Here is a 113,303-nt window from a genome sequence, read left to right as displayed (position 1 = left end):
CCTTCGTTAACTGTTTCAGAGAGACCCTGATGGCGCAAAATGAGTGGATATTGGACGTATTGTCGGACCTCAATGTTTTCGCCGTTGCGAACGGGTTGAGCGCGCTCGCAGAACAGCTTGATGACACAAGACTGATCGCTGCGGCCGAGATTGCGTCCTTGAAGAACGAGGCACGGGCGCCCGCGGATGGCAACGAAGGTCGATTTGGGTCAAATCCTGCAGGATTTGGAAAACACCAACACGCTTGAAGAACTCAGTATCGTTGCAGAGCGTTTGCGGTACATTCTGAAGGTCGAGCACCTGACATATCATTGGGTGGACGGTGCCGGAGACCAATACGGTTACACCACCTACTCCGACGCCTGGGATGAGCGTTACAGGGAAAAAAACTATCACCGCATCGACCCCGTCATTCTGGGGTGTTTCCAGCGATTTCACCCTGTTGACTGGAAGTCGCTGGATTGGTCCGGAAAGGTGGCCAAAGCCTTCCTTATAGATGCGCAAAGCCACGGTGTTGGCAATCAGGGGTATTCAATCCCAATCCGTGGTCCGAACGGTCAATTCGCCCTGTTTACGGTCAATCATAATTGTGACGATCAAACCTGGTATGGCTTCATCTCGACCTATGGGCGAGATTTGATTCTCGTTGCGCACTACATCAACCGTAAAGCTCTGGAATTTGAAAAAGACAGGCAACCGGACTCCACGCGCAGCCTGTCACCAAGGGAAATAGACGCGATCACTCTATTGGCATTGGGTTACAATCGTGCCCAAGTGGCGCATTCTCTGTCGATTTCCGAGCATACGTTGCGCGTGTACATAGAAAGCGCCCGATCTAAACTGGGTGCCCATAACACGACCCACGCAATCGCAACGGCGCTAAGCCGGGGATTAATAGTCGTTTAAGGGCCGAGTGGCCTCCACACGTAATATTAACCACGACTCTGTACCCCCTTCGTTCCTGCACAGGACGACAAGGGGAACAAGTCATGTTGCGTTATTTATATGCCGATGAGTTACACAGATTTCCGGCTCTGGCAGAAGGGATGTTCAAAGATCGCGCGGATCAGTTCAAAACCCGATTGGGGTGGGATGTCCACGTCGATGATAAGGGGGAAGAGCGGGACGAATACGATAATCTCAACCCACTCTATGTCATCTGGGAAGAGCCGGACGGAAGTCATGGCGGGTCGATGCGGGTTCTTCCCACAACGGGCCGCGTGATGATCAATGAGGTGTTCGGGCACCTTAATGGCGGCAAGTCGATTTGCAGCCCGTTGATCTGGGAGGTGACCCGGTTCTGCCTGTCTCGTACTGCCAGCCCGCACACGGCCGGTGCCATCATGCTGAGCGGCGGTGAAATGATGGAAGGTTTTGGTCTGACCCATATCGCTGGCGTGTTCGATGCGCGCATGATCAGGATTTACCGCCTGATCGGATCATCGCCTGAGGTTCTGGGCACTCAGGGCAGTGGGCGTGATCAGATCTCGGTTGGGTTGTGGCCCTATTCCGCGGACGATTGCAACCGTGTGGCGGACAGAGCCGGCATCCCGCGAGAGCTGTCACGGATGTGGTTCAAAACCGCGTTCGGGCCCAAGACGCAGCACCGCTTCGCCCGGTCTGCCTAAGTGTCGGAAAACACAATTCCACATCTGGTGATGGTTGGCGCGGCCCTGTAGGGTCGCGCCATGTCTTTGCCAAATGTGACCTTCTCAGACGATCAGGCCGCCGCGTATGACAACATCGCCGAGATGCTGCGGTCGGCAGGTGTTGATCTGGAAGATGATGCCCTTCTGAAGCTGCCGGGGGCAGGGAAATCCGGTGTAATGGCCGTGATCGGCAAAGCCGGTTCGGGCAAAACCCTACTGTTGGCCGAGCTATACAAGGCTCTGGCTGAGACGGGTGTTCAGATCGTGTCCGGCGATTACGAAAGCCGCAAATCGAAAGACAAGCGCAGCCTGGCTATTCTGGCCCCCACGAACAAGGCCGCAAGCGTACTGCGCTTGCGCGGAGTGCCCGCAACCACAATACACCGTATCCTGTACACGCCAGTCTATGACCCGGAATACGAACGTATCGCCGAATGGCTGGCCGGCAACGACGAACGCCCCGAAATCGAAGGCTTGACGGACGAAGCGCTGGACCGCGCCGCTGCATTTTACCAAAACAACAAATCGATCCCCGGGGCGTTGGCGGCCGCTGGCCTACGCGGATCAGACTTCATCACAGGGTGGAAGCGTCGTGACGAACCTTTGGATATCGGGTTCGTCGATGAAGCCTCCATGCTGGATGATCGCCAGTTCGAAGACCTTAAAGAAATTTTCCCGACCCTTCTGCTTTTTGGTGATCCGGCGCAGTTGGCGCCGGTGAATCAATCCGGCAGCATGGTTTTCGAAACCCTGCCCGAGCCGCGCAAACTTACGTTGCAGCGGGTGCACCGGCAGGATGCAGACAACCCAATCCTCGATCTGGCTCACGCCCTAGCTGATCCGACGATGGGTTTCGAGGATTTCGAACGGTTGGTCGAAGATACTGCCCGCCGGGATGACCGCGTCGTCTGGGGCCAGCGCGTTGAAGTTGATCTGATGGCACGCAGCCCGGTTCTGGTATGGCGCAACGCCACACGTATCCGCCTGATTCAGGCCTTCCGCCAAGTCCACGGCGCGCCGGATACGGAGTTGCTGGAAGGAGAGCCGCTGATCTGCGACGGGATCGAATTGCCCCTCAAACATCGCAAGAAACGTCTGGACCTAGAGGCGCGTGGGCTGATCAAAGGGGCTCAGGTTGTTTATCTGGGGCCGGGACGGAAGCCGGGATTCTCGCGCTTGCATGTGATGGGGGCCGAAGACCCGCAGGTCAGTGCTGCCTCGATTGTTCAGATCGAAAAACCGGATGAGGAAGAGCCGTTCATTCCATATGCCGCCCGCATGGGGGCGACTTTCCTGCACGGGGCGGCCGTAACGATCCACAAAGCGCAAGGATCACAATGGGACACGGTGCAGGTGTTCGCTCCTGACATTTACGCCGCTGCTCGTATGGGGCGGACTGAGGCCGGACAACCATTGTGGAAACGATTGGCATATGTGGCGATCACGCGCGCGCAAGAGCGGTTGATCTGGGTGGTACGTAACCGCCTGTCGAAACCCACTCACCCCTTGCGTGTGGACGATTTGCGGGCAGTGCCGGCGGCCTCGCTGACATTGGAGGCGGAAGAGACATGAAATCCATCATCGTAACAGGTGCCAGTTCAGGTATTGGTCGGGCAACAGCCCAGCTGTTCTTGTCCGAAGGGTGGACGGTTGGACTTTTGGCGCGGAGCGAAGACAAGCTGGAAGCTCTTGCAAAAGAGCATCAGACGGCCATTGTGCTGCCTGCGGATGTGACCGAGCCGGACGCCGTTGAACGGGCGTTCCGGTCCTTCACAGACCGAACAGGGCAGCTGGATGTGTTGTTCAATAACGCTGGTGTCTTTGCGCCCGGCGGCACGATTGACGAGATCGCTTTGGACGACTGGTACCACAGCGTCAACGTAAACCTGAACGGCATGTTCCTGTGCGCTCGCGAAGCCTTCAGGATCATGCGCCACCAAAACCCGCAAGGCGGACGAATCATAAATAACGGCTCTATCGCCGCGCACGTTCCGCGCCCGAATTCGGTGCACTACTCGGCGACAAAGCACGCCATTACGGGGCTGACGCGTAGCCTTTCGCTGGATGGGCGATCTTTTGGAATTGCATGCGGGCAGATCGATATCGGAAATGCGCGCACGCAGATGGTTCAGGGCCTTGTGGATGCGGCGCAAGAAGCTGGCGAGGCGCCTGATCCGACCATGGCCGTCGAAGACGCCGCGCGTTCGGTCCTACATATGGCAAGCCTGCCGCCTGAAGCGAACGTGCAGTTCATGACTGTCATGGCCACGACCATGCCCTATATCGGCAGGGGTTGATCGTTATTTTTCCCGCAACAATCGGAATGCCGTCGAGGCTCCCCAGCCCGCCGCAATCGCAATGACCAGCGACATCAGGCCGTACCAGACGGGCTGTTGGCGGGACATATTGTACAGAATGCGCTCCAGCCCGACCTTTCGGACATCAATGATCGTTTCATATTGTGAGACGACCTCTCCACCGCGGGTCAGAAAAATCCGGGCGGTATAATCGCCTTCCGTCAGGTCTGCAGGCATATCGATTGAAGTACGGAACAGGGTCTGTTCGTCCACAGCCACGGTGTTTTCACGGATGGAATACAGGTGTTCAGCTTCACGGATGCGTATCACAGCATCCGCAAAATCCTGCGCGCCCCGGATGTGCATTGCGGCACCGACCGAGCGGATCGCACGCTCAACCGAAATACGGTAACGCAGGTCCTCGGTGTCGGACAGGATTTCGGTCAAAGGTCCGCTGGTGGCGACGGCGTAAAAACTGGGTGCGAGGTCGACCAGAACGCTGTCTGTGTTCACCCAAATCCCCAGTTTGCGTTCCTTGCGTCGGACGGTGACGGGTTCGGACGGACCGGCAACCGCGACAATGACTTCAACTGGCGGGCCCGATGGAATTGGAGTCTCCCGTTTGATTGCTCCAAAAATAAGGAGCTCGGACCCGTCAAATGTGGCGGTGATAGCAACCCGGTCCTGGCTTAGGCCAAGAACAACCTGCTCTTCGGCCGCCACTGCGGGCAGGCAGAACAAGCATAGTGCGGCGATGAGCGAACGCAGCATTCTTAGTGCCCTCCGCCACTGCCAAGCGAATATAGCTCGGCAGGTTCAAGAAGCAGGTCAAGTGCCAGCTTGCCACATACGGCCAGAACCAAAGCGGCCAGCAACACGCGTAGTTGCTCAGCGGGCATCCGCGCCCCAATCACGGTTCCGATCTGGGCGCCAATGACGCCGCCCACCAGCAACAAAACAGCCAGAACAACATCAACCGTATAGTTGGTGGTGGCGTGTAGCATCGTGGTAAACGCTGTCACAAAGATGATCTGAAACAGCGACGTGCCAACAACAACCTTTGTCGGCATGCCCAGCAGATAGATCATAGCCGGGACCATGATGAAGCCGCCGCCAACGCCCATGATGGCCGACAAAACCCCGACGCACAGTCCGACCAAAGCCGGTGGAATGACCGAGATATAAAGGCCCGAAGTGCGGAAACGCATCTTGAACGGCATGGCATGAACCCAGCCACGCTGGCGGCGCTTGGCAGGGGCGGCCCCACCTTTCTTGGCCTTGCGCAATGCCCTGAGGCTTTCGACAAACATAAGGCTGCCGATGATGCCAAGGAAGACCACGTAACAAAGCGTCACCAGAAGATCGACCTGACCCAGACTTTTGAGGTAGTTGAAGACCACCACGCCCAACGCGGCCCCGATCAAACCACCTATCAGCAGCACGGTTCCCATTTTAAGGTCTACGGTCTTTCGTCGGAAATGCGCCAGAACACCGGAAAAGGACGATGCGACAATCTGATTGGCTTCGGTCGCAACAGCCACTGCCGGTGGAATGCCGATGAAGAACAATAGCGGCGTCATCAGAAAGCCACCACCGACACCGAACATTCCGGACAGGATGCCGACCATGCCGCCCAACCCCAACAAGAGGAAGGCATTTACTGAGACTTCGGCGATGGGAAGGTATATCTGCATGGGCTCTTCTAGTCGCACTGAGTTGAGAGGCACAACGCCGTAGCGCCGCATTCGCCTAAATATTTCAAAAACAGAATGTGACTAATCGGCACATACACCCTGACCTGCCTGAGCGCATTGATCGGGTCCGCGGGCGTCTGCCAGTTTGCAGGAAGGTACACACTCATACCCTCTTAGAGCCGTTGCGGCATGCAAAATCAACTCTGCATGCCGCCCCGCAGCGAACAGGACTGAAACTCAGTTCGTAACTGGCCCTATCAGCGCTCTTTAACGTAGGGTTCACCGCCCGCCCGAGGTGGAATGGCTTTGCCGACAAACCCGGCCAGAATCACCACCGTCAAGATGTAGGGCAGGGCGTCCATCACCTGCACCGGAATCACAACGCCACCCAGATCGATATTCTGGAACCGCAGTGCGACAGCCTGCAGCAAACCAAACAGTAAGCAGGCCCACATGGCATGCCACGGGCGCCACTTGGCAAAAATCAGTGCAGCCAGTGCGATAAAGCCACGACCGGCAGTCATTTCTTTGACAAACCCCGCCTGCAAGGCTGTGGCCAAATAAGCGCCTGCAATACCGCACAGCACGCCACAGATGGCAACAGCCGCGAAGCGAAGACCGACCACCGACACACCTGCCGTGTCCACTGCCGCGGGATTCTCACCCACGGCTCGCAAGCGCAGACCAAACCGGGTGCGATACAGAATCCACCAGGTCGCCGGAACCATCAGAAACGCGATATACACCAGGATTGAATGACCCGAGAGTAGCTCGGAATAGATGGGACCAATAATCGGCACGCCGTTCACGGACTCGGAAAACGGGAAGTTGATGGGTTCGAAACGTCCTCCGCCGAAAAGCGACGGTGTTCGCCCACCTTGCTGAAACCAGCTTTGGGCGACCAGAACAGTCAGACCCGAAGCAAGAAAGTTAATGGCCACGCCTGAGATCAACTGGTTGCCCCGGAACGTTATAGACGCGAGCCCATGCAGACCCGACAGCAATAGTGAAGACGCGATACCGGCCAGCAGACCCAGCCAAACAGACCCCGTGACCGCCGCGATGGCAGCGGAAAAGAATGCCGCCATCAGCATCTTGCCTTCAAGGCCAATGTCGAAGATGCCGGCGCGTTCCGAAAAAAGTCCGGCCAGACAGGCAAGAAGCAGCGGTGTAGACAGGCGGATGGTCGAATCCAGAACCTGAATGAGGGTAACGAAGAATTCCATCACTCAGCCCTCTTCCGCATACCAAGGAACAGTTTTTCTAGTGGCATTCGCACCATGTTATCCAACGCACCGGTGAACAGGATGACCAGCGCCTGAATGACCACAATCAGCTCTCGCGGGATCGAAGCCCACAACGCCAGCTCGGCGCCACCCTGGTACAGGAACCCGAACAAAAGCGCGGCCAGCAATACACCGAACGGATGTGACCGCCCCATCAGGGCCACGGCGATCCCAATGAAACCCGCGCCCTCGGTCGAGTTCAGAACCAGTCGCTCAGCTTCACCCATGACGTTGTTGATGGCCATCAGACCCGCCAGCCCGCCCGAGATCAGCATCGCAATAATGGTGATACGCACTGGCGAAATACCGGCATAAACGGCGCCGGTCTCGGAATGGCCGTAGGCACGGATCTCATAACCCAGGCGCGTGCGCCAGATCAGCGCCCAGACAACGACACAGGCCAGCAGCGCGATGAAGAAGGTGATATTTGCCGGGGCGCCTCGGAATACCACGTTCTCTGCGGTCGAGAACATCTCCTGGAACGAGGGCAGATGCACGCTTTCAGAGAACCGCGCTGTGGCCGGGTCTTGCGAGCCCTGAGGGCGCATGACGTTGACCAGCATGTAGTTCAGGAAAGCAGCGGCGATGAAGTTGAACATGATCGTGGTGATCACGATGTGGCTGCCGCGCTTTGCCTGCAGATAGGCCGGAATGGCAGCCCAAAGCGCACCGAACAGCATCGACGCTGCACAGGCTGCAAGCAAAGCAATGCTCCAATGCGGCCAGTCGACATACAGGCAGACCATGGCCACGCCAAGCCCGCCCAGCATCGCCTGACCTTCGCCCCCGATGTTGAACATACGGGCGTGGAAGGCAACGGCTACCGCAAGACCTGTGAACATGAAGTTCGTTGCATAGTAGAGCGTATAGCCCCAGCCATAAGTCGATCCCAACGCACCGGTGACCATCAGTTGGACGGCCTCGACCGGGTTCTCGCCGATGGCGAGGATAACCAGCGCCGAAAGGATTGCGGCCAGTATCAAACTGATCAGCGGGATCAGAATGACATCGGCCCATTTAGGCATTTTTTCCATGTTACGCGGCCTCTCCCGCAACACCGGCCATAAGCAGGCCCAGTTCTTTTTCGTCTGTTTCATGGGGCAGGCGTTCCCCCATGATATGTCCGTCAAACATCACCGCGATCCGGTCCGAGAGCGAGAAGATTTCTTCCAGTTCGACAGACACCAGCAGGATTGCTTTGCCCTGATCGCGCAGTGCAACGATCTGTTTGTGAATGAATTCGATTGCGCCAATGTCCACACCCCGCGTGGGTTGCCCGACCAGCAGCAGGTCGGGGTTGCGTTCGATTTCACGTGCAACAACGATTTTCTGCTGGTTGCCACCGGAGAAGCTTTTGGCTGCCAGCCAGGGATTGGGTGGGCGGACGTCGAATTTCTCGATCTTGGCTTCGGTATCGGCACGCAACGCTGCGTTGTCCATAAAGATACCGCGTTTATAGGCCGGGTCGCGGTGATACCCGAAGGCTACATTCTCCCAAGCGTGGAAATCCATGATCAGACCTTCACGCTGCCGGTCTTCGGGCACATGGGCGATGTGCTGCGCGCGGCGGGCCTGACCATCTGATCCTACGCCACTCAGTGCCAGTGGTTCACCGTTTAGTTTGATCATCCCCTGACCCGGACGCATTCCGCCAAGAACTTCCAGCAATTCGGATTGCCCATTACCAGCCACGCCAGCAATGCCGACGATCTCACCCGCGCGTACGGTCAGGTCGATGCCTTTGACCCGTTCAACGCCAGCGGAATCAAAAACACTCAGCTTTTCGATCTCGAGGATGGGTTTGCCGGGTTTCGCAGGTACCTTGTCGACCTGCAGCAGAACCTTGCGGCCGACCATCAGTTCGGCAAGTTCCTCCGGACTGGTCTCAGAAGTCTTGACAGTCGCCGTCATTTGCCCGCGCCGCATGACCGAGACAGTGTCGGTGTTTTCCATGATCTCGCGCAGCTTGTGTGTGATCACGATGATCGTTTTCCCCTCGGCCCTCAGACGGTCGAGAATGCGGAACAGCTGATCGGCCTCAGCCGGGGTCAGAACGCCGGTTGGTTCGTCCAGAATCAGAATCTCGGCCTTGCGGTACAGCGCCTTCAGGATCTCGACCCGCTGTTGCACTCCCACGCCGATCTCGTCGATGCGCTTGTCGGGATCGACGAACAGCTCGTATTCTTCCTCAAGCTCTTTCAGTTCTTTGCGGGCTTTGGCCAGAGACGGGGCCAGCAGCCCGCCATCCTCGGCGCCCAGAACGATGTTTTCCAGAACGGTGAAGTTTTCCACCAGTTTGAAATGCTGGAATACCATCCCGATGCCCGAGGCTATGGCCGCCTGGCTGTCGGGGATGTCGGTCTTGGTGCCGTTGATCCAAATCTCACCTTTGTCGGCTTTGTAGAAGCCGAAGAGGATGCTCATCAGAGTGGATTTGCCCGCACCGTTTTCACCGATGATCCCATGGATCGTACCGGGGGCCACGCTGATAGAGATGTCTTTGTTGGCCTGAACCGGCCCAAAGGCTTTGGAAATCCCTTTGAGCTCAATGGCTGGGACGGTCATGTCTTGCCCTCAACTGCCGAAAAAACCCATCCGGCTGATGGCTCGGATGGCAAATTGGGTGGCGAGGCGAAAGGATTCCTCCCGCCCCGCGCATTATCAGAACTGCAGTGCCGGGCAGCTGTCGTTCTCGTAGTAGCTTACAACATTGATGTCGCCGTTGATGATACCCTTGCGGGCTTCGTCCACAGCGTCGCTCATGCGAACCGAAACAAGTTCTTTGTTGTTTTCATCCATGGCAACGCCGACACCATCTTCGGCCAGACCCATGGTGAACACGCCGGTTTCTACACCGTCGCCTGCTTTCATCGCTTCATAAACGGCAACGTCCACACGTTTCAGCATCGAAGTCAGCACTTTGCCTGGATGCAGGTGATTCTGGTTGCTGTCCACGCCGATCGACAGGATGCCTTCGTCAGCTGCAGTCTGCAGAACGCCAACGCCGGTTCCGCCGGCCGCGGCATAAATCACGTCAGCACCCTGGCTGATCTGTGCTTTCGTAAGCTCCGAACCCTTTACGGGATCGTTCCAGGCAGCAGGAGTTGTGCCAGTCATGTTTGCAACAACGTTAATGTCCGGATTCACAGCCTTCGCGCCTTGGGCATAGCCGCAGCCAAAATGGCGAATCAAAGGAATGTCCATGCCTCCGATAAAGCCAACGGTGCCAGACTCTGACGCCATGGCGGCCATCATGCCGACTAGGTAAGACCCTTCATGCTCGGCGAAGCCAATCTGGCGGATGTTTGGAGCGTCCAGCCAAGTCACGTCAACAGCGACGAATTTGGTGTCCGGGTAATCACTGGCGACAGCGGTCAAAGCGTCAGCGATACCGAACCCCATGGTGATGATCGGGTTTGCACCGGATTCCGCAAAACGGCGCAGAGCCTGTTCGCGCTGCGGTTCTGCCTGAATTTCGATTTCCAGATACTTGCCACCGGTTTCATTCGCCCAACGCTGTGCGCCGTTATAGGCAGCCTCGTTGAATGACTTGTCGAACTTGCCGCCCAGGTCAAAGATCACCGCCGGATCGGCCAAAGCCGCTCCAGCTGACAATGCGACCGCGGCGGCAGCACCCATCAAGGATTTCATCAGGGTCATTTCAGTCTCCCAATTTATTTTGTTGGCACAGGGTCAGATTAGCCCCGTTTACCCACTTTTAGCGAGCATAACTGTTGTGATGGCGGGTATTAAGGGGGTTTGCAACCATCATGGTCAACTGATTTCTGACCAAATGGTCTAAAAAATGCTGGATTGCCGTTAGGGCAGGCAACATTCCATTGCCAGTGCGTCAACTTTTAAGCCCGTTTCGCGCGAATAATAGCCTTTGCGCAGGCCGCACTGCCGATAGCCGCATCGACTGTACAAAGCGATGGCTGCGGTGTTATCGGCCGCAACGTCCAGAAAGGCACGCGTTGCCTGCAAAACGATCGCCTGATCATGCCATTTATGCATGAGTCGAAGCGCAAACCCCCGTCGTTGAACCGACGGGTGAGTCGCAATTGTCAACAGCTCAGCTTCACCTGCAATCACCTGAAACAGCGCAAAGCACTGGATATTTCCGACGGCATGAGTGAATCGGTTTTCCAGAAGAGCGGCAAATTCATCTGCTGTCCATGGGCGCGACTGCGAAAACGCAGCGGCATGGGTAGATGCCATCTCGTGCGGTGTCATTCGTCCAACAATACCGGGGGTTGATCGCGGGACGGGGCCGCGTCTGCGGGCCTGACATACAAAGGTGCCGGAGGCGCGCTGACAGTGCGCCAGTGCCGCGCGGCCAGCCGGGCAATGGCTTGTGTTTGCAAGGCAGGGTCAGAGCAGAAAAACAACGGCTCGCCGAGTTCGGCTTCAGCCTTAGGCATTAGACAAGGATCATTTCCCGACATTTGTATGTATACCTGATCACGCGGGGCAGGGATGGCCGGTACCTGACCGTCTTCCGCCAGTTCACTCAAGGTATCAAACCCTGAGACCCCAACCGCAGGGACATCAAGACCCAATGCTAATCCCCGCGCTGCAGAGACTGAAATGCGTATGCCGGTAAAATTGCCTGGACCGATTCCAACGCCGATTGCGTCCAGATCAGCCCAAACACATCCAGCTTCAGCCAGCACTTCTTCCAGCAGCGGCATCAAGCGTTCAGCCTGACCGCGAGACATGGCTTCGGCGCGGGAAGTCACAATCTTGTCGTCACGCAACAAAGCGGCCGCGCAATGCGCGGCCGATGTATCAAATGCCAGAATCGTCGGGTCAGACGGCAACAGGGCGAACCTCGGTCACTTCCGGAATATAGTGGCGCAGAAGGTTCTCGATACCCATCTTCAGGGTCAACGTCGAAGACGGGCAACCTGCGCAGGCACCCTGCATGTGCAGATAGACCACGCCGCGATCAAATCCGTGGAATGTGATGTCGCCACCATCCTGCGCGACAGCAGGACGCACGCGGCTGTCCAGTAAATCTTTGATCTGGTTGACGATTTCCGCGTCCTCACCAGAGTGCTCGGCATGGCCCGAGGCTGCAACAGCATCTGCGCCCATGACCGGCTGGCCGGATTGATAGTGCTCCATCACCGCGCCCAGAATGGCCGGTTTGATGTGGTCCCACTGGACGTCATCCGATTTGGTTACGGTGACAAAATCATTGCCAAAGAACACACCAGTCACACCGTTAACAGCAAAGATTCGTTTGGCCAGAGGGGATTTTTCACCCGCACCCGCGGTGGGGAAATCCGCTGTTCCAGCCTCAAGCACCGTCTGGCCGGGCAGGAATTTCAACGTGGCCGGGTTAGGGGTGGATTCGGTCTGGATGAACATAAGGGCGCTCCGTCTGATATGCGTCTGATATGCGCGCAGGCGCACGGGAAGTCAAGATTTGGAACGATTCTAAATTGTCAAGGCGTAGTCTATTGCGTCGTCCAGACGGTCGTCGCCCCAGAAAAGCTCCTCCCCGGCCAGAAAACTCGGTGCGCCAAACAGATCGAGTGACTTGGCGTGGGCTGTTTGTTCGAACAAGGCCTCTTTGATATCCGTGTCCCGTGCGCGCTTCATCACACTGGTTGGTAATCCTGCCGTCTCGAGACATGCGATTAGAACGCTATCGTCAGAGATATCTTGCCCGGCGCCGAATTCAGCGCAATACACGGCTCGAACAAACGCCGCACGATCCTTGTTGTTGTCAAGGGCTAAGGCCAGACGCGCGGCTTTGAGCGAGTTTTGAGGGAACGGATCAGGCCGTACAAATGGCAGCCCGCGCGCTTGACACAGGCGTTCCATGTCGCGCCACATGTACCGCCCCTTGGCTGGATAGATGTTGAACGGTGAGTTGTGCCACCCCTGATCCGCGAAAATCGGCCCCAGCAGAAAAGGTTGCCATTCGACGGAAACACCCTTTTCCCGCGCGGCTGCGTCGATCCGCATTGCACTGAGGTAGGAATAGGTCGAGGCGAATTCGAACCAGAACTGAATCGTTTTCGCCATCGGCAATCCTCAGGTAATCTCTTCCAGCTTTTCCTTGCTCAGATCACCTGGAACGATCGTGATCGGGATTGGCAGGCTGCCTGAGTTCTTTGTCAGCTGTGTTACCAACGGGCCGGGACCTTTCTTGTCGGTGCCCGCGCCTAGGACAAGAACGCCGATTTCGGGATCGGACTGGACATGTTCGATGATCTGCGGCACCGGATCACCTTCGCGAATGGCCAGTTCGGGTTCCACGTTTTGTTTGTCGCGCATCCATTTGGCAAACACTTCGAAATGCGCGTGAATGCGCTCGCGGGCTTCTTCACGCATGGTTTCGGCCACACCGATCCAGTGGTTGAATTCGTCAGGCGGAATGACAGAAAGGACAGTCACGCCACCACCGGTATGAGCAGCCCGCATCGCGGCAAACCGCATTGCGTTCAGGCATTCGCGGCTGTCATCCAGAACAACTAGGAACTTACGCATGGGTATCCTCTTCAATTTTAAGGGATCATGCCCGAGCGATCGCGTGCTGGCAACTCGGACACGTCATAAGCGCTGTGCTAGCGTTCGCTTGCAGCCCAATCCCAATAAAGCTCACGGGCTCGGCGGGCAATAGGGCCAACCTGAAATTGCGTGTCCTCCAAGGCAGTTACCGGTGTCACCTTGCTCATGTTGCCTGACATAAATACCTCATCGGCCTGGTGAAAATCGTCAAAACTCAACACCGTTTCGTGGATCGTGACACCGTCTTCTCGCAGGTTTTTTATATGTCGGGCCCGTGTGATGCCGGCCAAAAACGTGCCGTTAGGGATTGGGGTAAAAACCTCGCCATCCTTGACCATGAAAATATTGGCCGTCGCCGTTTCGGCCACGTGGCCCATCGCGTCGGCGACCAAAGCGTTAGCAAAACCCTTGGATCGCGCTTCTTGCAGCATGCGGGCGTTGTTAGGGTAAAGACACCCGGCCTTGGCGTTTACCACGGCGCTTTCCAGAACAGGACGGCGGAAGCGCGTGGTTGAAAGCGTTACCGAGGCCGTTTCGGGAGCCATCGGGATTTCTTCCAGACAGATTGCAAAACCCGTGCTGTTTTCCTGCGGGACAATTGCCGTGCTGTCACCATCGATCCCCCAGTACATCGGGCGGATGTAAACGGCTGTGTCAGGGCTGTAGGCCTGCAACCCTTCGTGCACCAGTTCAACCATCTGTTCGGTTCCCATGGTCGGCGTCAGCATCAACGCCTCGGCCGACCGGTTCACCCGTGCGCAGTGCGCGTGCAAATCAGGGGCTACCCCGTCGAAATACCGCGCGCCATCAAAGACCGAAGACCCCAGCCAGGCACCGTGATCTGCCGCACGCATGATGGGCGCGTCCCCCTCATGCCACTGGTCTTGAAAATAGGTCCGGATGTTCTTGCCGGTTGCCATGACGCCCTCCTCTAATTCAGGCAAACCCTAGGAGGGCGTCAGGCGAAGGTCCAGTGCAATCAGCGTGATGCTGATCCAACCATGCCCACGATTTCGTAGGTCTTTTGCAGGATCGGAGCTGCGATCTCGCGAGCGCGTTCGGCCCCACGGGCCAGAATACGATCAATCTCGGCCTGATCAGACATCAGACGTGACATCTCGGACGAGATCGGGGCCAGTTTCGCCACCGCCAGATCTGCCAGCAGCGGTTTGAAGTCACCGAACTGCTTGCCGCCGACTTCTGCCAATACCTGTTCGACACTTTGATCATTCAAGGCCGCATAGATATTGACGAGGTTGCGCGCCTCGGGGCGATCCTCCAGACCGTCAACATCCGACGGCAGCGCATCAGGGTCAGTCTTAGCCTTGCGGATTTTCTTGGCAATCGCGTCAGCATCGTCGGTCAGGTTGATCCGGCTCATATCCGAAGGATCTGATTTCGACATCTTCTTGGATCCGTCCCGCAGGCTCATGACGCGGGTGGCCGCACCTTCGATCACCGGCTCGGTAACGGGAAAGAAATCGACACCAAAATCGTTGTTGAACTTGATGGCGATATCGCGGGTCAGCTCCAGATGCTGTTTCTGGTCTTCACCGACCGGTACATGGGTTGCGTGATAGATCAGAATATCAGCTGCCATCAGGGCTGGATAGGCAAAGAGGCCCAGCGATGCGTTTTGCTGGTTCTTTCCTGCCTTGTCTTTCCACTGAGTCATCCGCTGCATCCAGCCCATCCGCGCGACGCAGTTAAAAATCCAGGCCAATTGCGCGTGTTCCGGCACCTGACTTTGATTGATCAAGATCGACTGTTCAGGATCGATGCCTGCCGCGATGAAGCCAGCGCATAGCTCACGGGTGTTGTGTGTCAGTGCAGCGGGGTCTTGCCAGACAGTGATCGCGTGCAGATCGACCATGCAATAGATGGTTTCGAACTCTGCACCCTGCATATCCACAAAGCGCTTCATCGCGCCCAGATAATTGCCCAGGGTCAGCCCGCCCGAAGGCTGGATGCCGGAAAACACGCGCGGCGTGAACTGGGTCTCGGTCATCAAAGGGAACTCCCGTCTGGAAAAATCAGCCCCCGTCGCTTACCCATGAGGCAAAGGGACGTCAACAGCCGCGAAAGGCCAGCCCAATGAGCAGTGAGCATTACACACCCGCCGTGAACCCTTTGCCACCCGTTGTTGTGGCGCTGGTTCTGTTCATCATTGGTATTGAACTGGCCTTCACGCTGGGGTTGCGCGGCCTGATCGGAGGGCCTGAAGCGGTCGGCTGGCGTCTGGATGCGATACAAAACTATGCCTTCTCTGCGGATATTTTCGACTGGATGGTGCTGAACGGGCGTTGGCCGTTCGAGCATGTGATCCGGTTCGTCACCTATCCGTTTGTCTCGGCCAATTTCACGCAGGCGATATTTGTCTGTGTTTTCGTTCTGGCCATGGGCAAGATGGTCGGTGAAGTGTTTGGCGGCTTTCCCATGCTGCTGATCTTCGTCGTCTCGGGGATCGGGGGCGCATTGGCCTATGCCGTTTTGCTGGACCCTCGCTATCCCCTTATCGGTGGGTTTCCACCTGTCTATGGGCTGATCGGCGCTTTTACGTGGTTACTGTGGCGCAAACTGTCGTTGGTTGGTGCAAATCAAGCGCGGGCGTTTCAACTGATCGCTGTGCTGATGGGTATTCAGTTCCTGTTTGGCCTGATCTTCGGCGGCAACTGGGAATGGGTAGCAGATTTGGGTGGGTTTACCACTGGCTTTGGCGTGTCCTTTCTGGTGGCACCGGGAGCCTGGGCCCGGATCGTCGGGCGTATACGTCGCGATTGATCAGGAACGACGCAACGCGCGTTTGAACTCTGACAGTTTGAATGCGCCCAAGACATGACCCAGACAGAAATAGGAGGCGGCGGCGACCATGATGAGGATCAAAAGCGCCAGATAGCGCCAACCTGGAATCTGCAGTGTCCAACCGAAGAAGTGGATCACTGCAAACAGCACCACCCCCATCCCGACCGAAGCAAGCACGATCCGGCCTGCGCGTGTCCTGAAACGGTCATCGAACCGCGCTTCTTCCCCCATGTTGCGCGCGCCAAGAGCCAGCAGAGCGACCATCGCCCAGCCCGCCGTTGACGCAGCAATGGCTGGAGCAATCCAACCGACCAGCGGGAAAAGGCCAAACGCCAAAACCGCGTTCACGACCATTGCCACAACGGCATAGTGGAACGGAGAACGTGTATTCTCACGGGCGAAATACAGCGGTTGCAGTAGCTTTTGCAGCATGAAAGCAGGCAAGCCGATGCCATAGATCGCGACCGCCAGCGCCGTGGCGGCGGTATCCTCGGCGCTGAACTGACCACGCTCGAACAGGACTGAGACCAGCGGGTTCGGGATGATCAGGAACGCCACGGTCGACGGCAGTGTCAGCAGCAACATGAATTCCCCGGCGCGGGAAAAGGCGTTACGAGCCCCTTCTTTGTCGTCCGCGCGCAGGCGGCGCGACAGGTCGGGCAGCAGAACAATGCCTATGGCGATTCCGACCACGCCCAGCGGAAGTTGGTACAGGCGATCTGCAGCAAACAACCAACTCACGGCTTTTTCCGTTTTTGAGGCCACCAATTGGCCAACCACCAGATTGACCTGTGTAACCCCCATAGCCAAAGCGGCCGGGACCGCGATGCGGACCATCCGGCGCATCTCGGGCGACAGGCGTGGCAGGCTGGGGCGGATGCGGATGCCAGCACGCTCCGTCGCCGCCCAAACCAAGGCCAATTGTGCGACACCGGCAGCCGGAATGACCGAGATCAGCCATCGTATCACTTCACCGCCGGACATGGCCCCGGCGATCAGCGCGGTGCAGGCAAAGATGTTCAGCAGAACTGGTGCTGCCGCCGCTGCCGCGAACCGGCCGGTCGCGTTCAGGACACCGGAAAACAGCGCTGCCAGAGACATGAACAGGATATATGGGAACACGACATACCCATAATCCACGGCCAGATCGAACCGCTCATCGCCATAGAACCCTTCGGCCGTCAGCCACACAAGGCCGGGCATGAACACCATGGCCAGCCCGACGAGCGCCAGAACCGCCACTGCCAGCAGGCTGAACGCGTCCTGCGCGAACCCCTGCGGGTTCTCGTCCGCTTCCAGCCGTTTTGAGAACATCGGCACAAAGGCCGCGTTAAAAGCGCCTTCCGCGAAGAAGCGGCGGAACATGTTCGGCAGGCGAAAGGCCGCAACAAAGGCGTCCATCACCGGCCCGGGACCGACGAAGGCGGTCAACAGAATTTCCCGTAGGAACCCCAGAATTCGACTGGCGAGCGTCCAGAAGCCGACCGTGAACAGGCCCGAAAACAACCGGATTTGCTTCATGAGGCCGCACGCTCGGCGCCTTCGGTGATCGCTTTGCGCAGTTTCGCCTCAAGCCCGCGCTGTTTGCTTTCCGAATGGTACTTCAGGCCGAACATGTCCTTGACATAAAACGTATCGACCACCTGTTCGCCATAGGTCGCGATCACGGCATTGGCGATGTAAACATTCGCTGCGGCAAGGGTCCGGGTCAAATCGAACAGCAGACCGGGACGGTCACGGGTGTCCACTTCGATGATCGTGTAGATCTCAGAGCCTTCGTTGTCGAAAGTGATATGCGTCGGCACGTTGAAGGCACGTTCACGTTTCTTGATTTTGTCGCGTGACTTCAGCGCTTCTTTGGCTACCACTTCTCCGCGCAGCGTCTTGTGGATCATCTGCGTCAGACGTGGCAGGCGCGAGGCTTCAAAAGGGTGCCCTTCGGCGTCCTGAATCCAGAACGCATCGGTCACGTAACCGTCTTTTGTAGTATAGCTGCGAGCGTCCACCACATTTGCGCCAACCAAGGCCAGCGCGCCGGCAATACGGGCAAAAATACCGGGATGATCGCCCATAGCAAAACAGGCTCGCGTTGCGTCACGATCCTCATCCGGTTCAAGGCGAATCTCCATCGCGCCGGGGTCGCCGCTTTGTTCCAGCGCACGCAACATGTCCGCAAACTCGACATGTGTTGCCAGATTCAGACCCTGCCAATACGGGTCATAGTGGCGCCCCGTCTCGGATTTGAGGTCGGCCTTGGACCAGGCCGCCAATTCGGCGCGCAGGGCCTTCTTTGCCTCGGCCCCGCGATTGGCGCGGTTGAGGTCCTCCATCCCGGTTTCCAGCGCGCGCTTGGTTTCCGCGTGAAGAGCGCGCAACAGCGTGGCTTTCCAGTTGTTCCAGGTGTTCGGCCCCACGCCGCGAATGTCGCAGACGGTCAGAACGGTCAATAAATCCAGCCGTTTGACGGTTTGAACCGCTTTGGCAAAATCGCGCACTGTACGGGGATCTGAAATGTCCCGCTTTTGTGCCATATCGGACATGAGCAGGTGGTAGCGCACCAGCCATTCGACTGTTTCTGAATCCGCTTTGTTCAGGCCCAATCGTGGCGCCACTTTACGCGCGATCTGTGCCCCAAGGATCGAGTGATCTTCGGGTCGCCCTTTCGCGATATCATGCAGCAGCAGGGCGACATACAGAACTTTGCGATTTACCCCGCCGTCCAGAATTGAAGAGGCGAGAGGCAAGGATTCAATCAACTCTCCGCGTTCGATCTGGGCCAGATTTACGATGCACTGGATGGTATGTTCGTCCACCGTATAGCTGTGGTACATATTGAACTGCATCATCGCTACGATGTGCTCGAACTCGGGCAGGAACGCGGACAGTACCCCCAGTTCGTTCATCCGCCGCAATGCCCGCTCCGGATTGCCATGTTTCAGCATTAAATCCAGAAAGATACGCCGCGCCTCTTTGTCATTACGCATTTCATCGTCGATCAAATGCAGATTTGCGGTCACCAGACGCATGGCATCCGGATGGATCAACATTCCGGTACGCAAACCTTCCTCGAACAGGCGCAGAAGGTTCACTTTGTCAGACAGGAATTTGTCCGGGTCTCCAACGTCAAGACGACCGTGAACCACTTTGTAACCTGCTTTCACCCGTCGGCGCCTGCGGAAAATGCGCTCCAGCAATGGCGCGCCCTTCATGTGCAGCGCCTCAAGCTTTGTCAGAAATATCCGCGTCAGTTCGCCCACGCGTGTGGCTTCGCGGAAATAGCGTTGCATGAACACCTCGACCGCGCGGCGACCAGCGCGATCCTCATAGCCCATGCGCGCCGCAACCTCGACCTGCATGTCAAAAGTCAGCTGTTCGGTGGCGCGGCCTGTCACCAGATGCAGATGCGAACGAACAGCCCAGAGGAACTCTTCGGCCTGAACGAATGTTTTGAACTCATCAGGTGTAAACAGGCCCAAAGGCACAAGCTCGGCGACATCCTGAACACCGTAGACGTATTTTGCGATCCAATAGAGCGATTGGAGGTCGCGAAGACCGCCCTTGCCCTCTTTGACGTTGGGTTCAACCTTATAGCGTTCACCTTGTTTCAGGTGCCGCTCGTCACGTTCGTTCAATTTGGCTTCGATGAACTCGCGCTCGGTTCCTTTGAACAGGTCCGTTTTCAACCGTTGCTCAAGTTCGCCGGCCAGCGCCTTGTCGCCCGCAAGATAGCGCTGCTCCAGCATTGCCGTGCGAATTGTGAAATCCTCGGCACCCAGCCGCAGGCAGTCTTTGATCGTGCGTGATGCATGCCCGACCTTCAACCGCAGATCCCACAGGATATAGAGCATCGATTCGATGACGCTCTCGGCCCAGGCAGTAATTTTGTACGGGGTGAGAAACAGCAGATCGACGTCAGAAGACGGTGCCATTTCTCCGCGCCCGTACCCGCCAACGGCCAAAACAGCGATCTTTTCACCCTGTGTTGGCGTTGCAAGCGGATGCAGGCGCGAGCTGGAGACCAGCATTGCAGTCCCGACCAGTTGATCCGTCAGGTAGGTATAAGAACGAGTCAGCGCGCGCGCATCGAAGGGACGCTCGCTGAAGGCATCGGCAATGGCTTTACGGCCGGTTTTTTGAGCGTCGCGTAGAATGCGCACCGTTTCAGAGCGCATTTTACCATTGTCAGAGCACGTCTCGAAGGCCTCAGCCAGCGCATCATTGACGCTGACGCTGTCAAAGATGCTTTCGGCAGGGCAAATCAGAGCGCCTTCAGGCGCCATAGGCATGCCCGATCGCTCAGAAACCGGCACCAGAGAAGCTTTGTGGGGCAGGGTCAATCACAACCACCTGTTTATTCTGAATCGTCGCTACGGCCAGGCCGCGTTCGTTGGTGCCGTCCGGACGCAGGCGGAAGATGCCTCCAACGCCCTGGAAACCGGCACTCTGAGTCAGGGCAGCACCTGTCAGGGCATCAGACTTGCCTTGACTGACCAAAGCGCCGATAGCCGCTATGCCGTCATAGGCCAGACCACTGATCGGGTGAGGCGCTTCACCATAAGTCGCGTTATACCGTTGACGATAGGCTTGTGCCTTGGACGGGTCGGGTAGGGCGAACCATCCCCCCTGCACACCCGGCAATTCCAGCGTTTGCGGTGGGATATCCCAACGCGTCAGACCTATGAACTGTGTCGTCGTCGGAGAAACGCCAGCTTCAGGCAGCAATTGCGAGAACAGCGGCAAAGCACCCGCCGTTGTTGCCGTCATGAAAATTGAATCCGCCCCGGTCGAATCAACGGTGGCTTTGATGGTAGGAACCGAGTTTATGACACCCTGTTGCGACCGCTCGTATCCAACCGTTCCCGCATTGTTGACTCGGCTGTTTGCCAGCGCATTGGCGATGGCAGATTGACCCAGTTGCCCCGCAGAGTCATTGCTGTGCACGATAACTGTGTTTGTCTTGCCTTGCCGGCCCGCATAATTGACCAGCCGGTTGGCTGTGTTGTCAAAGGTCGGTCCCAGCACAAAGACGTTGCCGCCCGCAATGCTGGTGTTGTTCGAGAAAGAAAGAACATTGACGTTCTTGTTCAGTACCGCCAACCCAGCAGCATTTGCCGCCTGCGCGTATACGGGGCCGACAATGATTTTAGCCCCTTCCGCGACAGCCTGCTGTGCTACGGCTGTTGCCGTGCTCGGATTCCCCGCCGTATCGTACACACGCAGGTCGATTTTAACGTTGGGCAGGTCGGACATCGCCAGACGGGCTGCATTCTCAAGGCTCTGCGCCAGCGCGGCGTCGCCCGAGCGAGGAACCAGCAATGCGACTGGGACAGGATTCGACGTGTCGATCGAGGGTCCGCCCCCAAGGCCACCCGGCTCACAGGCGGCCAGAAACGCCGCGGTTGTCAGGGCAGCGGCGGCTTTCGCCAGCTTGCTTACGGGCTTGCAAACGGTAAACATCTAAATGAAAACTCCCTGGTCCGGCGGCTGTGAATGCTTCTGTTCTGTCGAGCCGCGATAATAAACGTCACGCTGTGAGGGTCCAGCTTTGAATTTCCAAAAGATCAGATTGGCTGCGGGCCTGTATTTTGTTGCCACTCCGATCGGAACCGCGCGCGATATTACGCTCAGGGCGCTGGATGTTCTGGCCTCGGCAGATGTGATTGCGGCCGAAGATACCCGTAGCCTGCGCCGGTTGATGGAGATTCATGGCATCCCGCTGGAGGGCCGCCGGATCCAAGCTTACCATGACCACAGTGGAGCGGGTGCACGCGGCAAGCTTATGGATGCGCTGGCGCAGGGGCAATCTGTTGCCTACGCGTCGGAGGCCGGTATGCCGCTAATTGCCGATCCGGGCTATGATCTGGGAAAGCAGGCGGCTGAGGCCGGGCATACGGTTACCTGCGCCCCCGGCGCATCCGCCGCCATAACGGCGCTGACCTTGGCGGGCCTGCCAACAGATTCATTCTTTTTCGCAGGTTTCTTGCCCAATGCATCAGGCGCACGCCGGACCCGGATTGAGGCGTTGAAAAACATACCAGGCACCTTGGTGTTCTATGAATCCCCGAAACGCGTGTCGGCCAGCCTTGCAGATCTTGCCGAATGCCTGGGGGCAGATCGTCAGGCGGCTTTGTGTCGTGAACTGACGAAAAAGTTCGAAGAAATTCGTCGTGGAAGCCTGGCCGATCTGGCGGCAGAAATTCAGGAAAACCCGGTGAAGGGCGAAGTGGTTCTGCTGGTGGACCGCAGTCATTCGCAAAGCGTTAACGAATCCGACGTAGAAGAGGCTTTGAAGCGAGCTTTGGAAACCCACTCGGTCAGGGATGCAGCGGATCTTGTGTCAGAAATGTATGATCTGCCGCGGCGTCCGATTTACCAGAAAGCTCTGAAACTGGGAAAGGGATGACATGGGTCGTCGGGCTACTCAGGGAACGGTCTCATATCACGCAGGGCAAGCGGCTGAGATTCGGGTTGCAACAGATTACGAACGGCGGGGTTATTCCATCGCGCATAGGCGCTGGCGTGGCGCGGCCGGGGAAATCGATCTGATCGCGCGAAGCGACAGTGGGCTTGTGTTCATCGAAGTCAAGAAAAGCGCCAGTTTCGAAAGCGCCGCTGCCCGGATCAGCCAAAGACAAATTGACCGAATCTATGCCTCAGCCGCGCAATTCCTGGAAAACGAACCAAACGGACAACTGACCAATGTCCGCTTTGACGCGGCGCTTGTGGATGGTTCTGGCGCGGTGCAAATCATCGAAAACGCCTTCGGTCACGCCTAAGCCCCATTGAACCCTCAGGCCTGCTGGGCCATGTATCTGGCGTGAAACTGAGGGACACGCCATGAAAATCGCCTTTCAAATGGACCCAATCGGGGCCGTGGACATCAACGCCGACAGCTCATTCCGTCTGGCGGAAGAGGCGCAGGTACGCGGGCATTCGCTGTTTTTCTACGGGCCGGATCAACTGGCCTATCAGGAGGGCCGCATCACCGCACGTGGCCATGACATGACCGTCCAGCGGGTTGCAGGCGATCCGGCCGTTTTGGGCCCGGAGCGCGAAGTTGATCTGGCTGATTTCGATGTGGTCTGGTTGCGGCAGGACCCTCCGTTCGACATGCACTACATCACGTCGACGCACTTGTTGGATCGTCTCAAGGGGCAGGCGCTGGTGATCAACGACCCGTTCTGGGTGCGCAACTATCCGGAAAAACTGTTGGTGCTGGACTTCCCCGACCTGACCCCGCCGACGACGATTGCCCGAGATCTGCAGACAATCAAATCGTTCAAGGAAAAACACGGCGATATCATCCTAAAGCCACTTTATGGCAATGGCGGCGCAGGCGTGTTCCGGCTGGATGCCAGTGACCGCAACCTGACCTCTCTGCATGAGTTGTTCACAGGGTTCTCGCGTGAGCCGCTGATCGTGCAGAAATTCCTGCCGGATGTCAGCAATGGCGACAAACGGGTGATTCTGGTGAATGGTGACCCGGTTGGCGCAATCAACCGGATTCCGGCCGCAGGTGAAACGAGGTCGAATATGCATGTGGGTGGACGTCCGGAAAAGACAGGGTTATCTGACCGTGATCTTGAGATCTGTGCTGCTATAGGCCCTCTGCTGAAAGAAAAAGGTCAGATTTTTGTCGGGATCGACGTTATTGGCAATTACCTGACCGAGATCAACGTAACCTCGCCCACCGGCATTCAGGAGCTTGAACGGTTCGACGGTGTCAACATTGCCGAGAAAATTTGGCAGGCGATTGAAGCCAAAGTTTAAGCCATGACCCGGGCGCTGATGCGAAAGCTCAGCGCCTCGGCAACATGTGGCCTGCGAATGTCGGCTGCGCCATCCAGATCGGCGATGGTGCGCGCCACCCTCAGAATACGGTGAAAAGCGCGGGCCGACAGGCCGAACCGATCTGCCGCTTTCAGCAGTACCTCTTTCCCCTCGGCGTCGGGTGAGGCGATCTCTTCCAGAACCTTGCCTTCTGCATCTGCATTTTGACGCAGGTGCGGGGTGTCTCGAAACCGGTTCGCTTGAACGGTGCGGGCGTTTTCTACGCGTGCGGCAACTGTTGCCGAACAGTCGCCGGATGGGGGGAGATCAAGGTCAGTGAACCCCACGGGTGGCACTTCGATCCGCAGGTCGAATCTGTCCATTAAAGGGCCTGAGATGCGGTTCAGGTAATCCTCGCCACAGCCGGGTGCGCGCGAGCAGGCGCGGGACGGATCGGTCAGGTAGCCGCACTTACAGGGGTTTGCAGCAGCCACCAGCATAAAGCGGCAGGGATATTTTACATGAGCGTTGGCGCGCGCCACCATGACTTCTCCGGTTTCAATTGGTTGGCGCAAGGTTTCCAAAACGGTACGCGGAAACTCAGGAAACTCATCCATGAACAGCACACCGTTATGGGCCAATGAGATTTCACCCGGTTTAGCTCCTTTGCCGCCACCGACGATAGCTGCCATAGAGGCCGTGTGGTGCGGTTCACGAAAAGGCCGGGTGCGGTTGATACCCCCTTCGTCCAGCAACCCGCACAAAGACTGGATCATCGAAGTTTCCAAAGCTTCGACTGCCGTCAGCGGGGGCAAGATGCCCGGAAGTCGCGCCGCCAACATGGATTTGCCCGAACCCGGTGTGCCGATCATGATCAGATGGTGACGCCCGGCTGCAGCGATTTCCAAAGCGCGTTTGGCGCGTTCCTGCCCTTTTACATCGCGCAGATCCCGCGTGCTGGGCGTCAGGTTTACCTCTCCGGGTTGTGCTGCCGGTAAAGGTGACTGGCCTGAAAAATGGCGGACGACATCGCCCAGAGAACCCGCGCCGATCACTTGCGTGGCATCGACCCACGCCGCTTCGGCGCTCGAGGCTTTGGGGCAAAGCAACATGCGATCGTCAGATGCAGCCGTCATGGCGGCGGGCAGGGCGCCGACAACGGGCACCAGAGAGCCATCGAGCGATAACTCTCCCAGTGCAACTGTTCCTTCGGCGGCGTCGGCTGGGATGATTTCAAGCGCGGATAACAGTGCGACCGCGATGGGCAGGTCGAAATGGCTGCCCTCCTTGGGCAAGTCGGCGGGGGACAGGTTGATGGTAATTCGTTTCGAAGGTAGCGCGATAGCCATGGCGCTCAACGCGCTTCGGATACGGTCCCGCGCTTCGGATACGGCTTTGTCAGGCAGGCCCACGATTGAAAACGCCGGAAGGCCGGGAGAGACAGCACATTGCACTTCGACCGGGCGGGCATCGACCCCTTGAAAGGCAACAGTGTGGGCGCGGGCGACCATGGCAGTCCTGTTCTTGGTTAACAGGACGTTGCTGACATGGTTGTGGTTTAAGAGTCGTTAACGGCCGCGCGCAATACAGCGAATTTGGGCCATGCGTCGGGGTCGGCGACGGTTTTGTCGCGGCAGAACGGGTTGCAGAACCCCCAGCATTTGCCGTCCAGTTCCAGAAAATCCGCAACTGGTTTGCCGGAATAAGGACATGCGTTGTTGATTGATGGGCCGGGCACCGGTTTGGCGCTGGACACCCCTCCGATCGGCCATGGCTCGGACGGCAAGTCTTGGGAATAGGGGAAGGGGTCGTATTGAACGGTCAGGCCCATTGCGCGCCATTGTCTTACGGTGGGATCTGACAGCAAGTTCAGACAATAGGCCCGGCTCGCCCCTGACACTGGCAGCCCATACCCGATGATCCGTGCCGCCACAGGTGTGTAGAAAACGTCCGCCAGTGAGTAAGCGCCAAACAATGGGCCTTGTTCTGCACCTGATATTTCGCGCGCGTGGGCCCAGAGCGTTTCGATCCGAGCGAGATCTGCCAAAGTTTCATCTGACGGTGTGAAATCCCGCCACATGTGCAGCAATTGCATTGGGCATTCACCTCGCAAGGCACTAAACCCGGCCACCATCTCGGCGCAGAGCCAGCGGGCGGTCGCCCGGGCTGCGGGATCTGACGGCCACATCCCAGCATCTGGGTGGCGCTCGGCCAGTGTTTCGGCCATGGCCAGACTTTCACCGACGACCGTCCCTTCCGGCAGGCGCAGGGCGGGAACCAGGCGGGCTGGGGCCAGGGACTCCATGTCCTGTCTCATAGTGCCCGAATACAGGCCGATCATGTGGCTGCGGTAGGGCAGGTTGAATTTCTCAAGCATCAACCAGCCGCGCATAGACCAACTGGAGAAGAGGCGGTCGCCGATATACAAATCATAAGTCATACGCAGACGATGCCTCAGGTTCGCAACCCGGTAAAACAGTGATTTGTGCAAGACCTGTTCACGGAAGGTGATTGATCGAGCCGACCGACCAGGCGTCTGCGCCGACCGTGACATCTGTCACCGACAGGTTGTCGATCTGATGCGAAAAAGTCTGTTGCCCATCCAGATCAAGTGCGCGTTGCACCTGAGTGAGGATTACACCGAAATGTGCAACGATCACCAAATCGCGGTCAGTATGCGTGGCGACAAGAGCGTCAATAACGGAATCGACCCTATTGCGGACGTCGTTCCAGCTTTCACCCTGCGGCGGGCGGACATCGCCGGGGTTGTCCCAATACGCAAAAGCCAGATCCGGGTCTTCGGCTTCGATTTCGGCAAAACCGCGCAGCTCCCACCGGCCAAAGTGGATTTCCCGAAGGTCCGGGTGATGAGGCAAGCGTTGGCGTTGGCCTTGTATGGCGGTGGCAGTATCAATTGCGCGCGACAGGTCGGACGAGATCACAATCGCATCAGGCGGTAAATGGTCGTTCAGGCGTTTCAGGGCCGCTGTATCGCTCAGGTCGGCGGGCAGATCGGACCAGCCGACCATGGTTTTTGCATGTGTCGGCCCGTGTCGTACAAGGTGCAGTCGCGTCACGGTAATTGCCCTTTCAGAACCAGAGGCAACCCTGCGGTGACCTGCACTACCAAATTTGCCTGTGCCGCAAGGGCAATGTTCAACCGACCCTGCGCCTCGCGAAACCGGCGGGCCAGGGCGTTGTCCGGGACAATACCGTGACCAACCTCGTTCGAGACCATCACGATCCGGGCCGGGCATGTGCGCAGTGCTTCAAGCAGGGCAGTTTGTGCCGACCCCATATCGGTATCAGTCAGCAGGTGGTTGCTCAGCCACATGGTGGCGCAGTCAATCAGACAAACCTGATCGGGCGTTAACTTGGCCAGAACCGGCCCCAAGTCAAAGGGTTCTTCGACCGTGTGCCAACCGTCGCCACGTTGCTTGAGATGTCGGTCAATTTTCTGACGCATCTCGTCATCAAACACTTGTGATGTCGCAAGGTAAACTCGGCTTTTCCCCGCAGAAACAACCAGTTCTTCGGCGAATGCCGACTTGCCTGACGCGGCCCCACCCAGAACCAAGGTTAAATCCGGCGACACAATTCTTACCTATAGTTGATCCGATTGGTGCTGTTTTGCGTAAAGGTCATAGGTCGGCAAAGCAAGTCCGACCAGCGCCTGCAATCAGGGGAGAGGTTTATGGCACTGGACAATGCGACGGACTTTTCGATGTCCCGGCAAGCAATGAAGGCCGAGCTGCTGGATGCGGAAACCGAACTGAAACTGGCGTATGCCTGGCGCGATGAGCGTGATGAAAAAGCGTTACACCGTCTGATCACCGCTTATATGCGGCTGGCGATTTCGATGGCGGCCAAGTTCAAACGCTATGGCGCGCCGATGAACGATCTTATTCAGGAGGCCGGCTTGGGCCTTATGAAAGCCGCAGACAAATTTGACCCGGATCGCGGCGTGCGCTTTTCGACCTATGCCGTTTGGTGGATCAAGGCGAGCATTCAGGACTACGTGATGCGGAACTGGTCGATGGTTCGGACAGGGTCCACTTCGGCTCAGAAGTCCCTGTTCTTCAACATGCGGCGTGTTCAGGCCCGGCTGGAACGTGAAGCCGCCACCGAAGGTCAGGATCTGGACCGCCATCAGCTGCATCAAATGATCGCTACGGAAATTGGGGTTCCCCTGCGCGACGTTGAGATGATGGAAGGGCGCCTGTCCGGCTCTGATTTTTCCCTGAATGCCGTTCAATCAACCGATGAAGAAGGGCGAGAGTGGATCGACGCTTTGGAAGACGATCGTGAACAGGCCGCTGAAGCAGTTGAACACCGCCACGATACAGAGCAATTGCGCGAGTGGCTGTTGACCGCGATGAATGCGCTGAATGAACGCGAACGTTTCATTGTGCGCGAACGCAAGCTGAGAGAGCCCGCGCGCACACTGGAAAGCCTTGGTATGGAGCTGGGTTTGTCCAAAGAACGCGTGCGCCAGCTAGAGGCCGCGGCCTTCGCGAAGATGCGCAAGAACCTTGAAGCCCAGTCGCGTGAGGTGCAACACTTCATCGCATGAAACAACTTGCGATTCTTGTGTGTGTTCTTGGTCTTGCGGTTGCGCTGGTGCGGCCCGGGCTGGCTGATGAACTTATTCCCGATGATGCTGTGTCCAAGATGCGGGACGCCGATGTTGTGATCCTGGGTGAGGTCCACGACAACCCCAGACACCATCTTGTTCAGGCCAAAGCGCTTGAGGTTATCTCGCCTTCGGCTGTCGTTTGGGAAATGGTTACCGAAGAGGGCGCGCAGCGGCTTGCGCAAAAAGCCGTTGCAGACCCTGAGCAGTTGAACCGTATTCTGGATTGGGCGGAAAGCGGTTGGCCTCCTCTCAGCATGTACTATCCGGTGTTTGCGGCCTCAAGCGCGCCGGTCTACGGGGCGATGGTTCCGCGTGCCGCCGCCCGTAACGCTATGGAACGTGGTGCCGCCACGGCACTGGGTGCAGACGCGGCGCGTTATGGTCTGAATATACCGCTGAAGTCCAAAGAGCAGGCAGCGCGCGAGGCTGACCAGTTGGCGGCGCATTGCGATGCTCTTCCGGCTGAGATGTTGCCCCAGATGGTTGCGATCCAGCGCCTGCGCGATGCTGTACTGGCCCGCACGGTGGTACGTGCGATGGAAGAAACCGGGGGGCCGGTTGCCGTGATCACTGGAAACGGTCATGCGCGAAAGGACCGGGGTATACCGACCTTTCTCTCGAGCCTTCAGCCTGGATGGAAAGTGTTAGCCATCGGGCAATCCGAGGATGGAGCGATCGACGGTGATTTCGATATCGTAATCGACAGCCCCATGGTCGAGCGTGAAGACCCCTGTGCGGCGTTTCAGGTTCAGAATTAATCGCTGGAACTACCTGCAGGCCTTGCCTAATGTCGGGCCGACCGGGACAGGAAGGGCTGAACATGCTGTCATCCAAACGCATTCTGCTGATCATCGGTGGCGGGATCGCGGCCTATAAGTCGTTGGACCTGATCCGCAGGCTACGTGAACGTGGCGCTGACGTGACCCCAGTTTTGACGCGCGCGGCGGAAGAGTTTGTGACGCCACTGTCTGTGTCTGCACTGGCGGGTGAAAAGGTCTATCGCGATCTGTTCGACCTTACCGATGAGGCCGAGATGGGGCATATCCAGCTGTCACGCTCCGCGGATCTGATCGTCGTGGCCCCTGCAACGGCGGACCTGATGGGCAAGATGGCCGGTGGGCTGGCCAACGATCTGGCATCGACTCTTCTGATGGCCACGGACACGCCTGTATTGTGTGCGCCCGCGATGAATGTGCGGATGTGGGATCACCCGGCAACGCAACGAAACCTGAAGCAGCTTCAGGCAGACGGTGTGCGATTTGTCGGCCCGAACGAAGGCGACATGGCTTGCGGCGAATACGGTCCTGGGCGCATGTCCGAACCGCTGGAGATTGTCGCAGCAGTTGAGGCTCAATTGTCTACAGGCCCTTTGGCGGGCAAGCGCGTGCTGGTGACGTCTGGCCCGACGCACGAACCGATTGATCCGGTGCGGTATATCGCGAACCGGTCGTCCGGGGCACAGGGCTCTGCCTTGGCGCGGGCGCTGGCGGATTTGGGGGCCGAGGTGATTTTTGTGACTGGTCCCGCCGAAGTGCCGCCCCCCGCAGGTGTACAAACCGTGCCCGTCGAAACAGCACAACAGATGTCTGACGCGGTTGATGCCGCTCTGCCAGTTGATGCGGGCGTGTTTGCGGCGGCTGTCGCGGATTGGCGCGTTGCCAGCGCGTCAGATAAGAAGCTGAAGAAGAGTCGTGACGGCCTGCCTGTACTGGAATTCGCCGAAAACCCGGACATTTTGAAACGTGTATCCCGGATGGAAGCAAATCGCCCGTCGTTGGTTGTTGGCTTCGCGGCTGAGACAGACAATGTGATTGAACACGCAACCGCCAAGCGCCTTCGCAAAGGCTGCGACTGGATCGTCGCCAATGATGTCAGTCCGACGACCGGTATCATGGGCGGATCCGAGAATGCGGTCATCCTGATCTCGGACAACGGAGCCGAGGAATGGCCCCGGCTGGGCAAGGATGAGGTGGCGCGACGGTTGGCTGCAAAGATCGCAGACACGTTGGCGGACTGAAGGAAAGGCAAGGGCATGGTTGCAATTCGAGTGATCCGCGAAGACGGAGCAGACCCCGCCGTAGCGCTTCCATCTTATGAAACGTCCGGGGCGGCTGGGGCGGACGTGCGCGCCAACCTGCCCGACGGCGTGTCGATATCTCTGGAGCCTGGTCAACGCGCACTCGTGCCGACAGGTCTGCGTATCGAAATCCCGCAAGGGTATGAGGTTCAGGTCCGTCCGCGCTCGGGCCTCGCGTTGAAACACGGGATCACGTTGCCCAATACGCCGGGTACCATCGACAGCGATTATCGCGGACCCATAGGCGTCATCGTCATGAATGCAGGTCAGGACCGGTTCGAGATTGCGCATGGCGACCGTATCGCGCAGCTGGTGGTCGCGCCGGTCGTGCAGGCCACGTTTGAACTGACCCAGGCATTGGGCAATACGGGTCGCGGGACTGGTGGTTTCGGCTCGACCGGGCGCGGCTGATGCTGTTGGTTTTCATTCTGGCCGCTGGACTGTGGGGTGTCGGTTATATCGCAGGCACGTCAAAAACAGCACGCGTGGTTTCGGTTAGCATGCTGCTGGCGGGGGTCATTCTGTCTCATCTGATCTTGCCGGATGGGCACCCGCTTCGAGAGGCAACCGGTGGGTCTGCGGCGCTGTGGCTGATCCTTGTGGGTTTCGCCGTCGCAGTTTTGTTGTATGGCAGAGGGTTGAAAGCCCTGCGCAACCGCGCAGCATCAGCTTCAGACCAGGAGCCTGCCATGCCCTCTGACCGATTTACCGAGACCGAGCTGGACCGCTATGCCCGCCATATCGTTTTGCGTGAACTGGGTGGACCTGGTCAGAAAAAGCTGAAGAAGGCCCGCGTTCTGGTGATTGGCGCAGGTGGACTGGGCGCGCCGGCGTTGCAATATCTGGCAGCCGCGGGCGTTGGCACAATCGGTATCATCGATGATGACGTCGTCGAGAATGCCAACCTGCAGCGACAGGTCATTCATCGTGATGCGGATATCGAGATGCCCAAGGTCTTCTCGGCCCAGCGGGCGATGGAGGCGCAAAACCCGAACGTGGTGGTTCTGCCCTATCATCGCCGGTTGAGCGATGAAATTGCGACCGATCTGTTTGCCGATTTCGATCTGATCCTTGACGGAACCGACAATTTTGAGACCCGTTACCTTGCCAACCGAACGGCTGTCGCGCTGGGCAAGCCGCTGATCTCGGGGGCGTTATCGCAGTGGGAAGGGCAGCTGAGTGTGTTTGACCCGGCCAATGGCAGCCCCTGCTATCAGTGCATTTTCCCCGAGGCTCCGGCCCCCGGTCTGGCCCCGTCCTGTTCCGAGGCCGGAGTGATCGGCCCGCTGCCGGGGGTTGTCGGATCAATGATGGCTGTTGAGGCGATCAAGGTGATCACAGGTGCTGGCATGGCGTTGCGTGGCGAGATGCTGATCTATGACGCGCTGTATGGGGAAAGCCGCAAGATCACTCTGACCCGCCGCGTTGATTGCCCCGTCTGCGGTGCCGCAGAGGATTAACCTTTCTTTACGTGGGTTGGGGGTTCTGGAACATCCGGCCATGGCGGCTTAGCTATAGGGTCAAAGGAGATCTGCATGACCAACCCGATCCTGTCCAACTGGACCACCCCTTTTCAAATTGCCCCTTTCGCCGATATTTCCGATGACGATTTCTCACCCGCCTTGGATAGGGCGATGAAGGCTCATAACGCCCAGATCGACGCGATTGCGGAGAACGCAGAGGCGCCGACTTTTGCCAATACTATTGAGGCTTTGGAGGCTGCGGGCGAGCAGCTGGACAAGGTTCTGTCGGTCTTCTTCACCGTTGCAGGCGCAGACAGCAATCCCAAACGCGAAGAGCTACAGCGCGAATTTTCCCCCAAGCTATCGGCGCATTTTTCGGGTATTTCGTCTAACAAAGTGCTGTTCAAACGCGTTGCCGACCTTTGGGCGCGTCGCGATGATCTGAACCTGACCGAAGAACAGGCCCGTGTGCTGATGTTGACCCATCGGGGCTTTGTGCGTGCCGGTGCGGCGTTGGAAGGGGACGAAGACGCCCGCATGCAAGAGATCAAATCGCGCCTCGCCTCATTGGGCACGTCCTTTACCCAAAATCTGCTGGCGGATGAGCGGGATTGGTTCATGGACCTGACCGAAGAGGATTTGCAGGGCCTGCCGGATTTCGTCGTGGACGCAACCCGCGCTGCGGGGCAAGAGAAGGAAGCCGAAGGGCCAGTGGTTACCTTGTCACGGTCACTGATTGTGCCATTCCTGCAGTTTTCGCCCCGTCGGGACATGCGTGAAAAAGCCTATCGCGCCTGGGTTGCGCGTGGCGCCAATGGTGGAGAATCCGATAACCGCGACATCGCGGCCGAGATTTTGGCGCTGCGCGAGGAACGCGCCAATCTGCTGGGCTATGACAATTTCGCAAACTATAAGCTGGAAACCGAAATGGCCCGCACGCCGGATCGCGTGCGTGAGCTGTTGATGCAGGTGTGGGAACCGGCTAAATCCCGTGCCGATACTGATGCGGATGTCCTGACGCAAATGATGCAGGACGACGGCATCAACGGACCGCTGGAAGCCTGGGATTGGCGTTACTACGCTGAAAGGCGGCGCAAGGTTGAACACGATCTGGATGAGGCGGCGTTGAAACCCTACCTACAGCTGGATCGTATGATCGAGGCTTCATTTGCTTGTGCCAACCGGCTGTTCGGGTTGGAGTTCAAACCGTTGGACGTGCCGCTTTATCACCAAGACTGCCGAGCCTGGGAAGTCACACGCGACGGACAGCACATTGCTGTATTCATCGGCGACTACTTTGCACGGGGATCCAAGCGATCTGGCGCGTGGTGCAGCGCGATGCGGGCCCAAGCGAAGTTCCCGCAGGAACAGGCGCCGGTTGTCATCAATGTCTGTAACTTTGCCAAGGGTGATCCCGCGCTGCTGTCTTATGATGATGCGCGAACCTTGTTCCATGAGTTCGGCCACGCCCTGCACCAGATGCTGTCCAACGTGACCTATGAAAGCATCTCGGGCACTTCGGTGGCGCGCGATTTCGTCGAACTGCCCAGCCAGCTTTATGAACATTGGCTGGAAGTGCCCGAGGTTTTGGCCGAGTTTGCGACTCATGCCGAAACGGGCGAACCGATGCCGCAGGAGATGCTGGAGAAGGTGTTGAAAGCGGCAAATTTCGATCAGGGGTTCCAAACGGTGGAATATGTCGCCTCGGCCCTTGTTGATCTGGCCTTCCATGATGGCGAAGCCCCAGCAGATCCAATGGCAAAACAGTCAGAGGTTCTGGCCAATTTGGGGATGCCAAATGCCATTGGAATGCGCCATGCCACGCCTCACTTTGCCCATGTCTTTGCAGGTGATGGCTATAGCTCGGGCTACTACAGCTATATGTGGTCCGAGGTGATGGATGCCGACGCTTTTGCCGCCTTTGAAGAGGCGGGCGGTGCCTTTGATCCCGAACGCGCCAAAGCGTTGGAAGACAACATCCTGTCCACTGGGGGTTCACGCGAGGCGGAGGACTTGTATCTGGCGTTTCGGGGACGATTGCCTGGTGTTGAGGCCTTGCTGAAAGGCCGTGGCCTGATCGCCGCCTGAATTCAGTAGCCCAAAGTGCGATCTACGAGGTGCACAAAGGGCTCACCGGCCTCACCCCGCCGGATGTTTTCGCAAATGACCTGCGCGGCGGTTACCGGGCGGGTCTCTGAAGCGATATGAGGCGTCACAGTGACACTCGGATGTGCCCAATAGGGGTGATCGGTGGGCAAGGGCTCGATACGGAACACATCCAGTGTTGCGTGATCGATCTGGCCCGAGTTCAGGGCATCCAACAGCGCATCGTCATCGATCAGCGGGCCGCGACCCGGGTTGATGATACGAGCCCCCTTGGGCAGCAAGGCCAGCGTTTCGGCATTCAGGGCGTTTTCAGTCGCAGGGGTGTCGGGCAGCAACAGAACCAGAATTTCAGCCTGAGAAAGCGCTTCTCGCAACCCCTCGGGACCATGTAAGCAGGTCACGCCAGGGATTTCTTTGGCGGTGCGGCTCCAGCCTGTGACCTGAAAATTCAGCGTAGCTAGGGCGCGGGCCGCAGCCTCACCCAATGCGCCAAGGCCCAGAATGCAGACGTTGCGCTCTTGCGCCAGTGGCGGCGCGTCCGGGGCCCACGTGCTGTCCTGCACGGTGATGTGCCGGTCCATCCCCAGATGGTAGCGCAGAACGTGGCCCACCACCCATTCAGTCATGCCTTGTGTCAGCCCATGATCCACCATCCGTGCCAATGGGGCGGTTAGGGTATCATTATCCGCTATTTTTTCGACCCCGGCCCAGAGGCTCAGTACCGCTTTCAGACGCGTGAAAGGCGAGAAATCGTTCACTCCGCCGTTCGGGGCGTAGACGACGTAGTCGACCTGATCCGGTTCAAACTCGGTTCCAATCTGGACGTCCACGCCAGCCTCATCAAGATATTGCGTGAGCAACGGTTGATACACGGGCCAAAGGGCAGGGCGCGCGGAAAACAGGACGTTTACGGGCATCGAAGGCCTTTCCTATTAACGGGGACGGTGGATATGGGCACTTTGGACGATGCCAAAGGCCGCCATCAGAACCAACATGGCCGAACCGCCATAGCTGACCATTGGCAATGGCACGCCCACGACTGGCGCCATGCCCATCACCATCGACATGTTGACGGCAAAAAACAGGAAGAAGTTCAGAGCGATGCCCAGAGTGACCAGCGACGAGAACCGGTCCTTGGTGGCCAGCGCAGTCACCATGCAAAACACAAGGATCAGAGCGTAGAGAACCAGGAGCGTGATACCGCCGACAAACCCGAATTCTTCCGCGAGAGTCGTGAAGATGAAATCGGTGTGTTTCTCGGGTAAAAAGTTCAGTCGGGATTGCGTGCCCTGCATGAACCCACGCCCGTTCCATCCTCCGGATCCCAACGCAATTTTGGACTGGGTGATGTGATACCCGGCGCCCAGAGGATCGGTAGAGGGATCCAGAAACGTGTCGATCCGGCGGAACTGATAATCCTTGAGCAATTGCCACTCAGTCCCGCGACTGTTGAACACGGCCGCGATCAGGCCCACGACCGCGGCAATGACGGCGGCAAAATAGGCCCAGTGGACACCCGCGAGAAACATCAACCCGCCACCGGCAGCCAACAGCAGGATCGACGTGCCAAGATCCGGTTGCTTTAGAACCAGAAGCGTGGGCAGGATAATCAGGATCACCGGGATAAAGACCCAAAGCGGGCGGGAAGTCTTGTGTGATGGAAGCCAGTCGTAATAGGCCGCCAGAACCATGACCAGTGCAACCTTCATCACCTCTGAGGGTTGCAGACGCATGAAACCTAGGTCGATCCAGCGCTGTGCACCCATGCCGATAGTGCCGAACAATTCCACAAACACCAGCAAAGCCACAGAACCAAGATAGGCCAGCACGGACATGTTGCGCCAGAACCAGATTGGAACCAGTGCAATGATGAACATCGCTGTCAGACCAAGCCCAAAACGTTCCATCTGCGGCTCTGCCCAGGGCGTCCACGACCCGCCCGCGACAGAATACAGCATCAGGAAGCCTGCGCTGGCTGTGCTGATCAGCAGCAGTGTCAATGGCCAGTTCATGAACAGAAATTTGCGAAATCCTGACGGTGTGGATTTAACCGCGTATTCAAGATAGCTCATGCGCGGTCCTTTTCGTCCGGACGCGCTTTGGGGCGTCGATCGCCCTCGAGCCGTTTTTGTTGTTCCTTGATACGTTCGCGGTCGGCAACGGGGTACGCCTCGAGTGGAGGGGTGCCGTTGTAGAGCGCCTGAAGCATGATATCGCGAGCCACCGGTGCCGCTGCTTTGGATCCACCGCCGCCATGTTCAACAACGACCGCAATCGCGTATTTGGGTTTGTCGTATGGGGCAAAGCTGACAAACAGCGCGTGGTCGCGGCGTTCCCATGGCAAGTCTTCGTTCCGTATTACCCCTGCTGCCCTTTCCGCCTTGGTGATATTGCGAACCTGACTGGTGCCGGTTTTGCCTGCCATGCGGAACTCATCAGCGATGATACGGCTGCGATAGGCCGTACCGCGTCGATCGTTTGATACCGACCACATCGCCTCTCGGATGTGTTTGAGACTGTTGGGGTTAATTTCGAGTGGTTCACCCGCGCCGCTGGGCTGTTCAATCCCGTTGACAGTTCTCACCAAACGAGGCGAGACAGCACGTCCAGTAGCGATCCGCGCGGTCATCACGGCCAATTGCATGGGCGAGGCCAACATGAAGCCCTGCCCGATGGATGCATTGGCTGTATCGCCAATAAGCCATTCTTGGCCGTGCACCCGTTGCTTCCATTCCTGGTTTGGTGCCAACCCGGCGCGCACAGCTGACATGGGTATGTCGTGCTTGATACCCAATCCAAGGGCGCGGGCCATTTCCGAGATTCTATCGATCCCGACCTTCAGTGCCACATCATAGTAGTAAACATCGCAGCTGCGCTTCAGCGATGTGTTGAGGTCCACCATGCCGTGACCTCCGCGTTTCCAGCAATGGAAGCGGCGGCTGCCAACTTTCAAATGGCCGGGGCAATAGACGGTGTTGCCGGGACCTATGACACCAGCTTCAAGCGCGGCCAATGCAGTAACCATCTTGAACGTTGAACCCGGCGGGTAGGTGCCCTGCACCGTTTTATTGGCCAGCGGGCGATATTTGTCCTGCGTCAGGAATTGGTAATCCGCGACCGAGATTCCGCGAACAAACAGATTGGGGTCGAAACTGGGGGCCGAGGCCATCGCGCGCAGATCACCGGTTTCGCAATCGATGACAACGGCGGCAGCGCTTTCTCCGGCGAGACGGGCCTGCGCGTATTGTTGCAGGTCCGCATCGACGGACAATTGCAGGTCGGCTCCGGGCTGACCTTCTTGCCTGTCCAACTCGCGCATGACACGACCGGTTGCGTTAACTTCGACACGCTTGGCACCGGCCTTGCCGCGTAGTGAGATTTCCTGTTTCGCCTCAAGGCCGACCTTGCCGATCTGAAACCGGGGGATTCGCAGAACGGGCTCTGGATCTTCGATCTGGCTGAGATCATAGTCGCTGACCGGACCGACATAGCCGACGATATGGGCAAAATCCTCATAGCGTGGGTATTGCCGCGTCAGGCCCACCTCGGGCGTTACACCCGGCAGGGCCGGGGCATTGACGGCGACTTTCGATATGTCTTCCCAGGTGACCTGATCCGCCAGAGTCACTGGCAGGAACGGGGCCGAGCGGCGCATTTCGGTCTGGGCGCGCTCAATTTCATCATCGTTAAGCGGGATTAATTCCGACAACTTGGCGATCACTTTGTCTACATCACCTGCGTCTTCACGCACGATGACGATGCGGTATGACGGCGAGTTCTGACCGATGATCTGACCGTTGCGGTCATAGATACGCCCGCGGGTTGGTGGGATCAGACGAATGTTGATGCGGTTTTCTTCAGCCAACAGGCGGTATTCATCGGCCTGGTCCACCTGCATAAAGCGCATCCGCGCGGCCAGCCCGCCGATAAAAGCCGCCTGTAAACCGCCCAATACCAGCGCTCTGCGTGGCAGACGTTTATAGGCAAGGCCCTGAGATTTGGGTTTGCGTTGCTTCATGCCCGGCTCCCCACGGATCCGGCATCTGCGGCAGACATGCGGCGGACACCAAAAACGCTTTGGCTCAGCAGCACGATGACCGGGTAGAAGGCGATTGTCAGTACAAGTTGAATCACAACTGGCCACAAAGCGGCCTGCTGCACCGACAAGATCGACAGAACAACTCTGTTCATTAAAAAGACCGTAGAAATCACCACGCTGACGGACATCCATTCCCCGGCAAATCCGCCGTCCTTCATACTTGGGGCGGCCGAGCGCAGATAGGCCGTGCCAAATACCACAATGGCGGCCAGAAGACCGGGCGGGCGTTGCAGAAGAAGGTCCGCCATCAACATGACAAACGCAACCAGCAGTGTTGGAACATAATCGGGGCGCCGTATTACCCAGGCAAAGGTCAGCGCAATCAGCACATCAGGAAAGGGCCAGCGATCTGGTTGAGCGTCGAGCGGCAGCAAATGAAGGAACAGCACGACGCAGGCCAGCGATGCATAGAGGCCGCGCATAGCCCAATTTTGAGAGGCCGGCTTATCCATCGCTTACCTCATCCGGGGCAAGCGCTGCCTCGGGCCGCGTTGGTCCGACGATCCCGCCCGGGTCCTGAATGGGGGGGGCCGAATGGAAGCGCAAAACCCGAAGAAACTCGAGCCGTTCGAAATCCGCCGACAAGCGCACGCGCAGGCGACCGCCCGGATCCGCAGCAATCTGGCCGATCAGCAGGCCGGCCGGAAACACACCACCGTCGCCGGACGTGATAACGCGATCACCGGGGCGGACCAGTTCCCGGTTCTCAAGAAACTCGACCACCGGGGCCGGATGGTTATCTCCTTTAATCAGTGCGGTCTGACCAGAAGGTTGAATGGTCGCGGGAATGGCGCTGGTGGCATCCGTCACCAGGATTACCCTGGCCGTATCCGGACCGACGCCGGAAATCCGGCCAACCAGCCCGATACCATCCATCGTGGCCCAGCCATCGACGATCCCGTCGCGCTCACCTACATTCAACAAAACGGACTGGCGAAAGGGTGATCCGCTGTCAGCCATCACAACACCTGTGATGTATGTCAGGCGCGGGTCGAGGCGTACATTGTTCAGGTCCAACAGCCGAGCGTTTTCCTGTTCCAACTGTAGCGCGGCCTCCTTCCAGGCGCGCATCAGGCGCAATTCGCTGCGCAGTTCGCGATTTTGCTCACTCAGGCGCTGATAGCTTTGGAAATCGCGGACAAGATTCACGGTGGCGGTCACAGGCACCATGGCCCAATCCATCGAGGGCACAACCGCGTCCACCACCTGCGCGCGGAATCGTTCCACGCGTGGACTGTCGATCCGCCAAACCAGAAAGATGCCGAGCAGGCACAAAATGACAATCCCCAGCAGCAGACGCCGTAGGGGGGTCGTGTAGTCATCGCGCTGTGATCGGTCTTTTGCCACAGGTTACCTTCCCGTGCTGCTCGTGCCGAATTAAGCCTGCCCCTAAAGGGTGCGCGCCTTAGCTTTCGTAGTCAATCGCGTGGCGCAGCTGTTTTTCGTATTCTAGCGCTTTGCCGGTGCCCAAAGCCACACAATTCAGGCTTTCGTCCGCGATGGACACGGCCAGACCGGTCTGTTCGCGCAGGGCAAGATCCAGATCGCCCAACAGCGCGCCACCACCGGTCAGCATGACGCCACGGTCGACAATGTCCGCTGCCAGATCGGGCGGCGTCGTCTCAAGCGCGGTCATTACCGCTTCGCAAATCTGCTGCACGGGTTCGGACAGGGCTTCGGCGACCTGGGCCTGGCTGATCTCGATTTCCTTGGGCACGCCATTCAACAGGTCGCGGCCCCGGATGTGCATCGACTGGCCGCGGCCGTCATCGGGCATACGGGCAGTACCAATGGTGGTCTTGATACGCTCGGCGGTGGATTCACCGACCAGCAGGTTCTGCTGACGACGCAGGTACGAGATGATGGCTTCGTCCATTCGGTCGCCACCAACTCGAACAGAGCGGGCGTAAACGATGTCGCCGAGCGACAGAACGGCCACTTCGGTTGTGCCGCCACCGATATCGACGACCATGTTGCCGGTTGGGTCGGTGATGGGCATGCCGGCACCAATCGCGGCTGCAATCGGTTCAGCAATCAGGCCCGCGCGACGTGCGCCCGCAGACAGTACCGACTGGCGGATTGCGCGTTTCTCAACCGGGGTCGCGCCATGGGGAACGCAAACGATGATCTTGGGTTTCGAGAATGTCGAGCGCTTGTGAACCTTGCGGATAAAGTGCTTGATCATTTCTTCGGCGGTATCGAAGTCGGCAATTACGCCTTCGCGCATGGGGCGGATGGCTTCGATCGAACCGGGCGTCCGGCCCAGCATCAGCTTGGCATCTTCGCCAACGGCCAGAACTTTCTTCACACCGTCTTTTACGTGGTAGGCAACCACGGAAGGCTCAGACAGGATGACACCGCGCCCCTTGACGTAAACCAGCGTGTTCGCCGTTCCAAGGTCGATGGCCATGTCCGCTGTGAACAGGCCGCCCAGATTGCCAAAGATCCCCATGTTTCCCCTGATCCTGTATGTCGGTTTTTCTACTGCCCGCGACTCGACGGTTCCGGGACGGATGACTTATAGGGTGCCATCACGCCCGGTAAAAGGGCTGATTCCGCGACAATCAGCACCTTTCCGCCTTATTGAATGGGACTTTAGAAGGCAAAATGCTCTCTTATCAACACATTTACCACGCCGGGAATCTGGCTGATGTCCAAAAGCACGCTTTACTGGCGTGGGTGCTGAATTATCTGACGCGCAAGGACAAGCCGCTCAGCTATATCGAAACGCATTCCGGGCGGGGATTGTACAAGTTGGACGCAAACGAATCCGTTCGAACAGGTGAGGCTGCGGCGGGGATCGAGCGCGCAAAACGAGAAAAGTGGTTCGGACCCGAACATCCGATGGCGCGGGTTCTGGAAAGCGTGCAGGCCCGGCAAGGTGCCGCGGCCTATCCGGGCTCGCCGATGATTGCGGCCAGTTTGTTGCGGGAACAGGACAGTCTGCATTTTTCGGAACTCCATCCTCAGGAATACGCGGCCCTGTCTTTGGCAATGTCACCCTTTGGGGCCAAGGTATACCAACAGGACGGGTTTGAACTGGCACAGTCCCTGCTGCCTCCGACGCCACGCCGGGGAATGTTGCTGATTGACCCAAGCTATGAAATGAAGACCGATTACGACCGCCTGCCTGGTGTGATTGCCAAGCTGCACCGCAAATGGAATGTCGGTGTGATTGCGCTGTGGTACCCGGTGCTGACGGACAAACGTCACGCCCGGATGATCGCGGCGCTCAAGTCGCAAAACTTCCCCAAGGCCATTTGTCATGAGGTGACGTTTCCGCCTGCGCGCGAGGGGCATCGAATGGTGGGATCAGGGATGTTTGTGCTGAATGCGCCGTTTGGTATCGAGGACGAAACGAGACGACTGTCGCAGCTATTCTCAGGCCTTTGACGTTAATCGGCAGAATTCAACAGATGCTCAAGCCATGTTTGCCTGCATCAGAGATGCCGCTAAACACGTTGGCCCGGCAGCGCGCCGAAAGCGCTACCGGGCCCAAAGCTGCAAGGGAGTTCGGCGCAACCGGGCAACCGCTGGCGCCAGAGTCCTTCACTGCGCCTTTTTTCGATCAGGTCAGATCTTTGTAGCTGATTTCGCGGGCATCCGCCCCCGGGCCGGTCTTTTCCCGGCGCACAATCAGGCGGTTCAGCGCGTGGATATAGGCTTTGGCCGAGGCCACGACAGTATCCGTGTTCGCCGATTGACCAGTTGCGATCATGCCATCTTCTTCCAGTCTGACCGAGACTGTGGCTTGCGCATCGGTGCCTTCTGTCACTGCATGTACCTGATACAGCTGCAAACGAGCTGTATTGGGATAAATCGCACGGATCGCCTTGAAGGTCGCGTCTACCGGCCCGTCACCATGTTCAGTGGCGATGACGTCCTTGCTGTCAACTTCCAACTCGACCGTCGATTCAGCCTGGCCGCCGGTGCCGCAGGTGACTTTCATCGATACCAATTGCAGATAGTCGTCGGCCTCATCCAGCATCATCAGCGCAATGAGATCGTCGTCGAATACTTCCTTCTTGCGATCCGCAAGATCCTTGAACCGCACGAAGATATCCTTGAGTTGATTGTCACCAACTTCAAAGCCCAGCGTTTCCAGCTTATCGCGCAGAGCCGCGCGCCCCGAGTGTTTGCCCAGAGGCAGGGATGTGCCCGACAGGCCGATATCCTCGGGGCGCATAATCTCGAAATTGTCGCGGTTCTTCAGCATGCCGTCCTGGTGGATGCCGCTTTCGTGTGCAAACGCGTTTTTGCCGACGATGGCCTTGTTGAACTGAACGTTGAAGCCCGACACAGTGGCGACCCGGCGCGAGATATGCATGATCTTGGTCGTGTCGATCCCGGTGTGGTAGGGCATGATGTCATTGCGTGTGCGCATTGCCATCACGACTTCTTCCAACGCAGTGTTGCCGGCACGCTCGCCCAGACCATTGATGGTGCATTCGATCTGGCGTGCGCCACCGATCACGGCCGCCAGCGAGTTCGCTGTCGCCATACCAAGATCGTTGTGGCAGTGGGTGGCAAAGATCACCTCATCTGCGCCCGGAACCGTCTCGATCAGGCGTTTGATCAGGTCAGCGGATTCCAACGGCGCGGTATACCCCACTGTGTCGGGGATGTTGATCGTGGTCGCACCAGCCTTGATTGCGATTTCGATCACGCGGCACAGGTAATCCCATTCGGTCCGTGTTGCATCCATTGGCGACCACTGCACGTTTTCGCACAGATTGCGGGCATGGCTGACCGTTTCGTGGATTTTATCTGCCATTTCGTCCTGGGTCAGGTTCGGAATGGCTCGGTGCAGCGGAGAGGTGCCGATGAAGGTGTGAATGCGGTTCTGTTCCGCGTGTTTGACCGCCTCCCAGCAGCGGTCGATATCGGCAAAATTGGCGCGGGCCAGACCGCAGATACGGCTGTTTTTCGAGCGTTGGGCGATCTCGGATACGGCCTTGAAATCACCTTCCGAGGCGATCGGAAAACCGGCTTCGATGATGTCGACGCCCATCTCGTCCAGCAGCTCGGCAATCTCAAGCTTTTCGTCATGGGTCATGGTTGCGCCGGGACTCTGTTCGCCGTCGCGCAAAGTGGTATCGAAGATCAAGACGCGGTCTTGGTCGGTCACGTTGGTCATGGGAATCTCTTTCTTGTCTGTCCTAAAGCCTATGGCGCGCTGGCGTCCTCCTCTGAGCGGGCGCGCCGGATGGCACGCTCAGAGGCGGATTAGGATCAGTAGGCCACGCAGAGACGCACCGCGAAGGGCGGTGTCGGCAAATGGGATATCTGCGCGGTTGATCATGTGGTTGAGGTTATACAGACGACGGCAGGAATGAAAAGAACCAATTTTCGACATGTTGAGGTGCACGGGGTACCTTATACCATTTCCCTTGATTGATCCGCTCATGCCGCTAGCTGATCGCAGATGGATACAGCGTTGATTATTGGTGCTTCCGGCGGAATTGGCGCGGCGATGTGCGAGCAATTGGAGGCGCAGGCCGTTTCGGTGAAACGCCTCTCCCGCTCGATTGATGGGTTTAATCTGATGGAATCCGATACAGCTATCAGGATGCTTGATAGCCTTACTGGCCCGTTCGACCTGGTTCTCGTCGCGTCGGGGGCATTGGAAATTGATGGCGCATCGCCGGAAAAGACCGTTCGATCTGTTTCGGCAAAGGCGATGATGGATCAGTTTGCGTTGAATGCAGTTGGTCCGGCACTGGTATTGAGCCGGGCACATCATCTGTTACCACGAAAGAGGCGTTCAGTCTTCGCGGTTTTGTCGGCGCGGGTGGGATCCATCGGTGACAACAGGATGGGGGGCTGGATCAGTTACCGCGCGGCCAAGGCGGCGGTTAATCAGATTGTTCATACCTCGGCAATTGAATTGTCTCGGACGCACAAACGGGCGACTTGTGTCGCGCTGCATCCCGGTACGGTGAAGACTGAGTTCACTCAAAAGTACCTGAACCGGCATCCCGCCGTTGAACCAGAGGAAGCTTCCAGCAACTTGTTGTCTGTGATCCGTGGGTTGACCCCAGCGGATACCGGCGGGTTTTATGACTGGGCCGGAAAACCTGTTCCCTGGTGAGTGATCAATTGTCAGAAGCTTCACGTTCTATGGTCTCTGCTCCCGCATCGGTCTGCTGTGCCGGAGTGTCTGGGGTGCTCTGCTGGTCCGGGGTTTGATTTGGCAAAACTCCGTTTTCCCAGATGCCGGTTTCCTCTTGCCCGTTGGCATAGCGCATGGTTCCGCTGCCTTGCCTCTTGTTGTCGACAAAGTTGCCCTCATAGACGTCGCCATTCGAATAGGTCGCGATACCTTCGCCATTGATTTTTCCATCGGACCAGTCACCGTCAAACTTGAATCCGGCAGGGGTCACGATTTGCCCTTTACCGTGCCGTTTTCCGTTCAGGAAATCCCCGGTGTATACCGTGCCGTCAGAGTAGGTTGCCTTGCCTTTGCCCTGACGGACCCCATCGATCCAGTCACCGTCATAGACCGAACCGTCTGCGCGGGTCACCACACCCTTGCCATGGCTTTGCGCGTTTTTGAACTGGCCTTTGTAAATCATCCCAGTTGTATAGGTTGCTGTGCCCTGACCCTCGATAACACCTGCGATCCATTCACCCTCGTAAGTTGAACCGTCGGGATAGGTGATGCGGCCATTTCCTTCTGCCAGATCGGCCACGAAATCGCCGACATAAACTGAGCCGTCGGGATAGGTGAGCTCACCCAGCCCTTCTATCTGACCCTGATTCCAGTCGCCAGTGTACACAAAACCATCTGTTCCAGTGAACGTGCCCTTACCATGGCGGCGATCATCTACGAAATCGCCCTCATACACGTCCCCTGCTGCGTGTGTTACTTTGCCCTTTCCCGAACGGCGGCCTTCGACCAGTTCGCCTTCGTAGACGTCGCCATTGGCATAGGTCAGGCGGCCTGTCCCGGTGATCTGGTCTTGCGCCCATTCGCCCTCATATACCAATCCATCCGGCATCTTCTGGGTGCCTGTACCATCGCGCAAGCCAGCGTTAACGTCGCCTTCGTAAACGCCGCCATCGGCATAGGTGATCTTGGCTTTGCCTTGCCGTTGACCGTTCACCCAGTCACCGTCGTAGACGTACCCGTCGGAAAAGGTCAATTTGCCTTTGCCGTGCCGTTGTGCATCTTTGAACTCACCCTCATAGCGCGAGCCATTGGCAAATTCAGCAACGCCAGCGCCGTTGATGGATCCGCCGGACCATTCGCCGTCATAGCTGCTGCCATTGGCATAAACGATCTTGCCGCGCCCTTCAGGCTGACCTTTAGCAAACGAACCCTCGTAAACCGATCCATCGGGGTATTTGGTGATGCCCCGGCCCTGAATTTCGCCTTCCACCCACTGGCCGGTGTATTCGAATCCGTTCGGCAGCCGATACGTTCCCGTCCCGTGTCGCAGGCCGTTTTCATAGGTGCCCTCATAGACGCCACCCACTTCGTCATCCTTGACGATAATCGTGCCGTCCTGCGCCAAAGCGGTCGCGGCTGCCAGGCTCATCACCACAGCCCCAATTGAGTTTCGGATCACGTTCATTATTGGTCCTGCCTGCCCGGTCATCTTTGGTTGCATCCCTTTGCGCAAAACTAAGGTACCGTCGAGGGCAGAGCAACGGGTTTTGCCGCATTGGCCTTTTACTCGCGCGGTGATCTGCTAAATGGCAATAGGACTGACGAGGCAAGAGGGCAGCATGGCCGACCGTTTCCGCATTACTCTGGCGCAACAGAACCCGACCGTGGGGGATATCGAAGGCAACGTCGCCAAGGTCGTTGCCGCGTGGGAACAGGGTAGGGTGGAGGGTGCCGATCTGGTGGCTTTCCCTGAGATGTTCATCACCGGCTACAACACGCAGGATCTGGTTCTGAAGCCGGTGTTCCATCGCGCGGCCATGGAGGCGGTCGAGTCTCTGGCCGAGAATTGCGCCGAAGGGCCCGCGATTGCCATAGGTGGTCCTTGGGTCGAGGACAGAAAGCTGTACAACGCTTACCTGATCCTGAAGGGGGGACGGATAACCAGCAAGGTTCTGAAGCACCACCTGCCGAATGAGACAGTGTTTGACGAAGTACGCCTATATGATGCGGGTCCTCTTGGTGGGCCGTATTCGGTCGGCAATTTCCGGATTGGCAGCCCGATCTGCGAGGATAGCTGGCACCCGGATGTGGCCGAAACGCTGGAGGAAACCGGTGCCGAATTTCTGCTGATCCCCAATGGATCACCCTATTTCCGAAACAAATACGATGTGCGTCTGAACCATATGGTCGCGCGTGTGGTTGAGACTGGCCTGCCGCTGATCTACCTGAACATGGTTGGCGGGCAGGACGATCAGGTCTTTGACGGTGCCAGCTTTGGCCTCAACCCGGGCGGAGAGCTGGCCTTCCGGATGGCTGTGTTCGACGAAGCGGTTACTCAGGTGGATCTTGAGCGAGGTGATGATGGCTGGCGCATTGTGCCTGCGGAGATCGTGCCTCAGCCGGATGTGTGGGAGCAGGACTATCGCGCGATGGTACAATCCCTGCGCGATTACATGGGCAAGACCGGCTTCAAAAAGGCATTGCTGGGATTGTCCGGCGGCGTCGATTCCGCATTGGTGGCAACCATCGCGGTAGACGCTATTGGCGCTGACAATGTTCGCTGCGTGATGCTGCCATCGGAATATACCAGCCAGGAATCACTGGACGATGCCGAGGCCGTCGCCAAGGCGCTTGGCGTGCACTATGACTATGTGCCGATTGCTGAAAGCCGGGCAGCTGTCACAAACACCTTGGCCCCATTATTTGCAGGGTTGGACGAGGGGCTGACCGAGGAGAATATTCAGTCTCGCCTGCGCGGTCTTTTGCTGATGGCGATCTCGAACAAGTTCGGCGAGATGCTGTTGACCACCGGCAACAAATCCGAGGTCGCGGTTGGCTATGCCACGATCTATGGCGACATGAATGGTGGCTATAATCCGATCAAGGATCTGTACAAAACCCGCGTGTTCGAAACATGCCGCTGGCGCAACGCCAATCATCGCGACTGGATGATGGGGCCTGAGGGCGAGGTGATCCGCCCTTCGGTCATCGACAAACCCCCAAGCGCCGAACTGCGCGAGGATCAGAAGGACAGTGACAGCTTGCCCGACTACCCGGTGCTGGATGGGATACTGGACATTCTGGTCGATCAGGATGGGTCGATCGCAGATTGTGTCGCCGCCGGGTTTGACGAGGTCGATGCGCGACGGGTCGAACATCTGGTCTATATCAGCGAGTATAAACGGTTCCAGTCCGCTCCGGGCACGCGCTTGAGCAAGCGGGCATTCTGGCTGGATCGGCGGTACCCGATTGTGAATCGCTGGCGCGACCGTCACTGAAAATTTAAGTTTCACCTAGATTATTGGAAACAGTGAAGTTTCCCTGGCGTGTATTGTTCCCCTTCGGAGGGGTTTTGCGTGTGAAATGGGGCAAAAAAGACCGCCCCAGACTTGTTCGGGTGACATTTTTCTGCCACATTTTTGCTTGGAAGTTGCCCAATGTGGGGCGGATGAGACGCATTGTTTGTCGAAGGCGCAAAGCTAATTTTGGTGAACGCGGCGCATCCGGGGTTGGATGTCTGAGTGAATGGTTTGGTGTTGTTATGTACGAGGAATATGGAAGACCGTTTCATGCACTTTTGAAATGGCGGACAATGGAGTCTCCGCCGCAAGAGTTGGATGAAGAGAAGCTGGATGCTGCGATTGCCGATCTGTTGAATGAGCAGCGGCAGTCAGAAGATCGGGCTGTGGCCACGTTGCGGCCCGAGTTTCCGAAATTGATTCCGCAGGAAGACGTGACTGCGCAAGCGGCACTGAAGGACACACGGTTGTCCGTAATCTTGCGCCAGAAATGGGCGGAACTGTCCGGCGCGGCGTAGCCTTCGAGCCGCAATCACAATCTCTGGCGTCTGGGTCACAGATGCCACAATTCCTCTGGTCAAGGTGGCAATTTTCGTTGCCTATGCTTTGTCTCTTGGTCTCCATAACGGTCCAAGCGACAGAGTAAGGCCTATTGATGACCGCTCCTAAACCGACACCCATAGAATCTGATCTTGCCCTTCCCAAATCCGTCGATGTTGTGGTCATTGGCGGAGGCATCATCGGTGTTTCAATCGCGCTGGAACTGGCAGAGCGGGGCGCTTCGGTTCTTCTGTGTGAAAAGGGGCAGATCGCTGCTGAACAAAGCTCGCGCAATTGGGGGTGGGTGCGTCTGGGTATGCGCGACCCAAGGGAAATTCCCTTGATGCAAGAATCTTCCCGCATCTGGCAAACGCTTGACGACCGGCTGGAGCGCAAGACCGGTTATACCCGGTCCGGTATCCTTTTCGGCGCGTCAGGTAAGCGGGATGCGGGTAACATGGAGCGTTGGTTGCACCATGTGGAAGGTTTGCAAACCGGTGCGCGGATGGTTTCGGGGCGAGAATTGGCAGACCTATTGCCGGGGAACCAAACGGATTTTGAAACCGCGTTGTATATGCCGCAAGACGGACGTGCCGAACCGCAATGGGCCGCCCCAGCCATCGCCGAAGCTGCGCGAGGCCAGGGTGCCGTGATCATGACAAATTGCGCCGTGCGCAGTTTGGACGTTCAGGCTGGCTGTATTGCAGGTGTTTTCACGGAGCGCGGGAAAGTTGCCAGCGGGTGTGTCGTTCTGGCCGGGGGCGCGTGGTCGCGCCTGTTCGCGGGCAATGCGGGAATTGAACTGCCGCAGCTCAAAGTTCTGAATACGGTCCTTCGCACTTCTCCGGTCGCGGACGGGCCGGAGACATCGTTGTGGTCGGACGGCTTTGCGATCCGAAAACGGGCCGATGGCGGTTTTACAATTGCGTCCGGTCACGAGAATACAGTGGACATTGTGCCGGATAGTTTTCGATTGGCGATGCAGTTCATGCCAGCTTTTGCACAGGAATGGAAATCTCTGCGCTTTCGCCTGTCCAAACGCTGGACGATCGAAGCACAACAGGATCGGAGGTGGCTGCCAACCGATGTAACACCATTTGAACATTGCCGGATCTTGGATCCTGAACCGTCTCAAAAGGCGTTGCGACGGGCCTGGGCCAGCGCCCGCAAGGGATTTCCCGCTGTGCAAAAGGGCGAGATCGTTCAAAGTTGGGCGGGTATGATCGATGTGACCCCGGATGCCATTCCTGTCATCTCGGGCGTGGACGATTTGCCGGGAATGTACATTGCCACGGGATTTTCCGGCCACGGTTTTGGGATCGGACCCGGCGCAGGGCGATTGATGGCTGATCTGGTTTCCGAAACAACGCCTTGTGTGGACCCGGCTGCTTTTCGCCTGTCGCGGTTCAGCGACGGTTCAAAAGTGCGACCGGATCCGGGGTACTGACAATTTAACCCATCATCTGATAGCTGACCGGGACAAAGCGGAAGCCTTCTCCACGGGTCTCAACATAACCAGCGCCGGGGAACGGCATGTGATAGCCGACCATCGGTACCTTGTCGGCGGCCAACATGCCTAGAACATTGCGTCGCGCGGCTGTTGCTGCGGCCTTGTCCATATCGAATCGGACTTCCCATTCCGGATGAGCGAAAGACCAGACATAGTGGTTGGCCAGATCCGCTGTCAGCACCAGACGCTGTCCGTTGCTTTCCAGATGGTAAACAGTGTGACCCGGCGTGTGGCCGAATGCGGCAACTGCGGTGATGCCCGATGCGACCTCGCCCCCATCTTCGACAAAGGTCATTTTTTCGGCCAGCGGCGTGACTTTTTCAGCGACCAGATCACCGACACGATTGCCTGCGTCCTGAGCTGCCCAGAAATCATATTCCGGGGCGGCCGTCACATAGCGTGCATTGGTGAAAGTGGGCGCGCCATCGGTCGTCATGCCACCGATATGGTCGGGGTGCATATGTGTGATCACGACAACATCAACCTGATCCGGGGTCACACCCGCATCAGCCAGCGCGGTCTGAATGCCACCTTGCCCCAGGCCGGTGTCAAACAGAACCAGCTCCGAGCCCGTGTTGACCAGCGAGGGGGTAAAGAAAAATTGTGCGGCATCCGCCGAAATGAAGTTTTCCGCCGAAACCTTGGCGAATTCTTCGTCCGTCGCTCCGCCACCGAAAATCTCTTTGGCTCCGTCGCGGGGAAAGCTGCCATCCAGCAGGGTCGTGACTGTGAAGTCGCCAACCTGAAATGACCTGGCGATGGCCGAACTTGCTTTGGCTTCTGGGCTTGCGGCCAGAACCGGCGCGGCTGCAGTTGCAAACGGCAAGGCAGCGGCAGTTCCCAAGGCGGCGCGGCGTGTGAGTTTAATCGTCATCATTGTTCTCCCTGTCAGGACATCATTGGTTCAGTTAGGGCGTCGTGAGTCTCTTGCCAGCTTATACGCCATCCAGATGGGGTGCGTGGATGAACATTACGTGTTAATTTTTGTTCATGGCGCGATCAGAAAACAAGACTGTTCCAACGGATCAAAGCGTTGAGGAGTTCCTGTCGGAGGTCGAACCGGCGCGGCGGGCCGAAGATGCACATGTGTTGGACAATCTGTTTCGCGCGACTACCGGATATGAGCCGGTCATGTGGGGTCCATCGATCATCGGCTATGGCCGCTACCACTATCGCTACAAATCGGGTCGCGAGGGGGACTTCCTGGCAACCGGTTTTTCCCCGCGCAAGTCAGCGTTGGTGATCTACATCATGCCGGGCTACGCGGATTTCGGGAACATCCTGGCCAGATTGGGCAAGCACAAGCTGGGTAAATCCTGTCTTTACGTGAACAAGCTGGCGGATATCGAAACGAGTGTTTTGTCTGAGTTAATCCTCGCCGGGTTGGACGATTTGAACAGATTGTGGCCAGTGGAGCCTTCTTGAATAACCTGATGGACTAAGCGGCGACTGGACAAAAACGCCCCTATGTGACAAGAGCCGCGCCAACAGGAGACACCCATGACAACCACCCGTTTTGCCCCGTCGCCCACCGGTTACATCCATGTGGGCAACCTGCGTACCGCCCTGATGAACTATCTGATCGCCCGAAAAGCTGGCGGTACATTCATTCTACGCATCGATGATACCGACCCTGAGCGGTCTAAAGAAGAATACGTCGATGCCATCAAGCAGGATCTGGAGTGGCTGGGGCTGCATTGGGACAAGGTTGAGCGTCAGTCGGAGCGTTTGGATCGTTACGCCGAGGCAGCCGATAAGTTGCGCGAGATGGGCCGGTTCTATGAAGCGTTCGAAACGCCAACCGAACTGGATCTGAAACGCAAGAAACAGCTGAACATGGGCAAACCGCCGGTCTATGACCGCGCCGCGCTGAACCTGTCGGATGCCGAGAAAGAGGCGCTGCGTGCCGAGCGTGGCAATGGCGTCTGGCGTTTCAAACTGGACCACGAGCGTATCGAATGGAATGATGGTATTCTGGGCGACATCTCGATTGATGCAGCGTCGGTTTCTGACCCGGTTCTGATCCGTGGCGATGGTCAGGTCCTCTATACAATTGCGTCGGTTGTAGACGATACCGAGATGGGCGTGACCGATGTTGTGCGCGGCTCGGACCACGTGACCAATACGGCAACCCAGATTCAGATCATCGAAGCGCTGGGCGGTCAGTGCCCGCGTTTCGCGCACCATTCGCTGCTGACCGGTCCACAAGGCGAAGCTCTGTCTAAGCGTCTGGGCACGTTGGCCCTGCGCGATCTGCGTGAACAGGGCGTGCAACCAATGGCACTGCTGAGCCTGATGGCGCGTTTGGGGTCGTCTGATCCGGTCGAGTTGCGCTCGGACATGGCTGAGTTGATCGACGGGTTTGACGTGAACCGGTTTGGCGCGGCGCCGACCAAGTTCGACGTGCAGGACCTGTTCCCGCTGACCGCCAAGCATTTGCAATCCCTGCCGCTGGCCGATGTGGCCGATGCAGTCGCGGATGCTGGTGTTCCTGCCGAGCTGGCCGAGCCTTTCTGGGCTATGGCGCGCGAGAACATTACCACTTTGGCCGATCTCAAGGGCTGGTGGGAGCTGTGCCGCGACGGGGCCGAGCCTTTGATCGCCGATGAGGATCAGGAGTTCATCACTGAGGCTATGACTCTTCTGCCGGAAGGCCCGTTCGATGACGAGACGTGGGGAACCTGGACCAAAGCTGTGAAAGAGGCGACAGGCCGCAAAGGAAAAGGCCTGTTCATGCCGCTACGCAAGGCGCTGACCGGTATGGAGCGTGGGCCGGAAATGGCTGCTCTGCTGCCGCTGCTTCAGGTGATCCGCGCGCACGGCTAACATGGTTGAAAATTACAGATAGGGGCTGTGCCAAGTGCGCGGCCCCTTTTCGTTAAGCCGGTTGCTGGATCTGAACCGACAATCTGGTCAGGCGGTCGTCGACAAAATCACGCTCAGTAGGTTTCAACTGCTGGTGGCGCGGATAACGCGGTTCGGCGCGATCATTCAGGATCGGGGCGCCCCAGCCTGTGGTGGTGGCAAAGAAGCGATCCGCGCCGTCTTCGCCAAATGCCCTCAGGTAGCCCTGAACGACTACGTCGATGTAACTGAGGAGTAACGGGTGAAGATTGCTGGGCTCGTTATGCCGATCTTGTGGGACGGCGTAGACAGCGATTTCGACGTCGTGAGTCAGTGGGTGTGAAATCGAATGCGTCGCCGGAACCCGATCATACGCCCATTCCCTTTCATCCAGTGCAGCCCAGTCATTTTTTGGCACATGTGCAATCATGCCATCAATCTCTGACTCTGGGTCAGGCACGGCGGTTAGAAACGCCACAGGTCGCAGATCGGTGTGGCGCCAGGCCCGTCGCCAGCCCCTCAGTCGCGCAGGGCGGGGATCGGGAAAGTCATGCGTCGCGAGATTCACAAGGCTGCCATAGCCAAAGAAATAGGGGTCAGCCATGCGGGAGGCGTCCTTTTGATCGATTGATGTATGTCAAACCGCTTTTTTCCCGGACATGCAATAAGGTTGCATCTTGAATCCAGGGAGGCCCTTATGCGGATTACCAAACGGACGAATATCGCTGTGCGCCTGTTGATGTATTGCGCAGCTCACCCAGACAGGTTGGTCACGAAATCCGAAATCGCCGAGGTATGCAATATTTCGGAAAACCATCTGGCGCAGGTTATCAATCAGCTCAGCCAGCTGAACTACCTGAGCACGCAGCGCGGCCGAAACGGCGGTATGTCACTGGCGCGTCCGGCGGACCAGATACGTATAGGCGCGGTGTTTCGGCATGTTGAAGGCGCTTTGCCTATTGCCGAGTGCTTTGCCGACGCTGATAACACTTGCCCGCTGACGGATGCATGTCGGTTGCGGTTGGCGTTACAAGACGCGGCCGAGGTGTTCTATGCATCCCTTGACGACGTTTCTTTGGACGCGCTGGTGTGTGACAATGATCCGCTGATGAAGCTTTTGCAGCCCGTGGCTTGTGTACGTTGACATTAGTCGCTGGCTCGCAAAATGCGGGCCGGTCGAACGGAGAGTGGGCGCAGGGCGAATATCAGACCTGCACATAATGTGACGCCTATTCCGGCCAGCACGATGCTGAAGGCTGACGACCAGATGATCGAAAAATCTGTGTCGAAGATGTAGGTGGCAACAGCCCAGCCGCCCAATATGCCAACAAGCAGAGCGACGCAGCCCGCAGCGGCCCCAAGCAGGACAGACCGCAAGCCAAAACTCCGCAGGATGCGGCCACGATCTGCGCCTAATGTCTTGAGGATTGCTGCCTCGTACCTGCGGGCCGGTTCGCCCGCCGCCGCTGCGCCAATGAGAACCAGAAATCCGGTCAGCAGGGATACACCTGCGCCATAAGAAGTCGCTGCGGCGATGCCTGCGAGCAGACCCGAGACGCGGTCAATAGCATCGCGTACCCGAATGGCAGTGATGTTCGGGAACTGACCTGCAAGGTCTCGCAGGATTGCGGCCTCGGCCTGTTCTTCAGCGTAGACCGTCGCGATAAAGCTGTGCGGCGCACCGGTCAAGGCAGACGGGTTCATGGACATGATGAACCCCATGCCCGCCGTAGAAAAATCCACCTCGCGCAGCGAGGTCAGTTCTGCGGTGATGTCACGCCCGAGGATATTGACGGTCAGTTGGTCGCCCAGTTTCAAACCCATTTCTTCGGCTTCTTCTGCGGCAAAGCTGACCAGAGGCGCACCCGCGTAATCTTCGGGCCACCATTCACCTGCAGTGATGCGTGCATTCGAAGGAGGTTTAACCGAATAGGTCACGCCGCGATCCCCCTCCAGCACCCAATGATCTCCGGCCACATCCCGCGCGGGTTGGCCGTTGATCTGCGTGATGATCCCGCGCAACATCGGCGCGCTTTCAATGCGGCTGACAGCAGGGTCGGTTTGCAGGCGCTCGGTGAAGCCCGGCATTTGATCCTTCTGGATGTCGACGAAGAAATAGGAAGGCGCGACATCCGGAAGGTTGCCCGAGATCGCGTTGCGCAGAGTGCCGTCGATCTGCCCAACCGCTGCCAGCACAGACAAGCCCAGCCCGAGTGACAGAACCACAGACCCTGCGCCTTCGCGCGGGTCCGAGATGGCAGACAACGCCCAACGTAGCGTCGGGCGTCCGCGGGCCAGCGGAGCGCCTGCCCGCGCCAGTCTACGAATGGCATAAGCGGCGAGGGTCAACAGCGCCAGTGCGCCAACAAGCCCGCCAGTGGTCCAGAGGGTGAGCCGGGTAGAGCCGCTGAACCATGATGCAATGGCTATGAGCAACGCCAGCCCGATACCCGTCGCCACGACATAAAAAAGGCGCGGAAAGGGGCGGGCAGAACTTAGTGCGTCACGAAACAGAGTTGCGGCGCGCACGTCCTCGGTTCGGGCCAAAGGCCAAAGGGTGAACAGAAAAGCGGTGAGTGAGCCATAGAGTGCCGCCTCGATCAGCGGTTGCGGGTACAGTGAGAACACTGCCGGAACCGGCAATTGACTTTCTAACAGAGGAGCCAACAGAAGCGGCATCAACCCGCCCAGCGTCAGACCGATCACGATCCCTATGACGGACAGCACGCCAATCTGAATCATGTAGGTTTGAAAGATGGTAGCGCGATCCGCCCCCAATGTGCGCAGCGTTGCAACGGTTTCCGTTTTTTGAGTCAAATAAGCACGCACGGCGGCAGAAACACCGATGCCGCCGACGGCAAGACCGGACAGTCCGACAAGGACGAGAAAGGCGCTCAGTCGGCCGACAAACTCGGATATTCCGGGGGCACCATTGCGCGCATCGGTCCAGCGCATCCCGGTGCCTTCAAACGCGGCTTCAGCCTTTAAGGACACGCCCTGAAGGTCGGTGTTTTGGGGCAAGGTCAACCTGTACTTCGTTGAAAACAGAGTTCCGGGCTCCAGCAGGCCGGACGCCTGCAACGCCTCGGTTAGCACCAGAGTGCGTGGTCCAAGGCCAAAACCGTCCGCTGCGCTATCGGGTTCGTTCAGCAAGGCTGCCGTCAGGACGAATTCTTGCTTGCCAAGCGCAAAACGATCACCAACGGACAATCCAAGCCGGTCTATTAACACAGGCTCCATAATGGCCCCAGGCAAACCGGAACTGCCGTTCAGGGCGTCTTCCAGGGTGATGTCCGGTTCAAGCTGAACCGATCCAATAAGTGGGTAGGCAGTGTCGACCGACTTGACCTGCGTCAGAGCACGTTCTGGTCCGGCGGCACGCGGCACAACAGCCATTGAGCGGAAATCGACAACCTCGGAGACCTGTTCGGATGTCTGCTGCATCCAGGTGCGCTCGGCCTCATCGGCAAATCGATAGGTGAATTCCAGCTCGGCATCACCTCCCAGCAGCGAGGCCCCCTCTTGCGCCAGCCCGGTCTGGACGGCTTGACGCACGGAGCCAACGGCAGCAATGGCTGCAACCCCTAGCGCCAGACAGGCCAGAAAGATCCTGAAGGCCCGCAGGCCTCCGCGCAGCTCGCGACGGGCGAGCCGCCCGGCGAGCCGCAAGCTCATTCCGCGGCCTCCTGCCGGGTTTCTTCCGCGATCCTGCCATCACGCAAACGAACGACGCGATCACATCGTTCCGCCAAGGAATGGCTGTGTGTCACCAGAACGAGGGTCGCATTGTATTTCCGGCGAAGACCAAACAGCAGATCAACAATAGCGGCACCGTTTGTTTCATCCAGATTCCCTGTCGGTTCGTCCGCCAGCAGGATTTTGGGACGTGGTGCTGATGCCCGTGCCAAAGCAACACGTTGTTGTTCACCGCCCGACAGTTGCGCCGGATAATGATCGCGACGATGCGACAGGCCTACGGCTTCCAGCTCACGCGCGGCCCGATCGAACGCATCCCTGTGCCCGGCCAGCTCCAGGGGGGTCGCCACGTTTTCAAGCGCCGTCATGGTCGGGATCAGGTGGAAGTTCTGAAACACCACACCCATGCTATCGCGTCGAAACCGGGCCAGTGCGTCCTCATCCATGCCGGTCAGGTCCTGCCCCAAAGCGGCTACCTGGCCGCTCGTTGCCTGTTCCAGCCCGCCCATCAACATCAGCAATGAAGACTTGCCCGAGCCCGAAGGCCCGATAAGTCCCAGCGTTTCACCCTTGTTCACAGACAACGTAATGTCATGCAAAATATCGACCTGCCCGGCATTGCCATCCAGTGACAAAGCGGCATTTTGGAGGGCGAGAACTGCAGTCGTCATGGGTCTACCCGAAAAAGGAGCGGTCTTTTGGGATATGGAGTGATCACTACATTGCGCAAGGCTTTGATGACATGCCTTTTCGCATGGTGCGGTTTCCCGGTCACAGCTGAACAGGTGGCAATTGCCGCCCTGGGGGACTCGCTGACACAAGGCTACGGATTAATAGAGGAGAAAGGGTTTGTTTCGCAACTTGACCTTTGGCTCCAGACTCAGGGGGCAGATGTTCGGGTAATTAACGCTGGCGTTTCCGGAGATACTACGGCTGGCGGGGCCGCGCGGGTGGAATGGACCCTGACGCCGGATGTGGACGGGATGATCGTGGCCTTGGGTGGGAACGATCTGCTGCGCGGGATCGATCCTGCCGTCTCAAGAGCCAATCTGCGCAAGATACTTGAGGTTGCGCTTGACGCGGATGTCGCGGTTCTGTTGATCGGGGTGCAGGCACCGGGCAATTATGGAGCCGACTACAAGAAAGCTTTCGACGGAATGTATCCTGAATTGGCGAAGGAGTTCGAGGTTCTCTTTGTTGACAGTTTCTTTGAGGGACTTGCCGCAGAGGGTAACCCGGGAGCGGTGTCGCAGTTCATGCAACCTGACGGAATTCACCCGAACGCGGCTGGGGTGGCAAAGATCGTTGAATCTCTGGGCCCATCTGTACTGAAGCTAGTAGATCAGGCGGATGGAGAGAGATAGACACCCGTCCACACGTAATCAGACGACTGTAACAACGGTTCCGATCGGGACCCGGTTGTACAAATCAATCACATGTTCGTTCAGCATCCGAATGCACCCATTTGATACTGCTCGACCAATGGTTTGCGGCTGAGTTGTGCCATGAATGCGGAAATAAGTATCGACACCATTCTGGAACAGATACAGTGCCCGCGCGCCCAGGGGGTTATCTCCGCCACCGGGTTGGACATAGTCATTGTCTTTGAACTTTGCGTAAGCAACGGGATCACGCTCGATCATCTCATCGGTCGGGCGCCAGGTCGGCCATTCCTTTTTCACATCGATGGTGGCAGTGCCGGTAAATTCCAGCCCCGCCTTGCCGACGCCGCATCCATAGCGGATCGCTTTGCGAGGCTCGGTGACGTAATAGAGATAGAATGAGCGGGGGGCGACCAGCAGCTGTCCAGGCACAAACTGCTTTTTGATGCGCACGAATTGCGGTGTCGGATCGTACTCGACCGCTTTCTTGGCGCTGGCGAGACCCGGCAACAAACTGGCTGCAGTCCCGGCCAGAAAAACACGGCGTGTAAACATCGAAACCCTCATCGAATGACCCATGAAACCTGAAAACCAGTTTCATCATGATATGATACTTGGTCAATTCTGGGGCAGGCATCACGCGGTCGTGATGTGTCCCGCCTGCCACCAAAGGCCGTGGCGGGAGTTGGGCGAGGGGATTCCCCTCACCCGATCGCAAGCTTAGGCAAGCTGGATGTTGTCGGCGCTTTCGCGGCCGTCACGACCGGCGCGCAGCTCATACGTGACTTTCTGGTTGTCGGCCAGGCCGGTCAGGCCCGAACGTTCGACAGCCGAGATGTGGACGAAGACGTCTTTACCGCCCTCTTCCGGTGCGATGAAGCCGAAGCCTTTGGTGGTGTTGAACCATTTTACGGTGCCTGCGGGCATATCCGTATCTCCTGTTTTAGTGCTGCCCACGGAGTTGCGGCAGCCTGGCGTCGTCGGTCTGTATCGATAGACTGACTGCCGATGAAGGAGACAGTAGGTCGAATAGAAAAACGTAAGCTCTTTGCATATGGCATTGAGGCGGGATTGTGACAAGGGAGTTTGTTTGTTTTGTGCAAGGGTTTGAGGGTCAAATGTCCTGTTTGTACAAGATTTCGCCGACGGGTTCGCCCATCGTTTTGAGCGTATTCTATATGATGTGGTTAACGGGCCGGAATATACAAACGGAAATCAGAATCCGTTAGCCAGTCTTGTGATCAAGTCACGGTGTGAGCAAATACTGCGGCGCCTGCATTCCCGGCCTACGGGCCGACAAACGCGAAGCGCCTATTTGGCAGCGCCGGTTTTGGGAGCACACCATTCGGGACGAACGGGATTACCGCAATCACATGACGTATTGTTGGGGGTAAGCGCCGATCCACCGCAGGTGGCGAAACCTCCGGTGGACGTTTCGAAGTGCGAACTGGCGGAGCCCCGGGCAAACACGGGTTGGTAGAACGTCCGACCGATTGGCCGTATTCGTCAATTCATCGCGATGTTCGTGCGGGTCGGGTGGGTCCAGAATGGAGTGGTGGTGTCACCGTAGGGAAGGTCGGAGAGCTGTAGGGTGGGTGATTTCACCCATCATTTGATGTGGTTGGAATTTGGGGGATTGAGGAGTGATGGGTGCGAGCACCCATCCTACGCTTACTGGGTTCAAAACAGCTATTTACATATTTTTTAGATATTCCCCACAAGTGTCTCCGATTTTTCGATGGTTTGCATTTAGATTTCCTTGGCGATAAAAATCTTCGACCAAGCCGGCTGCGAAACATGAAATGAATATTCCGTTTTGAGCCTGCTCTTTCGAAAAGCCGTCCTCCGCCAACCTGCGTTGCAATCTTGAAACGGACACAATGTAAACGTCAGAATTTAATGTGCCGCCAAAGACACGACTTGGTATTTCGTAAAAATGTGTATCGAACATTGACAATACAGTTTGGAATGAAGTGTAGAGTTTTGCCGGGACAAAACCGATATCTTCTCTGTTGTCGATGAATGCAACAATCACATCTGACTTTTCTGGATCCACCCATCTATCGGTGGAATCGAATTTCTCCTGTTCTCCGTCGTGCTTATGCAAGAAATAAATGAAATCCACCGGAGCAGCAAAGGTGGCGACCTTCATTGGAGATTCCGCCAATGCACTAGCTGCACCGCAAAAGAGGAAAGCAGAAATCTGAACACAGAGCGTTGCTAACCTAGCCATCAAAATAACTTCTCCATTTCTGATTTATTAGGAACCATAGGATGGCGATTTCATCAATCAATTTACAGGGTGCAATTTAGACGCTCAGGAGTGATGGGTGCGAGCGCAACCCACTCGGAGATTCCTAAGTCTTTTCGCATAGCGTGCAATACATCTTGCACGGCGGCCGTGCGTTCAGGTGATCCAGGGTTTGTTTCAACTAGTGTGTTAACCGCTAGGCGTACCGAATGTGGAGCGACGAGTTCGCATCGAGCAACCCAATGGCCCACATGTAGAGCGGCTTCTTCGGTGCCCTCGATTTCTGAACGATGCATCGCTTGCCACAATCCCACATACGCATCCTTGCGTTCCTGAAATCTTAGCTTCCTACGACTATCGGTACGAGTGAGACCCCATTGAGTAATCACTGTTGCCAGTGATCCAAGGCCCAGAGCACCAATGATGGCAATCCAATCGTTCACCGCGCAAACTTCTTATGCTTCAACCGCTTGGGCTCCAGCGCGTCTGGGCCCAGACGGCGCTTTTTGTCCTCTTCGTAATCCTCAAAGTTGCCCTCGAACCACTCCACATGGGCGTCACCCTCAAACGCCAGAATATGCGTGCAAATCCGGTCGAGGAAGAAGCGGTCGTGCGAGATGACCACGGCGCAGCCGGCGAAATCGACCAACGCGTCTTCCAGCGCGCGCAGGGTTTCGACGTCCAGATCGTTGGTCGGTTCGTCCAGCAGCAGGACGTTGCCGCCCTCTTTCAGCAAGCGCGCCATGTGGACGCGATTGCGCTCACCCCCTGACAGCAGCGACACCTTCTTCTGCTGGTCACCGCCCTTGAAGTTGAAGGACGAGCAATAGGCGCGGGAATTGACCTGCGCGTCACCCAGTTGGATGATCTCGGCGCCGCCGGTGATCGCCTCCCACACGGTATCACCATCTTTCAGATCATCGCGGGACTGGTCGACATAAGACAGTTCGACGGTGTCGCCCAGCGTGATGGTACCGCTGTCGGGCTGTTCCTGACCGGTGAGCATCTTGAACAGAGTGGATTTACCGGCACCGTTGGGGCCGATGACGCCGACGATGCCGCCGGGGGGCAGGGCGAAATCCAGCCCTTCGATCAGTTGCTTGTCGCCCATGTGTTTCGACAGGCCTTCGACCTCGATCACCTTGCCGCCAAGGCGCTGGCCGTTGGGGATGACGATCTGGGCGCGGGTCAGCTTTTCGCGTTCGGACTGATCCGCCAGCTCGTTATAGGCGTTGATCCGGGCCTTGGATTTGGCCTGACGGGCCTTCTGGCCCTGACGCATCCATTCCAATTCGCGCTGCAGGGTCTTCTGCTTGGACTTGTCCTCGCGGGCTTCCTGCTCCAGCCGTTTGGCTTTTTGTTCCAACCACGCGGAATAGTTGCCCTCGTAAGGAATGCCGCGGCCACGGTCGAGTTCGAGGATCCAGCCGGTGATGTCATCCAGGAAATAGCGGTCGTGGGTGACGATCAGGATGGTGCCCTTGTAGTCGATCAGGTGCTGTTGCAGCCAGGCGATGGTTTCGGCGTCCAGGTGGTTGGTCGGTTCGTCAAGCAGAAGCATGTCAGGCGCTTCCAGCAGCAGCTTGCAGAGCGCCACACGGCGTTTCTCACCGCCCGAGAGGTTGGCGATGTTGGCATCGTCCGGCGGGCAGCGCAGCGCCTCCATGCTGACGTCGATCTGACTGTCGAGGTCCCACAGGTTTTCCGCGTCGATGGCGTCCTGCAGGGTGGTCATTTCCTCCATCAGCTCGTCCGAGTAATTCTCGGCGATCTCCATGGCGATTTCGTTGAACCGGTCGACCTTGGCCTTTTTCGCGGCCACGCCCAGCATGACGTTTTCACGGACCGACAGCGATTCATCCAGCTGCGGTTCCTGCGGCAGATAGCCGACCTTGGCACCCTCAGCCGCCCATGCCTCACCGGTGAAGTCGGTGTCGAGACCGGCCATGATCTTCATCAGCGTCGACTTACCTGCGCCGTTGACGCCGACGACACCGATTTTCACGCCGGGCAGAAAGCTCAGGTGGATGTTTTCAAAGCACTTCTTGCCACCGGGATAGGTCTTGGAGACACCCTGCATGTGGTAGACATATTGATAGGCGGCCATGTCGCGTCCTCTGGGTCGGGGAAATTGGGTTGGGCGGTGTGATAGCGGATGGTGGAACGCTTGGAAAGAGAGGTTGAAAGGACGTTTTGTGCTTGGATAAAGATAGGGCCGGTCCGTTTCCAGGTGGATCGTTGCCATTCCCTTAGATGAAAGGTTGAATTTAGTGGACTTTGAGCGTTTTATTCAACTCACCACCGGTCTGGTTGGGTTGGGATGGATGTTTTTTTTGATTTTCCGCCTGAAGAAGTTCCATTGGGATGCGTCTCGTGCACGTTCGAAAATATACCAAGAACCAATTCGGCCCATTGACAAAATGATGCCAGCGCCTCCAGCCCCGAAATCGCACAACAGCCTTGCAGATGTAGCTTACCGTAGGTTTTTTTGGCGATCAGCTAGGTCAGTGGCAATGGATGTTATTGTCGCGTTGATCATCATCCGTTTTTTACCTGATTTGGTGCTCTGAATGTCTTTGGGAGACCTCATAGCTAGTTGGGCTAAGCCGGGGCGCGTTGAGTGGATCGGTCAACGGCCCGAGCGGCGGGCTGGGATGGAGGTTGTGGATATGGCCACGATCTCGGCCAATGGTCTCGACGGCGACCGCAGCCGTGCAGGCAAGCGGGCGGTAACTCTGATCCAGCAGGAGCATCTGGTGGCGATTGGCTCTTATCTGGGGCAAAGGCCCGTGGCACCGGAAATCCTGCGGCGCAATCTGGTGGTTTCGGGGATCAACCTGGCGGCGCTCAAGGGGCGTGAGGTGCAGGTTGGCGAGGCGCTTTTGCGTTTTACCGTGATCTGCGCGCCCTGCAGCCGGATGGAGGAGGCGCTGGGCAGGGGTGGGTATTCTGCTGTGCGTGGGCATGGGGGGTGGTGTGCTGAAGTCGTTCAGCCGGGTCGGGTACGACTGGGCGATGTGGTGCAACCTGTTGATTGACAACACCCCTCAGTTCTGAACATCAGCAGGGTATGGAGCGGTACAGAATTCCATATGCGCGACCCGGGCAGGTAATCGGGCTGTTCGGTGGGTCTTTTGATCCGCCGCATCAGGGGCATGTGCATGCCTCGCTTGAAGCGATGAAAGCCTTTCGGCTGGATCGGGTCTGGTGGCTGGTGTCGCCGGGCAATCCGCTAAAAGAACGCGGACCCGCACCCATGAACAGGCGAATGGCAGCAGCACGCAATGTGATGCAGCACCCAAAGGTCAAGGTGACGGATATCGAGGCGCTTACTTGTACGCGGGCGACTGCGGATACTCTGGCAGCGTTGCAGCGATTGTATCCACAGGTCCGGTTTGTCTGGCTGATGGGCGCGGACAATCTGGCGCAGTTTCACCGCTGGAAAGCCTGGCGGCTGATCATGGATAGCGTGCCTGTCGGCGTGGTGGCGCGACCGGGGGACCGGATCTCCGCCCGGATGTCTCCGGCGGCGCGGGTCTATGCCAAATACCGGATTGACGGGCAGGCGCGGCATCTTTTGGGGCGGGCACAGGCCCCGGCCTGGTGTTTCGTAAACGTGCCGATGGTCGATGTCAGTTCAACGGAAATCCGGACGCGCGGCGACTGGAGCGCGGAAGTGTTGCCGGAATAGCCTCACTGGGCGCATAATCTCAGGTAACGGTTGCGCGCATTTGATCTGTGGGATTTTAATTCAGCTATGGCTGGTCGTTTTTCACGTCGCATGTTTCTGGGGGGATTGGGGGCGTCTCTGATCCCGGCAGCTGGTCTAGCGCAGGCGCCATTGGTTTCGCTCAGACCGCGCGCGCGTGGGGTGTTGTTGAGTGGCACCGAGCGTTTGGTCGCAGCCGCAGGGTTGAAAGGTGAGGTTGTATTCGCCGTAGCGGATGTGGCGACCGGAACTCCGCTGGAGGTTTTTGGCGAAGGTGCGGGTTTGCCCCCAGCCAGCGTTGGTAAGGCAATGACCGCACTTTACGCGTTGGACGTTTTGGGGCCTGACCATCGGTTTGAAACCCGTTTGATCGCGGACGGGCCGATTGAAAACGGAATTCTGCAAGGCGATCTGATTCTGGCAGGGGGTGGCGATCCGCTGCTGGATACGGATGCGCTGGCGACGATGGCGGCCAACCTGCGCGAGGTCGGAATTACCGAGGTTCGTGGAGCTTTCAAGGTTTATGACGGGGCACTGCCCTTCGTGTTCAGTATTGATCCCGGACAGCCGGATCATGTGGGATACAGCCCGGCGATCAGCGGTATATCGTTGAATTTCAATCGGGTTCACTTTGAGTGGAAGCGTGCCGGTAAAGGCTATGATGTGACCATGGACGCCCGCAGCGCGCGCTATGTGCCAGCAGTGGATGTGGCGGCTATGCAGGTCGAAAGCCGAAGTCTGCCGATCTATACCTATAAGCCAAGCGCGCGGCAGGATCGCTGGACCGTGGCCAAGGGCGCGTTGGGCAATGGCGGGGCGCGGTGGTTGCCCGTGCGCAAACCTGCATTGTACGCGGGTGATGTGTTTCGCACTTTGGCCCGGTCGAACGGGATCGTTTTGAAACACGTGCAGGTGACGCGAGAAATCCCAAAAGGTGTCGATCTTGTGGTTCATCGTAGCGATACACAGGACAGTATTCTGCGGGGGATGTTGAAATACTCGACCAACTTGACTGCCGAGATGGTCGGGCTGGCCGCAACCAAAGCGCGCGGCGTTGAGCCTCGGAACCTGGCGGAGTCGGCGGCCGAAATGAACCGTTGGGCCTCTCAGAGCTTTGGCGTGAACGGGATCGCGATGGTGGATCATTCTGGTCTGGGCGACGCCTCGCGCATGGTACCTGCGGATCTGGTCACTGCCCTTGTCGCGGCCCGGAAAATGGGGGCATTACGCCCTTTGATGAAGCCTTTTGCTCTGACAGATCGAAACGGGCGACCGGTCAAGAACCATCCTATCAAGGTCGATGCCAAAACAGGGACATTGAACTTTGTGTCCGGTCTGGGCGGTTTTCTTACGACAGCGGACGGGGTCGATCTGGCTTTTGCGATTTTTACGGCGGATGTGGCCCATCGCGCCAAGATTCCGCGCGCGCAGCGTGAGCGCCCCGAGGGCGCGCGCAGTTGGAACCGCAGGTCGCGGAAACTGCAGCGTGCCTTGCTGGAGCGTTGGGGATCAATTTACGGAAGCTGAAACCTGCAGATCATCTGTTTCTGAGGGTCAGACCGTATGGCGCGCCCGTGCCCCGCGTTCGATGGCTGCCGCGTGCAAGCGGTCGATATTCAGCTCGTACCGGATTTCTTCCAGCAGACGAAGCTCTGTTTCGGCCAACGAACCATCGGCGGCTGCAACATCGCAGGCCAGCGCATAGGCTGTTTCGTTCAGGCGTTCCGGCAGGTTTTCGCGGATCAGGCCAAACAGAGCATCCAGCCCGTCTTCCTGTTCGAACAGGTCAAATACGATCTGCGATACATGGCGGGTCCGATCAATATCGTATCCCGCAAAGACCGGCAGCATGTTCACTGCAACTTCGATCTTGACCAACTCAGCCGTCCGGATGTTTTCGTCAGAGGCCGAGACTGCAACCATGATCGCCACAAGGCAATCCTGCGGGGACATAGGGTGGGGCACTTGCTCGGTCATGGGATGGTCCTGATTGGGGTTGTTCGAAGACGCACGATATGAGCGCAGCGGGGCAGGTTCAACACCTTGTTTCATCCACAAAGCGTGATCAGGTGTTCATGACCATCATTCCAGAGGTCAGAAGTGCGGCCCCCAACCAGTAGCGCAGTCCAAGCGTTTCGCCGAAAAAGATATGCGAGGCCAACGGCACCAGAACAAAACTGAGGGCCATAAAAGGGTAGGCCTGCGACAGAGTCAGGTACCGCAGGACATACACCCACAACACCGTCGCCGAACCATAGATGGCAAAGGCGGTCAGAAGGAAAGGGTCGAACAAAGTTTGGATGAGCCCCGCCAACCCGGTGGCGCTGCGCCCGTCGATCCGATTTCCAGCCAGTTTGAACAGAATTTGCCCGGCTGAGATCATGACTGGCGTGCACAGCAAACCAGCCCAGACTAGTGCCGTAGGGGCGGATGGAGTCATCCTTGTTGCTCCGGTTCTGGTTTTTCCTCAGGGCGGTCTTCGCGGTAATAAATATCACGCTCCAAATCTTCGCAGACATGGATTTCGGGGCTGGGGTGTACGGCGCGCAGAAAGCTGTGAGTGTAGGGGAAAAAGTTGAAATGCGGATTGAAGGTGAACCTGCTTTCGCGTTCGCGCGGAACGACAATGATGACGCGTTTGCGTGCGACCCGGCGCAGTTCAGCGATGGCGCGGCGGTAATCCAGAAGATGTTCGATCACATGAGTGCAGATGACGGTGTCAAAGCTGTTGTCTTCAAAGGGCAGCTCTTCGATCCGTGCGGCAACATAGTCGATATTGTCGATGGCGTCCGCATCATCGACCACGAAATCCACCCCCGTCAACTGCGTGATGTCCGGACGGGCGGCCTTGATGCGTTGCAACAGAACTCCGGTGCCGCAGCCAACATCGCAGAGGCTCTGGCCAACGATATCCTCGGCTATCCGCTTGATGCAGGCCTCAGAGTTGTCGGTGCCCTGATGCACGCGCGGATGATCACGATAGAGTTTTTCGTACTCGTCATCCGTAAGGTATGTTGCGCGCTCGCGGAATTCTGCAAGGCGCGTGATGTGTTCTCCCCACACTCTGCATGCAAGCCAATGAAATGCTGCACTATCACGCAAGATCGGCGGAAGGATATCTTCGAGCACAAAGCGTATACGGTTGGTGGTTTCGCGGCGCATCTCGTTTCCTTTGGTCCGGGGAAGCCCCAGTGTCGCTTTTTACTAGCATTGCCCGGTAGGTGGGCGAAATACGCTGGCCAATCCAGCACGTGCCGCCCGTGACTTTTTTGCTTCGCGGGCACAATCGCCCCACCATTGTGGCTTCAGTAAGGCTGGTCGGTGAATTAAGCAGTGTAGATTTGACTTACAGAGGGTTTTTAGACCCAAAAACAGAGCTCCCTTCAGTTTTTTGGAGACATTATTTTTCCGATGGGTGTGGTGCGAATTGCTTCACTGCTTTATTGACTCAGGCTGCACTGGCGCAATAGGAGGGGCCGGTCCGGTTGCATGGGGTGACCGAGACACCTTCCCCGATGGAGCATGTTGAAATGTCTGAACTGCGCGAAACCGCGATGTCGTCCAAGGCCTGGCCTTTTGAAGAGGCGCGCCGGTTGCTCAAACGCTATCAGAAAGCTGCTCCGGAGAAGGGTTATGTTCTTTTTGAAACCGGCTATGGCCCCTCGGGCTTGCCGCATATCGGGACGTTTGGCGAGGTGGCGCGGACCACGATGGTCAAGCGCGCGTTCGAAGCGCTGTCCGACATTCCTACCAAGCTTATCTGCTTCTCGGACGATCTGGACGGTTTGCGCAAAGTGCCAACAAACGTGCCGAATCCCGAGGTTTTGGAACAGCATCTGCAGCGCCCGCTGACTTCGGTACCCGATCCATTTGGCACGCATGACAGCTTTGGCGAACACAATAACGCGATGCTGCGGCGTTTTCTGGACACGTTTGGTTTCGAGTACGAGTTCTACTCGGCCAAGCAGTTCTACGAGTCCGGCCAGTTTGACGAGGTCCTGAAGCGCGCGGTTGAGCGTTATGATGAGATCATGGCGATCATGCTAAAAAGCCTGCGTGAGGAACGCCAGCAGACTTATTCGATCTTCCTGCCGTTACACCCCGAAAGCGGACGGGTGATGTATGTACCGATGAAAAAGGTTTGCGCCGAGACATACACCGTGACCTTTGACGATGAGACGGGAAAAGAATGGACCGTTCCTGTCACCGGTGGCCACGTCAAACTGCAGTGGAAGCCGGACTTTGGTGCGCGCTGGGCAGCGCTGGGCGTCGATTTCGAGATGTATGGTAAAGAACACGCCACCAACGAAAAGATCTATGACGCGATCTGCCGCGCGCTGGGTGGCCGTGCGCCAGAGCATTTCTCGTACGAGCTGTTTCTGGACGAGAACGGTCAGAAGATTTCAAAGTCGTCAGGTAATGGTGTTTCCATTGACGAATGGCTGACCTATGCGCCGACCGAGTCGCTGGCCTATTTCATGTATCAGAAGCCGAAGACGGCCAAGCGGATGCATTTCGATGTGATCCCGAAAGCTTATGACGAGTATCACCAGCAATTGCGTGCCTATCCCGGTCAGGATCTGAAGGCGCAGTTGAACAACCCGGTGTGGCATATCCACGGTGGGGACGTTCCTGAATCGACGCTGATTGTGCCGTTTGCGATGTTGCTGAATCTGGCGTCGGTCTCTGGGGCGGAAGACAAAGAGGCACTGTGGGGCTTTATTCGTCGCTATGCGCCGGAGGCGACTGCTGGGAGCCATCCCGATCTGGATCAGGCCGCAGGCTTTGCCGTGCGCTACTTCAACGATTTCGTCAAACCGACGCGCAAACATCGCGCACCGACGGATCAGGAGCGTGAGGCGCTGGAAGCACTGAAAGCCGCGCTCGAGGCTTATGACGGTCCGACCGAGGACGAGGCGCTGCAATCTGTGGTCTATTCCATCGGGCGCGAGCGGTTCGATCCTATGCGAGGCTGGTTCACAGCCTTGTACGAAGTGCTGCTTGGTGCATCGCAAGGTCCGCGCTTTGGTGGTTTCATCGCCCTATATGGCGTGCCTGAGACAGTTGCGCTGATCGATAAGGCGTTAGCCGGAGAGCTGGCCTGATTTGACCTGAACAGGCGTGGGGCTACTCTTTTCGCAGGAGGTGGCCTCATGCGTCGATTATTGCTTGCTTTATCCCTGAGTGCTGGACTGGCATCAGGCACGCTCGCGCAAAATGCAGAGATCGAGGCAAATATCGCGGCGCAGATACAAGCCTTCAAAGCGGATGATTTTGCCACGGCTTTTACCTTTGCTAGCCCCAACATCCAGCGTCTGTTTCAAAACCCCGACAATTTTGGAGCGATGGTACGCAACGGATATCCTATGGTCTGGCGCCCTTCTGACGTACGCTTTTTGGAGCTGCGCAAAATAGCAGGAGCTTTGTGGCAGAAGGTGATGATCACGGACGGCAATGGGCGTGTGCACATATTGGACTATCAGATGATCCCTTTGGAGGGTGGGTGGAAAATCAACGGTGTCCAACTGCTGGGCAACGCTGCCCCCGCGGCCTGAGGCAACACCACCGTCACGGTGAGATGAGCCGTGGTTAATTCCTTTTCGGTATCCAGACTGTCGCGTTCGGGGCGGACCTGAACACGGGGTTTGGACGCGTCGTCAGATTTGCGCGGCGGGATTTAGAAAGGGTTTTCAATGAACAAGGCAATCACCGACGGCATCGTGTTCATGCCGCCTCAATTCGCGAATGGCCTGACCGTTTGGTCTGCGGGGGACGGAACGCCCGGCTCGCCCACATATGGTGGATCCGGCACGGGGGTATACGTGCCAGCGGATGCCGATTTTGGCGGCTGTCTGGAAATTCTGAAAGTCCAAACCACCCAGCAGCTGCGATATATGGGTCAGACACCGATTATGCCCGGTTGCTATTTGCAGATCAAAGCCCGGGTCAAAGCGATCAGCGGCCCGTTGCCGTCGGTGCGCATTGCAGCTTGGGCCGGAGGTGCGGGCGATGCACATGTGGCGGGCGTCGTGGAGCAGGGGCCTGCAACACAGCTGTCGGGTTATGGTGCGGTGCATGAGGTTACGGCGATTGTCGGAACCGGCCGGCGATCCGGTGTGGACATGCCTTGGGGGCTTGCCGCCCTGTACGGTCATTTTGGTCTGGATATTGAGGGTTCAAATGGGGCGCTGGTGCGCGTTGACGACCTGGAGATTACTGATGTCACCGGTGTCTTCCTGCGCGAGATGATCAGTGTTGTGGATGTACGGGACTATGGTGCCATCGGCGACGGTGTATCGGATGACTCGGCTGCGTTTGAAGCGGCGGATCAAGCGGCGGGTGGTCGCCGGGTTTACGTTCCGCAAGGGATTTATCATCTGGCTGAAAACACCAGCATGGCGTCCGAGATGGACTTTGAAGGCACCGTCTCCATGCCGGATGACAAGATGCTGTTGCTGACAAAGGATTTCCATCTGCCTGCTTATATTTCGGCTTTCGGAGACGAAGAGCTGGCGTTCAAAAAAGCGTTTCAGGCTCTGCTGAACAATTCGGACCACGACTCACTGGATTTAGGCGGCCGCAAGATTTCGGTAACCGCTCCGATCGATATGGCCGCTGCAGTTCCAAACAAGCAGGGCGGTTTCTCGACTCGTCGCGTGATCCGAAATGGCCAGTTCGATGTCAAAAGCAGTTCGGCTTGGGATACCGAGTTGTTTACGTCAACGGCGACATATGATCCGTCAGACAAGACACGGCTGACAAATGTAGAAAACGTCGCCAATATTCCTGTCGGATCCTATATGACCGGCAGTGGTGTAGGGCGTGAAATATATGTACGGTCGAAGAACGTTGGTGCAGGTGAAATTACTTTGAGCGCTCCGCTTTTCGGTGCGGCAGGCACTCAGTCCTTCACCTTTCGGTCGTTTAAGTACCTGCTTGATTTCAGCGGTTTTGGAACTCTGCGAAAATTTGGAATGGAGCAGATCGAGTTCCAGTGCAACAGCCGATGCAGTGGTATCCGTCTGGCGGCTTCGGGCAGTACGTTTTCGTTGAAAGACTGTTTTGTGAGCAGGCCAAAAAACCGGGGAATTACGTCGACCGGAACAGGATGCAAAGGCATGCTGATCGACAATTGTCAGTTTCTGTCATCAGAAGAGTCTTTCGCTGTGACGGACCGATATTCCATCGCCGTAAACACAAATTCAAACGACGTTAAGTTGCGCCATAACCATGCAGTGCGTTTCAGGCACTTCGCGGTTCTGGGCGGTGATAACAACATGGTTCTGGGCAATCACTTCTTCCAAGGCGATGGTATCCCGCAGGGTGTGCGTACTGCCGGGCTGATCCTGATTGGCACCTATAACAGTTCCACCATTGCCGAGAATTACGTGGACAACTGTTTTGTCGAGTGGACGAACGAACGCGATTCAGCACCGGCCTACACCAGTGGCTTTTCCTTCAGCGCATTGAGCATAACGGATAACATTTTCTATTCCAGCCAAGCGCCGTCCTGGTTCAGCTACATCGTAATCCGCCCATACGGGGCAGGGCACTTCCTGAACGGTTTGGCTGTGACAGGTAACAAGTTCCGAGCAACAAGCGGCTGGATTGAGAGAGCGGAAAGGGTGGACACGTCTTTTGCTGATCTGAACAAAGATAGACACACGAACGTAACTTTCCAAAACAATACATATCACGGGATAACCCGAAAATCCGCGCATCCTTTAAGGATTCTATACAAGCAGAACTCGGCATCCAATTACTGGAATATCTGGTCGTACGCTGAGCTTCCATTTGATGGAAAAGCCCGCAGTTGCGACGGTGTTACAGTCAACGGCCCTCTTTGGAACGTTTTTAACGCACACACTTTTGCCACTCCTCACGTCGAGCCCGAGCTGGGTAGCAAGAGCGATGGTCTGTTACTACGGTGGCCCGAGCATGTGAGGGGTGAAGTGTCAGTTCTGATGCGGATGGATCGTTAAAGTGGTGGTAGACCATCCCAGTTGGGGTGGTCTACGCACGCCGTATTTTTGCGCGTACGAATGCTCGGATCCTTACTTAGAAACGAAATTGGCGACGTTTTCTTTTGATGTGTTAGGCTTGAGGAAGGAAATGGAGAATCTCAATGCCAGAAATAGCCAAAAACGCTAGTGTTCAAACAGTTATCACGACATTTGAAATGACCCCCGGCACTTGCCAGGATCTTTTGGAAGCCCTGACGGACGCCTATGCCGAGTTCATTTCAAAGCAGCCAGGTTTTGTTTCCGCCGGGCTGCACGTCAATGATGCGCAGACCCGGATCGCGAACTATTCGCAATGGCAACGCCGCGAGGATTTCCTTGCCATGCTGCGTACGCCTGAAATGCGTGATCGCAACCGCAAGATCAACGAACTCTGCAAGAGCTTTGAGCCGGTCATGTACGACGTCGCTGAGACATTTGGCGGTTCCTGACCTGAATCAAAGCCTGTATTGTTTATCTGTTTAAAAGTGAGCCTGCAAAATGGAGGCTCACACTATGTATCACAACATTCTGGTCCCCATCTCTTTCGACGCTGAAAGAGACACATCCGGGTCTTTGAAACTGGCCCAGGTTCTGGCTACGCCAGACGCACAGGTGACATTGTTACATGTGGTTGAGCATATTCCGAACTATGCGATCTCGTACATGCCGTCCGAATACCTGACAGAGGCGCGAAAGGCCATCCAGACAGAGCTGGATGAGTTGGCATCGCAACTGCCGAATGCCAAAGGTTTGGTGATTGAAGGGCATTCCGGCCGAACCATTCTCGACTGGGCGGAGGCAAACCACCCGGACCTGATCATCATGGCGTCGCACCGTCCGGGGATGCAGGACCTGCTGTTGGGATCCACCGCATCTCATGTTGTGCGTCACGCGGGATGCGCCGTGCATGTGGTCCGCTGATGGCTAGAAATCCTGAGCGGTAAAGCGATAGGCCTTGCCAAATCCGCCGTTCAAAAGACCATCCTGAATGGCAAACCTAACGAAACCGAAATCAGCGAAGTCGATGTAGAGTTTCGATTTGGGTCGTAAGGCCAGATATCGGTCGCGCAGATCACTATAGCCTGCCGTGTCCCGGTGAACTGGTTGAGCGATCACGTGCAGTGTCAGGCGCGGGTGGGTCAGCGGGTCGCCCTTGTCCGCTGGCTCTCCGACCAGAAGGGCACAATTGGGATTGGCGCTCAAAGCCCGTGTATGCTCTGCAAGGGTGGAAGTCAGCGTGACGGGGCAGCCTGTTTCATCCGTGGCCAATGCGATTCGGGAGAGTGATGGCAGACCTGTGTCAGGACGCAGAACGGCCAGCGCGGCAAAACGAGCTTGTGTGAGAAGGCCGCGCGCCTGCGAGCGCGCCATTTCGTCCGGCGTCTGATAAGGATTGGGTTCAGTCACAATGTTGATCCGGCTTTGAAGCATGAACATGCAGGTGGCGGTATTTGTATCTTAGGTACCTGATCTGAACCGCTCCATTTGTTTCGTCTGTTTTGGATAAGGATGCCTCGGCTTCGCCACATATCGGCGTTATAGATCAGGGAATGCTGTTCAAGAAACCCCCACAGGATGCACCTGACTTGAATCCACGGTCGTCCAAACGACACCTGCGCGCAGAGGCGACGCGCAGGCAGGCGCTGTCACCGGTGCGAATTCTGGTTATGGTTCTGTTGTTGCCGCTGACCACCGTGATGATTGCCACAGGTGTTTTTCTGCGCCTGTCCGAGTATGAGCGGGACGAGGCAGTGATCCACCTGATCGCGCTGGCGGGGTGTGATGCGACAGAAGCGCTGGGGGTAGGGCCATTTTACAGGGGGCAGGCGGGCTATCATAAGCGCAATGACCCGGACGGCGACGGGGTCGCCTGTGGTTCTGACAGTGCGCCGCGCGTGAACGCTCCGCAATTGCAGAACAGCCCCAAGGCGCGTGAACGTTCGGTCGGAACGGCTAAATTCGTGCGTCCCTGACCAAAATTCAATCCCGCCCATAGGTTGTGGCTGTCGCGGTGGCTTATCGTAAAGCCTGTGAGTGTTCGGGATCTCCGGCTGACGTGATACGTTTTGTCGGGTCGGTTCCGGTTTGGGGCTGCTGTTTGGCATTTTTTTAGACGGCAATTGGCCTGTGTTAACGTCGGCCACCCAGTTCGAGGCGAAGTCCGACATTTGCGTGACGGTTTTTGGTGGTCCCGCTGTTCAAGTTACTTTTGAGAGGTTTTGAAATGGCTTTAGTTAAATAAGCGGCGGCCACGCTGCTGATGATGCAGGTCGCTGCAACGGCGCAGGCGGATACAGCCACGGAGTTTTTAGAAGCGACCAAGGTATCCGAGATCAAGAAGATGGGCGCTCAGCAAATGGATGGCGTTTCGATCACGCGGAATTTTTTGGGGAATACACTGACCAGTCCGAACTGGAACTGGACCTTCAAATCCAATGGTGAGCAGTTCTCGTCCGCCAGGGATGGTTCGTGGGAAGACAAGGGCACATGGTCCGTTAAGGGCAACGAACTGTGTCGGATATCCCGGACGACCCAAGGCCCAGAACGCTGTTCCAAGGTCTATTTCCTTGGTCGCGAACTGAGGTTCACCGAGGGCAATCGCAAGCTGCATGACTGGTATGTCAGCTGCTGACCGGGCCGCGCTAACCTTTCATCGCCTGTAGCAACTCCAGCAGCCCTTTGCGGTCGGCGTCATCGGTGTAGTCACCAGTGGCCAGCCGTTCGGCGATGCGCAGGCGCAGGCGTTCCTGTTGGGTGCGCACTTCTTCTCCGGCGGTCTCAGCCAGAGTTTTCATGATTACTGCCACGGCCTGCTGGCGCTTGGTTGTGGGATTGGCGATATAATCGACAAGGCTCTGCTGACCGGAATCGAGGATGTTTTCGGCCAGATCGCGCAGCTGCTCGCCGTTGGGCAGCAGCGGGGCGGGGGCAACCTTGGGCGGCAGGATTTCCGGTTCGCTACGCGGAATTTCGGCCAATGCGTTTGCGCCGTCGACGAAAGCTTCGGTGATCATCCGTGTGATCCTGATGGCGCGCGGGTCCTTGAACAGGGCCGAGGCGATGGCCACGCCGTAATCCGTATAGACCCACGGATTGACCCGCCGCCCGCCGCGCCCTTTGGGTTTTGAGATCACATTCTGTGATTGCAAATCGGCAACCTCAGTATCGGTCAACTGAAACCGGTAGCCCTCGAACAGGTTCTTGTTGCGCGAGACGGCCTGATTGAAGGCGCTGACGGATTTTCCGTAGAACTGCGCCAGATCTTCGGCCAGAACCACGCGGGTGCCGCGCACCCGGTGAATAGCGCTTTGGACCTCATGCGTGCTGGGCAGGTTTTTCGGGTTCGTCATGGCAACCGCTTGGAATCACAATTTGTGATTTCAAACGTGAAGGAGTGCGCGCTGGGCTGCAAGTTCGAAGTACGAGGCGCCGGAATAGCGCTATTGTTCCTAGCACGCTTGACAAGACGTTTTCGATCCGGCGCCGACAGGAAATGTCATTTACACTCCAGGCGGCTGTTTCATTCGCTTCGCCGCAAAGCGACCATCAGGTCGTGCTGCTGGTTTTCTTGATTTGCACGTTGATGCCCATGGTTTCTTCCGTACCAAAACGTTCATAGACGAATTCGTTTACGCTGGCCTCACAACCAAATACGCCAAAGTCGACGACCTGGCTTTTTTCGCGGTTCCAGACTCTTAACGAGGTGTTGTCGTGTTGTTCTATGTTCCACTGGTGGAACCCTGAGTAATCCTGGGCCAGGGCCTCGTTCACAAAATGTTGGAAGCGCGCGGCGCCACCGACTTTCAAAGCGCGGCATATCTGCTCGAATGACAATACTGGATTATAACCGTGATCAATCGAGTTTTGCGCAAGAATAAAGTCAAACCGCTCGCTTCCGAACAAGTCTGCCGTTTTTTCGGCCACCCCAAAAACCAGATCGTAGCCCCGTTCAAGATCATAGATATCCATCAGTGAATTATACGCCCGGGCCAACGGATCTGCGGCCATGATCTTGAGTTTTTGGTCTTTGTAGATCCGACCGATCGCAGGCTTTAGCGCGCAGCCAATGTCCAGAATTTCAAAGGATCCGGTGACATTCTCCGGCAACGCGTCTTCATACTGAAACGGCACATCCAAAAGAAAATCTTTCCGATACTGTTCTTCTCGACCGGAAAGGAGATTCCCGGACATTTTGTCCCACCAAAACCGCAGCTCATCCTCTACACCGGACGCCCATTCTTTTGCGTCAATACCGTGACGATTACAGTCTTCCAGCACAGCTTTTGTCAGCCCGTTCAACGAGGTCTGAACCAGGCGTTCGCAAAACCTGTGCCAATCTTCCCGCGCGCGGTGCTTTTCAAGCTCGTCTGCAGCCTCGGGGGGCAAGGCAGAATTTTGGCGCAGTTTTATTAACTGATACTGGTGGCGTTTCAGTACTTTGTTAAGCGATTGGCGAAAGCTGCCCATTTAAACCTCAAACTTTTTCGTTCGGTTCTTACAAGCTGAACTAGTGCATCAATTGCTTTAATATGCAATGTCGTTACCGGAGGTTTGGATTGTCCATCTTGATCTTCAAGCGGCATTCTTCAAACACTTGTGAGCGCTCCAGCCTATTTACGCTATCTCCGGTTGACATTTCCACCCCGCTGGCCGGGTCGTCCAGCCGTCGAACGCCCACGCGAATTCACTATGTCTTCCGAGGCTTTCTCGACCGCCCATTGACGCGCCATGGGGTCGTTGGTGACAGATCCTCGGTCAGCACCACGCGGGTGCCGCGCACCCGGTGATTGGCGCTTCGGACCCCATGCGTGCTGGGCAGGTTTTTAGGGTTCGTTACGGCAAGCGTATGGAGTCACAATTTGTGATTTCAAACGTGGAAGAGCGAGGGCTGGGCTGCAAGTTTGAAGTGTGCGGATAAGTCTTATCTATCAAGGCAAACGTTCATAACTTTTGCCCTAGTATCGCCGCCATAACGAGTGTTGGTTGGCAACGCAATCCAGTCTCTACGCCGATAACTCCAAAGATGAGGCCAGTTTTCGCTGTCACATGCCACACCATGCGGGCGCTGGTAACCGTCAGAGCGTTCTCGAATAGACTTGAACAAGGACGAACGTTCTATGATGCGTAACTCGGATGCTTTCGCATATCTTGTCATTTGCCATTGCACCTGCAGGTTCTGCAACGCGATTGGGCCTATCACTGCAAGCATCGAGCCAATAACTATGGTCGGCACTTTTGCCTTGCCCGGCATGATCACGGCGACTGCGGCCACCAAAACCAGCAAAATCAGCGCCGCAAAGAAAAAAACGAAGAGTCTCGCGGTTAGAGCAGTTCCCAGGAAAATTAGGATTGAGGCGGGCCATACAGCGAGCGCCAGCATTTGCAAGCTGCCAAAGTCCGATCCAATTCCCCAGATGATCATCAGAAGGAGCACGAACAATAGCATTAACAAACTGCTGCCAGGTGACGCTTCGCGCCATCCTACCAGTACACTCACCCAAACCCAAATCATTGCTAGGATTGAAATGGTTCCGAGCAGTCCAGTTACAATAAAAAGTGTAATCAAAAGACCTTCCTAAACCGATTGTCTAGGAAGATAGATTTCCTGCTTTGAGGTAAATTGCAACCATCAGTTGCGCGTCATTCTACCGCTTCCTCCGCTTCACATTCCCACCCCTTTGCCCCGGCCTGCCTGCCGTTGACCGCCCGCGCGATCTAACCGCATCCTCCGAGGCTTTCTCGACCGCCCATTGGCGCGCCATGGGGTCGTCGGCGACGGCCAGATCGACCGCTTCCAAACGTTTGATCTCATCCCGGATATTGGCGGCCTCTTCAAATTCCAGGTTCTCGGCGGCCTTGCGCATCTGGTCGCGCAACCCGTCCAAATGGGCCTCGAGGTTGGCGCCGTGCATCGGTTTGTCGATGGTGGCGGTGACGCGGTTCATGTCGACGTCGCCTTCGTAGAGACCGGCCAGAACGTCCTCGACATTCTTTTTCACCGTCTCGGGGGTGATGCCGTGTTCTTCGTTATAGGCAAGTTGTTTGGCGCGGCGGCGGTTGGTTTCGTTCAGCGCGCGTTCCATGCTGCCGGTGATCTTGTCGGCATACATGATCACCCGGCCCTCGGCGTTTCGCGCTGCGCGGCCGATGGTTTGAACCAGAGAAGTCTCGGACCGCAAGAATCCCTCTTTATCCGCGTCCAGAATGGCGACCAGCCCGCATTCGGGGATGTCGAGCCCCTCGCGCAGCAGGTTGATACCGACCAGCACATCAAAGGCCCCGAGCCGCAGGTCGCGCAGGATTTCGATCCGTTCAAGCGTATCGATATCCGAGTGCATGTAACGGACTTTTATTCCCTGTTCATGCAGGTATTCGGTTAGGTCTTCGGCCATGCGTTTGGTCAGCGTGGTGACCAGCGTGCGATAGCCATCGGCGGCGACCTTGCGCACCTCGTCCAGCAGATCGTCTACCTGCATAGAGACAGGGCGGATTTCGACCTCGGGGTCCAGCAGGCCGGTGGGGCGGATCACCTGTTCGGTGAAGACGCCACCGGTCTGTTCGATCTCCCATTTCGCAGGGGTGGCCGAGACGAAGACGGATTGCGGGCGCATGGCGTCCCATTCCTCGAACTTGAGGGGTCGGTTGTCCATGCAGGACGGCAGGCGGAACCCGTGTTCGGCCAGTGTGAATTTGCGCCTGTAGTCGCCCCGGTACATGCCGCCGATCTGCGGCACGCTGACGTGGGATTCGTCGGCAAAGACAATGGCATTGTCGGGGATGAACTCGAACAGGGTTGGGGGCGGTTCGCCCGGCGCACGCCCGGTCAGATAGCGCGAGTAGTTCTCGATGCCGTTGCAGACGCCGGTGGCCTCGAGCATTTCCAGATCGAAGTTGGTGCGCTGCTCCAGTCTTTGGGCTTCCAGCAGTTTGCCTTCGCCGACCAGTTGGTCGAGCCGGGTACGCAGTTCCTTTTTGATGCCGATGATGGCCTGCTGCATAGTCGGTTTTGGCGTCACGTAGTGCGAGTTCGCATAGACGCGCACCTGCTCCATCGTCGCGGCGCGTTCCCCAGTCAACGGGTCGAACTCGGTGATCTGTTCCAGCTCCTCACCGAAGAACGAGAATTTCCAGGCGCGATCCTCAAGGTGGGCAGGCCAGATCTCCAGTGAATCGCCCCTTACCCGGAACGAGCCGCGCTGAAACGCCTGATCGTTGCGGCGGTATTGCTGGGCCACCAGATCGGCCATCACCTGCCGTTGGTCATATTCCTTGCCGACCTTCAGATCCTGCGTCATCGCCCCGTAGGTTTCGACCGACCCGATACCATAGATGCACGAGACCGACGCGACGATGATCACGTCATCGCGTTCCAGCAGCGCCCGCGTGGCCGAGTGGCGCATCCGGTCGATCTGTTCGTTGATCTGGGATTCCTTCTCGATATAGGTGTCCGAGCGCGCGACATAGGCCTCGGGCTGGTAGTAGTCATAATAGGACACGAAATACTCGACTGAATTCTCGGGGAAGAAGCCTTTGAACTCACCATAAAGCTGCGCTGCCAGCGTCTTGTTGGGCGCAAGGATGATGGCAGGGCGCTGAGTCTCTTCAATCACCTTTGCCATGGTGAAGGTCTTGCCGGTTCCGGTCGCACCCAGCAGAACCTGATCGCGCTCTCCATCCAGAACGCCGCCGGCCAGCTCTTTAATTGCGGTTGGCTGGTCACCGGCGGGCGCAAACTCCGTATGCATGACAAACTGCTTGCCACCTTCCAGTTTCAGGCGCGCGCGAACATCTTCGGTTGTCATTTGGGTCTTGTCGGAATGGGCGTATGGCATGGGCAAGCTCCGGGTCAGGCCCCTACATTTGTTCTTATTTTGTCCAACTGCAAGGGCTGATCCGCTACGAAATCCCCGGATTCAATAATAGGCAGGTTGCGCATCCGGAACGTGATCCGAACTCACCTTGCCGGCCAATGCCTTCAGGTTGCCGTCAAGAACCTTGGACATCATCGTTTTCATCAGGGTTTGACCCAGTATCCAGCCGAGGGGACCATATTTCACAGCATAGTCCATGCTCCAGATCACTCGGCTATCGGCCCCGGCCAGCGGTTCGATGGCAATCGCTGCATACGCCTCGGTCAAGGGCATCGCCGACATCTCGGACAGGCGCACGCTGTAGCCTCGATTGGGGTCCCACTTGGTGACCTCTTCAACCAGGGAGGTTCCGTTCTCGAAGTAACAGCGTCGCTTTGATCCAACGCCATTTGCCCCGTGGGTCAGCGCCTCCACTTGAGCGATCTGAGGGGCAATCTCATCAATCTGCATAAACCGGCTGAGTCTTGCCCAAAGGGCTTCTGGGCTCGCATTGATTTCCAGGGCTCGTTCATGGTGGATCATCTGCTCAATCCTTTGGTTGATCTTTCCAAGATCATAGGAGGTACCAATGACAGTTTCTGTCATCAGGCCGTTGTTGCATTCCGCGACAATTGCGATCTTGTCCCCGCCCGCGCTGTGGCGCATAAACAGCGTCAGCCAAGTGAGTACGGAGAGGCGACATGCGCGCACGGATTTACCAGCCTTCGCGAAACGCGATGACATCGGGGATGGCCAAAACCCGTAAGTGGGTTCTGGAATACGCTCCTGCTTCGGCGCGTGAAGTAGACCCGCTGATGGGGTGGACCTCATCCAATGACACGCAAACCCAGATTCGCCTGAAGTTCGACACCAAGAAAGAGGCGATGGATTACGCCAAGGACAATGGGATCGATGCGCAGGTCAGCGAACCGCACAAGCGTAAACCCAACCTGCGTGCACGGGGTTATGGTGAAAATTTCGCCACCGACCGGCGTGGTCCCTGGACCCACTGAATGATCGAAATCCGTGAGGCTGACCCGACATCGGACGAACTGCGTCCGATTGTCGAAGCGCATTTCGCCCACAGCGAATCGGCTGGCCCTGCGGAAAGCAACCACACTATGAACGCAGACTCTCTGGCGGGACCGGGGATTCGATTCTGCGCGATCTATGACGGCCAGCAGGCTTTGGGTTGTGGAGCTCTGAAAGCGTTGCCGGATGGCACAGCCGAGGTGAAATCGGTGCATATCCTCGCTCTGGCGCGGGGGCGAGGGCTGGCGCGCGTTATGATGACTCACCTGGCCGAACTGGCGCGCGCTGAAGGTGCCGAAGCTCTGGTTTTGGAAACCGGGGCAGAGCATCTTCCGGAATATGACGCCGCCCGCAAACTCTACGAAGCGTTGGGTTATTCCTATTGCGGTCCGATCTTTGGATACAGTGACGATCCGAACAGCGCATTCATGCGCTTGGCTCTTGAACCCAGCGGATAAAAACCGCAAGAAGGGCGCAGCGGTCCCTTAGCTCAACTGGATAGAGCAGCTGACTTCTAATCAGCAGGTTGAGGGTTCGAGTCCTTCAGGGATCGCCATTCTCGAAAAGAAAATGAACCGTCGACGGTAGGCTGTTCATGCAGACCGCTATGGCAACTGTTTGGTGAGGTATGAAGGGCTGGACGAGGGGGTCATGCCAGCCCTTCTAAGGGGTCACAGAGTGGTAGTGTGTGTTCCTTAACTGAACATTAACCTGATTCACCGTGCTCCGAAATTGGGGGATTCCCGTAGGGTGGCTAATGCGCGGAATTCAGCGAATGGGGGATCGCTGACGGGCCAAAATACAGGGTCATTTAACGACTTTCTTGAATTGGCTTGAGGCTTGGGGTGCAAAAGTGCCTAGGTTGTGAAAAAAAATATTGCAACCGGTTGCAAAGAGAATCATTGTTGCGCCCAGCAACAAGATTCGGGAGAACTGCATGTTGAAGGTCGGATTGCTTGGCGCCGGGCGCATTGGGCGTGTTCATGCGCAGGCCATTTCATCACATCCGGAAAGTACGCTTGCCGCCGTTTCTGATGCTGTGCCCGAGGCTGCGGAAAGCCTTGCGAACGATCACGGGGCCGAAGCGCGCAGTTCCGAAGAAATTATTGCTGATCCAGAAATTGGCGCGGTTTTGATTGCAACTCCGACAGACACGCATTCTGATCTGATCGAAGCAGCGACGGCCGCAGGCAAGGCTGTTCTGTGCGAAAAGCCCGTTGATTTGAATCTGCAGCGTGCCACGGATTGTTTGAACACTGTCTCGGAACGAGACAAGCCGGTGATGGTCGGGTTTAACAGGCGTTTCGACCCCAATTTCGCGGCTTTGAAGGCTGGATTGGAAGCTGGTGAAATCGGCAAGGCGGAACTGTTGTCGATCACCTCGTTTGACCCGGCGCCGCCGCCGGTCAGTTACGTAAAGGTATCGGGTGGCCTGTTTCGGGATATGATGATTCATGATTTCGACATGGCAAATTTCCTGATGGGGGACGTTCCTGAAGTCATTTCGGCGGTCGGATCTTCGCTTGTGGATGCTGAAATCGGTGCGGCAGGTGATGTGGATACTGCTGCAGTCACAATGACTTACGCGGACGGCCGGATTGCCGTTATCAAGAATTCGCGGCGGGCGGCCTATGGCTATGACCAGCGGGTTGAGTTGTTGGGTTCCGAGGGGTTGTTGCAGGCCCAGAACATGCTGGAAAACACGGTCGTGAAATCAACGGCGGATGGCGTTGTGGGCGCCAAGCCGACCTATTTCTTTCTTGAACGCTATATGCCTGCCTACCGCGTGGAATGGGCCGCCTTTGTCGAAGCCGTTGCCCGTGGGTCCGAGGTGCCGGTCTCACTGAAAGATGGTGTAGCGGCACTGGCGATGGCCGAGGCCGCAACCGTGTCGGCGCAGACGGGAAAACCGGTCCGGATGGAAGAAATTTTGAAACCGGTTGCAAAATGATCGAATTTCTTCAAACTAACGCCAGCTCGGTTTTGAGCCGTAGCCAATCAGATTCGGCATAGCCGGATGATCGGGGTTGGTCCCCCGACTGAAGATCAGACTGAAATCATGGGAGGAAACTGAAATGAATAAATTTGTGAAAGGCGCACTTGCTGCAGGGGCTCTCGCCCTGGCAACACCTGCATTTGCGCAGGAAATCGTGGTTGTGTCGCATGGCCAGGCCAACGACGCGTTCTGGAACGTCGTGAAAAACGGTGTTGAGCAGGCCGGTAAGGACGTCGGTGTGAACGTGGAATATCGCGCGCCTGAAACCTTTGACATGGTGGCCATGTCGCAGCTGATCGATGCCGCTGTGAATCAGGAACCGGATGGTCTGATCGTTTCGATCCCGGACGCGGATGCGCTTGGCCCGTCAATCGAACGCGCAGTTGCCGCTGGTATCCCGGTGATCTCGATCAATTCGGGTTCGGACGTGTCGAAGGATCTGGGTGCCTTGCTGCACGTGGGTCAGGACGAGTTTGATGCCGGTAAAGCCGCTGGTGAAGAATTGGCATCGATGGGCGGTAAAACAGCGATCTGTGTGAACCACGAAGTGGGTAACGTTGCGCTGGACCTGCGCTGCGCCGGTTTCACAGAGGGCTTTGGCGGTAACGTTGAAGTGCTGCCGACCTCGAATGATCCTTCGGAAATCGAGTCGAAAGTTGCCGCTGCTTTGGCTGCGAACGAAGCGGTCGATACCGTTATGGCATTGGGTGCAAGCTCGGCCGGCGAGCCGACCGTTGCGGCCGTCAAAGGCTCGGGCCGTGATGTGAACGTCGCGTCCTTTGACCTGTCAGCCAACTTCCTGCAGTCGATTGCGGACGGTGATGCTGCCTTTGCCATCGACCAGCAGCAGTACCTGCAAGGGTACCTGTCGGTGAACTTCATGGGCCTGCACGCGAAATACGGCCTTATGCCCGGTGGTAACGTTCCTTCGGGTCCGAACCTGATCACTCAGGACAAGGCCGCTCAGGTGATCGAGCTGTCTTCGCAGGGCATTCGCTGATCCGCACTGGAACCTGGACCAAACGGGGCGGCGCAGCAGCGCCGTTCCCACCCAAACGGGAGGAAACGATGAGTGACTCAGCTCAAATCGCCGGGGACGAAAGGGTCAAAAAAGAACCTTTCATGACCAAGCTCATGAAGCGGCCCGAACTCGGTGCGATGGCCGGTGTTGTCCTGGTAGTCATTTTCTTTGCCATCACAGCAGACGATTCGATGTTTACACTGGCCGGGATCATGAACTTCATGACACCTGCAGCACAGCTGGGCATCCTGGCAATCGGTGCCGCTCTTCTGATGATCGGGGGCGAGTTTGACTTGTCCATCGGTTCGATGGTGGCATTTGCAGGATTGTTCTTCGGTGTCTGTGTAGTCACCTGGCAATTGCCCCTGATCGTTGCCATCCCCATGACGTTTGTTTTCGCCGCCTTCGTTGGCGCGATAAACGGCAATATCGTAATAAGATCCGGCCTGCCGTCCTTTATCGTGACGCTGGCCTTCCTTTTCATCCTGCGCGGCCTGTCTCTGGTCGGTCTCAAGGCCGCGACTGGAGGCTCGACCCAATTGCGTGGCGTGCGTGACGCGGTTGAAAACGACTGGCTGGCACCGTTCTTCTCGGGCGAGGCGTTCGGCAGCCTGTTTGCCTGGCTGGCGGCTAACGGCATGATCGACACCTTCAAAAGCGGCGCCCCAAAAGTGCCTGGTGTTCCGGTAGAAATCCTTTGGTTCATCGTTCTGGCACTGGCGGCGACCTATGTGCTGCTGCGAACACCGGCAGGAAACTGGATTTTTGCGTCGGGCGGCGACAACACGGCGGCTTCAAACTCTGGTGTTCCAGTGAGCCGTGTGAAGGTTTCGCTGTTCATGCTGACGGCGTGCTGTGCTGCACTGGTTGCCATCATCACGGTAATCGATGCCGGGTCGACGGATGCCCGCCGGGGCTTTCAGAAAGAGTTCGAGGCAATCATTGCCGCCGTAATTGGTGGCTGCCTGCTGACGGGTGGCTACGGCTCGGCCATTGGGGCGTTCTTCGGCTCGATCATCTTCGGCATGGTGGTCATTGGTCTGACCTATACCGATTTCGATCAGGACTGGTTCCAGGTCTTCCTGGGTGGAATGCTTCTGATCGCCGTTCTGTTCAACAACGCGATCCGTAAACGCGTAACCGGGGAGCGCTGATATGACCGAAGATACCAAGTTCCACCATGGTGATGCGGCGGCCGATCTGGCACCCATCGTGGAAATGAAGGATATCGAAAAGCACTTTGGCAATATCATTGCTCTGGCAGGCGTTAGCTTTGACGTCAAACCAGGTGAATGCCACTGCTTGCTGGGTGATAACGGCGCCGGTAAATCGACCTTTATCAAGACCATGTCCGGGGTACACAAACCAACCAAGGGCGAGATCTTTTTCGAAGGCAAGCCGTTGCATTTCGACACCCCTCGGGATGCGATGGAGGCGGGCATCGCGACCGTGTTCCAGGATCTGGCGATGATCCCGCTGATGAGCGTGACGCGCAACTTCTTCATGGGGCGTGAACCGACCAAGGGCAAAGGCCTGCTGAAACGGTTCGATGTCGAGCGGGCGAATGAGGTCTGCATGGAAGAGATGCGCAAGATGGGCATCAACCTGCGCGGCCCGGATCAGGCGGTAGGCACCTTGTCAGGTGGTGAGCGCCAAACCGTTGCAATCGCCCGTGCCGTTTACTTCGGCGCCAAGATTCTGATTTTGGACGAACCAACTTCAGCCCTCGGTGTGCGCCAGACCTCGAACGTTCTGGCAACCATTGACAAAGTGCGCAGTCAGGGCGTCGGAGTTGTCTTCATCAGCCACAACGTGCGCCATGCGCTGGCGGTGGGTGACCGGTTCACCGTGTTGAATCGAGGCAAAACACTGGGCACTGCAACGCGTGGTGAAATCACACCCGAGCAATTGCAGGACCTGATGGCAGGTGGACAGGAAATGGCCGAGCTTGAAGGCTCACTGGGCGGTACGGTCTAAAACACAACATCCGGATGTCCCTATGGGGGCATCCACCGGGCGGTGGCACCTGACGCCACTCTGTTTTCAGGCTCTGGCAAAAGGCCTGACACCTTCGCAAATGAGAAAACCCGCGGACCGCTAGTGGCGGCTCCGAATTGAAAGGGATCATGATGAGCAAAACAGTCCGATTGACCGCGGCGCAGGCTCTGGTGCGCTATCTTGGGGCGCAGATGAACGAGGCCGGAGAGCCCTTCATAGCAGGTGTCTGGGCGATTTTCGGCCATGGTAATGTGGCCGGTTTGGGTGAGGCGCTGCATGGCGTGAAAGACAGCTTGCCCACCTATCGCGGTCACAACGAACAGACCATGGCGCATAGCGCGATTGCTTATGCCAAGCAGTTGGGCCGGCGACGCGCAATGGCCGTGACCTCATCGATCGGACCGGGGGCTACCAACATGGTCACTGCGGCTGCTTTGGCCCATGTAAACCGCCTGCCTGTTTTGTTGCTGCCTGGCGACGTGTTTGCGACGCGTGGTCCCGATCCGGTTTTGCAGCAACCCGAAGTTTTCTCGGATGGAACCATCAGTGCGAATGACTGTTTTAGGCCGGTCAGCCGGTATTTCGACCGCATCACACGCCCGGAACACCTGTTGACCGCTCTGCCGCGCGCCTTCCGCACGATGACGGACCCGGCCGATTGTGGCCCGGTGACGCTGGCCTTTTGTCAGGATGTGCAGGCCGAGGCTTATGACTATCCCGAAAGCTTCTTTGAACCGCGCGTCTGGTATCGGCGCCGCATTCGCCCGGATGAAGGTGAGCTGGCGCGTGCTGTTGCTGCGATCAAGGCAGCGAAGCGTCCTGTGATCGTCGCTGGGGGTGGCGTGCATTATTCAGACGCAACTGCTGCGTTGCAGCGCTTTGCCGAGGTGCACAATATCCCGGTGGCCGAGACACAGGCAGGTAAATCTGCGCTGGCGTGGGATCATCCGCTGAACCTTGGTCCTATTGGTGTGACTGGTGGCGAACCCGCCAACGACATCTGCGCCGAGGCTGACCTTGTTCTGGGTGTTGGCACCCGTTTCCAGGATTTCACCACCGGATCGTGGGGTTTGTTCGCCAACCCCGAGCGTGAATTGATCAGCCTGAACACCGCCGCCTATGACGCGGAAAAGCATGGCGCGATGCCGCTGCAGGCTGATGCGCGGGTTGGTCTGAGTGAGCTGACCGAAGCGATGGGCGACCACCGCGCGCCGGATCTGCCTGCGACGTTGAAATCTGATTGGTTTGGCAAGGTTGACGCGCTGACCGATGCCCCCACGGACAGCAATGCGCTGCCCACGGATATGCAGGTGGTTGGTGCCGTGCAGCGGGCTGCGAATGAAAACACCGTTGCAATGTGTGCCGCAGGCACGATGCCGGGCGAGTTGCACAAGCTGTGGAAAGCGCCGCGTCCGGGTGCCTATCACATGGAATACGGTTTCAGCTGCATGGGTTATGAGATCGCAGGTGCCATGGGCATCAAGATGGCCCAGCCCGAGCGTGATGTGATCTGCTTTACCGGCGATGGCACCTACATGATGGCCAATTCGGAAATGGCGACGGCGGCAATGATGGGGATTTCGTTCACCGTTGTTGTCACTGACAACCGGGGGTTTGGTTGCATCAACCGTCTGCAAATGGGCACGGGCGGGGCCGAGTTTAACAACCTTCTCGACCACACGGTTCATGCGACGGCATCAGCCATCGACTTCGCGGCTCACGCGGCAGCGATGGGGGCGACCTCGGTCAAGGTCAGCTCGATTGGCGAGCTTGAAGACGCGCTGGCCAAACGTGGTGAGGTCAAAGGCCCTTACGTTGTGGTGATCGACACTGACCCGTACCCCTCGACCGAATATGGCGGCACGTGGTGGGAAGTGGCGGTGCCCGAGGTCAGCATCCGCCCCGAAGTGAACGAAAAACGTGCGGCCTATGAAGTCGCCATCAAGGAAAGAAACACGAAATGAGCGTGAAAATCGGTATCTCTCCGATTGCCTGGCAGAATGATGACCTGCCGGACCTGACTGCAGCCTACACGATGGAGCAGGCGCTGAAAGAAGCGCGTGAGATCGGCTATACCGGTGTCGAGCGTGGCCAGCGGATGCCCGGCGACACCGAAGGATTGCGCGCCTATCTGGACGAAAACGACATCGCGCTTTGTGGTGGTTGGTGTTCAGGCGGTACTCTGGTCAATGAATTTGACGCCGAGGTCGCGGCCGTGCGCGAACAGGTCGAACAGTTTGTTGCGCTGAACAGCCCGTGCATCGTTTATGCCGAGTGTTCCAATACCGTTCAGGGGCAGATTGGAACGCCGGTCAACGACCGCCCCAAATTGTCAAAGGACGAAGTTCTGGCTTACGCGGCCAAGCTGACCGAGCTAGCCAAATGGAAGGCGGATCAGGGTATGCCGATGGCATATCACCACCACATGGGCACGATCATCGAAAGCGAAGATGAGGTGAACTGGCTGATGGAAGGCTCTGGCCCGGAATTGAAGCTGTGTTTCGATACCGGCCATCTGCTGTTTGGTGGCGGCGATGTGATGGCCACGCTGAACCGCTGGGGCGACCGGGTGCATCACGTCCATTTCAAGGATATCCGCCCCGAAGTCGTGCAGGGCACGCGTGAGAACAATCGCAGTTTCCTGGATGCGGTGATCGCAGGCGCATTCACAGTTCCAGGTGATGGTTGCATCGATTTCCAGGCCGTGGCCAACGCATTGAAAGCGATGGATTACAACGGCTGGATCGTGGTCGAAGCAGAACAGGACCCCGCCAAGGCGCCGCCCTACGAGTACTCCAAAATGGGTTACGACCACATCGTCGAAGTCTGCGGCAAGGCAGGGTTGGAGATCACCACTTAAATCACCGCCCCAAGGGGCAACACCGAAGCCATGAGAGAGGAGTAAGTCATGGTACATCGAGAACTTGGATATGTCGGCTATTTCGACCGGGAATCCTGTGATCTGGATGAATTCAAGGTGTTGACCTCGCAGAACCTGACCTCCGATGCGGTCCCTCATGCCGCGTCGGTACAAAAGAACGTTCCAATCTACGACATGCGCGCTCTGCGCTCCAACTTGGAGAATGCAGATCAACGAAAAGCCCTTCTGGCAGAGTGGACATACGTGCTGGACAAGTCGGCGGGCGTGATCGTTCTCAAGGGCGCTTTCGCGGATACGTCGGTGATAGACCGGGCGACCGGTGTGTTCCAACAGATTATCGAAGAAGAACGCGATGGCGCAGGTGGTGATGGTGACCACTTTGCGGCCTCAGGTGCTAATGACCGGATATGGAATGCACTGCAAAAACAGTGCTTGCGTGATCCCGAAGGCTTTGCGCTCTATTTCGGGAATGTGGCTATTGCTGCGGCGTGTGAGGCGTGGCTGGGGCCGAATTACCAGATGACCGCGCAGGTCAATCAGGTGCGTCCCGGCGGCAATGCACAACAGGCGCACAGGGACTACCATTTGGGCTTCCAAACCGCGGATAGTGCCGCCCGGTATCCTGCGCTTGCGCATCTGGTGACGGCTTCGCTGACATTGCAGGGGGCGGTTGCGCATTGTGACATGCCGGTGGAAAGCGGGCCGACCAAACTATTGCCGTTTTCCCAGCTTTACCGACCGGGATATCTGGCCTTTCATGACAAGGCACATCAGGTGTGTTTCGAGGAAAACTACGTTCAGTTGCCACTCGAAAAGGGTGATGCGGTGTTTTTTAACCCAGCGCTGTTCCACGCCGCTGGGGAAAACAGCAGCGCGGATATTCTGCGGATGGCGAACCTGCTGCAAGTCTCATCCGCCTTCGGTCGCGCGATGGAGATGATTGACCGGTATTCCATGTCGCAGGCGGTGTTCCCCTCGCTTCTCTCTCTGAAACAACGCGGAGCGTTTGGTGCGGCAGAGTTGGATGCAGCGATTGCTGCAACTGCTGAGGGCTATCCGTTCCCGACCAATCTGGACACCGATCCGCCGGTTGGCGGTAACGCGCCTGACAGCCAGGCCGACATCTTGCGTCGGGCCGTATCGGAAGGATGGGTAGAAGCACAGCTATCCGACGCGCTTTCGGCCCTGCAAAAAAGGCAAGCTGCCTAAATACAACACAGGCGGGCCTTTTGGGCCCGCCCAATAAGGAGAAAAAGAATGGCAGACTTGCTGAAGAAACCTTTTGGAACCCGCGGCAAGGTACACGACATCACTCCGGCCAGCGCCGGATGGCGATATGTGGGCTTTGGGCTTTATCATCTAAAGGCAGGGGATCGGATTGCCGAAGCGACCGGGGATCGCGAGGTCATTCTGGTGATGGTCGAAGGCAAAGCGCTGATCACCGGGGCAGGTCAGAACTGGGGCGTTTTGGGTGACCGGATGAACGTGTTCGAAAAAACACCGCCCCATTGTCTCTACCTGCCGAACGGAACCGAGTGGGAGGCTGTGGCGGAAACTGATTGCGTTGTGGCGGTATGTTCAGCTCCGGGAAAGGGAGGCCATGAAGCCCGCCGCATAGGGCCAGACGGCATCACCCTGACCGAACGCGGGAAAGGCGTGAATGCGCGATACATCAACAATATCGCCATGGAAAATGAGGACTACGCAGACAGTTTGCTGGTGACTGAGGTCTTCACTCCAAACGGGCACTGGTCTTCTTATCCCAGTCATCGCCATGACGAGGATGATTACCCCCGTATCACCTATCTGGAAGAGACCTATTACCATCGGCTCAACCCTGCCAATGGGTTCGGAATTCAGCGCGTTTATACGGATGACGGTCAGCTGGATGAGACGATGGCCGTATCCGATGGCGATGTTGTGACCGTCCCGCGCGGTCATCACCCTTGCGGCGCGCCGTATGGGTTTGAGATGTATTACCTGAACGTCATGGCCGGACCGCTGCGGAAATGGCGATTTGTCCCGGCCCCCGAGGTCGAATGGATCATGGAGCGTGACGGATGAACAGAGATTTCGCCAATTACCCATGCCTTGCAGGCAAGACGGTTTTCATAACCGGCGGTGCCGGGGGAATTGGCGCGGAAACTGTTCGGGCCTTCGCTGACCAAGGGGCAAAGGTTGGGTTCCTGGATCTGAATGCCGACGCCGGGCTCTCCCTGCTGTCTGATCTGGACGGTGAGTATGCTTTTGCCCAATGTGACCTGCGCAATATCGATGCCATGCAGGATGCATTAGGACAATTGGTAGAGGAGCTGGGCGAGGCGGATGTACTGGTCAACAACGCCGCTCATGACGATCGTCACGACTGGCGCGAGGTGACACCCGAGTATTGGGATGAGCGCATGGCGACCAATATCCGCCATATGTTCTTTTCCATTCAGTCGGTGGCCCCCGGAATGATCGCAAAAGGCGCGGGCTCGATCGTCAATATCGGGTCGAATTCGTGGTGGGAGGCCGGAGCGGGTTTCCCGGCCTATGCCACCGCCAAATCCGCTGTACACGGTCTGACCCGTACCATGGCGCGCGAGCTGGGGGATCACCGCATTCGCGTGAACACGGTCGTGCCGGGCTGGATCATGACCGACCGCCAGAAAGACCTGTGGGTCACGCCCGAGGCATTGGCCAAGCAGGTGGACCGGCAGTGTTTGCCGGACCCGATTGAACCGGTTTTTGTCGCCCGAATGGTGTTGTTTCTGGCCTCTGACGACGCCGCCATGTGCAGCGCTGGGAACTTCATGGTCGAGGGCGGCTCGATCTGAGCAAGTCTGAACAATCGGAGAACTAACATGCCTCAACCCTTTCAGCTTGCGGCCTGTGCCGAAATGCTGTGGCTCGACAAGCCTATGGACTGGCGCGCTGCGCGATTGACCGAGATGGGGTTTGGCGTAGGTCTTTGGAATTGGCCAGCGTGGGATCTGGACAAACTTGAACGCGTTGGCGCGGACTACACGATCATGAATGGTTATCTTCAGGGCCGTCTTGCAGATGATGAAGGGGCTGACATGTTGCTGTCATCCGCGCGTGAGACAGCGCGGATTGGCAAGCGTCTGGGCGTGGATCGTCTGAACCTGCATGGCACCGGCTTGGGTGATGGTGGAATCCCGATCTGGCAACACGACGTCGTGACAGGTGAAATGTGGTTGAAAGCATGGGACACTCTGTGCCGTGTCTGTGAACTGGCCGAAGAAGAAGATGTCGTATTCACGCTGGAAAATCTAAACCTGCTGGATCATCCCGGCTGTCCATTTGGATCAACCGAAGATGTTCTTGCGCTGGTTTCATCAGTCAATCACTCGCGTCTTCGGATCAATCTGGATCTTTATCACACGCAGATCGGCGAGGGTGATCTGATCCGCTGGTGCGAGAAATGCCTGCCGTGGGTCGGAGAGGTTCAGGTTGCCGACAACCCCGGTCGGTGCGAACCCGGGACCGGAGAGATCAACTATGCAGCCATAGCGCGGGCGCTGAATGACATGGGTTACCGTGGACCCGTTGGCATGGAGGCATTTGCAGGGGGCGACCCCGAGAAAGCACTTGAAGCCTTCCGGGTCGCCTTTACGATTTGAGGATGCTTGGGCGCTTCACCGTCGGGGTGGGGCGCCAAAGGCGCGGATCACTGCGCGCGCGGCGGCCTCGACCGGGCCGTGAGTTTCTTTCAGGATCGTGACGCGGTCAAACCTTTCAGGGTCGCGATTGACGGCCTCACGCATGGCATTTCCGAACGCCATACGCAGCTCGGTGCCAATATTGAACTTGCAGATCGAAGTTTCGCGGGCCAGCTTCATACGCTGTTCCACTGGCACACCCGATCCACCGTGGATGACAAGAGGAACCTCGGTCATGGCGTCGATCTTGGCGATACGCGCCTCATCCAGACCGCCTTCCTTGTTCTGTTGCAGGTGAACGTTACCAACCGAAATCGCCATCGCGTCCACACCGCTTTCGCGTGCGAATTTCGCGGCTTCCTCAGGGTCGGTGCCGTTTGATCCTTCGCCGCCGGAGTACCCGACAAAGCCGATTTCGCCTTCGCAAGAGATCCCGGCTGCGTGGGCCATTTCCGCAATCGCGGCGGTCTCATCAATGTTCTGCTGCAAAGGTTTGCGCGACCCGTCAAACATCAGGGACGTAAAACCGCTGTCGAGTGCGATCTTGCAGTCTTCGAATGTGTAGCCGTGATCCAGATGCGCAACGACCGGAACCGACGCGTTTTCGGCGAGATACCGGAACATCTTGCCCAGAACGGGCAGCGGTGTGTGGTCGCGGCAGCTGGGTCCGGCTTGCAAAATAACGGGCGCATTTTCAGCCTCGGCCGCCGCCACATAGGCGCGCATGTCTTCCCAGCCGAGGGTGACAAGACCGCCCACGGCATAGCCTTGTTCATAGGCGGGTTGCAGGACGTCTTTCAGTGTGACGAGGGTCATTTGAATTTCGCGATCATGTCTTTGATGCCTGGGATCGTTTCGATCTGATAGGCATGTGTGGGTTGGAAATACTGAACCAGAGAGCGCTGCGACAGGCCGCCAAGGATGGTGAAATAGTACATCTCGTAGCCCGGCAGAACGCAGCACGGGTGGTAGCCTTTGTCGATGCAGATCGTGGAACCATCGACGATATGATAGGCGTCACCCGGTTCGTTATCTTCGCGCTGCAACATCTGCAGACCCGAGCCCCAGTTGGGTTTAAACCGAAAATTGTAGGTCTCGTCATGGCGAGATTCGTCCGGCAGGCGGTTGGTGTCGTGCTTGTGGCTGGGAAAGCCCGACCAGCCACCCTGGCCGACGGTAAACAGTTCGCTCACCAAAAGGCGGCCGACCTTGTCGTGCTGCTTTTGGCCGAGGATGTGCTTTATTTTGCGATGCGTCTTGGTGTCATCGCTGCCATATTGCACCAGATCATGTTCGCGCACGTCGAACGGGTCCAGCACCTTGTCGTATCGGGCCCCGGCAATGAACACTTCGGTCTCATCCGACGCGCAGACCATTTGCACTTTTGCACCGACGGGCACATACGCGCCTTCCGGTTCGCCATCCCATACATCTTCGCCGCGCTTGCCCAGCTTCGCGAAGGTAACGCCTTCGACGTCCACATCCACGCTGCCGGTCGCGGGTACGATGCAGGTCTCATAGCCCGGAACCTGATACTCAAACGCCTCGCCTTTCCTGAGCTTGACGATGTTGAAATAGTTCAGCGGAACCGTCGGATCATCAGCATCGACGATGGGTTTGTTCTGATTGTCATAGGGCGCGATGTGCATGGCGATCTCCTACGTTGTGGGGCCGGGATGGTCAGCCAGAAACGCATCCAACTGAGTCGTTGTGGGCATTGCAGGGGCGCAGCCGGGCTTGGAAACGACAATGGATGCGCAGGCTGAACCACGCATCACTGAGTCTTTCAGCGAGTGGCCAGCTGCGATCGATGCCAGAAGTCCTGCCATGAAACTGTCACCAGCGCCAACCGGCTTGATGGCATCCACGGGATAGATGCCGGTTTTGATTTCCTGCCCATCCACCAGAGTTACGGCACCTTTTTCGCCCATTTTGTAGATGACGATGCGGCCCGGCTTTTCGGCAAGTTCCTGGGCCTTGGCAAAGCCCTTTTCGAGGCCACCGGCCATAAAGCCGAACTCTTCGTCGTTGCCGACTATCAGATCGCTGGCTTCACCCGCACGGGACAGAACGTCGGCGGCAACTTCTGGCGAAGGCCAGCTATAGGGGCGGTAATCAACATCAAAAATGATCGGAAGACCCGCCTTGCGTGCGTTTTCAAACCCTCGGAAGGTAGCGCTGCGCGAGGGTTCAGATGCAAAGACAGTTCCGGCGGACAGGACAGCAGAAAAAGTGCTGAAATCTACTCGATCCATGTCTTCCTCAGTGACTTGAAAGTCGACTGCACCGTTTCGATAGATGACATTTTGGAAATCTTGTGTGCAGCTTTCATAGATTGCAACAGACATGCGGTATTCGCCGCCAACGACACGGATATGAGAGGTATCGACGCCGTAATGTTGCAGGCGTTTCAGGCAGAACCGCCCAATGGCGTCATCTGATATCGACGTGATCAAAGACGCCTGACTGCCCAACTTCACCAAACCGGCACCGATATTGGCAGATGAGCCACCCAGGTCGGCCTGGAACGAACTGGCGTCTTCGCTTTTGACGCCGATTGGGTCCGCGAACAAATCCATGCCTGCGCGCCCCAAGATGGCGAACCGGCTTCCTTTGATGCCATCAATCAAAGCGTTCACTTTATTTCCTCCGGTGAGATGGGGTCGGCAAAGTTTGGACCTTGCGTTGAATCGATTCACACGATACTGATTTTGCAACCGGTTGCAAACACAATGTGCGAGGCCAAGGCAGATGCCTGAAATCGGAGTGGGAATCGTGGGTGGCGGCTATATGGGCAAAGCCCATTCCGTTGCCATGTCAGTCGTCGGTGCGGTGTTCAATACGGTGTTGAGGCCCCGGCTTGAGGTCATCTGCGCATCGAGCCCGGAAAGCGCCGAACGCTATAGGACAGCCTATGGGTTTGACCGCGCGACCGAAGACTGGCGCGTATTGGTTGAAGACCCCAGGGTCGAGGCTGTCGTGATCGCTTCGCCTCAATCCACGCATCGCCAGATTGCCGAAGCAGCGTTTGGACTGGGCAAACCGGTGTTGTGCGAAAAACCATTGGGTGCCTCCCTTGAAGACAGTCGGGCGATGGTCGCCGCGGCCGAAGCTTCTGGCACGGTGAACATGGTGGGGTTCAACTATATCCGCACACCTGCCAGCCAGTATGCCCGCCAGTTGATTGCCGACGGTGAAATCGGTGATCTAACGTGGTTTCGGGGGGAGCATACCGAGGATTTTTATGCTGATCCGCTGGCCCCGACCTCGTGGCGTACGACGGGAGTGGCCAACGGTACAATCGGTGATCTCGCCCCGCATATGGTCAATGGTGCATTGGCCTTGATCGGGCCTATTGCACAGGTGATGGCGGATGTTGAAACCGTTCACAAAACCCGCCCCGGCGGCGAGGTCACGAACGATGACCAAGCCCAGGTGATGTGTCGGTTTGAAAACGGGGTCATGGGAAACCTGCATTTCAGTCGCGTCGCGACGGGTCGGAAAATGGGCTATGCTTATGAGATATCGGGGACCAACGGCGCGATCCGGTTTGATCAGGAGGACCAGAACGCGCTGTGGCTGTACAAGCGCGAAGGGCCCGAAGCCGCACGTGGGTTTACCAAGATCCTGACCGGCCCCGCGCACCCGGATTACGAGCCATTCTGCCAGGGCCCGGGCCACGGGACCGGCTACCAGGACCAGATCATCATTGAAGCCAAGGACTTCCTGCAGGCCATCCATACGGGACAAGCTACTTGGCCAACCTTCCGTGATGGGCATGAGGTTAACCGCGTGCTGGCCGCCGTCTTGGCTTCGTCAGACCAGCGGCGATGGCAAGACATCAGCGATTTTTGATCGCTCAACCTAAAATTCTAACGAGAGACGATGACCATGGCTAAGTTGAGATGGGGCATGATCGGTGGCGGTGAAGGCAGCCAGATAGGTCCCGCCCACCGCTTGGGGGCACAGGCTGACGGGTTGTTTGAGTTTGCCGCTGGCGCGCTGGATCACCGGCCTGAAGCCGGCCGGGAATACGCGCAGCGATTGGGCGTTGCCGCCGAGCGGGCCTATGGCGACTGGCAGGAGATGCTGGTGGGCGAGAAAGACCGGGAAGACCGGGTCGATCTGGTGACCATCGCCACGCCCAACTCGACTCATTTTGAAATCGCAAAGGCGTATCTCGAAGCTGGCTTCAACGTCTTGTGCGAGAAGCCGATGACCATGACGGTGGAAGAGGGCGAAGAGATTGTTCGCGTCGCCGAAGCTTCGGGAAAGATCTGCGCGGTGAACTACTGCTATTCCGCGTATCCCATGGTGCGGCAGGCCCGCGCAATGGTTCGGGCTGGCGAGATAGGCAAGGTGCGCCTGGTCGTGACCAACTTCAGCCATGGTCACCACGGCGATGCCACCGATGCGGATAACCCGCGTGTCCGCTGGCGTTATGACCCGGCGATGGCAGGAGTTTCTGGGCAATTCGCCGATTGCGGCATCCATGCGTTGCACATGGCCAGCTTTATCTGCGATGATGAGGTGAAGACCCTTTCCGCTGATTTGGCCTCGACCATCCCCAGCCGTGAACTGGAAGATGATGCAATGATCAACTTCCGAACGGAACGCGGCACCGTCGGGCGTCTCTGGACATCATCTGTCGCAATTGGGCGGCAGCATGGCTTTGACATACAGGTTTTCGGCGAAACCGGCGGACTGCGCTGGGCGTCTGAGCAGCCCAACCAGTTGATCTATACACCCGTCGGTGGGCGTACACAGATCATAGAAAAGGGTGAGGGCGGTCTGCACGACGAGGTCCAACGCTTGTCTCGGGTCGCCATTGCGCACCCCGAAGGTTTCCCGCTGGCCGTCGCCAATATCTATTGCGATCTGGCAGACGCAATTCGGGGTGAGAGTCGGGACGGCCTGCCCGGAGCGGCGGACGGAGTACGATCGATCGCGGCGGTCCATGCAGCTGTGGCCTCTGGCAAGGCCGATGGCGTTTGGCAGGATGCTCGCCCGCCAATGTTCCGCTGATTAGGGGCGGGGCCGCAAAGTGCCCCGCTCGATCACGCGACAGGGAAAAATGCGGGCCTCGGGATAACGCTGAGGCTCTTTCAACATCTCGACAACCAGATCTACGGATGACGTGATGATCTGCTTGATTGGCTGGTGGATCGTCGTCAGATCGATATTTTCCCAACGCGACATTTCCATGTCATTCAGGCCGATGATCCCGATATCCTGACTGGGCTTCATTCCGCGGTCTTTTAACGCTGACAGCGCGCCGATGGACAGGATGTCATCACCGCAGAAATAAGCCTCGGCGGGAGTGTCGGCCAACAGGCGCAGCATTTCGGCCCGGCCAGCTTCAAAAGAGTAAGCCCCGGCAAAACAATAGCTGACTTGTATATTTGGGTGATCAGCCAGCTCCTCCATGAACCCGCGATGCCGGTCCAGGGCCGAGGTTGCGTCCTGAGGGCCGCCCAGATAGCCAACGTGCTTGTACCCGCGCGCCAGAAGCTCGCGTGCGGCCATACGTCCGCATTCCACATTGTCGATGCCAACCACATGCACCTCGGGCGAGGTGGCCGACCGGCCAAACGTGTGCACCACTGGTACGCCCGCATCATGAAACGCTTTGGCAAAACTGGGCGGCAGCGTCGAAGATGCTACGATAGCTGCATCTACCGAATATTGGCGCAGCATTCGGACGGAGTTGGCGGGTTCGGTTTCGTCCGTCAGATTCACGATCAACGGACGCAGGCCGCGTTCCTGCAAGGCACGTGTGAACTGATCGAAGACTTCCAGGAAAATCGGGTTGTGAAAGTTGTTTGAAATCAATCCAATCAGCTTGGTGCGTCCGGTCGTCAGAGACGAGGCCAGAGCATTGGGACTATAGCCAAGCTCGCGGGCCGCCTTTTCAACCTTGCTGCGTGTTTTTGCGGAAACCGACGCGCCTTCGGTAAAGGTGCGCGAAACGGCGGATCGCGATACGCCAGCCAGTGCGGCCACATCTTTCAGCGTCACGCTCACGCCGAGTGCCTCTGATGGCCGCAGGGCCGGGAAGTGGATAAGTAGGGCATTGCCGCAGCATTATGCATCATCGGCCTCAACTTGCAACCGGTTGCAACACAGCTTCAGCAATTCGATCTTGTTGGAATGCCGATGCTTTGAGGAGAGAATGGTGGGTGATGAGAGACTCGAACTCCCGACATCTTCGGTGTAAACGAAGCGCTCTACCAACTGAGCTAATCACCCGTGACGCTGCATTTAGCCAAGCCAGCGGGCGGGCGCAAGAGGGTCTGGAAGATTTTCTTGCTTTCCTTGACCTCCAGCCGATCAGCGCGACATCGCTTTGACAGTTGAACGAACATTCGAGACCCCGAGATCCTTTTCAGACCAAGGAATGTGGAGCTCAAACTTTTTTCAGGTAAATAGAGGCCGTTTCAGTAAACGTTCAGCGCTGAAGCGGGTTTAGCGTGTGTAAATGGTCAAAGGCGCTTGCGCGCCACCTGTGGCGTCCGATATTCCCGGAGAGACTGAAACGATCCGGTCAGGGAGTGTACATGACCCTATCCTTCGCTCGCAGATTCTGGATGGTGGCACTGGTTCTTGGCGTAATGGCGCTGGCACCTATCCGGGCCACGGCCGAAGGCGTTCTGGTCTTTGCAGCGGCAAGCCTCAAGACCGCATTGGACGAAATCGTGGTGGGGTACGAAAATCAGACTGGCCAGAGAGTTACCGTTTCTTATGCTGCGTCGTCGGTTCTGGCCCGGCAGATTCAGCAAGGCGCACCTGCGGATATGTTTATCTCGGCCAACCCGGAATGGATGGATGTGCTGGAGGAGAGCGGTTTTATCCAAGCGGAGTCACGGGTGGATTTGTTGGGCAACGGTTTGGTTTTGATCGGGGATGCTGATCGCGTGGAAGGGGGCGACATCCAACCAGGATATGATTTCAAAGCAGAGTTGAAAGATGGCTATCTGGCCATGGCACTGGTCGATGCGGTACCTGCTGGGATCTATGGCAAAGCTGCTTTGCAGAGTTTGAACCAGTGGGACGCATTGCGGGATCAAGTGGCGCAGGCCGACAACGTGCGTGCTGCGATGGCACTGGTGGCGGCAGGCGCCGCGCCTCTTGGGATCGTCTATCAATCAGATGCTAGAGTGGAGGAAAGGGTTCGCGTCGTGGCAACATTTCCCGCCGACCTGCATCCCCCGATAATTTACCCTGCAGCGGTAACAACCCGTGCAAAAAATGGGGCAAACGCGTTCCTTGAACATCTACAAACGGATACCGTCACGGTTATGTTTCTGGAGCAGGGGTTTACCCTGCCGGGCAGGTGATTCCATTGGATTGGTTGGGCCCTGCCGAAGTTGAAGCCTTGAAGCTCTCTCTGCGCGTGTCCTTCTGGGCGACGCTGGCGACTTTGCCATTTGGAATATTTGTAGCTTATGTTTTGGCGCGTTGGCGGTTTCCCGGCAGGCAGGTTTTGAATGGTCTGGTGCATTTACCTTTGATCCTGCCGCCGGTGGTCACTGGCTACCTGTTGTTGCTGACCTTCGGGATTCAGGGGCCGCTGGGCCGGCTTCTGGCCGAGTTCGGGATCGTCGTGGCCTTTCGCTGGACAGGTGCGGCGCTCGCGGCCGGGATCATGGCGTTCCCTTTGATGGTCCGGGCGATACGTTTGTCGATCGAAGCCGTGGATCCAAAGCTGGAACAGGCAGGAGCCACACTGGGCGCGTCGCGCCCGCTGGTGTTTCTCACGGTGACCTTACCGATGATTTTACCCGGCGTCATAGCCGGGGCCATTTTGGCTTTCGCCAAAGCCATGGGTGAATTCGGTGCGACGATTACCTTCGTGTCAAATATACCGGGACAGACGCAAACATTGCCTTCGGCTGTTTACGCCTTTTTGCAGGTCCCAGGCGGCGAGGCCGCTGCGACCCGGCTGGTATTGATCTCGATCGTCATCGCGATGAGCGCTTTGTTGCTGTCGGAATATGTGGGACGCCGCGCCGCAGCGAGAGTGGCTGGATCATGAGCCTGTCTGTTCGGTTACATCACCATCTGCCGGGGATCGATCTGGACGTCAGTTTTGATGCACCACCGGGCGTGACGGTGCTTTTTGGGCGCTCTGGATCAGGCAAGACCACCATCGTCAACGCAGTTGCGGGGTTGGTGCGGCCCCAGATGGGCCGGGTGGCAGTAGATGACTGGGTTTTATTTGACACAAAACGGGCGCACTGGCTGCCGCCGCATCGGCGTCGATTGGGGTACATTTTTCAGGAAGGTCGGTTGTTCCCCCATCTGACAGTGCGCCAGAACCTTGCTTATGGCAGATGGTTCGCCCCGAAAAACACACGAAGGGAAGACCCCGACAAGGTCATCGACATGCTGGGTATCGGTCACCTTCTGGACCGCAGGCCTGCCGGGTTGTCAGGCGGCGAGAAACAACGCGTGGCTATCGGGCGGGCCTTGTTGGCAAGCCCTAGGCTGATTCTTGCAGATGAACCTCTGGCGGCGTTGGACGATGCTCGAAAGGCGGAAATCCTGCCTTATTTCGAACGTCTCAGGGATGAGGTTTCGATTCCTATCCTCTATGTGACCCACTCGGCTGCTGAAGTGGCCCGATTGGCAACGTCCGTTGTTGCGTTACAGGACGGCAAGGCCGTTCGTCACGGGCCCGCATCCGAAGTTCTTGCTGATCCGTCGGTGGCCCCTGCGGGCGTCCGTGCCGTTGGGGCCGTGTTGGAAGTTCAGGTCCTGAAACACCATTCCGATGGGTTGACGGAATTGAACGCCAACGGCGCTCGGTTGTTTCTGCCTCGCATCGCGCACGAAGTCGGAGCTCAGTTGCGTATTCGCATACCCGCTCAGGAAGTGATCCTGTCTAACCAAAAACCCGAAGGGCTGTCCGCGCTGAATGTGCTCAGAGGCACTGTCGACTCGATCCGGTCGGGCGAGGGGCCGGGTGCGATCGTGTCCGTAAAGACCCCTGCGGGCAATGTGCTGGCGCGGGTCACGCGCCGATCAGTTGCGGCGCTGAACCTGCAGCCGGGCAGCACATGTCACGCAGTGATCAAGACAGTCGCTTTGGCCCCGCAGGATGTCGGTGGGCGCATTGTGACCGAAAATTAATCTCAGGCGAGCGCGCGAGCTTCGTGCTCGCGCAGAATCAACCGGGCTGCGCGCCCGAACCCGGTATGATCAGAAGCCGGCCTATCCGGGAAAATTGCAGCCAGTTCCCGCAATGCGTCAGAGGACAGCGTATACAGGGCCTCTTCCCCCAGAAACAGGCTTTCGGCCGGCGTTCCTTCGGCGCTCAGGATTTCATGCCGATCCAGCAGGATGTGGAGATATTCGATCGTTTCAATCGATGTATCAATGTCTATTCCAGGCCATCCGCACAGGTGTTTTGCTGCAACCAGCACTTCGGTTGCTCCAAAAAACAACTCGACCTTGGGCCCCTTCACCAGAATGCGGTGCTGCTGCGATACCAGCAGATCCCTGGAGGGCGTTTTCGGACCCAGACTGCCTGCGGAAATACGAACGGGCCGCATCGCCGGTTCATCGCATAATCGTTCGGGTGCAATCGTACTGCTTTCGATCCATCGAATGGGTTGCAGCCCGTGATCGGCGGTTTCCACTTTGTGCCCCACGCTCAGTGTTTCTATGGCGCGAGGGCCGTCTTCCGTTTCGATCAGAGTTCCGGCCGCAAAACAGACACCTTCGATCGTAATGGAAACTTGTACTGGGCCGCCGGAATACGTGCCGAATTGAAATGTGCCCGAAACGCTGATGAAGAAAGAGTCAGTTGCAATTTCACCTTTATCCAAACCTGCGAAAAACGTCGGATCGACGGTATAGGTCCATTCCCCCGTGTCGGGATCTATTGTGGCCGTGCCGTTTGCGGGAGGTGTTGAAATCACCCAGTCTTGGGTGATCGCGTTGAAATTCCCGTTATTCAGCGTGGGTTGTCCCATCTCTACATTGGGCGGGAATCCAGTCACGTTACCGGTCAGTTCGCCCGTGATCGGAACAGTAATCGAAACCATTTATTCGCGGCCCTGCTGTAGCACCTGTGCAAATTCCTTCTTCCGATACAGGCGCATATGGATCTCGCCTGCCTCATCCCGCTTCCATTCGACAATCCGGTTGCGTGTCATGTCGCTGTCCATCCGGTTAGTGCGCACACGAGGATGCGGGATTTCCTGTTTGAGGATATCAACAATTTGACTGGTCTGTCCAAATGGGGCCACCAGATCAACAATCCAGAAAGAAGGCCCGCTGGTGAAGTCTGAGTCCGTCAGGGGTTTTTCTTTCACTGCATAGCGGAGCTCGGCCTCGGGGCTGAGCCCGGCAAATGTGACAAAGCCGCGGGGGAATCCGTTCTGTCGGAAGATCTGGTACTGGCCCAGGCGAAACGGAGTTTCGAATGCATACAAAACCTGCGCCAGACTGCGTTTCTGATGTGTTTTCGTCAGCCCCGCCAGATAGAACATCGCACCCAGATCGGCATATTTCTCGGGTGTGAAATCGAACCAGTCTTTTGGAAAGCTCTTGCTCAACGGGACAGCCAATACCTTGATGTGAACCGAAATCTCACAATCAGTGTACCGCTTTCCCTCAATATGGGTAGAGGAAATTCCCTGATGCAGTCGACGTGCGCGTATAACAGGCTTGTCGCACTTTACTCGCAAGTCGCCCCGACTATGGTAATGGTATCGGAACCCTTTTTTCGGGATACCTGAATCATGCGCGTTGTTAAGATCATTGCCCCTGCAATACTGGTGTTGGTGCCTGCTCTGGCTGAGGCCGTTGGCTTCGGCCTGTCTGTCAGGCCGCAATTCCGTACCGAGATCACGCCTCTGCCGGACGGTGTCTACGAGGTTAAAGCCGTCGGGTCATCAGCGCCCGTCAACTATTGGTGCGGTATTGGAAATTATGCGATCCGCGCGCTGGGCGTTCCAAACAATCAGCGGATATACATCTGGCGGGCCTATGAACCCGGTGTCCGAACCGTGCAATTCTCGCTGACCCCGCCGCCGGGAGCGGATACCAAGCCGGGGTATTCCATCACCGTCAGGAAGGTTGGGGCAAACATGTCGGCCGTGTCCGCGCAGAACTACTGCTATGACAACTTCATCATGGATACGTTCTGAGCGTCAGACCCATTTCGCCATCGGCGGCAGGCTCATCAGAACGGCATCCGGGTCATGTCCGGTTTCCAGCCCGAATTTGGTTCCCCGGTCGTAGACAAGGTTGTATTCCGCATAGAGACCGCGGTGCACCAGCTGAGCGGTTTTGTCGGCATCCGAGAAGCCCTGTATGCGCCGCTTTTCAACCAATGGCAGGAAAGCGGGTAGGAAAGCCTGTCCGATATCCTGCGTCAGAGCGAAATCCGCTTGCCAGTCCCCGGTGCAAAAATCATCCATGAAAATCCCGCCCACGCCTCGTGCACGTTTGCGGTGGGGGATATAGAAATACTCATCTGCCCAGTCTTTCAAACGCGGATAATGCCCGGGGCCATGCGGGTCCAGATGAGCCCTTTGGGTGTCGTGGAAATGCGCCGTATCCTCATCATATTCGATGCAGGGGTTCAGGTCTGATCCGCCGCCGAACCACCATGCATGCGGGGTCCAGAACATTCGTGTGTTCATATGCACGGCCGGGACATGCGGGTTCTGCATATGCGCCACCAGACTGATCCCCGAAGCCCAGAACCGCGGATCCTCGGTCATTCCGGGGATGCCTTTGCGCGCTGCCATTGCCTGTTGCGCACGTTCCCCCAGTGTGCCGTAGACGGTTGAGACATTGACGCCGACCTTCTCAAAAACACGGCCGCCGCGCATGACCGACATAAGCCCACCGCCTGCGTCCGATCCGTCCTCGGATTGGCGTTTGGTTTCCTTGACCTCAAACCGGCCGGATTTCGCGTCAGAGAACGGGCCGGTGTCGTGGCTGTCTTCCAAAGCTTCAAACGCGGCAACAATGCCGTCGCGCAATTGGCGAAACCAGGCAGAGGCGGTGGATTTTTCTGTATCGAACATAAGGCTTAATGTGCAGGTGCTGCGACAGGGTCAAGCAAGGTACGACCGCCATCGATTGTCAGGATCTGGCCCGTGATGAACCCGGCTGCATCGGATGCCAGATACTGCGCGGTTTCCGTCAGCTCGGTCGCCGACGCGATACGGGCAAGTGGTGTGTGCTTTTCGATATCGTCGCGGAAATCGCGGTTTTCTTTCAGCGTCGATTGCAGCGAAGCACTCATGACCGAGCCGAGCGCGATCGAATTGACCCGGATGCGGTTTGGCGCCAGCGCCACGGCCAAAGACCGGGTCATCTGATCCAACGCTGCCGTCGAAACGGAATAGGCCATCAGGTCCGGATGCGTGCGGCGGGCTGCAATGGACGACAGGTTGATGATCGACCCCGCCGGGTTTTCATCGTCATCCCCGGCTTGTTTTATCATGCGTTTTGCGGCCAATTGGCTGAGTCTCAGGGCGGGCATCAGGTTCTGGTTCAGCAAGGTGCGCATCGAGTCGTCATCGGGGTCCAGCGGATCAGACGGGATCACCTGACGCGCGCCGTTGATCAGAATATCCACCTGATCAAAGGCGTCCAATGTTGCCGATAGCAGGTTTGCAATGGTCAGCTTTTCACGCAGGTCGCCTGCGAAATAGCGGATGTTGCCGTCCTCGGCCTGTTCGCCCAGCTCATCGACCAGGCGTTTTTCGTCCATGTCGGCGAACATGACATTTGCACCTGCATCCGCGAAATGCCGCCCTATGGCCAGACCGATGCCGTTGGCCCCGCCTGTTACGATTGCTGTTTTGCCTGCGATGGAAAAGGACATCCGAATCCTCCTGAATTGGGGGCAGGTTAGCTGGCCTTATCGCCGAGGGCGAGAGGCCTGAAACACCTTGAACCGGTTGTCGCCGGCGACTTCATCGACCTGAGCGAAATATTCGTTCAGAGTTGTCTCATAGGGAAGGTGGCGATTGGCGACCATCCATAGGGTTCCGTTGCGCGTCAGATTGCGGGCCGCTGCAGTAATGAAACCTTGTCCCAGTGCCGGGTCGGCGCTGCGTGAGGTGTGAAACGGAGGGTTCATTACCACAGTGTCGATGGGCTCAGGCGCGGTCCAGTTGACAGCATCGGACCAATAAAACTGAGCCCTTGGGTCCGATGCATTGATGCGCGCACAGGCGAGAGCCGCGTGGTCTGCTTCGATCAGATGCACGGATTTCATCCCGTCGCGCTTCAGTATCTCTGCGGATAAATACCCCCAACCCGCACCCAGATCAGCCAGCCGTGGCCCGAGCTTGGCAGGCAAAGCTTTCAGCAACATGGCCGAGGCGGGATCGATCCCGTCTGCCGAAAACACCCCCGGCGCTGTATGGTATCCATCGACCACCTGCGCGTTTGGCGCGGCCCAGTCGGCAAAGGTGTGAGCATCTGCTCGAAACCAGAAAATCTTGCCATGCGCTTTTGAAAGCGGACCTTCGACAGCAACACGTTTGCGCACATCTTTCAAAATGCTGTCCACTCCATCTGTCTTGGCGCCATCAATCACGACAACGCCTTGGGCTCGCGAATTAGCCTGATGGATCATCGCCCGTGCCAGCGCCTTGGCGCGTGGCAAAAACACGATTGCGTCCCGACAAGGACCATCTGTTTCGGGCACCGTGTCAAAGCCTTGCGCAGCAAAATGGTCGTGAAAAGGCCTGAACGGTTGCACCACCTGCGCTTTATGGGGAAACGCTGACAAATCATGGTCTGGCACAGGGCAGATCACGCTAAGGGGCAGCGACAGCGACAGGCCGTTTTGCAAAGCAAGTTCCAAACGAGGGGACATGGGCAATTCCGGCAGAAAGTGGGTGAGCGTCAGGCGAAAAGCCCTATTCTTCGCGTTCCATGGTGCATTGTAGTGGGTGCTGGTGCCTGCGGGCAAAATCCATCACCTGGCCAACTTTTGTCTCGGCAATCTCATGACTGAAGACGCCGACGACGGCCACACCTTTTTTATGCACGGTCAGCATGATTTCGAACGCCTCTGCGTGGGTCATGCCGAAGAATCGTTCCAGCACATGAACCACGAACTCCATCGGAGTGTAATCGTCGTTCAGCAACAGCACCTTGTACAAAGGTGGACGCTTGGTTTTTGGGCGCGTCTGCAGCAGGACGGACGCGTCATTGTCGTCGTCCGGTTCCTCAGACATCATCCAGGTCTTTTCCAGCATCGTAGGCTACTGTCCGATTCAGGCTTGGGGTTTATCTTGGCGCTTATATAACGTGGGCATGGCCGGTGAAAAGAGCAAGCGGACGTAAACAGGATGACTAAAAAGCTGACGACAATCGGTTTCGATGCGGATGATACCCTTTGGCATAATGAGCGGTTTTTTCAGCTGACACAGGCGCATTTTGCCGAATTGCTGGCCAATCACGCTGACCGGGACCATCTGATGGAGCGCCTTCTGGCGGCGGAAAAACGCAACCTTCGTCATTACGGCTATGGCATCAAGGGTTTTGTACTGTCGATGATTGAAACCGCTATCGAGGTCACGGATGACCGCGTTCCGGCCTCGGTTATTCGGCAATTGATCGAAGCTGGGCAAGAAATGCTGGCCTATCCGATCGAGCTGTTGCCCCATGCTCGCGAAGCCGTAGAAGGCATGGCCGACTTTTGCCGGGTTGTTTTGATCACAAAGGGCGACCTGATCGATCAGGAGCGCAAACTGGCTCAATCCGGTCTGGGCGATCTGTTCGACGCGGTGGAAATCGTGTCGGAAAAGACGCCCGATACGTATCGGGCCATATTTGAGCAGTACGGTGATGGCCCGGCGGCCGCGATGATGGTGGGCAACTCCATGCGGTCGGATGTCGTGGCCCCGATTCAGGCCGGGAGTTGGGGGGTTTACGTCCCACATGGCCTTGTCTGGGAGGTGGAGCATGCTGATGCCCCGGTCGACAGCCCCCGATTCCGGGAGTTGAGGGATTTAGGCGAGCTGGCCGATCTGGTGCGCGACCTGAAGTGATGTTGCCTTTTGGCCGCAGTTTCACAAAAACCCTGCCGGGCACGGGCGAAGTTCTGCCTTAATCGCGCATCTGGTGGGCTCTGAGCTGGTTCTGTCTAGATATAGTCCTGTTCGGACAGCGTAACGAAACCGCGAAAAGCTCAGCTTTCAGTTTATTTCATAGGGTCTCTGTGATAGCCTTGTGGGTAATAAAACAATTATTGCTGACCGGGAAAACCCGGCGGCGCGAGGCAGACAGAGGCAAAGATCGTGCAGATTCGGCGGACAGTTCCGGCCCGAATGGGCTTATTCCTTATAGCGGTGCTATGTGTGCTGGCCTTTGCGCCGCTCAAATCCATGGCGGCACCTTACGCGGCAATGGTGATTGATGCCCGAACCGGAGAGGTTCTGCATTCGCGCAATGCTGACACACGGTTGCACCCGGCGTCGCTGACCAAGATGATGACGCTTTATATTGCGTTCGAAGCGGTGCGAAACGGTGAAATCACGCTGGATACCCAGGTGCGGATCACCAAGAAGGCAGCGGCTGAACCGCCGTCGAAGCTGGGCCTGCGCTCGGGCCAGACGATTGCATTCCGATATCTGATCCGTGCTGCGGCTGTGAAATCGGCAAACGATGCGGCCACGGCCATTGGTATTGCCATCAGCGGATCCGAAGCGGCCTTTGCGCGACGCATGACCCGGACCGCCAAAGCAATGGGTATGAGCCGCACGACCTTCAAGAACGCCCATGGTCTGACCGAGTCGGGGCATCTGTCCACCGCGCGCGACATGACCACGTTGGGGCGGCATCTGCTGTATGATTATCCGCAATACTACAATCTGTTCTCGCGCCAATCGACGAATGCCGGGATCAAAACCGTTCCCAACACCAACCGCCGCCTGCTGGCCGCTTACAAAGGTGCCGATGGCATCAAGACCGGGTACACTCGTGCGGCGGGCTTCAATCTGGTGGCTTCGGCGAAACGCAAGGATGAACGCATCATCGCAACCGTCTTTGGCGGAAAATCCGGAGCCTCAAGGAATGCCAAGGTTGCGGAACTTCTGGATATGGGTTTCCGTCGTGCCCCGTCGCGCGCCCCTATTCGCAAACCTGCCCGCCCGACCTACGCGGGCAATGTCGGGCTGGGTGGCAGTACGCAGGTGGCAAGCGTGAGCGGGGCGCCAAAATCCAGCCTGCGCCCGATTGTGCGTCCGAGTGCGGCAACGCAAGTCGCAAGTGCGGTTGTCGCAGCAGCCGATGAGAACAGCGACCGCATTACCATCGGCATAGCTGCGGCCATTGCCGAAGCCGATATAGCACCAACTGCGCCGCCTGTGGAAACATCTGACACCCGTCCGGCATTGCGCCCTGACAATCTGGTGCTGGCCTCGACTGATACCACCAAACAGCCAGAGCCCGAGCAGGAGGTGGTCACGCGCTTGTCTTCGTCAGGTGGGCATCTGTGGGGCGTCAATGTGGGTCGCTATACCACGCGATATGAGGCCGAGAAGATTTTGCTGAAAACCGCATTGTCGGAAATGACCACGCTGGAAGGCACGTTGCGCAAAGTGAACCAAAGCTCGCGTGGGTTCGACGCAACCTTTCAGGGCATGACCCGCGAACAGGCCGATTTGGCCTGCCGCCGTCTGCAAGCCCGCAACGTCACCTGTTTCATGATCGGGCCATCATAAGGCTCGGCATATTCTCTCCTGAATGGGTCTGGGCTGCGGTGTTCCGCAGCCCTTTTTTCAATCGAAAACGTGCCCGTGCTGGTATTGTTCGTCTTGCCCGGCAGCAGCCGTCAGGGCGGCGACATTGTCTTTGGTGAAGAACCCGTCATACTTGTGACATCGCTCGATATATTCGGTGATCAGCAGCGTATGCTTTGAATGTTTCGAGAAGATCTGTTTCAGATTCGGATCGTCTTTGCACTCGCCCACCACATGAGCCAGGAATGGCACGCCCTTGTCCTTCAGGGTGTTCACCACGAAATCGACGTTCTTTTCCCCGGCGCCGTGATCGCCGTCTTGTATCTCGACGGCCATGTGATGCAGGCGGCGGCCGAAATTACGCACAAAATCCTCGGTCGGCATTGGCAGTTTGGCGAAAGAGTTGACAAAGGATGGCGTGTTATTTGCGGTGAAAACCTTGGCCGGGGACTTCTTGTCATCGTTGACATTGCCGTTGCGGTTCACGTTGGTCGACGAGTTCATGTCGAAGATGTTGTAGGCCCCCCAGAAATAATAGGGCACCATGGTCAGGAACTCGAGGATTGCATCCTCGCGCTCACCCGCCAGTACGCGCGTCGCAAGATGGTCTATACCCAACATGAGCGGGGCGATCTTGCTGTCTGATCCGAAGTCTGCCGCCTGTCTCAGGCGGGCCTGTTCCGCATCGCTGAGCAGCACGCGATCCCCAAGACCAAGGCTGTCGGTGTCGTTAAAGTCGTGGGTCGAATACCCAATCCGGTTACACGTGAAATCGGATGGGGTGGTGAATCGGAACCCTTCCGATGTGTAGAATGGGTTCTCGGTGTCCCCGGAATACTCGAAGCGAATGTTCTGATCCTCAAGTGTTCCGGTCAATGCGTTCAGATCACAAGCGGCGAAAACCTCGCCAACATAGCGCGTTTGCGGCGTATTGCGCGCCAGAGGGTACATGCGATTGATGCGAGGAATGAAATCTTCAAACCCCGGGCTGAGCGGGGCCATAAGGATCAATGCCGGGTAATCGGGATGCGAATGCAGGACCGAGAATCTGTGAGTTTGCCCCAGATAGCTGGCGGTGTGACGATAGGGCGTCATCACATAAAGCTCGACCATTGTTTCGAAAACCGCATCTGGTTCGACCTGAATGATGATGGCCCGCATTGCGCCGACCTGATCCGCAATGCCCGCGCTTGTCCGGCGTTCATATATCTTCGGAAGGTACTCGTTGAAAAAGTCCGAGTTCTTCTTGTCCCCCCTGGGCTGATAAGACATCAGATCAAATGACATTCGACGACCTCCTTGCGCTTGCCCGCTGCGGGTCAAGGTATTGTTTGAAATTGTAGTATTCAGAACATGCACTTGCCCACCATGCTAGGCGCTGTCGCCTGTACGGGCAACAGTCGTGAATTAAGAGTGCAGATGTTAAAGCGGGGTGGCTAGCGGATGAATTTCGTGACCTCGACACCGCCGCCAATCAGGCTTTCGCGAACTGAACGCGCGATCTGAACCGCGGTGGGTCCGTCCCCGTGCAGGCAAATTGTGTCGATTGATGTCTCCAGCCGCTCGCCGCTTTCTGTGATGATCGCGCCTTCGCGCACCATGTTCAGGATACGTGGCCCGGCGACATCGGCGTCGTGGATCACCGCGCCGGGCAGGCTTCGGTCAACCAACGTGCCGTCGTCATTATAGGCACGGTCGGCAAAAATCTCGCCCACCCATTTGCACCCAAGCTCGCGCACGGCCTGTTCCTGTTTGGTTACCGCAAGTACCATCACGATGATGTCGGGGTCGACGTCCAGTGCAGCCTGATAGCACGCTCGCGCCATATCGATATCGACCGAACACATATTGGCCAGTGCGCCATGCAGCTTTAGATGACGAACTCGGGTGCCAACCGTCTTGGCCATGCCCATAGCTGCGCCCAACTGATACCGCACCAGGTTGCAAAGGTTGTCATGAGACAGCTTCATGTTGCGACGACCAAAGCCTTGCAGGTCGGGAAACCCGGGATGCGCGCCGATGCCAACATTGTTTTCGGCAGCCAGCTTCATTGTCGATGCCATCACATCCGGATCACCTGCGTGAAAGCCGCAGGCAATATTGGCGGAAGTGACAATTTTCAGCAGGCTTTCGTCATCGCCCATTTTCCAGGGGCCAAAGCTTTCCCCCATATCGGCATTCAGATCGACGCTTGGCATTGGCACATCTCCTTAGTCGGTGGCAGAGATCACTCCGCCGATCAATTGGTAGGACAACAGGTCCGGTATGTCATGCGGGTCACGCACCAGCGCCTCGACTTTTGATGGCAGTTTCGCAAGGTCTGACAGAAAAACCCTGTGCAATTCGGTGGCCTGATCCATGCTGACGAATTCGAACCTGATTGCTCCGCCTGCGGGTGTCTGTGCTGCCCGGGGCAAGTCGCAGGGCAAAACGGTTGCGATGCGGGGATACCCACCCGTGGTCTGACATTCCGGCAGCAGGATGAACGGGTCTCCGGTACCGGTCATCTGGATATCGCCGGGGGTGATCACCTCGGACAATATGTTCAGCTGGCCCGAGGCTGCAAACCCGTCGCCGTTGCTGTCTACCTGCATCCCCATCCGATTGGCGCGCGCGCCACGGCGGAATTCGGTGCGGGCAAAACGCTCAAGGGTCGCCTCATCAAACAGAGACGTCTGAAAGCTGGCCACAACACGCAGCACGCCGCCTGAAAAGCGTTCGAAAGGGGTCAGTTTCAAACCGGCGTCGCCTGCGTCCGGAGCACAGGTCAGCTTGTCACCGCTCTGCACCGCCCTTCCAATCCGGGCAGTCAGATGCGCGGATCGCGATCCCAGAAAGACTTCGGATTCAATTCCGCCCACCAAGTGTAGATAGCCGTAGTTGCCTTGCAGGGCGGCGCCAATGACCAACCGTTGTCCTGGCTCCATGAGGTGAGATGCGTTCCAGGTCACGGGGCTGCCATCAATACTTGCCTGCATCCGGGCACCGGTCAAAGCAATGCGTATGTTCTGTGTGGCCTCAAACTCGCCACCCACTCCGGCCATTTCCAGCGCGGCGAGTTCCGGGCTCTGACCGAGCAGCGCAGCTCCTTCATATAGGGCCAGAGTGTCAGCGGCACCGGACCGGGACAGGCCCTGGTCCAGATAACCAGTGCGCCCTTGATCCTGGATGGTGCATGCCGAGCCAATCTGGTGGACGATCAGGCTCATTGCGTAATCTCCTCGCAGGTTGCTCCGCCTGTACCATCCTCGTTGTTGGCTCTTATGTGTTCCAGGTCTTCGCGGGAAACGGGCTCGAACATCAGTTCATCCCCGTGTTTGAGGGCAAAAGCCTCTTTCAGCTCGGGTTGGAAACACCGAAAGGCGGTTTGCCCTACATGTCGCCATCCGGTTGGGGTCGGTCCGGAAAACAGAACGAATTGAGAGATCGCCAGAACCAGAGCACCCTCGGGAACCATGGGGGTCAAGGATTGCAGTCGTGGAATATTGAACTCAGGACCCAATGGCCCAAGGTATGGCTGCCCGGGGGCGAACCCGATTGTCAAAACCCGCACGCGGGATTGTCCAAGCCGTCGTATTGCTTCTTCCGGTGTCAGACCGGCAGCGGCAGCGGCATCGTCCAACTGAGGCGCAAGATCGGTGCCATAAACAGTCGGAACGCGCCACAACCTGCGACCTGTTGGCAGTGGCGTGTTGTACCAGTCCTTTTGGTCAACCAGGTCCTGAAGCTTGTGCAACATCTGCTGATGGGTAATGCATTGCGTGTCGAACCGAACAAAAGCCGATCCCAATGAAGCTGAAGATTCGGTGACCTCTGTCCATTGAAGCTGATCCACTTCGGATCGAAACGCCAGCGCCGCGCGGTTTGCAGCTTCAGACATTGAGTCCGCGAACGTAACAAGCGCTCCGTCATATCCGACGGTTCTGACCAGAGGATACTGAAGGTGGCGCGCCATGTCTGTCTCGCTACTGAAACCGAAAAGGAATTGCTGCGACCAGAACGCATCCCGTTGGGATGTGCAAGATAGGTGTTCAGAATGTCAGCGCTCTGAAGGTGCAGTCGGAGTTATATGAGGCATTCCGACTCGGCATGGTCCGAATTCTGTCGTTGAAGGTTTTCGATGCCGAATCCAGTGGAGTCCCGAGTCGATTCACTGGTTTGAGTCGCGCAGCCTTGTGTCCAGTATTGGTCGACTCCCTATATATGGTAGTTTCACCTTTTGCCTCTCAAGATGCTCAAAGGTTACCACTGGAGAAAAGTTTCAATTGGCATAATGGATAGGTCCCTCGTTGCTAGGCAACCTATTGGTTTTAAAGTATTTTTGTGGAAACTTCAAAAAAATGCTCAGCAACGTCATTTTCTGCTTGCGGCTTGGTGTGGTTATACTTA

At 57.3% G+C, this 113,303-nt stretch carries 113 protein-coding genes and 2 tRNA genes; 55 read left to right on the top strand and 60 right to left on the bottom strand.

What is annotated here, in order from left to right; all coding sequences use genetic code 11:
• Positions 1-186: 186 nt before the first annotated feature.
• The 4 genes from ACR0K5_RS12110 to ACR0K5_RS12095 all read left to right on the top strand — a co-directional run bounded on the left by ACR0K5_RS12110 (position 187) and on the right by ACR0K5_RS12095 (position 3,946).
• Entirely contained in the window at positions 187-906 is a 720-nt protein-coding gene (locus ACR0K5_RS12110) for a helix-turn-helix transcriptional regulator (RefSeq protein ID WP_480629907.1), read from the top strand.
• An 83-nt stretch (positions 907-989) separates the two neighbouring features.
• Entirely contained in the window at positions 990-1,628 is a 639-nt protein-coding gene (locus ACR0K5_RS12105; protein WP_480629906.1) for an acyl-homoserine-lactone synthase, read from the top strand.
• 60 nt (positions 1,629-1,688) lie between these two features.
• On the top strand, positions 1,689-3,221 hold the full coding sequence (locus tag ACR0K5_RS12100) for an ATP-dependent DNA helicase (protein ID WP_480629905.1): 1,533 nt from the start codon (positions 1,689-1,691) through the stop codon (positions 3,219-3,221).
• Positions 3,218-3,946, top strand: a complete 729-nt coding sequence (locus tag ACR0K5_RS12095; protein WP_480629904.1) for an SDR family oxidoreductase — start codon at positions 3,218-3,220, stop codon at positions 3,944-3,946. Before ACR0K5_RS12100 ends, ACR0K5_RS12095 begins: the two co-directional genes overlap by 4 nt.
• A 3-nt stretch (positions 3,947-3,949) precedes the next feature.
• Here the strand turns inward: ACR0K5_RS12095 and ACR0K5_RS12090 are convergent, their stop codons facing one another.
• The 13 genes from ACR0K5_RS12090 to trpS form a co-directional block, all read right to left on the bottom strand.
• Positions 3,950-4,717, bottom strand: coding sequence for a TIGR02186 family protein (locus ACR0K5_RS12090; protein ID WP_480629903.1), 768 nt, complete (start codon positions 4,715-4,717; stop codon positions 3,950-3,952).
• Between the two features lie 2 nt (positions 4,718-4,719).
• On the bottom strand, positions 4,720-5,640 hold the full coding sequence (locus tag ACR0K5_RS12085; RefSeq protein WP_480629902.1) for a sulfite exporter TauE/SafE family protein: 921 nt from the start codon (positions 5,638-5,640) through the stop codon (positions 4,720-4,722).
• Between the two features lie 257 nt (positions 5,641-5,897).
• Positions 5,898-6,866: an ABC transporter permease gene (locus ACR0K5_RS12080; RefSeq protein WP_480629901.1), complete on the bottom strand. Its 969-nt coding sequence runs from the start codon at positions 6,864-6,866 to the stop codon at positions 5,898-5,900.
• Complete coding sequence (locus tag ACR0K5_RS12075) at positions 6,866-7,960, bottom strand: ABC transporter permease (RefSeq protein ID WP_480629900.1); 1,095 nt, start codon at positions 7,958-7,960, stop codon at positions 6,866-6,868. Before ACR0K5_RS12075 ends, ACR0K5_RS12080 begins: the two co-directional genes overlap by 1 nt.
• Before the next feature lies 1 nt (position 7,961).
• A complete protein-coding gene (locus tag ACR0K5_RS12070) occupies positions 7,962-9,491 on the bottom strand; it encodes an ABC transporter ATP-binding protein (protein WP_480629899.1) in 1,530 nt (509 codons plus the stop codon).
• Positions 9,492-9,587: 96 nt separating this feature from the next.
• The gene (locus ACR0K5_RS12065) at positions 9,588-10,586 is read right to left on the bottom strand and encodes a BMP family lipoprotein (RefSeq protein WP_480629898.1); all 999 of its coding nucleotides are present in this window, start codon (positions 10,584-10,586) and stop codon (positions 9,588-9,590) included.
• Positions 10,587-10,745: 159 nt separating this feature from the next.
• Entirely contained in the window at positions 10,746-11,144 is a 399-nt protein-coding gene (locus ACR0K5_RS12060) for a GNAT family N-acetyltransferase (protein ID WP_480629897.1), read from the bottom strand.
• A gap of 11 nt (positions 11,145-11,155) precedes the next feature.
• On the bottom strand, positions 11,156-11,746 hold the full coding sequence (tsaB, locus tag ACR0K5_RS12055) for a tRNA (adenosine(37)-N6)-threonylcarbamoyltransferase complex dimerization subunit type 1 TsaB (RefSeq protein ID WP_480629896.1): 591 nt from the start codon (positions 11,744-11,746) through the stop codon (positions 11,156-11,158).
• The gene (locus ACR0K5_RS12050; RefSeq protein ID WP_480629895.1) at positions 11,736-12,299 is read right to left on the bottom strand and encodes a NifU family protein; all 564 of its coding nucleotides are present in this window, start codon (positions 12,297-12,299) and stop codon (positions 11,736-11,738) included. Before ACR0K5_RS12050 ends, tsaB begins: the two co-directional genes overlap by 11 nt.
• Before the next feature lie 69 nt (positions 12,300-12,368).
• On the bottom strand, positions 12,369-12,962 hold the full coding sequence (locus ACR0K5_RS12045; RefSeq protein WP_480629894.1) for a DsbA family protein: 594 nt from the start codon (positions 12,960-12,962) through the stop codon (positions 12,369-12,371).
• Between the two features lie 9 nt (positions 12,963-12,971).
• Positions 12,972-13,427, bottom strand: a complete 456-nt coding sequence (locus ACR0K5_RS12040; protein WP_480629893.1) for a universal stress protein — start codon at positions 13,425-13,427, stop codon at positions 12,972-12,974.
• A gap of 77 nt (positions 13,428-13,504) precedes the next feature.
• On the bottom strand, positions 13,505-14,368 hold the full coding sequence (locus ACR0K5_RS12035; RefSeq protein WP_480629892.1) for a branched-chain amino acid aminotransferase: 864 nt from the start codon (positions 14,366-14,368) through the stop codon (positions 13,505-13,507).
• 59 nt (positions 14,369-14,427) lie between these two features.
• Positions 14,428-15,456: a tryptophan--tRNA ligase gene (trpS, locus tag ACR0K5_RS12030; protein ID WP_480629891.1), complete on the bottom strand. Its 1,029-nt coding sequence runs from the start codon at positions 15,454-15,456 to the stop codon at positions 14,428-14,430.
• An 86-nt stretch (positions 15,457-15,542) separates the two neighbouring features.
• Here trpS and ACR0K5_RS12025 point away from each other — a divergent pair, with 86 nt between their 5' ends.
• The gene (locus ACR0K5_RS12025; protein WP_480629890.1) at positions 15,543-16,229 is read left to right on the top strand and encodes a rhomboid family intramembrane serine protease; all 687 of its coding nucleotides are present in this window, start codon (positions 15,543-15,545) and stop codon (positions 16,227-16,229) included.
• Here ACR0K5_RS12025 and murJ read toward each other — a convergent pair whose 3' ends face one another.
• From murJ to ACR0K5_RS12010, 3 genes are read right to left on the bottom strand one after another with little or no spacing between them, the layout of a single operon-like run.
• The gene (murJ, locus tag ACR0K5_RS12020) at positions 16,230-17,771 is read right to left on the bottom strand and encodes a murein biosynthesis integral membrane protein MurJ (protein WP_480629889.1); all 1,542 of its coding nucleotides are present in this window, start codon (positions 17,769-17,771) and stop codon (positions 16,230-16,232) included. It abuts the gene before it with no gap.
• On the bottom strand, positions 17,768-20,587 hold the full coding sequence (locus ACR0K5_RS12015) for a [protein-PII] uridylyltransferase (protein WP_480629888.1): 2,820 nt from the start codon (positions 20,585-20,587) through the stop codon (positions 17,768-17,770). Before ACR0K5_RS12015 ends, murJ begins: the two co-directional genes overlap by 4 nt.
• On the bottom strand, positions 20,547-21,707 hold the full coding sequence (locus tag ACR0K5_RS12010) for a penicillin-binding protein activator (protein ID WP_480629887.1): 1,161 nt from the start codon (positions 21,705-21,707) through the stop codon (positions 20,547-20,549). The genes ACR0K5_RS12015 and ACR0K5_RS12010 overlap by 41 nt, the downstream gene beginning before the upstream one ends.
• 88 nt (positions 21,708-21,795) lie before the next feature.
• Between ACR0K5_RS12010 and rsmI the strand changes: the two genes are divergently transcribed.
• From rsmI to gshB, 3 genes are all read left to right on the top strand, one after another.
• The gene (rsmI, locus tag ACR0K5_RS12005; protein ID WP_480629886.1) at positions 21,796-22,653 is read left to right on the top strand and encodes a 16S rRNA (cytidine(1402)-2'-O)-methyltransferase; all 858 of its coding nucleotides are present in this window, start codon (positions 21,796-21,798) and stop codon (positions 22,651-22,653) included.
• 1 nt (position 22,654) lies between these two features.
• Entirely contained in the window at positions 22,655-23,026 is a 372-nt protein-coding gene (locus tag ACR0K5_RS12000) for a YraN family protein (protein ID WP_480629885.1), read from the top strand.
• A gap of 61 nt (positions 23,027-23,087) precedes the next feature.
• On the top strand, positions 23,088-24,020 hold the full coding sequence (gene gshB / locus ACR0K5_RS11995) for a glutathione synthase (RefSeq protein WP_480629884.1): 933 nt from the start codon (positions 23,088-23,090) through the stop codon (positions 24,018-24,020).
• On the opposite strand, the gene ACR0K5_RS11990 is transcribed toward gshB, so the two are convergent.
• From ACR0K5_RS11990 to cobU, 4 genes are read right to left on the bottom strand one after another with little or no spacing between them, the layout of a single operon-like run.
• On the bottom strand, positions 24,017-25,531 hold the full coding sequence (locus ACR0K5_RS11990; protein WP_480629883.1) for a YifB family Mg chelatase-like AAA ATPase: 1,515 nt from the start codon (positions 25,529-25,531) through the stop codon (positions 24,017-24,019). The two genes, gshB and ACR0K5_RS11990, sit on opposite strands and share 4 nt — an antisense overlap.
• Positions 25,532-25,578: 47 nt before the next feature.
• A complete protein-coding gene (locus ACR0K5_RS11985; RefSeq protein WP_480629882.1) occupies positions 25,579-26,460 on the bottom strand; it encodes a glutathione S-transferase in 882 nt (293 codons plus the stop codon).
• Positions 26,461-26,518: 58 nt separating this feature from the next.
• Positions 26,519-27,097: a histidine phosphatase family protein gene (locus tag ACR0K5_RS11980; protein ID WP_480629881.1), complete on the bottom strand. Its 579-nt coding sequence runs from the start codon at positions 27,095-27,097 to the stop codon at positions 26,519-26,521.
• Positions 27,094-27,615: a bifunctional adenosylcobinamide kinase/adenosylcobinamide-phosphate guanylyltransferase gene (gene cobU / locus ACR0K5_RS11975; RefSeq protein ID WP_480629880.1), complete on the bottom strand. Its 522-nt coding sequence runs from the start codon at positions 27,613-27,615 to the stop codon at positions 27,094-27,096. Before cobU ends, ACR0K5_RS11980 begins: the two co-directional genes overlap by 4 nt.
• Positions 27,616-27,714: 99 nt before the next feature.
• On the opposite strand from cobU, the gene ACR0K5_RS11970 reads away from it, so the two are divergent.
• The 6 genes from ACR0K5_RS11970 (at position 27,715) to ACR0K5_RS11945 (ending at position 34,284) form a co-directional block, all read left to right on the top strand.
• A complete protein-coding gene (locus tag ACR0K5_RS11970) occupies positions 27,715-28,593 on the top strand; it encodes an RNA polymerase factor sigma-32 (RefSeq protein ID WP_480629879.1) in 879 nt (292 codons plus the stop codon).
• Positions 28,590-29,414, top strand: a complete 825-nt coding sequence (locus ACR0K5_RS11965; RefSeq protein WP_480629878.1) for a ChaN family lipoprotein — start codon at positions 28,590-28,592, stop codon at positions 29,412-29,414. The genes ACR0K5_RS11970 and ACR0K5_RS11965 overlap by 4 nt, the downstream gene beginning before the upstream one ends.
• A 62-nt stretch (positions 29,415-29,476) precedes the next feature.
• Positions 29,477-30,673 carry a bifunctional phosphopantothenoylcysteine decarboxylase/phosphopantothenate--cysteine ligase CoaBC gene (coaBC, locus tag ACR0K5_RS11960; protein WP_480629877.1) on the top strand — a complete coding sequence of 399 codons (1,197 nt, stop codon included), beginning with the start codon at positions 29,477-29,479 and terminating at the stop codon, positions 30,671-30,673.
• Between the two features lie 15 nt (positions 30,674-30,688).
• Positions 30,689-31,144 carry a dUTP diphosphatase gene (gene dut, locus ACR0K5_RS11955; RefSeq protein WP_480629876.1) on the top strand — a complete coding sequence of 152 codons (456 nt, stop codon included), beginning with the start codon at positions 30,689-30,691 and terminating at the stop codon, positions 31,142-31,144.
• Entirely contained in the window at positions 31,144-32,193 is a 1,050-nt protein-coding gene (locus ACR0K5_RS11950; RefSeq protein ID WP_480629875.1) for a HesA/MoeB/ThiF family protein, read from the top strand. Before dut ends, ACR0K5_RS11950 begins: the two co-directional genes overlap by 1 nt.
• 75 nt (positions 32,194-32,268) lie before the next feature.
• Positions 32,269-34,284 carry a M3 family metallopeptidase gene (locus ACR0K5_RS11945; RefSeq protein WP_480629874.1) on the top strand — a complete coding sequence of 672 codons (2,016 nt, stop codon included), beginning with the start codon at positions 32,269-32,271 and terminating at the stop codon, positions 34,282-34,284.
• A 2-nt stretch (positions 34,285-34,286) separates the two neighbouring features.
• Here ACR0K5_RS11945 and ACR0K5_RS11940 read toward each other — a convergent pair whose 3' ends face one another.
• From ACR0K5_RS11940 to ACR0K5_RS11915, 6 genes are read right to left on the bottom strand one after another with little or no spacing between them, the layout of a single operon-like run.
• On the bottom strand, positions 34,287-35,219 hold the full coding sequence (locus ACR0K5_RS11940; protein WP_480629873.1) for a 2-hydroxyacid dehydrogenase: 933 nt from the start codon (positions 35,217-35,219) through the stop codon (positions 34,287-34,289).
• Positions 35,220-35,234: 15 nt separating this feature from the next.
• Positions 35,235-36,374: a rod shape-determining protein RodA gene (rodA, locus tag ACR0K5_RS11935; RefSeq protein ID WP_480629872.1), complete on the bottom strand. Its 1,140-nt coding sequence runs from the start codon at positions 36,372-36,374 to the stop codon at positions 35,235-35,237.
• Positions 36,371-38,320: a penicillin-binding protein 2 gene (gene mrdA / locus ACR0K5_RS11930; RefSeq protein WP_480629871.1), complete on the bottom strand. Its 1,950-nt coding sequence runs from the start codon at positions 38,318-38,320 to the stop codon at positions 36,371-36,373. Before mrdA ends, rodA begins: the two co-directional genes overlap by 4 nt.
• Complete coding sequence (locus tag ACR0K5_RS11925; RefSeq protein WP_480629870.1) at positions 38,317-38,853, bottom strand: rod shape-determining protein MreD; 537 nt, start codon at positions 38,851-38,853, stop codon at positions 38,317-38,319. Before ACR0K5_RS11925 ends, mrdA begins: the two co-directional genes overlap by 4 nt.
• Positions 38,846-39,748, bottom strand: a complete 903-nt coding sequence (mreC, locus tag ACR0K5_RS11920) for a rod shape-determining protein MreC (protein WP_480629869.1) — start codon at positions 39,746-39,748, stop codon at positions 38,846-38,848. Before mreC ends, ACR0K5_RS11925 begins: the two co-directional genes overlap by 8 nt.
• Before the next feature lie 58 nt (positions 39,749-39,806).
• On the bottom strand, positions 39,807-40,853 hold the full coding sequence (locus ACR0K5_RS11915) for a rod shape-determining protein (RefSeq protein ID WP_039523195.1): 1,047 nt from the start codon (positions 40,851-40,853) through the stop codon (positions 39,807-39,809).
• Positions 40,854-41,008: 155 nt separating this feature from the next.
• Here ACR0K5_RS11915 and ACR0K5_RS11910 point away from each other — a divergent pair, with 155 nt between their 5' ends.
• Positions 41,009-41,794, top strand: coding sequence for a 23S rRNA (adenine(2030)-N(6))-methyltransferase RlmJ (locus ACR0K5_RS11910; RefSeq protein WP_480629868.1), 786 nt, complete (start codon positions 41,009-41,011; stop codon positions 41,792-41,794).
• Between the two features lie 175 nt (positions 41,795-41,969).
• Here the strand turns inward: ACR0K5_RS11910 and ACR0K5_RS11905 are convergent, their stop codons facing one another.
• The gene (locus tag ACR0K5_RS11905) at positions 41,970-43,538 is read right to left on the bottom strand and encodes a 2-isopropylmalate synthase (protein WP_480629867.1); all 1,569 of its coding nucleotides are present in this window, start codon (positions 43,536-43,538) and stop codon (positions 41,970-41,972) included.
• A gap of 288 nt (positions 43,539-43,826) precedes the next feature.
• Here ACR0K5_RS11905 and ACR0K5_RS11900 point away from each other — a divergent pair, with 288 nt between their 5' ends.
• A complete protein-coding gene (locus tag ACR0K5_RS11900) occupies positions 43,827-44,492 on the top strand; it encodes an SDR family NAD(P)-dependent oxidoreductase (protein WP_480629866.1) in 666 nt (221 codons plus the stop codon).
• Positions 44,493-44,496: 4 nt separating this feature from the next.
• On the opposite strand, the gene ACR0K5_RS11895 is transcribed toward ACR0K5_RS11900, so the two are convergent.
• Positions 44,497-45,978, bottom strand: coding sequence for an MORN repeat-containing protein (locus ACR0K5_RS11895; protein WP_480630056.1), 1,482 nt, complete (start codon positions 45,976-45,978; stop codon positions 44,497-44,499).
• Between the two features lie 154 nt (positions 45,979-46,132).
• Between ACR0K5_RS11895 and ACR0K5_RS11890 the strand changes: the two genes are divergently transcribed.
• The 3 genes from ACR0K5_RS11890 (at position 46,133) to ACR0K5_RS11880 (ending at position 49,799) form a co-directional block, all read left to right on the top strand.
• On the top strand, positions 46,133-47,791 hold the full coding sequence (locus tag ACR0K5_RS11890; RefSeq protein ID WP_480629865.1) for an NAD+ synthase: 1,659 nt from the start codon (positions 46,133-46,135) through the stop codon (positions 47,789-47,791).
• A gap of 170 nt (positions 47,792-47,961) precedes the next feature.
• On the top strand, positions 47,962-48,330 hold the full coding sequence (locus ACR0K5_RS11885) for a hypothetical protein (RefSeq protein WP_480629864.1): 369 nt from the start codon (positions 47,962-47,964) through the stop codon (positions 48,328-48,330).
• A 137-nt stretch (positions 48,331-48,467) separates the two neighbouring features.
• Positions 48,468-49,799: an NAD(P)/FAD-dependent oxidoreductase gene (locus tag ACR0K5_RS11880; RefSeq protein WP_480629863.1), complete on the top strand. Its 1,332-nt coding sequence runs from the start codon at positions 48,468-48,470 to the stop codon at positions 49,797-49,799.
• Between the two features lie 4 nt (positions 49,800-49,803).
• Here ACR0K5_RS11880 and ACR0K5_RS11875 read toward each other — a convergent pair whose 3' ends face one another.
• On the bottom strand, positions 49,804-50,736 hold the full coding sequence (locus ACR0K5_RS11875; protein WP_480629862.1) for an MBL fold metallo-hydrolase: 933 nt from the start codon (positions 50,734-50,736) through the stop codon (positions 49,804-49,806).
• 116 nt (positions 50,737-50,852) lie between these two features.
• Here ACR0K5_RS11875 and ACR0K5_RS11870 point away from each other — a divergent pair, with 116 nt between their 5' ends.
• Both ACR0K5_RS11870 and gltX read left to right on the top strand, forming a co-directional pair.
• Complete coding sequence (locus tag ACR0K5_RS11870) at positions 50,853-51,287, top strand: DUF1801 domain-containing protein (RefSeq protein WP_480629861.1); 435 nt, start codon at positions 50,853-50,855, stop codon at positions 51,285-51,287.
• 75 nt (positions 51,288-51,362) lie between these two features.
• Complete coding sequence (gene gltX, locus ACR0K5_RS11865; protein WP_480629860.1) at positions 51,363-52,688, top strand: glutamate--tRNA ligase; 1,326 nt, start codon at positions 51,363-51,365, stop codon at positions 52,686-52,688.
• A 52-nt stretch (positions 52,689-52,740) separates the two neighbouring features.
• Here gltX and ACR0K5_RS11860 read toward each other — a convergent pair whose 3' ends face one another.
• Entirely contained in the window at positions 52,741-53,310 is a 570-nt protein-coding gene (locus ACR0K5_RS11860) for a gamma-glutamylcyclotransferase family protein (RefSeq protein WP_480629859.1), read from the bottom strand.
• 93 nt (positions 53,311-53,403) lie between these two features.
• On the opposite strand from ACR0K5_RS11860, the gene ACR0K5_RS11855 reads away from it, so the two are divergent.
• The gene (locus ACR0K5_RS11855) at positions 53,404-53,850 is read left to right on the top strand and encodes an RrF2 family transcriptional regulator (protein WP_480629858.1); all 447 of its coding nucleotides are present in this window, start codon (positions 53,404-53,406) and stop codon (positions 53,848-53,850) included.
• A gap of 2 nt (positions 53,851-53,852) precedes the next feature.
• On the opposite strand, the gene ACR0K5_RS11850 is transcribed toward ACR0K5_RS11855, so the two are convergent.
• Together ACR0K5_RS11850 and ACR0K5_RS11845 are read right to left on the bottom strand one after the other, a co-directional pair.
• Positions 53,853-56,381, bottom strand: coding sequence for an ABC transporter permease (locus tag ACR0K5_RS11850; RefSeq protein WP_480629857.1), 2,529 nt, complete (start codon positions 56,379-56,381; stop codon positions 53,853-53,855).
• Positions 56,378-57,073, bottom strand: a complete 696-nt coding sequence (locus ACR0K5_RS11845; protein ID WP_480629856.1) for an ABC transporter ATP-binding protein — start codon at positions 57,071-57,073, stop codon at positions 56,378-56,380. Before ACR0K5_RS11845 ends, ACR0K5_RS11850 begins: the two co-directional genes overlap by 4 nt.
• A 66-nt stretch (positions 57,074-57,139) precedes the next feature.
• On the opposite strand from ACR0K5_RS11845, the gene ACR0K5_RS11840 reads away from it, so the two are divergent.
• A complete protein-coding gene (locus ACR0K5_RS11840) occupies positions 57,140-57,766 on the top strand; it encodes an arylesterase (protein WP_480630055.1) in 627 nt (208 codons plus the stop codon).
• An 18-nt stretch (positions 57,767-57,784) separates the two neighbouring features.
• On the opposite strand, the gene ACR0K5_RS11835 is transcribed toward ACR0K5_RS11840, so the two are convergent.
• The 4 genes from ACR0K5_RS11835 to ettA all read right to left on the bottom strand — a co-directional run bounded on the left by ACR0K5_RS11835 (position 57,785) and on the right by ettA (position 62,142).
• Positions 57,785-58,339 carry a L,D-transpeptidase gene (locus ACR0K5_RS11835; RefSeq protein ID WP_480629855.1) on the bottom strand — a complete coding sequence of 185 codons (555 nt, stop codon included), beginning with the start codon at positions 58,337-58,339 and terminating at the stop codon, positions 57,785-57,787.
• Positions 58,340-58,504: 165 nt separating this feature from the next.
• On the bottom strand, positions 58,505-58,711 hold the full coding sequence (locus ACR0K5_RS11830) for a cold-shock protein (protein ID WP_298850459.1): 207 nt from the start codon (positions 58,709-58,711) through the stop codon (positions 58,505-58,507).
• Positions 58,712-59,477: 766 nt separating this feature from the next.
• Positions 59,478-60,017 (bottom strand): hypothetical protein, encoded by a 540-nt coding sequence (locus ACR0K5_RS11825; RefSeq protein WP_480629854.1) that lies wholly within the window; start codon positions 60,015-60,017, stop codon positions 59,478-59,480.
• Positions 60,018-60,474: 457 nt separating this feature from the next.
• Positions 60,475-62,142 (bottom strand): energy-dependent translational throttle protein EttA, encoded by a 1,668-nt coding sequence (ettA, locus tag ACR0K5_RS11820; protein WP_480629853.1) that lies wholly within the window; start codon positions 62,140-62,142, stop codon positions 60,475-60,477.
• A 163-nt stretch (positions 62,143-62,305) separates the two neighbouring features.
• Between ettA and ACR0K5_RS11815 the strand changes: the two genes are divergently transcribed.
• From ACR0K5_RS11815 to dacB, 4 genes are all read left to right on the top strand, one after another.
• Positions 62,306-62,605: a hypothetical protein gene (locus ACR0K5_RS11815; protein WP_480629852.1), complete on the top strand. Its 300-nt coding sequence runs from the start codon at positions 62,306-62,308 to the stop codon at positions 62,603-62,605.
• A complete protein-coding gene (locus tag ACR0K5_RS11810; protein WP_480629851.1) occupies positions 62,606-63,073 on the top strand; it encodes an MOSC domain-containing protein in 468 nt (155 codons plus the stop codon).
• A gap of 32 nt (positions 63,074-63,105) precedes the next feature.
• The gene (locus tag ACR0K5_RS11805) at positions 63,106-63,726 is read left to right on the top strand and encodes a nicotinate-nucleotide adenylyltransferase (RefSeq protein WP_480629850.1); all 621 of its coding nucleotides are present in this window, start codon (positions 63,106-63,108) and stop codon (positions 63,724-63,726) included.
• Between the two features lie 66 nt (positions 63,727-63,792).
• On the top strand, positions 63,793-65,271 hold the full coding sequence (gene dacB / locus ACR0K5_RS11800; protein WP_480629849.1) for a D-alanyl-D-alanine carboxypeptidase/D-alanyl-D-alanine endopeptidase: 1,479 nt from the start codon (positions 63,793-63,795) through the stop codon (positions 65,269-65,271).
• A 27-nt stretch (positions 65,272-65,298) separates the two neighbouring features.
• Here the strand turns inward: dacB and ACR0K5_RS11795 are convergent, their stop codons facing one another.
• From ACR0K5_RS11795 to ACR0K5_RS11785, 3 genes are all read right to left on the bottom strand, one after another.
• The gene (locus ACR0K5_RS11795; protein ID WP_171169321.1) at positions 65,299-65,721 is read right to left on the bottom strand and encodes a tellurite resistance TerB family protein; all 423 of its coding nucleotides are present in this window, start codon (positions 65,719-65,721) and stop codon (positions 65,299-65,301) included.
• 88 nt (positions 65,722-65,809) lie between these two features.
• Positions 65,810-66,184, bottom strand: a complete 375-nt coding sequence (locus tag ACR0K5_RS11790; protein ID WP_480629848.1) for an EamA family transporter — start codon at positions 66,182-66,184, stop codon at positions 65,810-65,812.
• On the bottom strand, positions 66,181-66,906 hold the full coding sequence (locus ACR0K5_RS11785) for a class I SAM-dependent methyltransferase (RefSeq protein ID WP_480629847.1): 726 nt from the start codon (positions 66,904-66,906) through the stop codon (positions 66,181-66,183). The genes ACR0K5_RS11790 and ACR0K5_RS11785 overlap by 4 nt, the downstream gene beginning before the upstream one ends.
• 368 nt (positions 66,907-67,274) lie before the next feature.
• Here ACR0K5_RS11785 and ACR0K5_RS11780 point away from each other — a divergent pair, with 368 nt between their 5' ends.
• From ACR0K5_RS11780 to ACR0K5_RS11760, 5 genes are all read left to right on the top strand, one after another.
• A complete protein-coding gene (locus tag ACR0K5_RS11780) occupies positions 67,275-68,849 on the top strand; it encodes a lysine--tRNA ligase (protein ID WP_480630054.1) in 1,575 nt (524 codons plus the stop codon).
• Positions 68,850-68,897: 48 nt separating this feature from the next.
• Positions 68,898-69,299, top strand: coding sequence for a DUF4864 domain-containing protein (locus ACR0K5_RS11775; RefSeq protein WP_480629846.1), 402 nt, complete (start codon positions 68,898-68,900; stop codon positions 69,297-69,299).
• Positions 69,300-69,437: 138 nt separating this feature from the next.
• Positions 69,438-71,726 carry a glycosyl hydrolase family 28-related protein gene (locus ACR0K5_RS11770; protein WP_480629845.1) on the top strand — a complete coding sequence of 763 codons (2,289 nt, stop codon included), beginning with the start codon at positions 69,438-69,440 and terminating at the stop codon, positions 71,724-71,726.
• A gap of 143 nt (positions 71,727-71,869) precedes the next feature.
• The gene (locus ACR0K5_RS11765; RefSeq protein WP_480629844.1) at positions 71,870-72,196 is read left to right on the top strand and encodes an antibiotic biosynthesis monooxygenase family protein; all 327 of its coding nucleotides are present in this window, start codon (positions 71,870-71,872) and stop codon (positions 72,194-72,196) included.
• A gap of 64 nt (positions 72,197-72,260) precedes the next feature.
• Complete coding sequence (locus ACR0K5_RS11760; protein WP_480629843.1) at positions 72,261-72,668, top strand: universal stress protein; 408 nt, start codon at positions 72,261-72,263, stop codon at positions 72,666-72,668.
• A gap of 3 nt (positions 72,669-72,671) precedes the next feature.
• Here ACR0K5_RS11760 and ACR0K5_RS11755 read toward each other — a convergent pair whose 3' ends face one another.
• On the bottom strand, positions 72,672-73,154 hold the full coding sequence (locus tag ACR0K5_RS11755; protein ID WP_480629842.1) for a HugZ family pyridoxamine 5'-phosphate oxidase: 483 nt from the start codon (positions 73,152-73,154) through the stop codon (positions 72,672-72,674).
• Positions 73,155-73,246: 92 nt separating this feature from the next.
• On the opposite strand from ACR0K5_RS11755, the gene ACR0K5_RS11750 reads away from it, so the two are divergent.
• Positions 73,247-73,720, top strand: a complete 474-nt coding sequence (locus ACR0K5_RS11750) for an excalibur calcium-binding domain-containing protein (protein ID WP_480629841.1) — start codon at positions 73,247-73,249, stop codon at positions 73,718-73,720.
• Positions 73,721-74,007: 287 nt separating this feature from the next.
• A complete protein-coding gene (locus ACR0K5_RS11745; RefSeq protein WP_480629840.1) occupies positions 74,008-74,379 on the top strand; it encodes a hypothetical protein in 372 nt (123 codons plus the stop codon).
• Between the two features lie 10 nt (positions 74,380-74,389).
• Here ACR0K5_RS11745 and ACR0K5_RS11740 read toward each other — a convergent pair whose 3' ends face one another.
• From ACR0K5_RS11740 to ACR0K5_RS11720, 5 genes are all read right to left on the bottom strand, one after another.
• Positions 74,390-75,097 carry an ORF6N domain-containing protein gene (locus ACR0K5_RS11740; RefSeq protein WP_480629839.1) on the bottom strand — a complete coding sequence of 236 codons (708 nt, stop codon included), beginning with the start codon at positions 75,095-75,097 and terminating at the stop codon, positions 74,390-74,392.
• 196 nt (positions 75,098-75,293) lie between these two features.
• Positions 75,294-76,214 carry a class I SAM-dependent methyltransferase gene (locus tag ACR0K5_RS11735; protein ID WP_480629838.1) on the bottom strand — a complete coding sequence of 307 codons (921 nt, stop codon included), beginning with the start codon at positions 76,212-76,214 and terminating at the stop codon, positions 75,294-75,296.
• 454 nt (positions 76,215-76,668) lie between these two features.
• Positions 76,669-77,313 (bottom strand): hypothetical protein, encoded by a 645-nt coding sequence (locus ACR0K5_RS11730; RefSeq protein WP_480629837.1) that lies wholly within the window; start codon positions 77,311-77,313, stop codon positions 76,669-76,671.
• A 79-nt stretch (positions 77,314-77,392) separates the two neighbouring features.
• Positions 77,393-79,579 (bottom strand): excinuclease ABC subunit UvrB, encoded by a 2,187-nt coding sequence (gene uvrB, locus ACR0K5_RS11725; RefSeq protein WP_480629836.1) that lies wholly within the window; start codon positions 79,577-79,579, stop codon positions 77,393-77,395.
• Between the two features lie 81 nt (positions 79,580-79,660).
• A complete protein-coding gene (locus ACR0K5_RS11720; RefSeq protein ID WP_480629835.1) occupies positions 79,661-80,263 on the bottom strand; it encodes an SRPBCC family protein in 603 nt (200 codons plus the stop codon).
• A gap of 35 nt (positions 80,264-80,298) precedes the next feature.
• Between ACR0K5_RS11720 and ACR0K5_RS11715 the strand changes: the two genes are divergently transcribed.
• The 13 genes from ACR0K5_RS11715 to ACR0K5_RS11655 all read left to right on the top strand — a co-directional run bounded on the left by ACR0K5_RS11715 (position 80,299) and on the right by ACR0K5_RS11655 (position 92,151).
• Positions 80,299-80,610, top strand: a complete 312-nt coding sequence (locus ACR0K5_RS11715) for an ETC complex I subunit (RefSeq protein WP_480629834.1) — start codon at positions 80,299-80,301, stop codon at positions 80,608-80,610.
• Positions 80,611-81,087, top strand: coding sequence for a GNAT family N-acetyltransferase (locus ACR0K5_RS11710; protein WP_480629833.1), 477 nt, complete (start codon positions 80,611-80,613; stop codon positions 81,085-81,087).
• A gap of 21 nt (positions 81,088-81,108) precedes the next feature.
• Positions 81,109-81,185: transfer RNA gene (locus ACR0K5_RS11705), tRNA-Arg, on the top strand.
• Between the two features lie 381 nt (positions 81,186-81,566).
• Positions 81,567-82,580 (top strand): inositol 2-dehydrogenase, encoded by a 1,014-nt coding sequence (gene iolG / locus ACR0K5_RS11700; RefSeq protein ID WP_480629832.1) that lies wholly within the window; start codon positions 81,567-81,569, stop codon positions 82,578-82,580.
• Between the two features lie 124 nt (positions 82,581-82,704).
• On the top strand, positions 82,705-83,625 hold the full coding sequence (locus tag ACR0K5_RS11695) for a sugar ABC transporter substrate-binding protein (RefSeq protein ID WP_480629831.1): 921 nt from the start codon (positions 82,705-82,707) through the stop codon (positions 83,623-83,625).
• Between the two features lie 68 nt (positions 83,626-83,693).
• Entirely contained in the window at positions 83,694-84,800 is a 1,107-nt protein-coding gene (locus ACR0K5_RS11690) for an ABC transporter permease (protein ID WP_480629830.1), read from the top strand.
• Position 84,801: 1 nt separating this feature from the next.
• Complete coding sequence (locus ACR0K5_RS11685; RefSeq protein WP_480629829.1) at positions 84,802-85,623, top strand: ATP-binding cassette domain-containing protein; 822 nt, start codon at positions 84,802-84,804, stop codon at positions 85,621-85,623.
• Between the two features lie 152 nt (positions 85,624-85,775).
• Entirely contained in the window at positions 85,776-87,608 is a 1,833-nt protein-coding gene (gene iolD / locus ACR0K5_RS11680; protein ID WP_480629828.1) for a 3D-(3,5/4)-trihydroxycyclohexane-1,2-dione acylhydrolase (decyclizing), read from the top strand.
• Positions 87,605-88,504, top strand: a complete 900-nt coding sequence (gene iolE, locus ACR0K5_RS11675) for a myo-inosose-2 dehydratase (RefSeq protein WP_480629827.1) — start codon at positions 87,605-87,607, stop codon at positions 88,502-88,504. Before iolD ends, iolE begins: the two co-directional genes overlap by 4 nt.
• 48 nt (positions 88,505-88,552) lie before the next feature.
• Complete coding sequence (locus tag ACR0K5_RS11670; RefSeq protein WP_480629826.1) at positions 88,553-89,734, top strand: phytanoyl-CoA dioxygenase family protein; 1,182 nt, start codon at positions 88,553-88,555, stop codon at positions 89,732-89,734.
• A gap of 48 nt (positions 89,735-89,782) precedes the next feature.
• Entirely contained in the window at positions 89,783-90,589 is an 807-nt protein-coding gene (gene iolB, locus ACR0K5_RS11665; protein ID WP_480629825.1) for a 5-deoxy-glucuronate isomerase, read from the top strand.
• Positions 90,586-91,344, top strand: coding sequence for an SDR family NAD(P)-dependent oxidoreductase (locus ACR0K5_RS11660; protein ID WP_480629824.1), 759 nt, complete (start codon positions 90,586-90,588; stop codon positions 91,342-91,344). The genes iolB and ACR0K5_RS11660 overlap by 4 nt, the downstream gene beginning before the upstream one ends.
• A 27-nt stretch (positions 91,345-91,371) precedes the next feature.
• On the top strand, positions 91,372-92,151 hold the full coding sequence (locus ACR0K5_RS11655) for a TIM barrel protein (protein WP_480629823.1): 780 nt from the start codon (positions 91,372-91,374) through the stop codon (positions 92,149-92,151).
• 15 nt (positions 92,152-92,166) lie between these two features.
• Here the strand turns inward: ACR0K5_RS11655 and ACR0K5_RS11650 are convergent, their stop codons facing one another.
• Genes ACR0K5_RS11650 through iolC form a run of 3 tightly spaced genes read right to left on the bottom strand, consistent with a single transcriptional unit; the run spans position 92,167 to position 94,829 of the window.
• Positions 92,167-93,006, bottom strand: coding sequence for a class II fructose-bisphosphate aldolase (locus ACR0K5_RS11650; protein WP_480629822.1), 840 nt, complete (start codon positions 93,004-93,006; stop codon positions 92,167-92,169).
• On the bottom strand, positions 93,003-93,839 hold the full coding sequence (locus ACR0K5_RS11645) for a 5-deoxy-glucuronate isomerase (protein ID WP_480629821.1): 837 nt from the start codon (positions 93,837-93,839) through the stop codon (positions 93,003-93,005). The genes ACR0K5_RS11650 and ACR0K5_RS11645 overlap by 4 nt, the downstream gene beginning before the upstream one ends.
• 9 nt (positions 93,840-93,848) lie before the next feature.
• Positions 93,849-94,829, bottom strand: a complete 981-nt coding sequence (gene iolC / locus ACR0K5_RS11640) for a 5-dehydro-2-deoxygluconokinase (RefSeq protein WP_480629820.1) — start codon at positions 94,827-94,829, stop codon at positions 93,849-93,851.
• 112 nt (positions 94,830-94,941) lie between these two features.
• On the opposite strand from iolC, the gene ACR0K5_RS11635 reads away from it, so the two are divergent.
• Positions 94,942-96,045 carry a Gfo/Idh/MocA family protein gene (locus ACR0K5_RS11635; protein ID WP_480629819.1) on the top strand — a complete coding sequence of 368 codons (1,104 nt, stop codon included), beginning with the start codon at positions 94,942-94,944 and terminating at the stop codon, positions 96,043-96,045.
• 36 nt (positions 96,046-96,081) lie between these two features.
• On the top strand, positions 96,082-97,215 hold the full coding sequence (locus tag ACR0K5_RS11630) for a Gfo/Idh/MocA family protein (protein WP_480629818.1): 1,134 nt from the start codon (positions 96,082-96,084) through the stop codon (positions 97,213-97,215).
• Here ACR0K5_RS11630 and ACR0K5_RS11625 read toward each other — a convergent pair whose 3' ends face one another.
• Both ACR0K5_RS11625 and ACR0K5_RS11620 read right to left on the bottom strand, forming a co-directional pair.
• Complete coding sequence (locus tag ACR0K5_RS11625; protein ID WP_480629817.1) at positions 97,216-98,214, bottom strand: LacI family DNA-binding transcriptional regulator; 999 nt, start codon at positions 98,212-98,214, stop codon at positions 97,216-97,218.
• Between the two features lie 149 nt (positions 98,215-98,363).
• A tRNA-Val gene (locus tag ACR0K5_RS11620) sits at positions 98,364-98,439 on the bottom strand.
• A gap of 308 nt (positions 98,440-98,747) precedes the next feature.
• On the opposite strand from ACR0K5_RS11620, the gene modA reads away from it, so the two are divergent.
• From modA to modC, 3 genes are read left to right on the top strand one after another with little or no spacing between them, the layout of a single operon-like run.
• Positions 98,748-99,527, top strand: coding sequence for a molybdate ABC transporter substrate-binding protein (gene modA / locus ACR0K5_RS11615; RefSeq protein WP_480629816.1), 780 nt, complete (start codon positions 98,748-98,750; stop codon positions 99,525-99,527).
• A gap of 5 nt (positions 99,528-99,532) precedes the next feature.
• Entirely contained in the window at positions 99,533-100,225 is a 693-nt protein-coding gene (gene modB / locus ACR0K5_RS11610; RefSeq protein WP_480629815.1) for a molybdate ABC transporter permease subunit, read from the top strand.
• The gene (gene modC, locus ACR0K5_RS11605; protein ID WP_480629814.1) at positions 100,222-101,322 is read left to right on the top strand and encodes a molybdenum ABC transporter ATP-binding protein; all 1,101 of its coding nucleotides are present in this window, start codon (positions 100,222-100,224) and stop codon (positions 101,320-101,322) included. The genes modB and modC overlap by 4 nt, the downstream gene beginning before the upstream one ends.
• Positions 101,323-101,324: 2 nt before the next feature.
• Here the strand turns inward: modC and ACR0K5_RS11600 are convergent, their stop codons facing one another.
• Both ACR0K5_RS11600 and ACR0K5_RS11595 read right to left on the bottom strand, forming a co-directional pair.
• Positions 101,325-102,239 (bottom strand): Hint domain-containing protein, encoded by a 915-nt coding sequence (locus ACR0K5_RS11600; RefSeq protein ID WP_480629813.1) that lies wholly within the window; start codon positions 102,237-102,239, stop codon positions 101,325-101,327.
• A complete protein-coding gene (locus ACR0K5_RS11595) occupies positions 102,240-102,752 on the bottom strand; it encodes a toxin-activating lysine-acyltransferase (RefSeq protein WP_480629812.1) in 513 nt (170 codons plus the stop codon). It abuts the gene before it with no gap.
• Between the two features lie 186 nt (positions 102,753-102,938).
• Here ACR0K5_RS11595 and ACR0K5_RS11590 point away from each other — a divergent pair, with 186 nt between their 5' ends.
• Positions 102,939-103,346, top strand: a complete 408-nt coding sequence (locus ACR0K5_RS11590) for a hypothetical protein (RefSeq protein WP_480629811.1) — start codon at positions 102,939-102,941, stop codon at positions 103,344-103,346.
• A 3-nt stretch (positions 103,347-103,349) separates the two neighbouring features.
• On the opposite strand, the gene hemF is transcribed toward ACR0K5_RS11590, so the two are convergent.
• The 4 genes from hemF to clpS are packed head-to-tail and all read right to left on the bottom strand — an operon-like array spanning position 103,350 to position 106,427.
• Positions 103,350-104,234: an oxygen-dependent coproporphyrinogen oxidase gene (hemF, locus tag ACR0K5_RS11585; protein WP_480629810.1), complete on the bottom strand. Its 885-nt coding sequence runs from the start codon at positions 104,232-104,234 to the stop codon at positions 103,350-103,352.
• Between the two features lie 5 nt (positions 104,235-104,239).
• The gene (locus ACR0K5_RS11580) at positions 104,240-105,040 is read right to left on the bottom strand and encodes an SDR family NAD(P)-dependent oxidoreductase (protein ID WP_480629809.1); all 801 of its coding nucleotides are present in this window, start codon (positions 105,038-105,040) and stop codon (positions 104,240-104,242) included.
• 36 nt (positions 105,041-105,076) lie between these two features.
• Positions 105,077-106,042 (bottom strand): class I SAM-dependent methyltransferase, encoded by a 966-nt coding sequence (locus tag ACR0K5_RS11575; RefSeq protein WP_480629808.1) that lies wholly within the window; start codon positions 106,040-106,042, stop codon positions 105,077-105,079.
• A 43-nt stretch (positions 106,043-106,085) separates the two neighbouring features.
• The gene (gene clpS, locus ACR0K5_RS11570) at positions 106,086-106,427 is read right to left on the bottom strand and encodes an ATP-dependent Clp protease adapter ClpS (protein WP_480629807.1); all 342 of its coding nucleotides are present in this window, start codon (positions 106,425-106,427) and stop codon (positions 106,086-106,088) included.
• A gap of 93 nt (positions 106,428-106,520) precedes the next feature.
• Here clpS and ACR0K5_RS11565 point away from each other — a divergent pair, with 93 nt between their 5' ends.
• Both ACR0K5_RS11565 and ACR0K5_RS11560 read left to right on the top strand, forming a co-directional pair.
• Positions 106,521-107,222 carry an HAD family hydrolase gene (locus ACR0K5_RS11565; RefSeq protein ID WP_480629806.1) on the top strand — a complete coding sequence of 234 codons (702 nt, stop codon included), beginning with the start codon at positions 106,521-106,523 and terminating at the stop codon, positions 107,220-107,222.
• Between the two features lie 279 nt (positions 107,223-107,501).
• Entirely contained in the window at positions 107,502-108,896 is a 1,395-nt protein-coding gene (locus tag ACR0K5_RS11560) for a D-alanyl-D-alanine carboxypeptidase family protein (protein ID WP_480629805.1), read from the top strand.
• A gap of 57 nt (positions 108,897-108,953) precedes the next feature.
• Here ACR0K5_RS11560 and ACR0K5_RS11555 read toward each other — a convergent pair whose 3' ends face one another.
• From ACR0K5_RS11555 to ACR0K5_RS11540, 4 genes are all read right to left on the bottom strand, one after another.
• Positions 108,954-110,201 carry a hypothetical protein gene (locus ACR0K5_RS11555; protein WP_480629804.1) on the bottom strand — a complete coding sequence of 416 codons (1,248 nt, stop codon included), beginning with the start codon at positions 110,199-110,201 and terminating at the stop codon, positions 108,954-108,956.
• Between the two features lie 149 nt (positions 110,202-110,350).
• Positions 110,351-111,112: a LamB/YcsF family protein gene (locus ACR0K5_RS11550; RefSeq protein WP_480629803.1), complete on the bottom strand. Its 762-nt coding sequence runs from the start codon at positions 111,110-111,112 to the stop codon at positions 110,351-110,353.
• A gap of 12 nt (positions 111,113-111,124) precedes the next feature.
• Positions 111,125-112,123 (bottom strand): 5-oxoprolinase subunit C family protein, encoded by a 999-nt coding sequence (locus tag ACR0K5_RS11545; RefSeq protein ID WP_480629802.1) that lies wholly within the window; start codon positions 112,121-112,123, stop codon positions 111,125-111,127.
• Positions 112,120-112,869 (bottom strand): 5-oxoprolinase subunit B family protein, encoded by a 750-nt coding sequence (locus ACR0K5_RS11540; protein WP_480629801.1) that lies wholly within the window; start codon positions 112,867-112,869, stop codon positions 112,120-112,122. Before ACR0K5_RS11540 ends, ACR0K5_RS11545 begins: the two co-directional genes overlap by 4 nt.
• Positions 112,870-113,303 lie beyond the last annotated feature (434 nt).

The sequence above is a fragment of the Ruegeria sp. AB9 genome (assembly GCF_056542585.1).
The sequence above is the reverse complement of the archived record's forward strand: the minus strand, read 5'-3'. Positions and strand labels throughout refer to the sequence as shown.

Coding starts and splice junctions, on each gene's coding strand:
- ACR0K5_RS11835 (WP_480629855.1), bottom strand. CDS start 58,339: ATGTTTACACGCCGTGTTTTTCTGGCCGGGACTGCAGCCAGTTTGTTG.
- ACR0K5_RS11850 (WP_480629857.1), bottom strand. CDS start 56,381: ATGAGCTTGCGGCTCGCCGGGCGGCTCGCCCGTCGCGAGCTGCGCGGA.
- ACR0K5_RS12035 (WP_480629892.1), bottom strand. CDS start 14,368: ATGGCAACCGGCAAGAACATCCGGACCTATTTTCAAGACCAGTGGCAT.
- ACR0K5_RS11965 (WP_480629878.1), top strand. CDS start 28,590: ATGAAACAACTTGCGATTCTTGTGTGTGTTCTTGGTCTTGCGGTTGCG.
- ACR0K5_RS11840 (WP_480630055.1), top strand. CDS start 57,140: ATGACATGCCTTTTCGCATGGTGCGGTTTCCCGGTCACAGCTGAACAG.
- ACR0K5_RS12095 (WP_480629904.1), top strand. CDS start 3,218: ATGAAATCCATCATCGTAACAGGTGCCAGTTCAGGTATTGGTCGGGCA.
- coaBC (WP_480629877.1), top strand. CDS start 29,477: ATGCTGTCATCCAAACGCATTCTGCTGATCATCGGTGGCGGGATCGCG.
- mrdA (WP_480629871.1), bottom strand. CDS start 38,320: ATGAAGCAACGCAAACCCAAATCTCAGGGCCTTGCCTATAAACGTCTG.
- ACR0K5_RS12070 (WP_480629899.1), bottom strand. CDS start 9,491: ATGACCGTCCCAGCCATTGAGCTCAAAGGGATTTCCAAAGCCTTTGGG.
- dut (WP_480629876.1), top strand. CDS start 30,689: ATGGTTGCAATTCGAGTGATCCGCGAAGACGGAGCAGACCCCGCCGTA.
- ACR0K5_RS11900 (WP_480629866.1), top strand. CDS start 43,827: ATGGATACAGCGTTGATTATTGGTGCTTCCGGCGGAATTGGCGCGGCG.
- ACR0K5_RS11870 (WP_480629861.1), top strand. CDS start 50,853: ATGGCGCGATCAGAAAACAAGACTGTTCCAACGGATCAAAGCGTTGAG.
- ACR0K5_RS11875 (WP_480629862.1), bottom strand. CDS start 50,736: ATGACGATTAAACTCACACGCCGCGCCGCCTTGGGAACTGCCGCTGCC.
- hemF (WP_480629810.1), bottom strand. CDS start 104,234: ATGTTCGATACAGAAAAATCCACCGCCTCTGCCTGGTTTCGCCAATTG.
- ACR0K5_RS11630 (WP_480629818.1), top strand. CDS start 96,082: ATGGCTAAGTTGAGATGGGGCATGATCGGTGGCGGTGAAGGCAGCCAG.
- ACR0K5_RS11545 (WP_480629802.1), bottom strand. CDS start 112,123: ATGAGCCTGATCGTCCACCAGATTGGCTCGGCATGCACCATCCAGGAT.
- rodA (WP_480629872.1), bottom strand. CDS start 36,374: ATGAGCTATCTTGAATACGCGGTTAAATCCACACCGTCAGGATTTCGC.
- dacB (WP_480629849.1), top strand. CDS start 63,793: ATGGCTGGTCGTTTTTCACGTCGCATGTTTCTGGGGGGATTGGGGGCG.
- ACR0K5_RS12000 (WP_480629885.1), top strand. CDS start 22,655: ATGGGTCGTCGGGCTACTCAGGGAACGGTCTCATATCACGCAGGGCAA.
- ACR0K5_RS11915 (WP_039523195.1), bottom strand. CDS start 40,853: ATGGGGATCTTTGGCAATCTGGGCGGCCTGTTCACAGCGGACATGGCC.
- ACR0K5_RS11670 (WP_480629826.1), top strand. CDS start 88,553: ATGGTACATCGAGAACTTGGATATGTCGGCTATTTCGACCGGGAATCC.
- ACR0K5_RS11575 (WP_480629808.1), bottom strand. CDS start 106,042: ATGTCCCCTCGTTTGGAACTTGCTTTGCAAAACGGCCTGTCGCTGTCG.
- ACR0K5_RS11600 (WP_480629813.1), bottom strand. CDS start 102,239: ATGGTTTCGATTACTGTTCCGATCACGGGCGAACTGACCGGTAACGTG.
- ACR0K5_RS11970 (WP_480629879.1), top strand. CDS start 27,715: ATGGCACTGGACAATGCGACGGACTTTTCGATGTCCCGGCAAGCAATG.
- ACR0K5_RS11735 (WP_480629838.1), bottom strand. CDS start 76,214: ATGGGCAGCTTTCGCCAATCGCTTAACAAAGTACTGAAACGCCACCAG.
- ACR0K5_RS11540 (WP_480629801.1), bottom strand. CDS start 112,869: ATGGCGCGCCACCTTCAGTATCCTCTGGTCAGAACCGTCGGATATGAC.
- ACR0K5_RS12025 (WP_480629890.1), top strand. CDS start 15,543: ATGAGCAGTGAGCATTACACACCCGCCGTGAACCCTTTGCCACCCGTT.
- ACR0K5_RS11805 (WP_480629850.1), top strand. CDS start 63,106: ATGGAGCGGTACAGAATTCCATATGCGCGACCCGGGCAGGTAATCGGG.
- ACR0K5_RS12110 (WP_480629907.1), top strand. CDS start 187: ATGGCAACGAAGGTCGATTTGGGTCAAATCCTGCAGGATTTGGAAAAC.
- ACR0K5_RS11790 (WP_480629848.1), bottom strand. CDS start 66,184: ATGACTCCATCCGCCCCTACGGCACTAGTCTGGGCTGGTTTGCTGTGC.
- ACR0K5_RS11745 (WP_480629840.1), top strand. CDS start 74,008: ATGATGCAGGTCGCTGCAACGGCGCAGGCGGATACAGCCACGGAGTTT.
- ettA (WP_480629853.1), bottom strand. CDS start 62,142: ATGGCCGCCTATCAATATGTCTACCACATGCAGGGTGTCTCCAAGACC.
- ACR0K5_RS11550 (WP_480629803.1), bottom strand. CDS start 111,112: ATGCCAAGCGTCGATCTGAATGCCGATATGGGGGAAAGCTTTGGCCCC.
- iolG (WP_480629832.1), top strand. CDS start 81,567: ATGTTGAAGGTCGGATTGCTTGGCGCCGGGCGCATTGGGCGTGTTCAT.
- ACR0K5_RS11785 (WP_480629847.1), bottom strand. CDS start 66,906: ATGCGCCGCGAAACCACCAACCGTATACGCTTTGTGCTCGAAGATATC.
- ACR0K5_RS11580 (WP_480629809.1), bottom strand. CDS start 105,040: ATGTCCTTTTCCATCGCAGGCAAAACAGCAATCGTAACAGGCGGGGCC.
- ACR0K5_RS11795 (WP_171169321.1), bottom strand. CDS start 65,721: ATGACCGAGCAAGTGCCCCACCCTATGTCCCCGCAGGATTGCCTTGTG.
- ACR0K5_RS11810 (WP_480629851.1), top strand. CDS start 62,606: ATGTCTTTGGGAGACCTCATAGCTAGTTGGGCTAAGCCGGGGCGCGTT.
- ACR0K5_RS11780 (WP_480630054.1), top strand. CDS start 67,275: ATGTCTGAACTGCGCGAAACCGCGATGTCGTCCAAGGCCTGGCCTTTT.
- ACR0K5_RS12065 (WP_480629898.1), bottom strand. CDS start 10,586: ATGACCCTGATGAAATCCTTGATGGGTGCTGCCGCCGCGGTCGCATTG.
- ACR0K5_RS11945 (WP_480629874.1), top strand. CDS start 32,269: ATGACCAACCCGATCCTGTCCAACTGGACCACCCCTTTTCAAATTGCC.
- ACR0K5_RS12045 (WP_480629894.1), bottom strand. CDS start 12,962: ATGGCGAAAACGATTCAGTTCTGGTTCGAATTCGCCTCGACCTATTCC.
- ACR0K5_RS11940 (WP_480629873.1), bottom strand. CDS start 35,219: ATGCCCGTAAACGTCCTGTTTTCCGCGCGCCCTGCCCTTTGGCCCGTG.
- ACR0K5_RS11770 (WP_480629845.1), top strand. CDS start 69,438: ATGAACAAGGCAATCACCGACGGCATCGTGTTCATGCCGCCTCAATTC.
- ACR0K5_RS11990 (WP_480629883.1), bottom strand. CDS start 25,531: ATGGTCGCCCGCGCCCACACTGTTGCCTTTCAAGGGGTCGATGCCCGC.
- ACR0K5_RS11685 (WP_480629829.1), top strand. CDS start 84,802: ATGACCGAAGATACCAAGTTCCACCATGGTGATGCGGCGGCCGATCTG.
- ACR0K5_RS11860 (WP_480629859.1), bottom strand. CDS start 53,310: ATGGCTGACCCCTATTTCTTTGGCTATGGCAGCCTTGTGAATCTCGCG.
- ACR0K5_RS11560 (WP_480629805.1), top strand. CDS start 107,502: ATGGGCTTATTCCTTATAGCGGTGCTATGTGTGCTGGCCTTTGCGCCG.
- modC (WP_480629814.1), top strand. CDS start 100,222: ATGAGCCTGTCTGTTCGGTTACATCACCATCTGCCGGGGATCGATCTG.
- uvrB (WP_480629836.1), bottom strand. CDS start 79,579: ATGCCATACGCCCATTCCGACAAGACCCAAATGACAACCGAAGATGTT.
- ACR0K5_RS12050 (WP_480629895.1), bottom strand. CDS start 12,299: ATGTTCATCCAGACCGAATCCACCCCTAACCCGGCCACGTTGAAATTC.
- gltX (WP_480629860.1), top strand. CDS start 51,363: ATGACAACCACCCGTTTTGCCCCGTCGCCCACCGGTTACATCCATGTG.
- ACR0K5_RS12040 (WP_480629893.1), bottom strand. CDS start 13,427: ATGCGTAAGTTCCTAGTTGTTCTGGATGACAGCCGCGAATGCCTGAAC.
- ACR0K5_RS11925 (WP_480629870.1), bottom strand. CDS start 38,853: ATGGATAAGCCGGCCTCTCAAAATTGGGCTATGCGCGGCCTCTATGCA.
- iolD (WP_480629828.1), top strand. CDS start 85,776: ATGAGCAAAACAGTCCGATTGACCGCGGCGCAGGCTCTGGTGCGCTAT.
- ACR0K5_RS12080 (WP_480629901.1), bottom strand. CDS start 6,866: ATGGAATTCTTCGTTACCCTCATTCAGGTTCTGGATTCGACCATCCGC.
- ACR0K5_RS11765 (WP_480629844.1), top strand. CDS start 71,870: ATGCCAGAAATAGCCAAAAACGCTAGTGTTCAAACAGTTATCACGACA.
- iolE (WP_480629827.1), top strand. CDS start 87,605: ATGAGCGTGAAAATCGGTATCTCTCCGATTGCCTGGCAGAATGATGAC.
- ACR0K5_RS12105 (WP_480629906.1), top strand. CDS start 990: ATGTTGCGTTATTTATATGCCGATGAGTTACACAGATTTCCGGCTCTG.
- iolB (WP_480629825.1), top strand. CDS start 89,783: ATGGCAGACTTGCTGAAGAAACCTTTTGGAACCCGCGGCAAGGTACAC.
- ACR0K5_RS11590 (WP_480629811.1), top strand. CDS start 102,939: ATGCGCGTTGTTAAGATCATTGCCCCTGCAATACTGGTGTTGGTGCCT.
- ACR0K5_RS11910 (WP_480629868.1), top strand. CDS start 41,009: ATGCTCTCTTATCAACACATTTACCACGCCGGGAATCTGGCTGATGTC.
- ACR0K5_RS11715 (WP_480629834.1), top strand. CDS start 80,299: ATGCGCGCACGGATTTACCAGCCTTCGCGAAACGCGATGACATCGGGG.
- ACR0K5_RS11905 (WP_480629867.1), bottom strand. CDS start 43,538: ATGACCAACGTGACCGACCAAGACCGCGTCTTGATCTTCGATACCACT.
- ACR0K5_RS12075 (WP_480629900.1), bottom strand. CDS start 7,960: ATGGAAAAAATGCCTAAATGGGCCGATGTCATTCTGATCCCGCTGATC.
- ACR0K5_RS11695 (WP_480629831.1), top strand. CDS start 82,705: ATGAATAAATTTGTGAAAGGCGCACTTGCTGCAGGGGCTCTCGCCCTG.
- ACR0K5_RS11645 (WP_480629821.1), bottom strand. CDS start 93,839: ATGCACATCGCGCCCTATGACAATCAGAACAAACCCATCGTCGATGCT.
- ACR0K5_RS11845 (WP_480629856.1), bottom strand. CDS start 57,073: ATGACGACTGCAGTTCTCGCCCTCCAAAATGCCGCTTTGTCACTGGAT.
- ACR0K5_RS11660 (WP_480629824.1), top strand. CDS start 90,586: ATGAACAGAGATTTCGCCAATTACCCATGCCTTGCAGGCAAGACGGTT.
- ACR0K5_RS11950 (WP_480629875.1), top strand. CDS start 31,144: ATGCTGTTGGTTTTCATTCTGGCCGCTGGACTGTGGGGTGTCGGTTAT.
- murJ (WP_480629889.1), bottom strand. CDS start 17,771: ATGAAGCAAATCCGGTTGTTTTCGGGCCTGTTCACGGTCGGCTTCTGG.
- ACR0K5_RS11880 (WP_480629863.1), top strand. CDS start 48,468: ATGACCGCTCCTAAACCGACACCCATAGAATCTGATCTTGCCCTTCCC.
- ACR0K5_RS11555 (WP_480629804.1), bottom strand. CDS start 110,201: ATGTCATTTGATCTGATGTCTTATCAGCCCAGGGGGGACAAGAAGAAC.
- ACR0K5_RS12060 (WP_480629897.1), bottom strand. CDS start 11,144: ATGGCATCTACCCATGCCGCTGCGTTTTCGCAGTCGCGCCCATGGACA.
- ACR0K5_RS11720 (WP_480629835.1), bottom strand. CDS start 80,263: ATGCGCCACAGCGCGGGCGGGGACAAGATCGCAATTGTCGCGGAATGC.
- ACR0K5_RS11830 (WP_298850459.1), bottom strand. CDS start 58,711: ATGCCCGCAGGCACCGTAAAATGGTTCAACACCACCAAAGGCTTCGGC.
- clpS (WP_480629807.1), bottom strand. CDS start 106,427: ATGCTGGAAAAGACCTGGATGATGTCTGAGGAACCGGACGACGACAAT.
- ACR0K5_RS11825 (WP_480629854.1), bottom strand. CDS start 60,017: ATGGCTAGGTTAGCAACGCTCTGTGTTCAGATTTCTGCTTTCCTCTTT.
- ACR0K5_RS11740 (WP_480629839.1), bottom strand. CDS start 75,097: ATGACGAACCCGAAAAACCTGCCCAGCACGCATGAGGTCCAAAGCGCT.
- ACR0K5_RS11655 (WP_480629823.1), top strand. CDS start 91,372: ATGCCTCAACCCTTTCAGCTTGCGGCCTGTGCCGAAATGCTGTGGCTC.
- ACR0K5_RS11885 (WP_480629864.1), top strand. CDS start 47,962: ATGAGACGCATTGTTTGTCGAAGGCGCAAAGCTAATTTTGGTGAACGC.
- ACR0K5_RS12010 (WP_480629887.1), bottom strand. CDS start 21,707: ATGTTTACCGTTTGCAAGCCCGTAAGCAAGCTGGCGAAAGCCGCCGCT.
- ACR0K5_RS11760 (WP_480629843.1), top strand. CDS start 72,261: ATGTATCACAACATTCTGGTCCCCATCTCTTTCGACGCTGAAAGAGAC.
- ACR0K5_RS11775 (WP_480629846.1), top strand. CDS start 68,898: ATGCGTCGATTATTGCTTGCTTTATCCCTGAGTGCTGGACTGGCATCA.
- ACR0K5_RS11635 (WP_480629819.1), top strand. CDS start 94,942: ATGCCTGAAATCGGAGTGGGAATCGTGGGTGGCGGCTATATGGGCAAA.
- modA (WP_480629816.1), top strand. CDS start 98,748: ATGACCCTATCCTTCGCTCGCAGATTCTGGATGGTGGCACTGGTTCTT.
- ACR0K5_RS12100 (WP_480629905.1), top strand. CDS start 1,689: ATGTCTTTGCCAAATGTGACCTTCTCAGACGATCAGGCCGCCGCGTAT.
- ACR0K5_RS11890 (WP_480629865.1), top strand. CDS start 46,133: ATGGCCGACCGTTTCCGCATTACTCTGGCGCAACAGAACCCGACCGTG.
- ACR0K5_RS12090 (WP_480629903.1), bottom strand. CDS start 4,717: ATGCTGCGTTCGCTCATCGCCGCACTATGCTTGTTCTGCCTGCCCGCA.
- ACR0K5_RS11690 (WP_480629830.1), top strand. CDS start 83,694: ATGAGTGACTCAGCTCAAATCGCCGGGGACGAAAGGGTCAAAAAAGAA.
- trpS (WP_480629891.1), bottom strand. CDS start 15,456: ATGACCGAGACCCAGTTCACGCCGCGCGTGTTTTCCGGCATCCAGCCT.
- gshB (WP_480629884.1), top strand. CDS start 23,088: ATGAAAATCGCCTTTCAAATGGACCCAATCGGGGCCGTGGACATCAAC.
- ACR0K5_RS11650 (WP_480629822.1), bottom strand. CDS start 93,006: ATGACCCTCGTCACACTGAAAGACGTCCTGCAACCCGCCTATGAACAA.
- ACR0K5_RS12085 (WP_480629902.1), bottom strand. CDS start 5,640: ATGCAGATATACCTTCCCATCGCCGAAGTCTCAGTAAATGCCTTCCTC.
- ACR0K5_RS11985 (WP_480629882.1), bottom strand. CDS start 26,460: ATGACTTATGATTTGTATATCGGCGACCGCCTCTTCTCCAGTTGGTCT.
- ACR0K5_RS11710 (WP_480629833.1), top strand. CDS start 80,611: ATGATCGAAATCCGTGAGGCTGACCCGACATCGGACGAACTGCGTCCG.
- ACR0K5_RS11855 (WP_480629858.1), top strand. CDS start 53,404: ATGCGGATTACCAAACGGACGAATATCGCTGTGCGCCTGTTGATGTAT.
- ACR0K5_RS11895 (WP_480630056.1), bottom strand. CDS start 45,978: ATGAACGTGATCCGAAACTCAATTGGGGCTGTGGTGATGAGCCTGGCA.
- ACR0K5_RS11565 (WP_480629806.1), top strand. CDS start 106,521: ATGACTAAAAAGCTGACGACAATCGGTTTCGATGCGGATGATACCCTT.